Genomic DNA, 115343 nt, shown 5'->3' with positions numbered 1-115343 from the left:
GGCACCAAAAAAATTATTGTACCAAACACTTAGCAAAGCTAAAACAACCGGAATATTTTGATCAAATTCTGCCGATTTAAAATGTTCGTCCATTTCGTTGGCACCTTTCAATAAATCATTATAATTATCAAAACCAACAGCCAAAGCAATACTTAAACCAACAGCACTCCATAAAGAGAATCTTCCTCCAACCCAATCCCACATTGGAAAAACATTGTCCGGATTAATTCCAAATTCTGTTACTTTTTGAATATTGGTAGAAACTGCCACAAAATGCTTGGCAATATCTTCCTGGGAAGCCGATTTTAAAAACCATTCTTTTATAGTTTCTGAGTTCGATAAAGTTTCCTGAGTGGTAAACGTTTTAGAAACAATCAAAAAAAGTGTTGTTTCAGGATTTATTTTTTTGATTACTTCGTTAACGTGATCACCGTCTACATTCGAAACAAAATGTACATTCAAATGATTTTTGTAAAACTGCAATGCTTCAACAGCCATTACCGGACCAAGATCAGAACCTCCAATACCAATATTAACAATATCTGTAAAAGCTTTTCCGGTATACCCTTTTCTTTCTCCCGAAATTACTTCATTTGTAAAATTTTTAATTTTATTTTTTACTTCGTAAACTTCCGGAATTACGTTCTCTCCATCTACTTTTATCACTGCCGATTCCGGTGCACGTAAAGCGGTATGCAAAACTGCCCTGTTTTCTGTCTGATTGATTATTGCTCCTCCAAAATAATCTTCAATTGCATTTTTTAATCCGATAGAATTAGCCAGTTCAAGTAAAAGAGAAATGGTTTCCTGATTGATATTGTTTTTAGAATAATCAACCAAAAAGTCATTCCATTGCAAATTGAATTTTTCAACACGCGCATTATCCTGTTGAAACAATTCCTTTATAGTTGTAGCCTGAATTGCATTATAGTGGTTTTGCAGTTTTTTCCACGCTTCAGTCCCAGTTGGGTTTGTTGTGTTTAAAGCCATTTTATTATAAGTTGTTTTTTTAGAAACACAAAAATACTGAAATTAGTATTTAATACTTGTTTGCATGGCAATTAGTTACGAAATCGTTTTATTTCAATACTAAAGCTCATTGAGGATTTTTATAATTAGTGCTAACGGAAAAACAATCAATCCAATAATAAATATTGTTTTACCATGTTTTCTGTCTGCGTTGTTATAAGAATAAATTCTTTCTCCGTTTGGAAGTGTTTTTTTAGAGGTCCATAATGAATAGCCAATGACAATTCCAATCCCTCCACCTAAAAATGAAAACAAATAACCGGCAATTATCCATGGCTTTTGATTTTCCTCTGGCTTGGTTAAAATTTTTAAACGTTCTTTTTTCAAAGAAGTAAGCATTTCCGGATCAATTGTTTTCCCTCTGTTTGTTAAGATTTTTTGCGCCAGTTTATAATCAAAAATATTCCATTCATCAGATTTTAAAAGAACTTCATATAGTTCTTCATTCGAAAAACTTAATAAATAGTAATCCGGGGCAATTTTGTCGAGAATGTCTTCTGCGTCCTTTTCAAGAACAGCCTCAGCTTTTTCAAAATCTGATGAATCTATCTTTATTTCATATTGATTTAGCAAAGTGCTTCCGGAAAAAGTAACATCCACAGGAGCAATATTATCTCCTAAAAAAGTTTTAATATTGTTTTTATTTAATAATACCTCAAGTTCCTGAGCTTGAAGTAATGTTGGGAAATTTCGAAAAACAGTCCAATTTTCAGTCATTTTTAGGGATAGGTTTTAGAACAAGAAATTATAATTTGGAGATTTTTATAAGATAATGGAGATTTTCGTTTCAACATTACCATATTTTCCACCAAGGTTTTTTGTTAACTTTAATAGTTTTCTTCTCTATGTTAATTTCAATTCTTTTCAAAGATTCTAATTTTATTTTTGAGTCATCAAAAAACATTTCGCCATTATCATTCATTCCAATTGGTGATTCTGTTCTTTTTTTCCATTCCTGAGTTTGTAATTCCGGAATTAACGGTGAATTGATTTTATCAATAAATTTTTTCCTGGCCTTATCTGTAATTTCTTCTTCTAGGTTTGAAGTTGAATTTTTAAAGAGCGAAAGTGAATTGTCAGGAATATTTAAAAGAAAAACTTGTGTTTTATTGTCAATTCTATGAATATCCAATACCTTAAAATAAGCGATAGTATCTAAAAGAAAATGACCAATTTTTGCCGAGTCAGGATTAAATTTCGATAAATCTTTTGCGCTAGCACTTGCAATCAGATATCTGAAATTTACCGAAAGTCCGCCGCCGATAGAAGTCATATCGGTGAATCCTTTTTCCTGAATTATCTGTCCGGTCTTATAATTTGAAATTAAGTTATCAGGAAGATTTGTATCTCTGTAAAATAGTTTTAAATCTGAAAAAGTTTCATTGTAAATTGCTTTAAGCCGAGCATTTTTCATGTTTCTTCTATTTTTTTAATTGAAATTTGACTGAATACAAATTGTACAATATTTACAAATTTCCAATGCTATCCAGTTCTCTTTTCAGAGGTTCAATTTGTTTAAAGAAACGTCCTTTGTCGTTTCCAGTCAAAGACTCGCCAGTTGGCAAATTAAGACGAAGAGCATCTACCTGAACGCCGTTTTTCCAGAATCTATAACAAACATGAGGCCCCGAAGCCAATCCGGTACTACCTACAAGTCCAATAGTTTGACCTTGTGTAACACGTTGACCGCGACGAACCAAAATTCTGGACATGTGCAGGTATTGAGTCGAATAGGTGCCGTTGTGTTTTACTTTTACAAAGTTTCCGTTTCCTGCGGTATAGCCTGTTTGTTCTACAACGCCTGAAGCCGTTGTAGAAATGGGAGTCCCGGTTGGCGCTGCATAATCTGTTCCCTTATGGGCTTTCCACCTGTGTTGTACAGGATGAAACCTGTTCATTGTAAATCTTGAGGTGATCCGGCTAAACTTGATTGGTGTTTTTAAGAAAAAGTTTTTTAGTGTTCTTCCCTGATCGTCATAATACTCTACTTTTCCCGAGGAGGTATCTTTTTGAAAGGGAAAAGCATATATTATTTTACCTTTATATTCAAAAAAAGCAGCCTGAAGTTCCTCAACTCCGTCATAAGTTTTGCCATTTATAAAACGTTCTGTAAAAACTAATCCGTAACGATCACCCTTCTTAAGTTTAAAAAAGTCAATTGACCATGAAAATACTTTTGTAATTCGGTTAGCCAGGGCAGCTTCAACACTATTGTTTCCTAAAGTTTCTGATAAAGAACTCTTTAAAACTCCACCAATTATTTTTCTCTTTAAGGTTACCGGTTTTACTTTTTTGTAAGCTGTTGCCAGACTGTCCCTAAAATCGACCACATAATAAGTAAGTGCATCCGGCTGATAGATAAAAACCTGCAGTTTATTGGTTTTATTTTTTGAACGAAGAAAGGTATAAGGTTTATTGTATCGAATGGTCCTTACATTAAAAGAATCTTTTACCTGTTCAACAATATCATAAACTTTTTTATCTCCAATATTTTGACCTTGAATGATAGACCCAAAAGAATCTCCTTTTTGAATAGTATCGTGAACAACATTAAAATCACCGTAATTAAATCCAAATTCTACTTTTTTAGCTTTTGGTTGGCTAATAATTTTAGATTCAATTTTTTCATCTGCTTTTTTACATGAAAATACTGAAAACAAGAGGATTAAAATTACGTATGCTTTTTTCAAACTTTTATTTTTTTCAGAAAACTAAGCTGCTGGCTCATTTCCCCAATTAGACAATTCTTCTTCGCTCCACAATTTAGGAAAAAAGATGCGTCTTTGAAATTTTGGATGCATATATTTTTGCCAGTCACTTCCTCCGGTGGCTTCACCATTGCCTTTTCCGCTTTCTAAAATATATTTTATGGCTGTGTTTAAATGCTGCATCACCCAGGTAATATTTACTGTATGGTCATAATGACGCATAGCAAAGATTAAGTCCGGATTTTGTTGATCTTTCTCAGGTAATTGCTTGAATTTTTGCCAGATATTCTTAGTTTTAAAATCCGACATCTGACGTAAGAACTGATTTTTGTATTTCTTTTCGAATTCCTGAAGCAAATAGGATTTTTGACCTGTTTGATAATCTTTTCCGGCTGCCTGCCAGTATAAGTGTTCAAAACTGGTTTCTAAATCAGTATTTTCATCAAAATTGGCTTTATATCTTCTGTCTGTTAAATTGATAACATCTGTGGAGGCAAATTCTATTAATCGATATTGAGCGCTCTGAAAACCGCTTGCAGGAGTCAGAGTATTTCTAAACTTCATATACTGCTCCACTTCCATACCGTTTTCCATAATGCTGAAAGAGTTGGTCAGCATATCAAAATAACGGGTAATTCTTAAAAGTCTTTCGCTAAAAAAAACGGTCTGAATATTTTCTGCATCGGCTATCTGATCGATTTCCCACAAAATCATCTTAAAAATTAATTCGTTTACCTGATGATACATAATAAATACCATTTCATCCGGAAGTGTCGTACGCTGTATTTGAAGATTTAAAAGAGCATCAGTCTGAATGTAATCCCAATACGTTATAGGTTTTGACCAAAGCAAGCCTTCAAGCTGAACATCCGTTTTTTGATTTATGGCTTTGAATTTTAGATCAATTTCTTTCAGGATTGATTCAGAATTATCTGTGGTATTCATTATTTCTTTACTTTAAACGGACCTTTCAATCCTTTATATTCATCAATATCAGCTTTAAGTGAGCCAACTGCCAATTCCGCTTTTATACGAACCGGAATTTTATTGTTATCTGCAGATATCCAGATAGTTAAGCTCTCTTTTTCTTTAAAAACCCTGCCTGTCTGCACTAATGGTTTAAAAACCATAGTTGAAACGATGCCAAATTTAGTTGTAATATCCTGTTGACCTATATATTTTAACTTAAATTTTGTTATTTCATCGTCAAAAAACATGTCTATAGAAATAGATTCGCCTGATTTTAATTTATCAATATTAGGATGATTTCGCAAATAATAAAATGAAGATAAAATATCCTGAACATTATCTGTCAGAACAATTGTTTTTTCAGTTTTCCGTTTATAGTCTTTTACCAAAATCCTGTTTTCCTTCTGATTAAAAAAACCCTCCTGGTTTTTGGTGTACCCTCCTTCATTTATTTTTCTAACATAACGATAAGGTTCTCCGGTGTCTTTATCGAAATAGCTTTCGTATAAATCTTCAACTTTAAAGAAAAACTTAGACATGCCGGTTGTATAACCCTTGCCCACTGCATGAAATACTTTTTTGTTATTTACTGTAGCATCTTTAACTTCTAAAGTGGCGTATCCCGCATTTACAATCCCGTAATGTATTCTAAATTTAATATATTCTCCTGTATCGAAAGCATCTTCTTTAAGGGAATCAAAACTTAATGTGGTGAGAATTAATATGAATAGAGCTAATTTTTTCATAAATTAAGATATTTGACTGTTTATATAGCTACAAACGCAAATTTTATTCCAAATATACCAAAACAAAAAAACTCAGTCAAAGAATGACTGAGTTTTTATGCTATTAACTAACCAAAAAACTATAAATTATGAAATTTATATCAATTTAGAAAGGAAACCACCCCTTTCTGTTTTGCGGTGCAAAGATATGCAGTAAGTTCAAAAAACAAATAGAAAAAAGTCAGTTTAACATAACATTTGCACAAAAACCATCGTTTTACAGAGAATTGTTCTATATAATATAAAAATAAAGCTGTTTTACAATGTTCCTCTCAATTCCTGTTCTCTTTCAATTGACTCGAACAGCGCTTTAAAGTTACCTGCACCAAACCCTTTTGCCCCCATTCGTTGAATTATTTCAAAGAAAAGCGTTGGTCTGTCCTGAACTGGCTTAGTGAAAATTTGCAATAAGTAACCATCTTCATCGGCGTCGACCATGATCGCTAATTTTTCTATTTCGTTTAAATCTTCTTTCATCATATCCATATGAACTCCTAATCTTTCAGGAATTGCCTGATAATAGGTATGGGGCGGCGCAGATAAAAATTCAACTCCTCTTGCCCTTAAATCTGATACCGTTTTGATTATATCATCAGTAGCAATGGCAATATGCTGAATGCCAGGCCCACCGTAAAAATCTAAGTATTCTTCGATTTGCGATTTTTTCTTTCCTTCGGCAGGTTCATTGATTGGGAATTTAATTCTTCCGTTTCCGTTAGACATTACTTTACTCATCAAAGCCGAATATTCTGTATTGATTTGTTTGTCGTCAAAAGAAAGGAAATTCACAAATCCCATAACATCTTCGTAGAATTTTACCCAGGTATTCATTTCGTTCCAACCTACATTTCCAACCATGTGATCAATATATTTAAGACCTGTTGGTTCTGGATTATAGTCTGATTTCCATTCTTTATAACCTGGCAGGAAAACACCTTTGTAGTTCTTTCTTTCTACAAAAATATGGACGGTTTCTCCGTAAGTATAAATTCCGGAACGAACTACTTCTCCAAATTCATCTTTTTCAACCGTTGGTTCCATAAAAGAACGGGCACCGCGTTTCATGGTTTCTTCATAAGCACTTCTGGCATCTTCAACCCAAAGAGCTGCAACTTTTACGCCATCACCATGTTTTTGAAGATGGGCATGAATAGGTGAATCCTGTGTTAATGGCGTAGTTAAAACAATTCTGATTTTGTCTTGTTTCAAAACATAAGAGGCTTTGTCTTTTACTCCGGTTTCTAATCCGGCGTATGCCAATGACTGATATCCAAAAGCAGTTTTATAATAATGTGCCGATTGTTTGGCGTTTCCTACGTAGAATTCTACATAGTCTGTTCCTAATAAGGGAAGGAAATCCTGTGCTCCTTCGAAGATTTTCTCTAATCCGTATTCTACTGATTTTACTTGTTTCATGATAGCCCCCTAACCCCCGAAGGGGAATTCCTATTAGGGGTAAATAGGATTTTAGTTATTATATCTTTAATCTAATTTTAAGGTGTAAAAAATCTGTAATTCCCCCTTCGGGGGCTAGGGGGCTTCAGTCCACGACTTGTAATACTGACCATCGTCCAATCCCATAGCTTCTTCCGTAACCATTAAAGGTCTGAAAGTATCCACCATAACAGCTAATTCCTGGGTTTCTTTGTGACCAATACTGCGTTCCATTGCGCCTGGTGCGGGACCATGAGGAATTCCTTTTGGGTGTAAAGTGATATGTCCCTGCTCGATATTGTTACGGCTCATAAAATCGCCATCAACATAATATAAAACTTCATCAGAATCTATATTGCTGTGATTGTATGGTGCCGGAATCGCTTTCGGATGATAATCATAAAGTCTTGGACAAAATGAACAAACGACAAAAGTTGCCGTTTCAAAAGTTTGGTGTACCGGAGGCGGTTGGTGAACACGACCGGTTATTGGTTCAAAGTTGTGAATCGAGAATCCGTACGGGAAATTGTAACCATCCCAACCCACAACGTCAAAAGGATGCGTGGCATAAACAATTTCGTGAATCATGCCTTCTTTTTTGATTTTAATTAAAAAATCTCCTTTTTCGTCATGCGTTTCCAGTTCGGTTGGCAAAATAAAATCACGCTCGCAAAATGGGGAGTGTTCTAAATGCTGGCCTGATTGGTTTTTATAACGTTTTGGAGTATAAAAAGGAGCATAAGATTCGACATAAAACAATCGGTTTTCTTCCGTTTCAAATTCAATTTGATAAATAATACCACGCGGAATAATCAGATAATCTCCATATTCAAAAGGGATATTACCCAACATGGTACGTAATTTCCCTTTTCCTTTATGGATGAAAAGCATTTCATCGGCATCGGCATTTTTGTAGAAATAATTTCGAAGTGATTCTTTAGGCGCGGCCAAACCAATAATACAGTCTTTGTTGACCAACATTGCTTTTCGGCTGTCTAAAAAGTCATTCTCAGGCTTTAGTTCAAAACCTTTAAATAATAATGATTTTATGTTTTTTCCGATTGCAATTTTTGGTTCAACGGAATATGAATTTAAAATTTCTTTAACCTGAGTAGGTCTGTGTACGTGATATGACAATGAAGAATGTCCGTGAAAACCTTCGGTACCAAACAATTGTTCGTAGTAAAAACCTCCATCAGGTTTTTCGAATTGGGTGTGTCTTTTTTGAGGAAAGTTTCCGAGTTTGTGATATAATGGCATGGCTTTTCAATTAGATAATTTGTAAATTAGATAATTCGAAAATGTGAATTGTGTGAACAGATAATCGGTTCAATTTTCATTGACTAATTACCTCAATTCGGTAGTTTCACTCAGGATTTCTCTTGATAAGGAATTGAAGATACTCTAATAAACCTGTCCATTTTGTTTTCATTACAACAAATATCGTAATTATTATTGATTTAAATTATATATTAAAACAAAAATCCGATTCTAAACCATGTATATCCTTTTGGGAGTTCAGGTGACCAGGAGTACTTTACCTCAATTGGTCCAATAATAGTTTCCAAACCGTAACCAACTGCATAACCTGAATATTTAGGCATTCCTATCCAATCTACAGTACTAAAAAGATCATCGCCAAGATTAGCATAATTAGCTGAAAAATTGAGATGATTTTTTTTCAAAATTTCGTAATCAAAAGTTATGGCGGATTTTATATAACTATCGCCGGCAATACTAAGAAAGTCGTAACCGTAAAAGTAATTGAAATTATTTATTTTGTTGTATCCGTATCCTCCCAGGATATAATCAAAAAACGGCACGCTTTCGTTTCCAAATGCAAATCCTGCATCAGTCTGAAATTTTATTGTTGCTTTATTAAAAACCGTTCTTACAAGCCCAATTTCTGCTTTTGCTGTAGAAAAAGGATTAAACTGATTGGTGTAATCAGACGAAGCGAGATAAGTCTGAACATCTCCTGAAAGATACCAGCCTTTTCGGGGAAAACTCTTATTATCAAATGAATCGTATTTTATATACCCGAAAGCACTAAGGTAATTACTTCTGTCAATCGTTGGATCCATATTACCGATTGTAGGTGATTTTATCTTTAAAAATTTATGTTCCAAGCCACCGCCCATCAGGAATTTTTGCACAAAAATAGTTTGAAAATAAGCCTGATTGGTTATATCCAGAAAGTCAACATTAATCAGATTTATAGCTGGGTTTTCAGGAGCCTGATTATTAATAGTTTCAGTTACATTTCTATTAAACTGATTCAGCCTTGAGTTAAAACCAAAACTGATATTAAAACCATTTTCTACATAATAGTTAAAATCGTATCGAAAGTTATCTCCCAAAATTATATCCAATGAAGTATTATCATTTTTTAAAAAAGTTTTCTTTCGGGTTAGATTTAATAACACAGCACTCTTATAAAGTCCGTCATAATGCAATCCGAGTTTCAAATAGGTTTGGGTTGGGTTTTCTTTAAGATCAAGATTCAAATCATCTTTACCATCATTAGGCTCAAGTGAATAGGATATCGCACTGAAATTTTGTGTTGCATCTATATTGTTAATCCCCTGACGAAGATCATCGTAACAGATTTTACTTCCTGATTTAAAACGAAGTTTACTTGTTAAGTACTCTTTAGTATAATTTTCCAGTTTGGTATTATTTATTTTATTTATTTGAAGTGTATCTGAGGCTATTTTTAATTTAGGTTTTTTATAAAAATTTTGTTCATCTGCCAAAGCTTTAATTTTTTCGTACACCCCAAATGCTGCATCTTCACCCCTTTTTACTATTTCACCTCCCCTGTCAAAGGAGATAACCCCAAAATCACGAATATCCGGTTTTATGTAAATATTAGTGTCATCTATTTTTTTCTTCATTTTTTCGATAGACTGCAGATTGGTAATCTGAACCAAAATCCTGGTAGCATTTTTCAGGTTTTTTCGGGTTTGCAAATCATCCTGTACATCAACTCCAATAATGATATCAGCTCCCAGATTACGAACTTCCTTAATAGGATAGTTATTTACCACACCACCATCTACTAATAATTTACCATCTATCTCGACTGGCGAAAACAACGATGGAAATGCAGCACTGGCGATCATAGCCTGTGCCAGATTGCCTTTGTTAAGCAAAACCTCCTCGCCGGTTTCAATATCGGTTCCGATACATAAAAATGGAGTAGGTAATTTATTAAAGTCGCGAACATGACGTACATTACGTGTAAGACTGCTTAATAAATTATAATTATACGTCCCTTTTGAAAGCGCTTCCGGAATTCCGATTCTGAAATTACTGAAAGGCAGGACAATTGCATATAATTCGTCGTTTCGTTTTCCGTAAAAATTTTTGGATCCCCTGGGAATATAATCATTGATTAATTCATCAAAATTAGTTTTCCTGAAAATAGAATCTATCTGGGTAGCATTATAACCTGTAGCATAGAGCCCGCCGATTATTGCTCCCATACTGGTTCCGCCAATATAATCGATTTTTATCCCTGCCTGCTCCAGTACTTTTAAAACCCCAATATGTGCAAATCCTTTAGCTCCTCCTCCACTTAAAACCAAGCCAATTTTTGGTCTTTTTATACTATCCGTCTTTTTTTCCTGTGAAAATGAATTTTGTGGAGTAAGTCCAAAAAGCATCAAAAATACTACAGCCCTGCCCCAGATGGAAATGGAAAACTGCGAGAGACAAAAGACTATTTTTTCCTGTAAAAAAAGAGCGACCATAGAAGCTCCATTTTTTTCATTGGAAAAAAAGCTTTTTGACCGGGTTTTTGAAATGTACAGTTGGATTAGGCTCATAAAAACTTACTGATTGATTTTGTAAAAGTCGACAATTTTTTTGGCTTTCGATATACCTACAACGTCAGATATCTCTTTTTCAGTAGCCAGTTTTAATCTTTTAACACTTTTGAAATGTTGTATTAACGTAAGCATGGTTTTTTCGCCAATACCCGGAATACTCTCTACTGACGAATTAAGGGCCGCTTTGCTACGTTTGTCACGATGAAAAGTGATTCCGAATCGGTGCGCTTCGTTTCGCAATTGCTGAATCACTTTTAATGTTTCTGATTTTTTATCGAGGTACAACGGAATAGAATCACCCGGATAAAACAGTTCTTCGAGGCGTTTTGCAATTCCGATAATAGCAATTTTACCTCGTAGTCCCAATTCGTCTATACTTTTAAGGGCCGCTGACAACTGGCCTTTTCCACCATCAATAATAATCAGTTGCGGAAGCGGTTCGTTCTCGTCTAACAACCTTTTGTACCTGCGATAAACAATCTCGGTCATCGAAGCAAAATCGTCAGGACCAATAACGGTTTTTACATTAAAATGGCGGTAATCTTTCTTACTTGGCTTTCCGTCTTTAAAAACGACACAGGCCGCAACAGGGTTAGTTCCCTGAATATTGGAGTTATCAAAACACTCTATATGTCTCGGTTCGGTTGACAAACGCAAGTCTTTTTGCATTTGTGCCATAATGCGGTTTACGTGTCTGTCCGGATCTACAATTTGCAATTGCTTGAGTTGCTCTATTCTGTAAAATTTAGCGTTCCGAATGGACAGATCTAAAATTTGCTTCTTGTCACCTAATTGCGGAACGGTCACTTTAATGTTTTCTCCTAAGTCAACATCAAACGGAACAATAACTTCTTTTGATAATAACTGAAACCGTTCACGAAGTTCGATTATTGCCAATTCAAGTAACTCCTCATCTGTTTCATCCAGCTTTTTCTTGATTTCCATAGTATGTGAACGAATAATCGACCCATGCGAAATTTGTAAAAAATTGACATAAGCAGCACTTTCGTCCGATACTATCGAAAACACATCAATATTGGTGATTTTCGGATTTATAATGGTTGATCTGGATTGATAATTTTCGAGAATTTCTATTTTTTCCTTGATTTTCTGCGCTTCCTCAAAATGCAAATCCTCTGCATATTGATTCATTAAACGCTTAAAATCTTTCATACTTTCCTTGAAATTTCCTTTCAGGATTTCACGGATTGCATCAACTTGCCTTTGATAATCTTCCAATGATTCCAATCCTTCACATGGCCCTTTGCAATTACCAATATGGTATTCCAGACATACTTTAAATTTACCTGAATTGATGTTTGCCTGACTCAAATCATAATTACAAGTCCTTAACGGATACAATTCCTTGATTAAGTCAAGAATAGTGTAGACCATTTTGAAATTGGTGTATGGGCCAAAATATTCAGATCCGTCCTTAATCATTCTGCGGGTTAAAAATATTCTCGAAAAAGGTTCTTTTTTAATGCAGATCCAGGGGTAACTTTTATCATCACGAAGCAGCACATTATAACGTGGCTGCAGGGTTTTGATTAGATTGTTTTCTAATAAAAGTGCATCGGTTTCAGTTGGAACAACAATATGTTTGATGGTTACGATTTTCCTGACCAGTACATTCGTTTTTCTTGTATCGTGAATTTTATTGAAGTAAGAAGAAACTCTTTTTTTTAAGTTTTTTGCTTTTCCAACATACAATATCTTTCCCTCTTTATCATAATACTGATAGACTCCCGGATTGTCCGGAAGGGTTTGGATTTGAAGTTCTAAAGATGGTAGTTGCATGCTGTTTATTTCTGAAGATAGGATAAGGTCTTGTCAAAAATCATTCCGATTTGCATTGGAAAGCTTAACAATGAATTCTTTCCAAATTTACGAAATCAAAAGAATAATTTCTATATTTAGCTTTTATAATTCGACATGAAAAACAATGCCCCAATGGTTCTTTTTGGCGAATCGATTTTGCCCGGAGAAAACAAAACGATAAACGTAGAAATTGCGAGATTGCATACTACTACCAAACTTAATATTCCGATTATTGTTAGGCGTTCTAAATTTGATGGTCCCGTGGTTTTATTCTCTGCCGGAATTCATGGCGATGAAATAAATGGTGTTGAAATTGTCCGCCAGATCATCAGCAAAAAAATTAACCGTCCAACAAGAGGAACCATTATTTGTATCCCGATCATCAATATTTACGGCTTTGTCAATAAATCAAGGGAATTTCCTGATGGTCGTGATTTGAACAGGGTTTTTCCGGGGAGCAAAAAAGGATCGCTGGCTAGTCGTTTTGCTTTTCACATCACAAATGAAGTATTGCCCCTTATTGATTATGCTGTGGATTTTCATGCAGGAGGTGCGAGCCGTTTTAATGCTCCTCAAATTCGAATAACAGAAAAAAATCCAGAATTAAAACTTTTGGCTGATGTTTTTGATGCTCCGTTTACGTTATATTCTAAAAATATTTTGGGCTCTTTCAGAACTACTTCAGAAAGAGCTAATATAAAAATGCTGCTTTTTGAAGGTGGTAAATCATTGGATATTAATGACCCAATTGCCAATGAAGGTGTAAAAGGAGTCAAGCGTTTACTACATTATCTCAATATGCTCGACCCGAAACATGTTGTTGAAAAAGCCGAGTTTCCTTCTATCTATATTAAAAATTCGGTTTGGTTAAGGGCAAAACAATCCGGATTATTACACGATTATAATATGATTACCAAATTTGTAACCAAGGGAACTATTTTAGCCATTATTACGGATCCATTTGGTAAATTCGAGCAAAAAGTAAAAGCACCACATGATGGCTATGTTATCAATGCCAATCATTCACCTATAGTTTATGAAGGTGATGCTATTTACCATATCTCTAAAAATATTGATGAAAATGCCAACTAATAAAAAAGAGCTGCGATTACATTATAAAAATCTTCGAAAAAACCTTTCTGAGAAAGATATTGAAGAAAAAAGCCTCGAAATAAGCAATCAATTAATCCAATTACCTATTTGGGATAGAACCTATTACCATGTTTTTCTGCCTATTGAAGAACAAAAAGAAGTCAATACCGAGTTTATTTTGCATCTGCTTTCCGGAAAAGACAAAGAAATTGTGGTTTCTAAAAGCGATTTTGAAACCCGGATTATGTCTCATTTTTTATTGACCGACAATACCAAAATCAAAAAAAATGAATACAACATTCCGGAACCAGTAAATGGTTTAGCAGTTCCTTCTCAAACTATTGACGTAGTATTTGTTCCGCTTTTGGCTTTTGATGTTTTTGGGAACCGTATTGGCTACGGCAAAGGTTTTTATGATAAGTTTTTAGCTGAATGCCAACCGGAAACTATCAAAATAGGCCTTTCGTTTTTTGAAGCCGTGAACCAGATTGATGATGTTTTTGAATCAGATGTTAAACTGGATTATTGTGTGACACCTGAGAAAGTTTATAGTTTTTAACCTGTTATTTTTTTATTTCATAATAAGTAATTATTCTATGGAATTATAAAGACTAAAGTATCAGACTAACATCAGAGGAAAAATCTATTTGAATAAAATTTATTGTACATTTGTATAACTAAATTATAGAATCATGAAAACAAGAACAGAATTATTAGGTGGGGGAACTTGGACTTAATCTAAAGTCCAAGTAACTCTATACTTATCGTTTTTATCAAAATTCATTATTTGCAACTCAATTTTATATCTGTTATTTAACTTGATAACGATAGGTTGTATATTATCAACTAATTTTTCTTCATTATTAGTAACTCTCAAAAATTTTACATTATCTACTCCCTTATTTTCAGGTAAGAATATTTGTAAATTATAATCCTGGCAAAGATTATGAACATCAATATCCCAACTTTCTTTTTTATCAATAAAAGTATTTTCCAAGTGCGCATAAAAAATTAAGAACCTATCATTTTCTTTAAAAAAATTAGGCACTTTATTTAATTTTTTCATATTATTAACATATGATAAATTTAAACTCTTTTGATCTGAATCTAAAGAATAAAAGCAGTTTAATGTTTGAATTGACTTTGCGTTTATAGTGCCACTAACTGACAGATTAGACAAGTATTGTTCTTTATTATTATTACTGAATTTATGGAAAAATATCTTCTGATAAAAAGTCGCATTTTTACCATCTGAATCAGATATATCAATTATGAGTTGATGTTTTTCAAGTATAAAGCCACTCAACTTACCTCTAAAAATTATATATTTTATTTTTATTATATCGTATAAATAAAGTACAAATGGTAACGAAACTAAAAATATCGCAACAATTTTTCCAAATGGAAATAAATATTTAGGTATATCTTCAGTTTTAATGCTGTTAGCAGAATAAGCAAAATACAAGGCAAAGGAAAATAAAAGAATTGCAATGTAAGAACTGATAGCTCTTACAATATCAAATATATCTTTAACTTTTTGAGAAAACTTCATAATAGTAAATTTCCTCCAAAAATAAACTAAATTAGTAATGTAGAAAAATAAAATTTAGTATTATAGAACTTATTATTCAGTATATTAACAAGTAAAAACACTCTTTTAAAACCTCTATTTTACCATAACTCCTTCAACAAAAAGAATTGGCACTTCTTCCGTGTTGTTTTCATTGATCAAATTCGATTTGAAGATAAATCTCTTGTCATACAACGTATTCCCGATGAAGAAAGTCACCATAAATTCATTGTTTAAAACCAAAAGGCTTTTCTCGATCATTTCGATTTTTACTACTGAAACAGCCGGAACCTCAACAAAAGCATGACGCAAAACAGATGTTTTTTTCATTTCGCCATCAATGGTTCCAAATGCCTTTGAAACAACCATAACACTGTCTAAATGAAAATCACTGTCGTTTACCAGATAAGCATACCAGACTTTTTCCATAAAATCGTCGCTCCATTCCTGAACGGCGGCAAGGAATACGTTTTCAACTTCGGGGATTGTTATATCTTTTTTCATTGTTTAGTGAATAGTAAAAAGTAAATAGTGATTAGAAAGAAGAAAACTACTAACTAATCACTATTCACTAATATCTTTATTTTAAATATTTGCTTTAAATTGCTCTAAGAAACGAACGTCATTTTCGTAAAACATACGAATATCACCAATTTGGTACAATAACATCGCGATACGCTCTACTCCCATTCCGAAAGCAAAACCATTAAATTCATCCGGATTGATATCGCAATTTTTCAGCACATTCGGGTCAACCATTCCGCAACCACCAATTTCCAGCCAACCGGTTCCTTTGGTGATACGATAATCGGTTTCGGTTTTTAGGCCCCAATAAATATCAATTTCGGCACTTGGTTCTGTAAATGGAAAGTATGACGGACGCAGACGGATTTTAGACTTTCCGAACATTTCTTTCGTAAAATAAAGCAATGTTTGCTTCAAATCGGCAAATGAAACATCCTTGTCAATGTACAACCCTTCTACCTGATGGAAAATACAGTGTGAACGAGAAGAAATAGCTTCGTTACGAAAAACACGTCCCGGAGAAATGGTACGAATTGGCGGTTTGTTATTTTCCATATAACGCACCTGAACTGACGATGTGTGTGTACGCAACAAAACATCGGGATTGGTCTGAATAAAAAAAGTATCCTGCATATCACGTGCCGGATGATATTCCGGTAAGTTTAAGGCAGTAAAATTATGCCAGTCATCTTCGATTTCCGGGCCTTCGGAAACGTTGAAGCCAATATTGGCAAAAATATCTATAATCTGGTTTTTAACAATCGAAATAGGATGACGGGAGCCAATAATAACAGGTTCCGGCGAACGGGTTAAATCTCCAAAATAACCTTTTACCTCTTCTTTGCTTTCTAAAGCTTCAACAATTGCTTTTACTTTATCTTCAGCAGCTGTTTTTAAAGCATTTATAACTTGTCCGAATTCTTTTTTCTGATCGTTAGGCACGTTTTTAAATTCTGCAAAAAAGTCATTCAAAATGCCCTTTTTTCCCAAGAATTTAATACGGAATGCTTCTAGCTCTGCAGCATTTTCAGTTGAAAAAGCTTGTGCTTCGCCAATATAGTCTTTTATCTTATCTATCATTTTCATTCTATAATTGAGGGAGCAAATTTAGTGAATTTGTTTCAAGTTTAATATTTAAAGTTTAAAGTTTCCTTTACAATTGTGAGATTCTTAGTATAACAATTCCCAAATTAAGAAAACGCAACTTTCAGCAACAAATTGTTTCAAGAACCGGTTGAAGCTTACATTTTGGATATAATTTCTTCAATAAATCTATTTTATCAGAGTAATTTTACTTTCGATTTCCTTTACTTTTTCAAGCCAGAAATTCACACCATCTTGATTTTTAATGATATCTTTTTTATAGTTTAATGAAGTCTTACTTAATTCAGACCAATTACGCTGAATATCCTGGTCTTTTTCCTTTGCCGTGGCTGGCTCAATTCTACTACGCCAAAAATCAATATTTTTAAGATAGTTCTCTTTTAATTCTTCAAAATATTCAATTAATTTTTCCTTTGAATTAGGAATATATCCTGGTCCGTTACAACCACAGGAATGAAAAGTAATCCCGACAGAATAAAGGCTTTTCAAATGTTCCCATTTTTTTACATCCTCTTTTTTCGGAGATTCAAAATCCAGTCCCATATTTGCCATTAATTCCCCGCATTCCGGACATTTGGCTTCATATATTGATTCTTTACCATCTTTTACATCCTTTTTAAGCCTTCTTTTAAATGTTTTATAACAATTAAAACAAGCGTAATGAGGCTTATATGATGTCATTGCATATCTACACATCCCGATTTGTTTTTATTCTGCTAAAAAATGAAGTATCCCGTTTCAGTTTTCATTCAGCAAGAAACTGCAACTGAAAAACTATTTAATAAGTTCTCTTTCTAAAAAATAATTTACAATTGCTTCTTTCATTAAAACCGATTGCTCTCCTGCTTTTAATGGCGGCAATTCTTCTTTTACTTTATAATGCGGCCAGCCATCTTCATCAAAATATTCGAATTCATAAAAGCCATAAGGTTCTAATAATCTGCAAATGGCGATGTGCATTAGGTTCAGCTTTTCGTCTTTTTTGAATTCGCGGTGCACTTTTCCGAGTTCCTGAACGCCAATTAAATAAATTATGGCATCCAAATCTAAATCTTCGCCTTGCGAAAACTGGTTGGAAAGTATGTTAACAAGCTGTTCCCAGCGTTCTTTTAGTTGTGTATCTCTGGACATTTCTATAATTGTGAAGTATGAATTGTGAATTATAAATTCAAAAATCATAAAATTTAGCCTGCAAAGATACGGAGTTGAAATTTGAGAATGAATCCCTTATAATTCTTTTATATTTGCCTCTCATTAAATAAAGAAATAATATGAGTTTTTTAGACATGATTTTAGGGGCACTTTTGGCTTTCAGCCTGTACAAAGGCATTAAAAATGGTCTTTTTATAGAAGTAGCTTCTTTTATTTCTTTAGTACTGGGAATTTATATAGCGATTAAATTTTCCTCCTTTATGAAAGAACTCATCATGAAGCATGTTTCCTGGAATCCTAATACAATTCAGGCAGCGGCATTTATTTTGGTATTTATTCTTGTGGTTATTGGTGTTTATTTATTAGCAAAAATCTTAACCGGAATTGCTGATCTGGCCTTTTTGGGGTGGATGAATAAATTAGGCGGAGGCTTGTTTAGGGTTTTGAAAACAATTTTGATTTTGAGTATTGTAATTGCACTTTTTGAGAAAATCAACTTCAACAATACTTTTGCCAAAAAAGAAACTTTAGATCAATCAATGTTTTATAATCCAATTAAAAAAGTCGCTGTTTTTGTGTATCCTTCAATTGAGAAAGGATATGAAAGTCTGAAAAAAGCAAATGCTGAAAAAGAAGCAGAACCAGCAAAAAAAGAATAGCTTATCGGATTCAGCCGATCCTACTATTCAGTTTGATTGATTTGTTGTGGAAATAAATTTTTCAAAATAATCAGCATCATGCCAATTACATTTACGGATGAAGTTGTCAATAAGGTAATCAGTACGTTTTCTGAAAGATTTAAATGCAGTAAATAGTCATTGAAATACAGAATAGAGATAACGGCGGCCAGCCAAAGGAAAATAATAAATGAGAAAATGTACGTGAGATATCTTCGCAGTTTCGTGTCTTCTAAAAACCTTCCCACTTTTGCATTTCCCAGTCTGTCTTCCAGAATCTGGTTTTGAATACGGGCATTATCAATATCTACAGGTCTGACTGCTGCACTGTTTTCAATAGAAATACGGCTTAAATTGAGTAACGACATCTTAGGTAGCAATTGGTTTTAAATTATTATAATGCTCAAAAATATCTTCATCAGAAATGACGGCATTAGAATCCTTACGATATACTTTTTGCCATGGCGTGCCTTCAATATGTGTTAACGCACTTAAATATATTCCGTCAAATCTTCCGTACACTTCCCAGATTTTATCTAAAAACTGTTCGTCTTCATTTGTAATTTTTTCGTCTCTAGCTGCATTTGGAATTTTTTCGGTAATCTTTTCTTTTTTGTATTGCTTTATGCTGTAATACAACGAAGGGAAAACCGGACCGAAATCCCAGGCAATCGGGTTTTCATCAATTAACCTCTTCTTTTTGTCTGTCAGGGCCAAATACCAGCCATACGCAATATAAGTTAGCTTGATTATTTTCATAGGAGTAAGGTTTCCGGTTTTGGAATATTTATCTATGAAATAATTAGCAACAGTTGTGGGATTGTAAGCCATAATTATACACTATTATTTTTCAAAGTTAATTAAAATTAGATTGCTTTACAATTTTGACCTTTATTGTTTTGCTAATGAGCTACTTTCAAAAATTTTATTCTATTTTAAAATAATTATCCTTATCTTTTAAATTTGAGAAAAAACATTATTTTAGGATTCTGTCAAATGACAAAATCGTGCATTTTATACTTCAATATTTTTTTCACAATTCTTTTAGGCTGTTATTATTTAACACTTATAACCAAAGGATTCCTTATTTCCTGAGAAAAATTTTCAAGATATTCAAGCCATTTTTTAGCATCAGTAATTTTTCCTGCCTTATCCCAGGCAGCACCGGTATAGTAAATAATAGGCTCGTTACTTTTAACTTCTGTTTGTGCTAAGAGTTGTATTTTATCTGCCCACATGTTTTTAACTGGTGTGGTTAATACGGAACCTACAGCCGTGGTACCATTTTTTTCAGAAGTCGGTTCCCAATACGCCATAATTCCCTGCTGTTCATTTAATGAAATATTTCCGGCTTCAGTTCTTCTGCTGATTCCTACAACAACCGGCATTGGTTTACTGCCATCAAAAGTGTAACTGTTTTCGATACGGCTGAGCTGTGAACCGGCATCTAAGGATATCGTTTTTATTGCATTCACTTTTATTCCACCCGCGTCCCACGCATCATAGATTAATTGAAATGTAGAACGCAAAGGACCATTGTCAAGCACTTTCCATCTGTGATAGTTGGCTGAATATCGAACGGTATCTTTTACATAAGGTGCCATATTTCCTGCACCTAATGAATGCCCTACCTGATAATAGTCCAACCCATCCCCATGATCTGTATGATAATCGGCTAATTTATAGCGTTCGTTAATTACCATTTTATTCGTGCGTTTTACCCAGACATCAAAGCCGTAAGCATCTTCGTTTGAGCCCTCGATTGCTTTGCCGTAAGTGCGAAAGGCAATTTGATCGTTTTCCCATGCAAAATCATCTTTGCGCTCCGGAACATATCTGGCATAGGTTTTTACGGCAAATGTTTCCGGTTTTCCGCTTTGCACAAAAAGAGTCAGTTTCGATTTTGCCTTAATATCAACCTGAACCAGTAAATTTTGAATTGCAGCATTAGCCTGATGTTCTAATTGAAAAACAACTTGTTTTTTGGTTTTTGGATTAATCACAACGAAATTTGCAGTATCTATTTTAGGAAAACTGTTTAAAATCGTTTTCCAGTTTATTGCGACAACGGCTTCTTTTCGATCCAAAGCCGAATTGTTTTCAATAGTTATAGTTGCTTTTGTTTGTGCCAAAAAAGTCACAGGTATTACAAAGACAAAGCAAAAAAAGAATTTAATAAATTTCATGAATTTTCTTTTAATTAATTGTACTCACCCTAAGTTAGCATTTAATCTTTTTTGTTTTGCATAAAATCGGGAAAACCACTTTTTGTCCACTCTACAACGCGCGCACGGGTTGCGCGATTTATATCGGATAATTCATGTCCTTGTATTTCCTTGTAATCCCGGGCATGATAAATCATTATGGTTGTTTTTCCATCTTCAGCAGTGGTAAATGAATTATGACCAGGCCCGTATCTTTTTAAATCCTCATTTGTATAAAAAACAGGTCCCGGAGATTTATTCCAATTGGCAGCATTTAGTAAATCGGCTTTTTCATTGATCCATAACAACCCCATGCAATAATTGTAGTTTGTGGCACTGGCAGAATAGGTTACAAATATTTTTCCGTTCTTTTTGATTACAGCTGGCCCTTCATTGACATTGTATTTTTGTCTTTCCCAGCTAAATTCAGGTTCTGTTAAAATTACTTCTGGGCCTGTAAGTGTGGTTGGGTTTTTCATTTCAGATAAAACCAAAGCTGTTCCATGGTCTCCTCCTCTTGCATTCTGCGCCCATATCAGATATCGTTTACCATTGTGCACAAAGGTTGTGGCATCGAGGGAAAATGAATCTATTTTGGTTTTTATCTGTCCTTCTTCTGTCCATTTCCCCTGCATCGGGTCTGCTGATGGATTAGACAATACCCACATTCTTATATTCCATTTATTTTCAGACTCACCGGCAGCAAAATAAATGTACCACTTTCCGTCTATCCTGTGCAGTTCAGGGGCCCAAATGTGGTTTGCCATAACGCCTTTTTCATGTTTATGCCAGATTTCTTTTTCTTTGGCCTCTTTTAAGCCGTTGATACTATTGGCTTTTCGTAGTACAATACGATCATATTCAGGGACAGTAGCTATCAGGTAATATTCACCGGCATCTGTTTTATGCACCCATGGATCTGCTCGCTGTTCTGCAATTGGGTTATTGAATTCAATTGATTGTGAATGACTTTTGTGTGGATATAGGACAGCTACAATAGCCAAAGTAAAAATCCTGATTAATTTCATGTTTATCTGTTTATTCTAATTTTTATTAAAGTCAATTACCTTTTTAATTCCATTATCAAATTCCAGGTTAACAGTTCCATTTTCCTGCTCATGAATTTTCACAGGAATCAATTCATTTTTCTTCCATTTTTCTCCTGATTTCTTCCAAAGCATCAAAGTAGCATAAAGAGTTGATTTTTTTGAATCGCTGGTGATATTAATCACAGCACTTTTATCACTCTCCGGGTGTAATCCTTTTGCATTTACAACTTCTGTCTTGTCCCATCCCAAAATCGGAACCATCGCTAATTGATATTTTCCATTATCAATAATAGTTACCTCATATCCTTCTACATTTTTTTTAGTGGTAACTATTTCCTTGTCTAATTTAGGCAGCGCATAATGTCCCAAACGCATTGAAATTGGTTTATCATTATTGTTTCTATCTACTCTTAAAATTCCATTGGTCAACGGAATATCCGCTAAATTGAATTGAATGTTTTCATCGGTTTCTAAAACAACATTTCTGTAATAAACACCGTTTTCAAATTTTTTAAATGTGTATAATCTAAAGGCTTCCCACATATTATTTTTGTTTTTTATAACATAATTCATAGCTACTTCTCCATTTTCGCCATCGGCCTGCCACGGAAAAGCACTATTATAGGACAGTCTGTTATAGTTCTCTGTTGATCTGAACTTTTGCCAGTCGTCTTTTACCTTTTCATTACACCAGGCCCTTATTTCAGAAGCGCCAATATTAGGATAATCCGTTATTAAAATCTGCGAATCTCCCTGATATTTATTGTAAACCTCATCTTTTTTAAACTTCGTATCCCAATCACCATTGTTTTCTTTGGTGTTCCAAAAAGGATTATTATCCGGAACGAGTAAACCTAAAAATACTTTCCCCATCCAATAGGCACTTCCCCTGCAGCTGTAAATTTGAACCGCCGGCTCAAAGGCACCATAAAAACCGAGTGTGGGTACATTGTCTTTCATAAAATCAGGATGTGTTAAAAATTGTTTGATCACACCTGATGAAATTCTCCGCATCCATCCATAATTGGTATTTGGATCGTTTTGAAATCCCATTAAGGGAAAAGGTACAACAGCACCGGTTCTGTAACTGATGCTTCTTCCCCACATAATCATTTCGCCATCTTTGCTAAATAAGTACGGGTAATTGTCTTTTAAATCATTAAAATTACCGGCAAATTTAGCTGCAATTTCAGGATAATTTTTTTTACCAAAATACTCTGACCAAATCGCGCCGTACATCTGAAACGCCCACATGCTGTAATAATCAAAAGCAGGACTGTCATTATACCAGCCATTACCGCGATAATGTTTCAGTGATTTTTCTAAATACTCAACCAATAATTTTTCATTAACGCTATAGCCTTGTTCTTTAAAAAAACTCAGCACAAAAATGTTGAAAAATTTCCAGTTAGAATCAACTGTTGGTCCATCGCCATAACTGAGCATTATTTTAGCCAAATCATCTTTCTGATTTTGAGGTAAAGGTTGCCATAAAACTTCAGGATTTGTAAGCAATGAAAGTGCCAGGGCTCCAAATTCAACTAATTTTTGGTTAGGTCCGCCATTTTTAGCACGAGGTTCAATATAGGACGGACTGGCTGGATCTGTTAATTTCCCTATTTGATATCGGTAGTAATCTGCGACCTTAATATTATTGATCACTAATGACGGATTCTCTTTTAATAACGGTGAGGCGATAAATAAAGTCCTGCAGAGTCCTTCGAGTTTTTCTGTTGGAATCTGGCCTTCATTTACAGGATAGCTTTTTCCCTCTTGTTTAGGAAATTGCATCGGATCATCTAATGTATGAATGTAACTAAATGCCCCTTCTAATAAATAAAGTGCCGCATCTTTCCAATGCTGTTTTGTCATTCCTGTGTAAGGACTGATCTTATAATCAGGATTTTTTACCTGAAATACATTAGCGGTATTTTCTTTTTGTTGTGAAAATAAAGACACACTAAAAATACTCGCTAAAAGCAACAATGTTTTTAATTGATTCATTTTGAATTGATTTTGTAATTTCTCTATTTACAATTTATTTTTCCCAGCAGATTGTATCTTAATTACACTTTTCTTTAATCCCGGAGAAGTGGCTTCCAGATTAATAACTCCCGATTCATTATTACTTTTAATAATTACCAAAGCACGACCATGCCATGCTTTTCGGGTATTCGCTACATATAAATCAGTATCTTTTAGATCAGCATTATCAACTCCTGCAATTGTTCCGGCACCTGAAACCTTAAAAGTAAGTTCATTCTCTGCATTTGGATTCAAAATACCGTTATCATCAGTGATTTCAATGCTTACATATACTAAATCCTGACCATCTGCATTTATAGTTTTACGATCAGCGGTTAATTTAATTTTAGAAGCCTGATTGGCAGTTCTTAATAAAACCGATTCAGCTTCTTTTCCATTATCCAAACCAACAGCTTTTAGTTCACCGCTTACATACGGAATTGAAAAAGTTGCTTTAAATTCCTGTGCCTTAGAAGTTTCTTTTTCTCCAATACTTTTTCCATTTAAATACAATCTTACTTTTGGATATTTCGAATATACTTCCACTTCAATATTTTTGCCTTCATAGCCAGGCCATGTCCAGCTTTCCCATGTTGGCCAAACAGCCCATATTGTCAATTTAATGGGGCCGCTTTCCGGATTTGGTTCCCGGACAGCCATATATATTTTCTCGTTGTCATTATACAGCATACTCCTGTAGTGAGAAATTGGCTTTCGCCAGCCCATTAAATCAACATCACCACAATAGGCTCCATGCCAAGGGTAGAAATTTCCTGTCCAGTGTTCTCCCTCCGTCTCTCCAGGATAAACATAACGGCCAATACCTGATTCACCTAAATAATCCATTGCAGTCCAAACAAAATCTCCTAAAATATAATGGTGTTTCTGAACCAAATTCCAGTTGGCAAAAGCATCTTTTGGGTATGATTCGGTTTGCAGAATGATTCGGGAAGGCACTCTTTCGTGATCTGATTCTGCACGATGCAACTGGTAATTATATCCGGCAACATCATGAGCAGCCATCAAAGGGTCAAAAATATCCCAACCCTGCTGGTCCCAGGTTGTCATTGCAGATGTTACGGGACGTGCAGCATCTATATTTCTAATGGCATTTGCCAGCATTTTTGCTGTTTCAACTGCCTCAGGTTTGGTTCGTTCAATAATTTCATTACCAATACTCCACATAATTACAGAAGGATGATTTCGGTCTCTTAGTACCATAGACTCTACATCATGTTTCCACCATTTATCAAAAATTATAGCATAGTCATAATCGTTTTTCTTTTCTTTCCAACCATCAAAAGCTTCATCTATTACGAGCATTCCTAATCGATCGCAAGCATTCAGAAAAGCTTCAGAGGGAGGATTATGCGAAGTTCTGACCGCATTAAATCCTGCAGCTTTAAGTAATTCTACTTTTCGTTCTTCAGCGCGATCATAAGCTGCGGCTCCAAGTGAGCCATTATCGTGATGGACACAACCACCATTCAACAGTATTTTTTTACCATTTAATAGAAATCCTTTTTCGGTACTAAAATTTATTGTTCGGATTCCAAAATCTGTTGTTACCACATCCAATACTTTTGAAGTTGTTTTAATTACTGACTTCACTTGGTAAAGATTCGCCAACTCAACCGACCATAATTTTGGATTTTCTACAGTAAGAGTCTGAATTACTTCTTTTTCTTCGTTTGGCTGTAATTCTATTTTACTGGCTGAATCAGCAATATCTCTTCTTTTTCCATCATTAATAACCGTTGACAATAAAACATTTTGCAAAACGGCAGTTTCATTCTTAACCAAAGTTTTAACCTGAATCTGGGCTTTATTATTTTTAACTTCCAAAGTAGTAACGGCAATCCCCCAATTTTTAATATGAACAGGATTCTTTACGGTTAACCATACGTTACGATAAATACCTGAACCGCTGTACCATCTGCTGTTTTTTTGTTGGGAATTATCTACTTTAACAGCTACTATGTTTTTTTGTCCAAATTTTAAATAGGGTGTAAGATCATATTCAAAGGAAGTGTAACCATAAGGCTGTAAACCCACAGATTTTCCATTTATAAATACCTCTGCATTCATATAAACGCCTTCAAAATAAATGGCAATCTTTTGGTCTTTCCATTCAGACGGAATTGAAAATGTTTTTCTGTACCACGCAGTTCCCATTGGGTAAAAACCACCATCTCCAGCACTTATATTGTTTTTTTCTGACTTTCCTTCAATACTCCAATCGTGGGGTACATTTAATTTTCTCCAATTAGTATCATCTAAATTAGGTGAGCTATTTTCTGCAGCATCTCCTAAAGAAAATTTCCAATCTAAATTAAAAAGTTGTTTTCGCTCAATACTGGAGTTTTGAGCTGCTATTTTTGAAGCACAAACAATTAATAATAAATTAATTAAGAGTAGTGTCTTTATGAATTTCTTCTTTTTAGTCATTGGTGCCTGATTATTTGGTTACTTATAAAATTGATTCTAACACTTCATTTTCTAAAAATTACAGAAAATGACACGCAAGTGTAAAAACAACACTTTTTCAAATATATGACTATTACATATAATTTTCTACATTTAAAAATATATAATGTAATTAATGGCGTGTTTTATTTTGAAAAAGTCTACTGATTCCATTTATCAAACCATTTCAGAGTTGGTTTTTCATCTGTGATTGTTATGGGTAACCAAACATAACTGCCCTCGATAGGATTGTCAGGTTTCCATCGGTCAGCCATAAAAATAAACTGGTCTTTTTTTCCTGCGATAGGCAAAATATAAGTGCTTTGTGAATGAAATGTAAGTTCTGCATCTTCACCCACACATGGATTTCCTAAAGATTCCCATGGTCCCCAAATCGATTTAGATTTAAACGAACGCGCCTCATTAGGATCCCAACCTGTACAACCGGAAGTTATCATATAGTAAATTCCGTCTTTCTTAAAAACTGCAGGTGCTTCATTATGACCAGCCGGAGCAACTCTTGTCCATTTTTGGGTAAAATCCAGATAATCATCTGTGAGTTCTGAAATATGAAGCGTCAAATTATCTTCTGAAGAGTGAATAAGATACGCTTTTGAATCATCATCAACAAATACCGTCATGTCTCTTGACATCTGTCCTTTATCAAAATCCCTGCGCACCAGCATTCCGTTTTTTACAGCTGTCAGCCACTCTGGAGTCCAGGATTTCAAAACCTGCTCATCGGTTGAAGCCGATTTAAATTCCTCCTTGAAATCGATTGGCCAAATTCCTTTATTGGGGCGGTAGGATTTTTTGAATTTGAAAGGTCCATTTGGATTATCACTTACAGCAACACCAGCTCTGGCAGCATCATACCCCTGTCCTTTCAGTTCCAAATGAAACCACATGACATATTTGCCTGTTTTTTTATTAAAAACAACTTTTGGACGCTCTATAATACATCCTTTTGTTATTTCGGAATTAGGATTTTGCTCCACTTTTAAAACAATACCTTCATTTTTCCAGTTATACAAATCTTTTGACGAATAACAGCTGACTCCTTGCAAAGATGTATTTCCCCTACGGCCGGAAGTTTTAAATTCGCCGTACCAATAATAAGTTCCATCCACAAAAAGAATTCCGCCTCCATGTGCATTAATATGTACGCCATCAGTATCTTTCCATTGTTTTCCCGGAGTAAAATAATGGTTCTGACAAAAAACAAAAGAACATACAAAACTTATAATTATCGAATAGTTTAATTTCATTTTTTATTTGTTTTTTTGATAAACCCTGATATAATCTACTATGAATTTTGATGGAAGATCCGCTGTAGTGAATTCGCCACCATTTGTTCCTCCGACAGCCAGATTCACTAATAAATAATGTGGCTGCTGAAACGGAATTATCTTTTGATTTTTATCTTGTATCGTTTCTTTTACATTAATTTCATTTAATAACTGATCGTCAACATATAATTTAATCCAGTGTTCATCCCAATCCATTCTCCAGACATGAAATTTATCTGCCCAGTCCTCTTTAAAATCACTCAGCATAACTGTATAACTGTCCCAGGCTGTATCGGGTTTATTCGATTTCCATGCAGCATTGGCTAATATTTTTCCCGTATAATATTCCATGATATCAATTTCGCCATTTGCAGGCCAGTTTCCTTCTACGCCCAAAGTCCAAAAGGCCGGCCACATTCCTTTTGTAACCGGAATTTTAGCCCGCATCTCGAATCGGCCGTATTGCCAGGAATGTTTTCCCTGTGTAATTAAACAGGAAGAGGTAACTTTTATGGAATCTCTGCTTTTTGTCCAGTCCCGGTGGGTTTTAGAAACAAAATCCGGATTGGCTTTGTTTTCTTTTCTGGCTTCTATAATCAAAAAACCATTTTCACAATACGCATTTTCTTTTTGATACCATTGATCTTCCTGATTTCTCACAAAACCTGTTTCGTAATTCCAGTTCTTTTCATCAGGAATGCCGTCAATCGAAAATTCATCATTCCAAACTATCTTATATCCCTTATATTTGGTGATTTTTTCTTTATTTGGAACACAACCATAACCCAACGCTAACACACTTCCTATAATTCCAAAAAAGCAGATACTAAATTTCATTTTTACACATTTTTAAAAGTATATCAATTACCTCCTTTAGCTGGAGGTTTGCTGAGCTAAAAGATAAATTGGCTTAGCCGAAAAAATCAGCATTTTTATTTGGCTAAAGGCTTTTATTGTCTTTAAATTATAATTCTCCGGCTAAAGCTGGAGCCTCAATAAACTAAACTACTATGGACTGAAAGTCCATAGATTATGTTGGCAGACTGAAAGTCTGCAAGGCGGCAGCACTTATTTGTTAACCACAAATTACACAAATTAGCACTAATTTAATTTGTGTAATTTGTGGCTAAAATATTTTTAGAAGCTAAAGCAAAATGCACTAAAGTGTATAGTCTTACTATTTTTGAGACCAATAAAAATCAAAGTTTCATCTCTTGTTCGTAGATAGTAAATGGGGGATCACTCAATCCCCCATCAACACTACAAGAACTCAACATTATAAAAACCAAATTAACTGTCTTATTTTTCTATAAATCTTTATTTTTTAATGATTCGGATTGTTTTCTCCGGATGAGACTGAAACTTCACAAAGTAAAACCCTGCGCTATTATTCTCCAGATTCAGGTGAATTTTACCATTTTCGACCGCATAATCCGATTCAGAAATTAATTTTCCATCTACAGTGTAAATTGCAATTTTTTGTGAATCTTCGTTGGCTGGGAAATTGATATCCAACTGACCATAGGTAGGATTTGGATAAGCTGTTATATTTCCTGCAAACTTTGGCTGCGGTTTGTTTGTGGATAAAGTAGTATCAACACTGCCATAAAATTCAAGTTCAGCTATATTTCCGTAACCCGTTGGTGTGTACCAATATATGTATCTGTACTTTTTAGTTGCCAAGCCGCTGTCAGTTGTGAAAATATCGTTGACAGGCGTTTGTGTAATCACGTGTAGAACCTCATAGGAATTAATATAATCCTCACTGTTAGAACCACGGATTTCACTTCCCGGTATGCGATTGCCAAAACCATTGCGGGGAACATATCTGATATCTGTTAAACTGGCTTTTTTATCAGGGCCAAAATCATAACCTAAATAACCTATCGCCGTTGGTCCATCCACGAAAGTACTCACGTCTTCGTCAAAAGCTTTTTCAATTGTCAAGCCACTATTTTGATAAGATCCTGAATGACCAATTATACTGCCCGTAATTTTTTGTCCCGGTGCAGGTGTCGCGCTTAAGATACCCGAATCAGGACCTTCTCCTAAAGCGTTGAAGGCAGATATTTTATAGAAGTAAGGATTACCGTTTACAACGGCTACGTCCTGATATTCATTAGCGGTAACGGTTGCTATGACGGTAAAAGGGCCTGATGGGGAGTTGGATCTTTTTACATAAAAATCAGCATCATACATAAAATCCCATTCAAGGTTTACTTTTGCATCACCGTATGCCAAACTTGCATTTGTAACTGCAGGCGGAATTTCAAATGATAATGTTTTAACCTGTAAAGGCGAAGAATATGGACTTTCACCACCTGTATTTACTGATGCCAGTTTATAAAAATAGTCTTTATTCTCCTGTAAATTGATGTCATCGAAAGTGGTTTCTTTTAGATATACAGCCACATCTTCATACATGCCATCTATGCTTTCCGATCTTTTAATGGTATAAGATTCTGCACCTGCAACCGCTGACCATTTTAAATTGATTATGGATCTTGATAGTGCCTTTCCTTCAATATCTGACGGAGCAGCAGCAATCGGAGCCTGCTCAAATACCAGTATAGCCGAATATACTGACTCTACATTGTCTTTACCAACAACTTTGATTCGGTATTCTGCCCTTGAATGAACCTGATCTGTCTGTTTAATAACCTTATAATCTGTTGATTCATAAAAAATAGAGAAGTCATTTTCGCCGTTTAATTTTCTTTCAACTATATATTTATTTACTAAATCATTATTGGTACCTGTCCAGTTTATGGTAATGCTTTGATAGTCTGATGACAATTCATAACTCAGTGTTTCGGCTTTTGTTTTCCAGGTTGGAATGAATTCCCTATTTGAACTATACGCTTTCGCTGAAGCATTGTTCGCATAATATTCTCCTGCCGGGGTTAAAACCACATAACTAGTAGCTGTGCTCGAAATTACCGGTGCCGTTTGAAGCCACACGTAATTTTGCCAGTTTGGATTTCTGGTTTTAAAAGCATCATCTATAGTAACATACATCGCCCTTGCATCCTGTACCCAATTGTATATGGAATAGCGTTCTACATAATCTGTAGTTTCCAACACGGTTAATATTGCCGCCAGATCATTTTTGTGCTTAATAGCATTTGCATCGGTAAGTACTGTTGGGCCATCAGGAAAATTATTCCCTGTCCAGTTTGCTCCTATGTTCCATTCTGTAATCCAAAGCGGTCTTTTATATCGGTCATATACATTTTGCAAATCGCTTTTCCATTGGGCAGCAGTCTTGTACCAATAACAGTGAATCGCCACGTAGTCAATTCGGTAATTATTAGCTTCAGCCTGGGTCATAAAATTGCCCATCCACGGATTAAAAGGATCTGACGTTGCCGGAGAACCTAATCGCAAGCCTGACTTCATCAGTGCCGGCCAGGAACTTATTGCAGCTTCAACAGTCATGTTTGCCTGATCAGGACGATCGGGCTCATTGAATCCTAAAAGGTGCGTATAGCCCTCTTTTGTGTAGGCAGGCGTAAACGAAGGCCAGAAATTGGTCTGTCTTATCGGTACATATTCAATATTTGGTGTAGAACTCATTCCCGTGTTCCAGTTGTAATACCATGTAATATTGGTTGCGTTCATAGCCTCGATACTTCCGCCTGCCAGTCCTTTTTTGTTAACTTCGTGCCATTTCATAGTTCTGATGAATGAGATGGTTCCATTTAAATTCACTGGCAAAATTGGAACTTCCAAATCCTGATTTTCTGCTATAAAAACCCTGCTGTATCCGGATCCGTCTGCATTGGTAGCAAAAGTTGCCATGTATCCTTTTTTTAATTTAAACGACTTGATAGCATTATCAAAGGTGTCTAAATTATCATGTGGTGTAACAGGTGCATATTGTTGGGAAGTACCTCCAAAATTTTCTGATGTAAAAACTTCCAGAGGCATTTCGTTTACCGAATAAGGAGCCACTACTGCACCACTTCCATAATTGGTCACCTGTACATTCGAACCGTTACCTGCCGGAACCCCATTGAACGAAATGTACTGTAAATAAGAACTGATAACCTCACTCGGTTTCTTATTTTCAAAATACAATCGCGCGTTTGCCGAATTTAAGTTTACGGTTGTATTGATTAAAGGATTGTAGGCATTTTTTAGATATAAAGACGCCGCCGAATTTAAAACCACTTTTGATTTTGCATACCCTCCAACATTCAGATTACTTGTAAGTTCTACAGTTTCTGTTGAAGGACTGATAATTTTTTCAGGAGCATAAGCTATATCTTCAAAAGTAACGGAACTTACGACCATATCTACTGCTCCAACTGCATAATTTTTACCAATCACAATATTTGCCATTTGCTGCTCTGTAACCTTCAGATTCCCTATTCCGAAAAGCGCTTTATCACCGGTTATATTGATGTAATAAGTACCACTTGCCTGAGACTGAAAAGAGAGATCTCCCTTTCTTAGTTTATTAACATCCCCTGTTGTAAAACTTTTTGTGGCAAGAACTGTACCTCCGCCATTGACTGCTGTTGAAACAGATACATTCATTTGAGAGCCTGGAGCTAAATTGGAAATGTATTCATACAGCCAGGAAAACTGATACTCTTTTGCCGCTTCGAGTTGTACCGGAAATGAATAAACGGAATTTTCCTGAGCACCATCCCATCTTACATACAGTAACCTTCCTGAATAATTCGCACCATCCGATTCAAGGGAATGTCCTGACGTTACATCCATATACCGCACGCCACTTGCCGAGTTTGCCGTATTAAAAATTGCCGAAGATACTGAGTTGGTCCAGCCATAAACTGCAGGTGTTCCAGAATTATCATTAACAAAACCATCCCAGACATTTATCAAATTTACAGATTTAAGATTCAAATCCCCAATTGCCATAAGTCCGGATCCTGCTGTGATGGTGATGTAAAAAATCCCGTCTGCAGTTGCGATAAAAGAAAAATCCCCTTTTCTTAATTTATTGGCATTTCCGGTTACAAATGTTTTTGAAGCTATCACTCCTGTTCCGTTCGCAGCAGCTGAAATGGCTACATTAATAGGAGTTCCGGGAGCCGAATTGGACACATATTCATAAATCCATGAAAATTCGTATTTAAGGTCTTCTTCTAATGTTACAGGATAACTGTAAGTTGAAGTCGAGTAAGCACTGTTATCCCAGCGGATGTACATGATTCTTCCATTATAAGTTGTGTTATCTGATTCAAATGTGTGGCCAGAAGTTACATCCAGATATCTCACGCCACTGGTAGAATTGGCTGTATTCCAGGGAAGACTTGCAGATGTATTAGCCCATCCGTAATCATTTGGTTTACCCGAATTATTGCCAGTCACTCCCGCCCATTTGCCCAACAGGTTATCGGGTCCATATACCACGTCCTGTGTTCCTGAAGTATTATTTACAAAATCCAGCGTTTTAGAGGCTAAAAAATGCCCGTCCTGATAAATATTTACAAAACCATTTTTTACAGCATACCTATACGTTTGTTCCTGAGCATTATCAACAGAAGTACTTAAATTTTCTACTGCTGATAAAACTGTGGAATGGTTGAAAGTAGTTTTATCTAAAGAGGTCCTGAATCCAAGTCCGGCTGTATTTTTAACTTCAACATCCAAACCTCTGCCCTGTGCCGAATTTACTTTGGCTTTTACTTCCAATGTAAACTCTGCCTGATTGGATAACGGAAATGATATCACATCCGAAGTTGTACTATTGCTGAATGTCTTAGAACCGCTTAATGATGTCGCTAAATTTACTTTAACTGGCAAATTAGGAGTCTGCGCCTGCATCCGGAACAAAAAGACGGATAGTCCGAAAAATAAAAGGGTGTATAATTTTTTCATATGAAGTCTTATTTAAAATTGTTTTAAAATTTTTGGCTTACTTTTTAGTTAATGACAAATTAATCTGATGCAGAAACCAAATGATTCCTGCGGTTAGTAACCTGTAAAAATGTATTGATTCATGTGAATTGTAACTGGATTGGGATAAAAAAGAAATCCTGTTTCATAAAGGCCACAGGCATTATACTTTTGCGAATAACGCCTTCGTGGCCAATACTTCTTAAAACTATTAATTGAGGGGCAAAAATTTAAATCTTTTCAAAATGAAGTACCATTGTTTAAACACTTAAAACGGTTAGGTAACTTTCAGCAATTAAAGTAATTATTTGTATATATTCAAATTGGTTTTGCAATACTAAAGTATATCTTCATCTACAACAGCATCCTGCCATTTATCCCAAACCTTCACGTTAGGATCATAACCATCATAACCATAGTTCTGACTTAATTTCCCTTTAATATTAGCCGTTATGGCGCTGTTTGGAATTGGCCAGTAGTTATTACGCTTGTCCATAGTATAAAACTTGGTACCATTTGGCACAACAATTCCGCTTGGGTATTTGTTGTAAAGGGTATAATGTGCAATACGCTGGTACCAATAACTGCCTCCGGCTGCGTCTGTTCCGGATTGTTTATCCCAATTGCTTAAACTGTATGTCTGGCCCCACTCATCCGGTTTTCCGCTAAGGGCGAGACAATGCGAAATGCGTTTTAACTCTACATTTCTCCACTCTTCCAGATAAAGTTCCCTTCCTCTTTCTGCACAAATATCACCTATAGTTACCTGTCCATACATTTGAGAAGCACCTGCTCTGGCTCTGATCGTATTTACATCCTGAGTTGCCCCGCCAATATTGCCCTGATAAAAACGTGCTTCGGCTCTTAATAAATACGTTTCGGCTAAACGATATAAGTACCAATGTGCCTTACTTCCGGTACTGGCTCCCTGAAAATCATTTGCATTTGGATTGGTTTCGTTTACAACATCATGCAGGTAGATCTTATACAACGGAAAATCAAACCATTCTCGAAGGGTATCTTTTGATAGTATAACATTTCCTTCTTTCAATCTGAAATTTTGCTGATAGTATGCAGAAGTCTTATCACTGTATTTAAGATCTTCCATATTTACCCAGTTGCCAACAGTGCTATTATGCCTAAGATCCTGCTTGTCTTCAATACCGTTTACAACCCACATAGGGTGCTGCGAATAATAAGAAGCACTAATTGTAGCAATACCACGTCCGAATGCTCGTGCGTAATCATAATTAGCCTGATAATTTACATTGTTTGAGGGAAAACGATTTGCTGCTTGTTTGCCATCAGGAGTAGTAACTGTACCCGAATTCCAGTTTGGACCAAAAATCCTCATAGAAGCAAAACCTAAAAAGGATTGTACACCACCATTGGGCATTACCATTATGGCTTCTCTATTAGCAGCAATAATCTTATTTTCAGGCCTGTGTAAATCCCAAACGACATTTCTTGTAATTGTCCATGTTTGTGGATTTCCTCCCGGGTCAAAAGTTCCAAAACTGCTCTGCATTAAGGAATAACCTGACTGATCAATAAGAATATTGGCCTGTGCTTCTGCTTCCTGAAATCTGCCGGAAGCCAGATAACACTTGATCAATAACTGACGGCATGCCCCTTTATTAACCAAACCCAGATAAGGCAATTTTGATTGCTCCGGAACCCATTCTACAGCCTTCTCCATGTCTGCAGTAATCATTTCGATGATCGCTTCCTTTTTTGTAGAATAATAACTTTGCTTAGGGACCTCCAAAATTTTGGTAATTAGCGGTATATCCCCAAATTGATATACTAAATTTAAATAACGGTATGCTCTATGAAAATAAGCCTGACCGATATACCTATTCTTAACTTCCTGAGATAGACTCGTCACATTATCAATATAGGTCAGTACAGTATTGGCGTATTTAATACCGTTATAGCCTTCATCCCAGTAAAATCCCAGGTAAAAATCATCATTTGTCGCTGTTTTAAAGCTTCCGGTTGGAACTATGGTGTTAGCAAAATCAGCAATAGTGCTGGTATTGTCTGTCTTTCCATATTTTGCCATATCAGAGAAAACATATTCTGTACCGATAGGCACACTATTACCCGCATAATTGTAATGAATATAATTATTACGCAGTGCTTTATCGGCTATTGCTAAAGTCGCCTGTAAACCGGATTCAGTAGTAAATGTAGTTTCAGGTTCGTAAAACGAAAGTGGATCGGGCTCCAGAAAATCCTTTGAGCAGGAAACCAGAAAAGCAGTAACCACTACTAAAGGTGCTAGTGTTGAGATGCTATTTTTTATATATCTTTTCATTGTTGAATTATTAAAGTGAAACGTTAAAGCCTAAATTAAACATTCGTGTCGCCAGTCCCCCTGTTTCCGGGTCTCCGTAATATTTCCATTCGCCGGAAGCAGACCATGTTGCAGCGTTTTGAACCGAAGCATAAATTTTGAAATTCCTAACATGAAGGCGATCTAAAAGATCTTTAGGAAGTGTATAGGCCAGTGAAATATTGTCTAAACGAATAAAACTGCGGTCATATAATTTTGCCGTCCCGGCTCCTGCAGGTCCCCTGGCATCAAGACGTGCCCAGTCATTGGTTGGATTATCAATGGTCCAATACGGATTTACAAAAGGATTGTAGTTGTTCGTATACAAACTCCCATCGTTGTAAGTATTCATATAACGTCCGTCAAGCGATTTATGTCCCATGTAGGAGTACATATTAATGGCCAGATTCCAATTTTTATAAAATACAAATTCATTCCGTAGTGACCAGTTAATTGGTGGTGCTGTTTCTCCTAAAAATTGCTTGTCTTTTTCATTATAAGTTGGTTTCCCATTAATATCGTCGGCAGTATAGCTGTTTTCCACCTTTGGGTCACCGGGACGCTGTCCGTATTTTGCAGCTTCCTCCCATTCCTCTTTTTGCCAGATCCCGGTTACTTTATAATCCCAGATTTGAGAAATTGGTTTACCAATAAACCATCCATTGGTCCTGTCATCAGACTCTCTGGCTCCAATAACATTACCATCAGCATCCTTAATATCTTCCATATTGCCATATAATGCATTAATGGTATTTTTGTTGTATGAAAAAGCAATGGCAGTAGTCCATTCGAAGTTTGGATTTTTTATGTTTAAAGAACTTAAGCTTATTTCGATCCCTTTATTTTCTACTTCGCCAAGATTGGTAGCAATTGATCCAAATCCGGAGAAACCAGGCAGACGCTGACTCATAATCATGTCATTGGTGACCATTCTGTAAATATCTATAGTACTTGTAATTCGGTCATTTAAGAAACCAAGGTCAAGGCCGATGTTTGTTGCAGTTGTTTTTTCCCATTGCAGATTTGGATTTGCCATACGATCAATCGCCAGGTACTTAGTATCCACAATGTTTCCTGAAGCATCGATATATCCCATTGTTGCTCCGGTACCTGAACCTAAGTTGGCTAAAGCTATGTAAGGATCAGCAAGCGATCTGTTCCCGTTTTTCCCCCATGAGAGGCGTAATTTTCCTGTACTCATTGTATCCCAACTGAACCAGCTTTCTTTGTTAAAGTTCCATCCTAACGCTACAGAAGGAAAAGTTGCATATGGAAACGAAGCCCCAAATGCTGAATATCCATCACGGCGTACTGTTCCGGTAATCATATAACGATTATCAAACGAATAAAAAAGTCTGGCCATTAATGCATCGGCTGTCTGATGGGTATCTGTAGTAGAAAAGGAACTGTTTAAAAGAGTGGCATTGGAAGTATTGTGAAACCCTAAGACATCAGAAGGCTGAATATTACGTGCTCTGATAATATCAGACCATGTTTGAAGTTCTTCTGCTTCCTGAACAAAAGTAGCTATGATATGGTGTTTTTCGGCAAATGTATAATCCCAGGCCAAGGTATTATTCAGGTTCCACGTAAAATTTTTGCCACTTTCCCTGTCTACTCCTATGTTAGCAGGATTCCATCCTTTATGACCTGATGACTGAAAATAACGGTTGTGAAAAAACTGATAGCGTGGCGCAACATTAAATGAATACGTAATACCCACAGGCAAATTTATCCTGGTATTAAAAATGGTATTCAACACAGTAAATCCTTTTTCGAGTTCCATAAATTGGCGGTCATAGTAATAATTATACCCTCCAATAGTTTGTCCCATCGGTTGTCTCTCATATTCACCGTTTGCATCTCTAAAGTTAGAAAATGGGCTGTTTCTCAACATATTGGCATCCCAATAATTAGTTCCGGTACCAACAGCTATATCACCATCTGTACGATCCTGAAAATTAATATTCGCTCCAAATTCAAGCCAACTCGTAATTTTGGCATCCACTTTCATATTTGCCCGGACTGCTGCATAATCATTGCCCTGAATAGCTCCTTCTGAAGTTAAATAACCTAATGACATATAATAATTTACTTTATCACTTGCTCCGGAAACACTTAAATTATTGTCATAATTAATTCCTGTCCTAAAAGTACTGTTATACCAATCGTGTGTTTTTCCTTCTGTAAAATTTTTCAAAAGCATGGCGTCAATAATACCCAGACGGAGTCCCCATACTTCTTTCAGGCTTTTTCCTTGTGTTTGTCCCACGGGTTGATAAGCTAACCATTGGGCCTGGGTTATACCATACTGATCCAGCTGGTCCGGGTTTGTATAATACCCAGCTTTACCAGCAGCTGTCCCTGTCATCCACGCCTCGTAATTTCCGGTTGCTGTATTTTGGCCATACGTTTTGGCAGTTTCCCAATCTTCCCGATATTTTATATACCCTTCCGGAGAATACACATCCCGATAAGCACTTCTGTTAACTATCGTTGTGTTTGTAGTAACGTTAATGACAGGCTTACCCGCTTTTCCTTTTTTGGTTGAAATAACAATAACACCAGCTGCTGCCCTTGAACCATATACAGCTGTTGCTGAAGCATCTTTTAAGATATCTATTTGTCCAACATCATCAGGGTTAATTTCTGAAAGCTCACCGTAGAATTGCATTCCGTCTAAAATAATAAGCGGTGAATTATGATTTCCTGCAGAATAAACAGACGTTTGTCCACGAACCTGCAAAGAACCTCCTCCTTTTGCATCAGCTGAATATCCAACTTTCAGACCAGGTACACCTCGCAATAAATCCTGAACGGTCTGTGGATTTTGATTGGCTAAAGCTTCCGGCTTAACCTGAACAATTGATCCGGTTAAATCCTTTTTCTTCATTTTACCGTATCCCACTACTACCACCTCCTCTAATGAAGCAGCATTCTCTTTTAACTGTACAATAATGTTGGATTTGTTTTGTACGGGAATTTCCTGGGTTACATACCCAACAAAGGAAACTACCAATACTGAATTTTCATCTCCTGCTAAACTAAATTTACCGTCAAAATCTGTTATTGTACCTATTTTAGTTCCTTTTATCGAAACAGAGGCTCCCGGGAGTGGCAAACCATTTTGATCCTTAACTTCTCCGGTAATACTTTTTTGCTGCTCTGTTTTTTCCATTACTGATATGCTGCTAAAGCCAGCAGCGTATACCTGCATTTGAGATAAAGAAACCAATACACAAAACAGGGTAAGTTTCTTTTTAAAATCAAATCCGGATATGTAATCAGGAGCTTTGATTTTCCTAATAAAATTTGTCATCTTTGGTTGTAATTTTTGGTTATTAATTAGTTAAGTTTTTTGCAAAATATAGATATCACAACAATTAGTGTGTTTTTTACAATTTAAATTTTAAACACACGTTATCAAGTAATTAACATATAGATTGCAATACAAATCTAACGCAACACTTAAAAGTAAAGGGGGGTAATTACAACATTATAAAAGGGGTAAATCAGTATTTTACTATCTAAAACACTTTTTTTACCTCTATGATAAAAAACAAGATTTTAAAATACATTATGTATAATTTATAGAGAGTTTATAAATTAACTACAGGTTATTGTTTTTAACGCAGAGTTTTTTCACAGAGTTTCACAAAGTATAAATAATTCTTTGCGAATCTCTGTGTGACCTTTGTAATCTCTGTGGTAAAATTTATATAGAAATTAAAACTGCCAAAAACTCAAAAAGGCTGTCTAAAATGACAGCCTCTGTAATTATTAAAAAGTTTATTCAAATCACTTTACAAAGCGATACATTTCTGATGCTGCCAGCAAAAAAGCACCAACACCAAAATCAGCCGTAGAATTTTTGTCGACAACTTGTCCGGGAATCGCTTTTTCGCCAATAGGCTGCACATATCCCACTGTTCCATCTGCCTGAAGGGCAAATGCTGTCAGGTAATTCCATGACTTTTCTATTACAGGTGAATAAGTATTTTTATCCAGAATACCATTGTTTATTCCCCATAAAAAGCCATAGGTAAAAAAGGCGGTACCACTTGTTTCTGGCCCCGGAGCATGTTCAGGATCCAGAATACTTCTTGTCCAGTATCCTTCTTTTTGCTGTGCATCTGCCAAAGCTTTGGCCATATCTTTAAAACGGTTTATGTATTCCTCTCTATGTTTCGCTGTTTTTGGCAAATCCTGAATAATTTTGGCATATCCGGCAAAAATCCATCCGCCTCCCCTGGCCCAAAAATCTTTTTTCCCGTTTGCACTTTTGTGTTTTGGATAAATGTATTTAGCATCCCTAAAATATAGTTTTGCCTCATTATCATACATTATACTATCGGCATACATTAAATAAGCATGTAATTTTTCTAAATACATTTCATTACCGGTTTCATTATATAGCTTTGTCATCACCGGCATTACCATATACAATCCGTCTACCCACCACCAATAATCATTGGCGTCAGTACTCATTTGGTACTCCATAACTTCGCGTGCACGTGCAATTTTACGAGGATCATTTTTACCTGTAAAATTGTATAAATCAATATAAGTCTGAAAACAAATCTGCCAGTCGCCAAACAAGACATGCTTGTCGTTTTCTCCATAATTGTATTTCCATTCTGACTTATCATTCGATTTAGCTCCCATCCATTGATTTTTTTCTGCCCAGGCCAATGAGTAATCTAAATACTTTTTGTTTTGGGTTACTTTATATGCTTCCATATTTCCGGTATGATAGGCCGAAACATGCCAAAAAGCATTGCCAGGTTCCGGGTGCGTCTCCTGCCAGTGATTATTTACTTTATCAATAATCGAAATAACTTCTGCCTTTGATTGCTTTATTGCAGATTCCTGCTTTACTGCGGTACTTTTACAACCCAATACTGCCAGAGAAATTGAAGTTGTTAATATTAATAAAAGTGATTTTTTTACATTCATTGGTTATAAGATTAGATTAGTATTTTTAGAAAGGACTTCTCCTGACCTATTTTGAATTAGTACAAGGTTTTTATTGGTCTCAGAAGTAGTTTAAAACTATGCACTTTAGTGCATTTAGCTTTAGCTTCTAAAAATATTTTAACCACAAATTACACAAATTAGCGCTAATTAATTTGTGAAAATTTGTGTAATTTGTGGCTAATAAATAAGTACTGCAACCTTGCAGACTTTCAGTCTGCCAACCAAACCTCTGCACTTTCAGTGCAGAGGTTTGGTTATTTTGAAGCATGGTCAATTGAAATTTCCTGTCCGGACCATATTTTCTTTTGTGTCCATGGCTGGTAAGCATTACTCCAAAACGGGTCTGTTGCCGGTAAACCCAAAACCAAAAATGCTTCTGAACACAAATATAAACTTCCTGTTGAAATATACCCTTCGCCAATATTATTCTGATGTCCGTAAAACCCAATTTGAAGCCAGCCGTTTTTATCGAAAGTTCCCTTTGCCTTAATTTGGTTATGAATCATGACATACAAGGCCGAGCGTACCTGTGCAGGAGTTACTTCTTTTGGCAGTTCTTTCCAAAGTGCAATTTGAGATAATAACTGGAAAGCACCAAAACGATAGGCCAACGATCTTCCAATTGGCGGATAAGTTCCATCAGGAGATATGAGTCTTTCCTGAACTGCAGCGTAGCGTCTGGCTCTTTTTAACTCTGTGTCATAATCAGTTTTGTAGTCGTTATTTTTTTCTTTGAGCACATTTAAAATGTCTAATAGCATCGGATGAATCACAAAACTATTGTAATAATCCCAATGAAAATCAGGGCCGTCACCATAAGTACCATCACCTAAATACCATTTTTTATGTTCTTCCAAAGCATAATCCAGTCGTTTATTATCCGGATCTTTATCAAATTTAATTATGGCTGCTTCTACCATTCCTGCAAAAAGCAGCCAATTGCTACGATAAGGCTCAATTTTTCTGGATGATTTTAATGCTTTAATCACGTTTTCTTTTGTAGCTGAGTCCAATGGTTCCCAAAGTTGTTTTGGCGCGCGAAGCAAAGCCTGAGCAAAAAAAGCGGCATCTACCAAAGGTTGTCTGTCATTTACAAAATTCATAAAATCCGGGCTGTTCGGATCAGTTGCATTATGAATACACTTTTGGGCTAAATCAATATATTTCGCCCTTAATTTTCCTTCCGGAGTTTCGTTTGAACCTAATTCCAGCCAGGGCGCCATTCCGGAAAGCAATCTTCCAAAAGCCTCTAAATACGTCACATGTTTTCTGTCGTCCCAGGCTCCTGGTGATTTTTCTACCGGCATCAGCTGTTTCAATTGATTTTTGCTTAACGCATCTAATACAGGATCTCCAATTTTAACTAAAGAAGCCACAAAAAATTCACGCACTTTTTTAGGCGGATCTTTTTCAGGTTTTTTCAATTGTGATTGTACACTACTAATAGCTGCAAAATAAATTATCCCTGCTAAAACAACCTTTCTCAAATAATTATTCATAGTTTTTTATTTATTGGTCTCAGATATAGTTTAAAACTATGTACTTTAGTACATTTTGCTTTAGCTTCTAAAAATATTTTAGCCACAAATTGCACAAATTTACACAAATTAAATTAGCGCTAATTTGTGTAATTTGTGGTTAACAAATAAGTGCTACTACCTTGCAGACTTTCAGTCTGCCAACATAATCCTATGGACTTTCAGTCCATAGTGGTTTAGTTTTTAGTCTCAGCCTATAATCAGGTTGATTTCCAAAAACTCTCATTCAATATATATTTATTGTCCTTTACGTTTTGGTACTTCTTCCTGAACTCTGAAGGATTTAAATTATAAAATTGCTGAAAATGTTTCCTGAAATATTTAATATCGCCAAAACCGGCAATTGAAGCGGCTTCACTTATTTGTAAATCGGTAGTGATTAACAAGGTGGCTACTTTTCGTAATCGTACATTTCGCGTAAACTCAGAAACCGATTTACCCGTAATTTTTTTAATTTTTTTATAAACTAATGAATAGCTCATTCCTAAGTGAAATGCTAAATCATGTACATTAAAATTTTCCACATCTAAATTGGCATCAATCACATCGACTATTTTATCAATCAGTTTTTTATCCTCATCTGATAATTTTAGACTTGCCGTATTTTTTGTAACTGAATTAAGCATGTAATTTTGTTCACTCTCCCGTCGGGCAAATATTCCGCTAATTCGGGCTAATAGATACTCATTATCAAATGGTTTTGTAATGTAATCATCCGCCCCTACTTCGGCACCTTTCAGCTTTACCTCTTCCGAAGTTCCTCCTGTAAGCAATATTACAGGTATATGCTTTAACTCTTCATCTGTTTTTATATGCTTGCAAAAGGCTACCCCGTTCATTTCTCCCATTACCACATCCGAAATAACTAAATCGGGCTGTACTTTTTTTATTATGCCTAAAGCTGCTTCGGCACTTTCAGCCACAGTAATATGATATTTTGGAGTTAATATTCGCTTTAAATAATTCCTTATCTGAGCATTATCATCTACTACTAAAATACTTTTTGCATCCTTTATTAAATCATTGCCATTTTCAGGCGTTTCAATTGTTTCTAATATATTTTCCTGTATTACTGTATCCTCTAAAGCTTCTTCTAAAAATAAGGTCCTGTCGCTTAAATCTTCCCGAATTTCTATGTCTCCAAAATGCTCTTTTCCAAGAGGCAATCTAATTTCAAAAATGGCTCCACCGTTTTCATTATCGCGGCAGCTTACTTCTCCATGATGCTGGGTAACAAACTGTTTGACCAGATAAAGACCGATACCAAATCCTTTTCGGTTGTTTTTGATATTATTATTGGACTGATAAAACAAATTAAATATTTTGTCTTTATCAGCATCCAAAACCCCTTCTCCGTTATCCATAACATTTATAATAACTTCATTATCTGAGCATCGCAAACTGACCACAACCTTTCCATTTTCTTTTTCGGTAAATTTTAAAGCATTCGAAATCAAGTTAAACAGAGCCATTTCTATTTTTTCCCGATCTACATAAACGAATAGCTTTTCTTCGGAAATGCTAAAACTGTAATCTATTTTTTTTGTTTTGGCATGATGCACAAAACAGCTGAATACCTCTTTACCAAGTTCTACAATATCGATTTGTCCAACTTTAAGTTTTCCGGTTTCTGTTTCTGTTTTCCTAAAAAGAAGCAGCTGGTCAACCAAGCTCAGTAATCTTCTTGAATTGCTGTACACCATTTCTATCGCACCGGGATCTATTTGCTGGTCAGTACCGTAGATTATATCTTTTAGAGGATTAATAATCATGGTTAAAGGCGACCTGAACTCATGAGAAATATTAGTAAAAAAGGTTAATTTTTTCTCATTCAGTTCTTTCTCCTGTTTTGCCAGGTCCTGAGAAAGTTTTACTTCATATTTAAGGTGTGCCTGCTGACGCTGGTATTTATCCACTAAATAAATAATAAAAGCGATAAACAGTGCATATGATAAATAAGCCCAACCACTTCTGTACCATGGCGGCAATATCGTAATAGGCAAGGAAATCGTTTTGGTGTTCCAAACCCCTTCAGCATTAGTAGATTTAATTTTCAACACATAATCTCCTTCTGTTAATCTGGAGTAATTGGCACTTCTGATATTATCAACATAATGCCATTGCGAATCCCATCCGTCCAAAAAATAGGCATACGATATTTTTTCAGGCAAACTGTACTCTAAAGCTGCAAAGTCGATATTCAGCATCGATTCATCATAGGGTAATTTTAGTTTATCAATTCCAAAAGAAGCTAAACCCGAATGATCAAAAACTTTATTATTTACTTTTATAGACGTTATTATCAATTTTGGAAAGTCGTGAATCTGACTATTCATTTCGGTATCAATGATATTAAACCCTTTAATTCCTCCAAAAATTATTTCTCCTGTAGAAAGTTTCAATGCGGCATTATAATTAAACTGATTGCTCTGAAGCCCGTCAGTATCATAATAACTTGTGATTTTACCACTATCTGCATTATATACAAATATCCCGTTATAGGTACTGCACCAGTAAGCTCCCTGATTGTCCTGAACAACATTTAAAACTGAATTATTTGGAAGCCCGTTGTTCTGGGTCAGGAATCTTGCCTTTAAAGTTTGTGGATTAAAAAACATTAAACCTCCTCCTTCGGTGCCTACAATCATTTTTGTTGCAGAATGAGAAACAATAGATCTTACAGGATATTTTACATAAATCTCTTTCCGTTTCATTGTTTTTGGATTGAGTTGAAACAATTTTGTAAAATTCCCTATCCAGAGATTTCCATTTTTATCTTCTGCAATTGTAATGATTCCCCTGATTTTTGCATCAACAAAATCAAATTTATCATTTGTTTCATTATAACGATACAATCCTTCTTCATCCGGAGAAGCTGCCCATAATACATTATTTTTGGCACGAAATAAAACCCAGGCATTCTTTTGAATTAGATTTAATTTGGGATTAAAAAGATTGTATTTTTTAAAATTATGAGTCTCGGAATTAAGAAAATTAACCCCTCCGCCATAGGTTGCAAACCAGGTTCCTTTTTTGTCTTTTACAATTGCCGAAACAAAATTATTAGATAGAGTATTAGGGTTATTTGAATTGTAAGAATAATTTGCAAATGTATTATTCTTTCTGTTCCACAAGCTTGCACCTCCGCCATCTGTTCCTATCCAAAGATGATTACTGTCATGCTCTGAAAATGAGAGAATGAAATCACTGGGTAAGGTATTCTTTATTTTTTCATTTTTCGAAACTGTGGTAAAAGGACTTTTTCTTTCTTCAATCTTATTAACACCTCCTCTTAAAGTTCCAATCCAAACCCGATTAACATTATCTAAACATAAGGATGAAATTGCATTACTATTGAGTTTTTCTTCATTCAAACTTTCACCTAATAAGGAAAAAGTATCCGAAGCATACTTGTATTTCACTATCCCATTACCATTTGTAGCAATCCAAAGTTCTTTTTTATCGGGTTTACACATCAAATCAGAAACAGGATATCGAATTTTCTGATTAGCATAAACATGATGCGTTTTGTTTATGGTATTGTATTTTAATAAGCCTTCTTCAATTCCTACCCAAACATTTGAAAATTTATCACATAAAACACAGCCTCCACCCATAACATCAGAAAACACTACAGAAAGTTTTTTTGACGATGCTTCCATAGTTACAAGACCAACCCCCGAAACAAAACACCACAATTTACCGGATCGATCAAAATCCATTCCCTCAACATGGTAATCCCATCGCAATTTTCCTTTTACATAAAGCGGAATCTGAATGATTTTTTCTTGTTTTCCTGCACAATAAAGCAAACCACTGCCAGCAGTAGCTATGTACATATTTGATTTATAATCCCTGATTTCGTTAATAACAAAATCTATTGGCTCACTCTTAGAAGTTTTGGCATTTATATAATACTTTGTATTAAAGCGGTTGCTCAAATAATCATAAATGCTAATTCCTCCTTTTGTACCAATCCAAATTTCATTTTGAGTACCACAAACACTTACAATCCTATTATTAATCAGCGAATTAGCATCATTAGGATCATTTCTGAAATTTAAAAAATTATATCCATCATATCTGCTTATTCCGTCATAAGTTCCAAACCACATTAAACCCCGCTTGTCTTTGTAAACAGAGGTAACAGCATTATTAGCCAGTCCGTTTTTAATGCCAATGTAGCCAATGTCATATTTTTCCTTCTCATAATTTGGAATAGAAGTCCCTGCTGCTTGTGGTTTAGCAGTAAAATAAACTAAAAGCATTAAAAATAACAGAATTCTATTTTTCAAAATATATAGTGCTTGGAGTCAATTATAACCCATTGAGTGTAATTCAAAATAAGTGTCAGGCTGAGCGGTGTCGAAGCCCTTTGTATATAAAAAGCCTTCGACACCGCTCACTATGACATTGATTTCTAAAAGTATAAAGATAATTTACTCAAATTTATACTTTTTGATGTATGTTTTTATCAAATAATAACAATTGAACCACATATTATTTTAATAAAAAAATATCTGTTCTTTAATCTCTTAAATTAGAAAAAACCTATGAAAAATATCATAGGTTTCCTCAAACACAAAACCACTAACTTACTTAACCAATGAAATTATATAAGAATAAGAATATTTCTTATCCAGTAATCGATAAGGATCATGAGGAGGCCTTCCCCAGCTATCGTCACCACCAACACCTCTTTGCTTATAATCTAAATGAAGATAAACTGCTTCTTTTGAATCTAAGTCCAAATCTGACGGATGACGCTGTGACTTGTTTTTCCCGGGATCCAAATCTTCAGTAGAAATATTTAATGCACTAAAACCAATCGGCTGTTGTCCTTCAATTTTTAAACCTTGTCCGTTAGCATTTTTTAAAGTCAGCCAGCGAACATCTGTTTTATAACCTGATTCCTGTGGACGGATATAAGTTCTCGTATACTGATTTAGTACCTTGTCTGAATATTGCCCGAGAAAAGAAGCTGTATTTCTATCTGAATAATTCTCCCAGGGCCCTCTTCCGTAATAACCCAAATTATCATAAGTCCCATTTAGTTTTAAACGCATTCCAAAACGTGGCAGTTCAGGGAGATCTTTCCCAGTTAAATCAATAGCTGCAGTGATTTTTATCGATCCATTGTTTTGAATCAGATAATCAACAGTGTAAGGAACATCTGCCTGTGCTAACTTATAAGCCACTTTTATAAGCAAACCTTCCGAAATATTTTTATCCAGATTAACACTTACAACAGTTGGATTATTTGATGCTTCTTTCCAAACCACTAATTTATTTTGCATCCCGTTACCAAAATCATTATCTGTTGGAGCGCGCCAGAAATAAGGTTCCGGAAAATTGGTAAAAATAGTATTTGCTCCATTTTTCAGCATGTATTTCAGAATTTCACCTTTTTGCAAATCAAATTCTCCTGTACTATTTTCTGTTTCAAAAGAAAGCAGATTATTTTTCGCTGAATACTTTAATTTTGAACTCGTTTTTGCAATGTTGCTGTTTTTAAAATAAGAACCTTTTCCTATTGCAAATTGCTCTCTGGCAAATTCATGCCCTTTTTCAACCAAAGGAGCATCGTATTTTGAAACCGCAAAAACATTTAAAAAATATTCTGAATTCTCATCAATCGAACCTAAGTCTAAATTCACCTTTTTACTTTCTTCGGGATTTGCGTCTAAACTAAATTCTCCCGACTTTACTTTTTCTCCATTTTTAATCAATTCCCATTTAAAAGTGTAATTAGAAAGATTGGTAAAATTAAAGTGATTGGTTACCACTAAATCAGTTTTATTATTAAACTGAAATTCAATATTTTGATATACCTTTTTAACCTCAGAAAGACCCGGATGCGGAATTCGATTAGCACTCACTAAACCATTAGCACAGAAGTTTTCATCATTTTGCAATTTTTCTCCTCCTAAATCTCCTCCGTAAGCCCAAAATGTAACTCCTTTTTCATTCTCAGTTTTTATTCCCTGGTCAACCCAGTCCCAGATAAACCCGCCCTGCATGCGTTTACTGCTATTGATGATATCCCAGTATTCCTGAAAATTACCATTACTGTTTCCCATGGCATGTGAATATTCACACATAATATATGGGCGGTTTTTATCAGAACTTGCGTAATCTTTCATGCTTTTAATACCCGGATACATAGGTGCTACAATATCTGTATTTCTGTTCTCTCCTGCCTGTTCAAACTGAACCGGACGTGTTGAATCTGTTTGTTTTAGCCAATCGTAGGCATCATAAAAAACCGGACCATTTCCACATTCATTTCCTAAAGACCAGATTATAATCGAAGGATGATTTTTATCTATTGCAAACATTCTTTTGATGCGGTCCAAATGCGCTGGTGCCCATTCAGGCAAATATGCCGGGTGTATTGTTTTATCAAATCGGCCTTGCAGTTCTGCTCCCATTCCGTGTGTTTCGATATTGGCTTCATCAACAACATAAAAACCATATTCATCACATAAATCATAAATATGGGCATCATGAGGGTAATGGCTCATCCTAATCGCATTAATATTATGCTCCTTCATTAACTGAAGATCTTTCATGGTTGTCGCTTCAACAGGAACATGGCCTTTGACGTCATCATGTTCATGAATATTAACACCTTTTACCAAAACGGCTTTGCCGTTAACAAATAATTGAGCGTCTTTTATTTCTACTTTTCTAAAGCCTGTTTTTTTAGAAATAATTTCCAGAACTTTTCCTTTATCATTCAGTAATGTAATGGTATATCGGTACGAATTTGGTGTTTCGGCATTCCATTGTTTTACATTGTCAATTGTTTTTGCAAAACTGATTTTTTCCTCCTTTGCATTTACTTTTTTACTTTCAGAGAAAACAACTTTCCCTTCTTTGTCAAACAATTCAACCTTGACAACCGGGTTTTTAATTTTATTATTTTCAAAATATTTTAAAGTCACATCCAGATTAAAGATTCCATTTTTGTATTGATTGTCTAATTCGCTTTTTACAAAATAATCCCAAATAGTAGTTTTGGGCATTGCCTGCAAATAAACATCGCGCTCGATACCGCTTAATCTCCAAAAATCCTGGTCTTCTAAATAACTCCCGTCATGCCAGCGAAATACCTGCACTGCAATCAAATTCTCTCCTTTTTTTAAAAAAGAAGTAATATTAAACTCGGCAGGCGTTTTAGATGCCTTTGTCATACCTACTTCTTTTCCATTCAGGAATACTCTGGCATAACCTGAAATAGAACCAAAATGCAGTATGATTTCTTTGTCTTTCCAGGAATCGGCTACAGTAAAAATACGTCTGTAACTCCCAACCGGATTATAATCGCCACCTATGAATGGAGGGTTTTTAGGGAATGGATATGTAATATTTGTATAAATAGGAATATCATAACCTTGTATCTCCCAATTAGAAGGCACCTGAATGTTTTTCCAATCGCTATCATTCCATTCTGTTTTGTAAAAATCTATTGATCTTTGTGATGGATTTTTAACAATATTGAATTTCCAGTTACCATTTAGACTTTGATATAATTCTGATTTTTGAGGATTGTTGCCTTTCAGTTCCGCTTCGTTACCAAATAAGAGAAAGGAGCTCCTGCCCGCTTCTTTTCCTCTGTCTAAAATTTGAGGGTTTTCCCATTCATTACTTTGGGCGAAATTATTTTGCAGACTCAAAAACAAAGCAAGTGCTAATACAATTTTTTTCATTTAAATATTTTTACAAAATCAGATTTTAAAATTTACTGTTCACAAATTTAGGTAACGTTCTATAAGACAAGAGGGGTATTACAGTAAAATAAAAGGGGTATATTAGTAATAACAACACAATACACCTTAATAAAAAGTTAAAATGTACATTATTGCACCCTTCAAATTGAAATAAGGCATATTATAAACGAGTCCTGATTTTTTATGCAAGCCAACTTCGATATTGTACTCGTTTCATGATTTGTAAAATATTTCTCTATATTAGCTAGATAATAATCAATGGCCTATATGGCACAAAGCCAACTAATAAAGGGGTGGATTTGTTTGATTTTTATCATACATATGAATAAGTTATAGCCAATAGCTAGACAACGACCCTACTAAAAATCAACAGTCCGAATAATGACATTAAAAGACACTTTTTCAACATACACTTTAACATCTGGACAAAATGGGCTTCTTGACGAGTTGGAAAAATTCCTTTCTGACAACTCTACTTCTTTTCTATTGAAAGGTTATGCAGGAACAGGTAAAACTTTTATGATGAAAGGGCTTACCGACTTTCTGACTGAAACCAAAAGAAGCTTTAGAATAGCGGCACCAACAGGACGAGCTGCAAAAGTGATTTCGCAAAAAACCAAGCGTAAAGCTTATACTATCCATAAAACGATTTATTCAAGTAAAGACCTAAAAGAGTTCAAAGTAAAAGACGAAGACGGAACTGAAACTTTTAAATTTTACTATGAACTCAAACACAATGAAGATCTGAATAATACAATCTACATTGTTGATGAGGCTTCAATGCTATCAAATGTTTATTCGGAGGGCGAATTTTTTAGATTTGGTTCAGGTTACCTACTCAAAGACTTGATTAATTATATCAACTTTGATAATAATGACCACAATAAGAAAATAATATTTATTGGAGATAATGCACAGTTACCACCTGTAAATATGAACTTTTCGCCAGCACTTGATGGAAAATATTTGCAGGAACACTGCAATCTTGTTTCAAGTGAATTTGAACTTACAGAAGTTGTAAGGCAAAAAGCCGAAAGCGGAATATTGCACAATGCAACCAAAATACGACAAGCATTAAAAACAAACATCTTCAATCAACTTGATATTGAAATCAATTTTAAGGACATAAGCAAAACGAAACACGAAGACTTATTATCAAAGTATCTTGAAGCCTGTAACAACACAATTGACGAGGAAACAATAATTGTTGCATATTCAAACTCGTCAGTAAAAGAATATAACGATTTTGTCAGAAATCATTTTTTTCCAAGCCAAATTACAATAACAGTAAGCGATAAAATAATTTTAGTTAGCAATAATTACAATTATCCGCAAATGGAACTTTTAAATGGCGATTTTGGAATTGTCAACGAAGTAGCGCCAACAAATGAAAGCCGAACAATAAAATTAAAACGTAAAAACAGAAGAAACGAAACGATTGAAGTCAGCGTTCCGCTGACTTTCCGTAACGTTACAATTACATTTACAGATGAAGATTTTAAGAAACACCAGATTGAATGTAAAATCATAGAAAACTTGCTTTACTCACATCAAAAAGATTTGAGTTCAGATGAATTAAAGGCACTTTACATTGATTTCAAAATCCGAAATGACAAACTAAAATCGGGAACAAAAGAATTTAGAGACGCAATAAGAAGTGATGTTTATTTCAATGCTCTACGCATAAAATTTGGCTATGCCGTTACTTGCCACAAAGCACAAGGCGGAGAATGGGCAAATACTTTTTTGAATTGCAAAACTTCAATGGGCTATTTCAATTCAAGTTATTTCCGTTGGCTTTACACAGGAATTACAAGGGCAAAAGAAAATCTTTATACACTTGATGAACCACATTTTACAATTGGGAGTAATCTACAACCGCCTAAAATCGTAAACTTTCAACCACGAGAAGATATTCTTATTCTAAATACAGAGATTTCAGAAATTGAATTGCCATTTGATTTTTCAAATCAAAACGCTTTTGTAAAACGTATTTATCTAACAGTAAGTGAATGCCTAAAAGATGAAAACGTAAACATCAGCGACATTCGACATACAAGTTATTTAGAACATTACACGGTTTCTCAAGGAAATGAAACGGCTATTTTCAAAATCTCTTATAACGGACAAAATAAAATTACAGCCATACAAAAGCCTGCAAACTCAACGGAATTTATAGAGAGTGTTTACACGGAACTTGTTAAACTACAAAACAAAATAATAATATTGGCGGAAGTTGAAATAGAAGAAACAGAATTTGAATTTGAGCAAGAATTTTTAAGGCAACATTACGAGTTGAGAAAGAGACAAATGTTTGAGAAGAACATTAGCATTATAAAAATTGAGCATCACAACTATCAAGAAGTATATACATTCCAGAAAAATGGTTTGAAAGCAGTTTATCGCTTTTACTATAATGGGCAATATAGATTTACAAGATTTGATATAGACAGAAATCAAACAACTGGTTTAGTTGACGAAATCAATGAACTTCTTTAAAACAAAGTAAGCTTATGACTTTATTTGAATTTAGCCAACAAATTGCTACTTTAAAAAAGGAAAAGAAATTTCCAGAAGCACTTTCGTATTTCAGAGAAAATAAAAACAGTTTCACAAAAGAGCAAATAGCAAACAATCTATATATCATTTCTGATATGATTTCTTGTTTGAGACACGCAAATCATTTAGATGCAGGTTTTCAATTTTTGAGCATTTATGGTATTGAAATAAATTCTGACCAAAAAGAAAGAATTTTAAGTGCTTACGGTTGGTTGCTTTGGGCAAAGTATAAAGCTGAAAATGGAATTAATGGACATTTAGCAACCGAAGAAGATTTTTTTGACGAGGACGATGAAGAAATTGGCAATCAGAATTTCAATTTAGATAAAAGTGAATTGCTTGTAAATGTTGAAACTTTAATTCCTATTCTAAATTCGCTAAACAACGATTTCACAAAGACACTATCATCTAATCTTTTTTCAATTGTTTTAAAATCAGAAAAGAAAAAACCAGCACCAAATTGGAAATTAGTAAATGAGTTTTGCAACAAAATAGGCAACGAAAACCTTTCAAAAGAATGTTCAACTATTCAAGTCGAAAGAAAAGGTCAATTAAAAGATATGGAATTGGCTTCTGATTTTGAGAATTGGTATGCTTACAAAACAAAAGCATTAACAAAAATAGGCGAATGGCAAGAATGTTTAGATTTATCCAAAGAAGCTCTTGAAAAAATTGAAAATTTCCATTACTCAAATGATGCCTGGTTTTCAAGACGTGTTGCAATAGCTAAAAAAAATCTTGGTAATACAGAAGATACAATTCAAGAACTTGAAACAATACTAAAAAAGAAACGTGAATGGTTTATTCAAAAAGAATTAGCTGAATTATATCTTGAAAAAGGAAACAGTGATTTAGCGTTTAAAATGGCTATAAATGCAATAAATAATTTTGGTCCTTTAGAGTTTAAAGTTGATTTGTTGTACTTGATTGGAAAAATCCTTAAACAGCAAGACAAATTAGATTTATCATTCAAGCATTTTACACTTTCAAAATTAGTTAGACAATCAGAAGAATGGAAATTACCTAAAAAGCTATTTGAAGAATTAAGAGGTTTTACGTTTACAGAAGTTCCACTTACAGAATTAAAAGAATTAAAAAAAGAACTTCAAAAGTATTGGGATACTTTCAAACCACAGCAGACAAAAACGTCTGACAAAATAACGACAGACAAAAACTTTGAAGGCGAAATTGTTAGAATATTGCACGACAACGAACGTGGAAAAGTTGGCTTCATAAAAAGTAATGGAAAAGAATATTATTTTTCGGTAAATCCAAACTATCATTCAATTTCCGAAATTTCAGTCGGAACAAAAGTGCAATTTGAAATTTTACCACCAAAAGACGACAAAAAGGAACAGACAAGAATAAAAAAAATATTAACGTAAAAGCTACTGGCTATAACAGCAGTTTGGCAAAATGGCGGGTTCAGTACTAAATTGAACATTCGGTTTTCTAATAAACATTAGTGCTTAATTGAAAGTAAATACCTCTAAATTCGCCACTTAGTCAAGCTGCAAAACGTTAGTGACAAGTGAACCAAAATTGGATAAATAAAAAAATACTATGAATGATATTTGGCATTTTTTGCGAGAATTTGAAAGCAAAGATTTAGTAAAAAGACACATTAAAAAAAAGTTTGGATACGAGCTAAATTCATCTAAAGCTTTTGAAATAACATCTGCATTTAGACAAGGTAGAAGTTATTTTGAGTCTGCAAAAAAATCGGATATTTCAGTAAAACCATTATTGCAATATTATGGAATAGTTGCATTAAGTAGAGGTTTAATTTTAATTCTAAATAGCAAATCAAGAGAAAACAATATTATACCATCACATGGTTTAAAAATTAAAAATTGGAGTGATATTTCTGCTTCTGGAAAGTTAGAAGACATTATTCTAAAAACATCTTCAGGCACTTTTAGGGAATTAATTTCTTCGACAAAAAACATATCTTATTTCCGAGCTGGAAGCAGTGCAATTAACTGGCATTCAGAATATTTTATTCCTACAGAAGAATTTGAATTTAATTTTAAAGAATTATCTTATTCATTTCCAGACTTAAAAAAATCTGTTGAATCGTGGTTAGGGAACGATATTCCAACAAAACAACTGAAAGCATTAAAGCACATAGAAAATAAAACTTTAATCGAAATTGAAGGATTAGAAAATGTAGATGAAATTTTTCCAGAAATTCTTTTTAAAAATCAAACAATAACTAAAACTTCAAATTCCACCAAAATAACATTTGAATGTCCTGCACCACCACACTTAACTCAAAAATGGGTTAGTTCATTTGGCGTAATTGGTGATCCATATGTAATCCCTCCTTTTGAAAATTTGATTTTTTTAAACGATATTTCTAAAATGTTTGCCGTATCCTTTATTTTTGGAACAATTTCAAGATATTACCCAACAACTTGGAACAATATTACTAATGGTATTAAAGACGATAGAGTACTACCATTTGCAATAAACTTAATGGACTTCCTTGGAGAAAAATATCCTCAAATAATTATGGACTTTATAAGCTCACCATATAAGTTCGAAGAAAAATAAGTACCACCCACTAACAGCTACTAAAACGAATTTAGGGCAATTAGCTTAATGGGAAGTTGGTTTTGTATTTGAGATTACTTGGCTAATCCCAAAAAATAGGATTAATTTAATCCCAAACCCGCTGTAGTACCGGAACTAGGGCATAACTAAAAAAACCATAGAAATGAACAAACCATTAATTGCACTTCTCTTTACTTTCTTTTTTTCTAATATATATTCGCAAGAAAATTATAATACTCTACCAGCTACGAAAAATAATTGTCCAATAATACTTATTGAAAAAAACATTATTGCAAATGAAACTATTATAGCAAAAAATAAAACAATGATAATTGAAATGAGTGTTTTAAAAGATAAACCAAATCGAAAAGAACACAAATTTTATAACTTAAGTCAAAATGGAATTCTCTTTGTAACCTTAAATAAAAAAATTGCTTTTAAAACACAGTCTGAACTAAATAAGTTTTTTGGAATTAGCAAAAAGAATAATGTCTATGTAAATGGCTACTTACTTGAAAGTTCCGATTATAAAATTGCAACACAAAGTATTTTAGAAATAGAATTAGTTCAGCCTAATTCCGAAAATAAATTAGAAGGTACAGCAATTAATATTTGGACTTTGAATAAAGAAGAAAGAACAAAAGATTGCAATAAAAGACAACTTTAGCTTAAGAATTATTTTTTTGCAAATAGAGTAATTTTTAGCAAAACTATTCGTAAAATAGAAAACCCTAATATCAATCATTTCCTAAAAGAAAATAAGGCGTGGGAAACAATTGGGAACGGAAAATGTTTGCACATATTGTACCCCCTACACCACACGTCTCTGGCTATTTGCAATTTTAGTAGAATTATTGTTCGTAAATAGGTGTTAGGATTTGAGCAATACTTTATTGCACTAAGCGGTCTACAACAGTAGGGATGCTAAGTGACCTTGTTTTACCTCCCCTTTAGGTATCTCAACTCTTCGAACGGCTTGCTATATTTATCATAATGTTTCCGTACAGTTTGGGACTTTAGTTTGAATTTGCAACTTTATCCAACATTTCTGTCCTTATGTATAGTTTCCTGTTTGTCAGGTCAAGAGTTTGCCTACTGCTTCCTCCAGATTCCACCTCGCGATGGACACCCTTGCACTCAGCTAACACTTCCCACTGTAAAGGCATGTTCGGGACTTGCACCCTAGAGTTATCGCCCATGCTGGGCGCACGAAGAAAACCCGACAAACTTAAAAAATTTGTCGGGTTTGAAATACATTCGTTTTATCAATTCTTACCAGTTTATTTCTAATTTCTGTCCTTTTTTTAACGTGATATTTTGTTTTTTATCTCCGCTGATTAACGTTGTTTTGCCTCCAATTTTAGAGAACACCGTTACTTTTTTTATCGCTTTGTTATTCCATTCCATAGCAATTTCGAAACCGCCTCTGGCACAAAGGCCTTTTACAGAACCGCTTTCCCAAGCATCAGGCAAAGCCGGCAATAACCTGATTTCGTTTTCATCAGACTGAACCAGCATTTCGGCAACAGCTGCCGCTCCTCCAAAATTTCCATCAATTTGAAATGGAGGATGGGCGTCGAATAAATTAGGATATGTTCCTCCGCCTCTTCTTGGTTTCTCCGTTTTCTTTCCGTCAGGATCTACATAGCGAAGTAATTCTCTGTACATTTTATAGGCACGATTTCCATCCCAAAGTCTTGCCCACAGATTGATACGCCATCCTTTTGACCAGCCGGTTGTTTCATCGCCTTTTATTTCGAGTGTTTTTCTGGATGCTTCTGCTAAATCCGGCGTTTTCTCAGGCGTAATATGATCGCCCGGAAACAATCCGAATAATTGTGACTGATGACGGTGCCTTGGATCTTTATCATCCCAATCGAAATACCATTCCTGCAAATTTCCTTTTTTTCCAATTTGATACGGATGAAATTTTGAAAGTGCCGTTTCTAATTTTACTCTGAAATCGGCATCAATATTTAGCACTTTTGATGCTTTAATCGTTTTATCGAAACATTCGCGAATCATGGCCAAATCAGCTGTTGCTCCGTAAAACGTTGCACCAACAAAACCATCAGGAGTTAAATATTGGTTTTCAGGAGAGGTAGAGGGCGATGTAATTAAATTCCCGTTTTTATCCGTTACGATCCAGGCCAGACAAAATTCGGCTGCCCCTTTCATCAGCGGGTAACCTTCATTTTTCAGGTAATTTTTGTCCTGAGTAAAAACATAATGTTCCCAAATATGTGTACTTAACCAGGCGCCTGCCATATTCCAGCAAGCCCACATCGGGTCTTCTTTTCCAAATTGCCCAACAGGGTTGCTCATGGCCCATATGTCTGAATTATGAGAAGCAGACCAGCCTTCATTAATTCCATAAAATGTCTTTGCGCTAATTTTTCCCGTTACCGAAAGATTTTTAATAAAGCTCAAAAGCGGCAAATGCATTTCGGAAAGATTGGTATTTTCTGCCAGCCAGTAATTTTCTTCCAGATTGATATTCATGGTATAATTACTCCTCCATGGCGGATTCAGATGCGGATTCCAAAGACCTTGTAAATTCGCCGGAACGCCTAAGGTTCTTGAACTGCTGATCAGCAGATAACGTCCGTAATTAAAATATAGGATTTCTAAGTTTTTATCTTCTTCTCCTTCTGAATATCGTAATAAACGTTCATCTGTTGCTAAATCCGGAGCGGTTGTTTTTCCTAAATCCAAACTGACACGATTATAGAACTTTTGATAATCTTTTGTATGGGATTCTTTTAATTTATCGAATGATTTTGAAAAGGCTTTATTCAGATTTTCTGAAACAATTTTTTCATCATTTAAACCTTGGGTCGCCGGATTTTTATCGAAACCATTAAAACTTGTCGCAATCGAAACATAAATTACGGCTTCGGTTCCGTTTTTTAATCCTATGGTTTTATCTGTACTTATAATTGTTCCATCCGTATTTTTGATTTTCATCAGGGTTGAAAATCGTGTTCCTCTTTCTTTTTCAAGAAGAAATTCCGGTACAACTGCATAATCAGGATTTTCATTAATCGGGGCAGTTCCGTTCATGAACAAAACATTGTTTTTTACTACAACATTTGATTTTAATAAACTGCTGGAATTAATCTCAAAACTTAAAGCGCCTTTTTGACTGCTGGTCAGTTTGATCACTATAATCTGGTCTGGTGCCGAAACAAAATATTCGCGGGTATATTTTACGCCGTCAATTTCGTAACTAACTTTTGAAATCGCTTTTGAAATATCAAGTTCTCTGTAATAATTGGAAACTTCTCCTTTATTGGAATTCGTAATTTCCATTGTTCCAAGAGGCAAAAACTTCTCGGAATTCTTTCCCTGAACTTTTTTATTCAGTTCTTCTGCCAATTTGTAGTTTTCGTTTTTGAGCGCATCGCGAATGGCCGGAATGTTTTTGTACGCTTCCGGATTCATATTTACATTTACTGGCTCTCCCGACCAAAGTGTGATATCGTTCAGATGAATTTTATCTGAATTTACGCCTCCAAAAACGGTTGCGCCTAATTTTCCGTTTCCTAAAACCAGGCTTTCTTCAAAGAATTCGGCTGGCTGATTATACCACAGAACATGTGTGGATTGTGCTGTTGCATTTGTATAAAAAGATGCAAATACGAACACCAGAAGTAGTTTTTTTAGAAAAGTTGAGTTCATCTTAGCGTTTTAAATATTAAAAAATTCTTGTTTACCGTTCACCCGCGTGAGGGATTAGGAGCTAACTACCGAAGTAGTGCGGATAGCCCGACCATATTTATAAAAAGGCGCACAATAAGCGGTTTGTTAATAGCGCCTTTTTGTAAATATGGTCACGCCCTGATAATAGCAGCACATAAATTTCGGTCCTAAATATAATTATTTCAGGAATTAGTTAGCTGCTTTGTAAATGAAATTTTTGAACGTAACCTGACCTTCGCCAACGGCAGAAAGACCTAAACGGAGACTCATAAACCCACTTAATACATTATGATTGAATGATGATACTTCTGCAGAATTTTCAATTTTCAACCATTCTTTCCCGTCTATGCTATAAAACATATTAACGAGTTGTTCCTTTTTTTCCAAACGAAGAAATAAATGCTTTTTATTTACTCCTTTTTGAGTTGGAAACTGCCACGTTCTTAGTATGGCAGAAATATTTTCTTTATCAGCCGCAATACCTGTATAAATTTTGGTGTCATAAAATAGAATAAGCCCTGCAGACGCATTACCCTCAATTTCTATTTCAACTTCAGCCGAATAAGAATGATCAGAAGGAGTACATAATAATGGGGAACTTTCACCAATATTACTTCCTTTTCCTTTTATTTTTAATCCATTTTTAGAAAATTGAATCCTGTCTGCCTCATATTGGTCATAAAACTGCCATTGAGGCTGAAGTTTCGTAGCTGTAAAAGTATCAGAAAGGGTGAAATTACTTTTCACAGATTGGCCTGCGGGTTTCTTTAGTACATCTTCTGTTTTAGTACCTGCTTTCATTTTAAACCAGCCATCAGCAGCCCATTCTACAGGTTGCAAAAGGGTCTGACGCCCCATATTGTAATAACCGTTTTCATAACCATGAAAAACCATCCACCAATTACCTTTAACATCATCAATCACCGTCGCGTGACCTTTTGACCACCATTTTTCGGAACTGTCATTTGTTCTGATAATTGGATTATATGGAGAATTTTCCCATGGTCCCAAAGGCGACTTTGATCTTGCAGATATTACCATGTGGCTTGTTGCCGGTCCCGCGGTACCTCCTTCGGCTACTGTTAGATAATAATAATCTTTATACTTTAAAACTTTTGGCCCTTCCATACAAAAACATTCAATCGACCATTCTCTTGGTATTTTCCAACCATCATAACTATGCTTTATATCACCAACCGCAGCTAAACCATCTTTAGACAATGGTACATAACCTCCATTACTGAAATAAAGGAATCGATTGCCTTTATCATCAACAAAATGTCCGGGGTCTATATTACCAACCTTTAAATCTATAGGATCACTCCATGGGCCATTTACAGCATCTGCCCAAACGACATAATTAGTTTCGTTTGCCGGAAAATAGATGTAAAATTTATTGTTGTATTTGACCAAATCAGGAGCCCAAACTGATCCTACACTTTTTTTAAGTGCATGTGTAACGGGTTTCCAGTTTACTAAATCTTTTGAAGTCCAGATTAATAAACCGGGATAATAATTGAATGAAGAATGTACAATATAGTAATCTTCTCCATCTCTGATTATCGATGGATCCGGATAATCACCTGCAAATATTGGATTTTGATAAGATTCACTATTTGCTTTAGTATTTTGTTGCTGTGCATTAATTGCAAGCGACATGGAAAATATGAATAACAAAATTATTTTTTTCATAAGTAAAATTATTTGCTGACTTTATATTTTTCGCCTGCTGTAATCATCTCCCAATTGTCCGTTCTGAAAGGCGATGCGGGAAATTTTTCTTTATTGAAAAGATTAATTTCTGTATCATCGTCTGCCCAGCCATAGTGAACGGCTACTGGATTTTGAACCTGATCGCTTGAAACGATTACTTTATTGCCTTTAATTATCGCTTTCGCAGAATGAAAAACTTTGTCGGCACCGGCAATTTCAAAACCTTTTACGTTTTCTGAATTATCTGAAACCGTTAAACCGGAACCAATATTATCGAAAGTCAGAATGATTTGGTTTCCTTTTATTTCCTGAGATTTATAGGTTGGTCCGCTAAAGATTCTTTTTTTATCATACACATTGTTCAATGCAATTGCTGCCAGACGCAGTCCAACATCTTGTTTGTTGGTTGGATGAATATCTTTTGCGTTTCCGATATCAGTTGTTACCGCCATTCCGGTATTTTTCAATTTTAAAGTTTCGGATTGTGCTTCGCGAAGTTCAGCCCATCGGCTTCCGACTTTACTGTTTCCTTTGAACTCATCGAAAGTTGAGAGTTGAACGAAATAAAAAGGAAAATCGCCCTGCTTAAATTTTGTTCGCCAATCTGTAATCATGAGCGGAAACGCTTTTTTGTATTGATTGGCTCTCCAAACATTGGCTTCGCCCTGATACCATAAAACGCCCTGAATGGCATAGGGAACCAGCGGATTTACCATTGCATTATACAATAATGAAGGATAACTATTTGGTGAAACTGCGATTTTTACCTGAATAACATTGAATTTCCAAAGTCCCTCAAGCGGTATATTATTGTCTTTGAACTGAATTTTTAAGTCTGCAGCTTCTCCGTAAATTCCACCACCGCCGCTATAATCTGTAATTCTGACTGCGATTACGTTTGTTCCTTCTTTTAAAACATTTGCCGGAATTTTATAAATTCTTTGCGCTTCCCATATCGTATTAGTTCCTACCTGAATTCCGTTTACAAAAGTTTGGTCTTCATCATCTATTTTAGATAAATGCAAAACAGCTTCTTTTTTGGCTTGTTCGGCTGTTAATACAATTGTTTTTCGCATCCAGACAATACCATCAATGTTTCCTATTTGCTGGTTTTCCCAAAGTGAAGGTATTTTGATTTCCGGCCAGTTTTTATCATCAAAACTGAGTTCTTTAAATTGGTTTTCGTTCTCCATGGAAACATCAAAACCCTGAACTTTTTTGAGATTTCCTAAAACTGATTTTTTATAACTTTCGAAAATCCCCTCCATGTCTACTGTAGGAACGTCAGCAATCATAGCTTTAAATTCATCACTATTTTGAAATGCTTCATGGCTTGTCCAGGTTTCTACATTGGTCCCGCCCCAGGATGTGTTGATGATTCCAATTGGTATTTTTAATTCGGTGTATAATTTTTTAGCAAAATAATAGCCAACAGCCGTAAAATTACCAACGGTTTCTTTACCTGAAACTTCCCATTTCCCTTTTTTCAAATCGTCTTTTGGAGTTCCGCTTAAATCCTGCGCAATGCCAAAATGACGAATCATCGGATAATTTGAATCAGCAATTTCATCTTTAGCATTCATTGTTTTTGATACCTGAAATTCCATATTAGATTGACCGCTGCAAATCCAGACTTCACCAACCAAAACATTTTTAATGGTGATTTTGTTTTTTCCTGTAACGATTAATTCAAAAGGTCCGCCCGCTTTTTCCGCATCTAATTTTACCATCCATTTTCCGTTTTTATCGGCTTGAATGGTTTTGGTTTGTTTATTAAAATGAATGGTGATTTTTTCATTGGCATCAGCCCAACCCCAAACTGGAATCGATTTGTTGCGTTGTAAAACCATGCCATCAGAAAACAACAAAGGCATTTTGACATTAGCATGCAATAACACGCTCATTATCAATAAAAAAAAGATTATATATTTTTTCATTTTATTCTAATTAATTAGTTAAAACCATATAAGTGATATAAGTAGAATTTAGTTCGCAACTAAGCTAAAACTTAAAATTTCTTATATCACTTATAGGATTTAAAGCCATTTTTTTACTGCAATCCTTCAAGCAATGCATTTAATACCTGAGTATCAAAAACAGTATTATCGCTTCTTTTGAAGATTCCGAAACCATTATTTCCGGTACTTCCTTCATCCCAATAAAAAGGTAATAAACCATTAGCTTTGGCTTGTTTTACCACTGTTTTTAAATAATAGGCTCTTGAAGCGAGATGTAAAGTTAAGGCTTCTCCAGTTAAAGTTGTTCTTCTAATGGCGCCAAATTCTCCTAAAAGAACCGGAATTCCTTTATCGACAAATTGCATTTTCATTGATTTGAAGTTTTTTTCTAAATCAGCTTCTTCTCCCCAACTTGCATTTCTTTTGGTATCTGTTGCCGAATGGTAATTTGCTCCCCAGTAATAGAACATTTTACCCCAGGTTTCATCTTTGGTTAAACCTCCAAAATTCCACGGCGCATAGTAATGCACTTCAACCATCAGACGGCTTGCAGTTTTATCTGTTGGTAAAGTGGTCATTAATTTATTCGTTTTTTCGATATCTGTTGTTGGTCCCTGAACTACTAAAACACGATAAGCATTTTTTCCTCCGGTAGAACGAACAGCATCAATAAAAGTTTGGTAATAGGAAGTTAACACTACCATTTGTGCTGCATCTTCAACTGCTGGTTCATTTGCTCCTGCAAAAAGTAAATGTTCGTCAAAACCACGTAAATGAGTTGCGATTTGTTCCCAAAAAGCTTTTTGTTTGGCGTTGTTTTCTACTTTTTTGGCTTCGGTAATGTTGTTTTCAAGCCAGCCATCGTCCCAATGAACGTTTACAACCACATACATATCGTTGTCAACACAATACTGCACGACTTCTTTGACTCTGTTTAGCCAGTCTGTTTTAATTTTAGCTGTAGCCGAATTTTCTAAGTATTGATTCCATGAACATGGAATTCGAATGGCATTAAAACCGTTTGCTTTTACGGCGTCAATCAATGTTTTTGTAATTTTTGGATTTCCCCAGGCCGTTTCTCCGTCTGTTGCTTCAAGTGTATTGCCTATATTCCAGCCTAATCTTATTTTTGCTGCTAATTGTGTGGCAGTACTCCCCATTCCTGATACATCTGCAGGAATTGGATTTGTATTGTAGCTTGGATATAAATCTTCCACTGCAATCTTTTCTTCTTTTTTTTCTTCCTTATCAGAACTAGCCCAAAGACTTAAAGAAAAGCAGAAAAGGATACTTAACAAGTAACTTTTTATTTGATTTTTCATTCTTCTATTTTTACAATTAATTATAGTCCTCATTACTTAAAAACACTAAATGCATTTTGATATAATTTCATCGAGTTTTCTGTTATAATTTAAATTATAGGACCCACAATTAATTCAAAACCTATTTTTACTTGATTGTTACAACAATTTCTTTCTTAATATCCCTTGACGAGTTTCCTAATTTCAAAGTATATTTTCCTGGTTCCACTATCCATTTTTTAGCTGCGACATCGTAGTATGCTAATTCTTTTACAGGAACTTTAATTGTCACGGTATTTGAATCTCCTGATTTTACCAATACTTTTTTGAACCCTTTTAATTCTTTTTCAGCACGGGTAACTTTTGAATCTGATTTTGAAACGTACAGCTGAACCACTTCTTTACCATCTGTTTTTCCGGTGTTTTTCACGTCAACAGAAACTGAGATTGTTTCATCTGCAGCATACTCTGTTTTATCAGCTTTAGCATTATCAATAGTAAAAGTGGTATAGGATAATCCATATCCGAAAGCGTATAAAGGAGTTATTTTCTTAGTATCAAACCAACGGTATCCAACCAAAATTCCTTCTTCATATTTTACAGCTTTATCTCCAGGAAAACTATTAGTAGCATGCGCTGGAGAATCCATTAACTTCTTAGGCATTGTCCAAGGTAATTTTCCTGATGGATTTACTTTTCCTAACAGTACGTCTGCCAATGCATTTCCTCCTTCAGAACCATTAAACCATGTCCATACCAAAGCCGATGTTTTTTTGCTAACTGCATCAATATCAAAAGGAGCTCCCGCTACCATAACCACAATAGTTCTTGGATTAACGGCCAGTACTTTTTGAATTAATTCTTCTTGCCCGAATGGTAAATGCAAATCCCTTCTGTCAGAAGCTTCAGTTTCATAATCACGGTTAGAACCTGCAAAAATAATGGCTACATCAGAGTTTTTAGCCACATCAATCGCTTCTTGCAATTTAGCCGGATCTAATTGATCAATTGTTACCGGACCATTAGATGTAATATTTCCTAAATTACCTTTATTTTTTTCATCATAACGCTCTAAATATCCTTCAGCATAATTGATCTGGATTGACTTTGGCAATCTGTTTTTTAAACCGTCTAAAGGCGTAACTTCTCTTTTTGTTTTTACTCCGGCACCAAATCCGCCTAAAGCATTTTTCTTAGTGGCATTGTTTCCAATTACAGCAACAGATTTAACTCCATCCAATTTCAATGGTAACGCATTGTTTTCGTTTTTCAATAAAACTACTGCTTCTGCTGCAATTTTATAGGCATCCTGATAATGTGCCTCAGTTGCAAGACTTCCTTTTACACGGTCTTTGCCTCCCATCGCTTTTACCTGGAATAAAGTGCGTAAAATTCTTTTTACATGAATATCAATTTCTGCTTCTGAGATTTCTTTATTTTTAGCGGCAGCAATTAATTTATCGGCAAGGAAAAATTCATTGAAAGGTTTCGGAGTCCCCATTTCGATATCCAATCCGCTTTTTAAAGATTTTACTGTTGAATGCACTGCAGCCCAGTCTGAAACTACAACCCCTTTGAATCCCCATTCATCACGAAGGATTTTATTCAGCATATAATCATTCTCACATAAATATTCTCCTCTGAATTTGTTGTACGCGCCCATTACACTATATACATGAGCCTCTTTTATAGATGCTTCAAATGCAGGTAAATAAATTTCACGAAGGGTACGCTCGTCAATCTGAACATCTACAAAATCACGATTGGTTTCCTGATTATTGGCCGCAAAGTGTTTTACACAGGCCATAACATCATTGTCCTGTAAACCCACAACCATAGGAACCGCCATTTTTTTATTCAAAAACGGGTCTTCGGTCATGTATTCATATGTTCTTCCCCCGAGCGGTGTTCTCACAATATTGATGGCTGGAGAAAGCAACATGTCTTTATCCCTGGCACGCAATTCCTGCCCCACACTATTTCCAAACATATAAGCCATTTCCTGATTAAAAGTAGCAGCCAAAGCTCCGGCAGCCGGATAATACGTAGCAAAATCATTCGTTAAACCTGCCGGAGCCCAGTTGTCACGGGAAATTTCCTCACGAACTCCTAAAGGGCCATCGGCCATTTTTAATTCCGGGATTCCTAAACGTTTTACGCCACCAGAAGTAAACATACTGTTGCCATGCAACATGCCTATTTTTTCTTCAAGTGTCATTTGAGCAACCAGTTTATCAATTTCAGCATCAAATTCTGAACCTATTTCTTTGCCTACATATTCGTCTTTTTGAGCCGAATCAGAATCAGAAGTTTGTTCGTTATTTTTACAAGAAGCAAACGCCACAAAAGCAAATGCAACTGACAAGTGTAAAATTTTGTTTTTCATAGATAGTTCGTTTTTAGATTTAAAATTTTCATCCTCACTAAAATCTTAGATCGTAGTTTAAATTTATTTTTGGTTTTTGTTTTATGTTTATATTCGATTATTGTTTTATCAGATTCAACAGGACAACATCATTCTCATTTATCTTGAAATCTTTACTGTAAATTCCTGTTGCATTAATAGTTACTTTTTCTGTTGCCATTACAGCTCCATTATTTTTTTCCTTAAGCGTACTGACTTCTTGCTTTGTTAGCTGATTTGGTTTTCCCATTGCCAGATAATCGGTAAAAGCATCATTGCTTTTGTATCCTGTTTTATATATTTCTAAAATATATTTTCCTTTTTGAAGTCCTGATATTTCAATTTTTACGCTTCCTTTTGGTTTAGATGGTAAATCCTTTATGTAATAGGATTGATTGTTAACAGAATCCCCGGGATGTGTATTAGTAAAATCCCAAAACAACAACTGAATATCTCCTTTTGAATTTTTTGTTGCCCACGACGAAGTGTCTTTGTTCTGAAGTTCTGTTTCTCCTAATTTGTTCAGGAAAGAATAAGAGAAATATGCCGGTTTTTTAATCCCCTGCGTATTTAATAATCCGAATCCTCCATGGAAAGGCGTAAACCTAGGTCCCGGTTCTTCAAAAATATCGGTAAAAACCCAATACGACATGGAGTTCGCTGCATCGCCCACTTGTTTTAATTTTTGGAGAATGTACGCAGCCGAATGATAACTGTCATGAATAGGATCTGCCGGAGTGTAGGAGCTACTCCATTCGGTGTAATGTAATTCTAAATTTGGCTTAGCCGAATTTGAAATTTGTTTACGTGATTTTATTACATCGCCACTTATACTTGATTCTTCTTTGTTTAAAACTGTTCCTGTGGTTCCAAATTCATCCAGAAATCCTTGTTTAACTCCATAAGTATGTGTCGAAATAAAATCTAGGGGTACATTATTTTTTGTTGCAAATTCAATAGTTTCCGGAACCCATCCCGCACCGGCTGTTGCAGGCCCACCTACTTTATAGGCAGGATTTACACTTTTAATTCCGCGTGCTGCGTATTCATATAATTTAAAATATTCCTCTTGCGTCCCTGTCCAGAAACCCGGTGTTAAATTAGGTTCGTTCCAAACCTCGAAATACCATGTTTTTACTTCTTCGTCTCCATAACGTTCCTTGAAATGCTGTGTTAAGTTTCGAATTAAATCTTCCCATTTTTTATAATCTTTTGGAGGGGTTACATTTCCTTTCCACCAGAAAATAGTTTCTGGCCCACTCGCCAATGCAGATGGCATAAAACCCAGTTCTACAAAAGGCTTCATTTTGATGCTCAGAATATAGTCATACAAGACATCAATATACTGGTAATTGTATTCCGGATTTCCTTTTGCATCTTCTCTGTAAACGGCCATATCATCAGACAGTAAACCGTGCATTCTGATGTATTTAAAATCACATTCTTGTTTTGTCATTGCCAATTGCTGTTGCCAATCAGCGCGTAATCCTTCGTTTGCTCTTCCGGCACCAATGCATTCTTTGAACATGGTGTTTAATTTTCCGGCGGTTTTGTTGTAATCGGCTTTTATAATTCTATCAGTTGATGCACTTTCAGAAATAGCACTTTGTCCAAACAATGCACCATTGGTTAGATTTAATAAAACGACTAATAGTATTATATTTCTTTTCATTATAATGTTATTTTACGGCTATTTTTTTAGTTAAAAGAATGGTGTCTGAAGCACTGCCAACCTGAATTTCGATTGTATTATTTTCTAACTCAAATTGCTGTTTTGATGTATTCCAAAATTGTAAATCTTTGGCTTTTACAATCAAAGTGACATACTTGGTTTCTCCTGCTTTAAAAAATACTCTTTGAAAAGATTTTAATTCTTTTTCAGGACGTTCTATCTTAGATTGCAATTGTTTTACATATAATTGTACCACTTCATCTCCGTCTTTATCTCCTGTATTGGTAATTGAAACCACTACTTTTATTTCTCCATTTTTAGAGATTGCTTCTGAATTTGTTTCAATCGAATTGTATTTAAAAGTGCTATAACTTAATCCGTGACCAAAAGCATATAAAGGTTTTCCTTTGAAATATTGATATGTTCTTCCATTTCGGATATTGTAATCTAAAAAGTCCGGCAAATCGGTAATATCTTTTACCCAGGTTTGTGTTAAACGCCCCGCCGGATTATAATCTCCAAACAAAACATCAGCCAAAGCAGTTCCCGTTTCCTGACTGTTTTGCGTCATGTGTACGATTGCCGGGACATGTTCTTGTGTCCAATTTATCGCATACGGAAAACTGCTAATCAAAGCTACTATGGTTTTTGGATTTGCCTGATAAACCACTTTTATCAGATCTTCTTGTTCTAATGTCAATGATTGACGATCAACGGCTTCTTTGCCTTCGCTTGGAACAGGGCAATTCGCCCAACCAGCATTACATACCGGATGATTACCAACAATTACAATCACAGCATCCGCTTTTTTAGCAATTTCAGCCGCTTTACCGTCAGTGTTGTTTTTAGCGTACAGAATCTCTACTTTATTACCCAGTTTGTTTTTTATTCCCTGCAAAGGAGTAATAACATAAGGTGGTGTTCCACTATACCAATCCAAAAGAACCTCATCTGCCCGTGAACCGATTACAGCAATTGTTTTTAGTTTATCTTTTTGTAAAGGCAATAGTTTTTTCGAATCATTTTTAAGTAAAACAATAGATTTTTGAGTGGCCTCTAAAGCTATTTTTTTATGCTCTTCGGTTTTCCAGGGATCAAGGGTATCTTTTTCTGTTCCAATTTTAGCATACGGATTTTCATCTGAGACATCTAACATTCCAAGCTGAATCATCACTCTGTAATTCCCCCGAATCACAGCGTCAATATCCTTTTCTTTTAAATAACCAAGAGCTATTGCCCCGTAAACTGCCTCAGTATATTCGTCCAAAAACTGATTTATTCCGGCTTTTACCGTAGCTGCGGCTCCAAGATATTTATCCGCATAATATTTATGATCAGAAAGCAATAATTTGAATGCGCCTCCATCCGTACAGATAATTCCGTTTTGTCCCCACTCTTTTTGGGTAATGTTTTTCAGCATCGGATGTACCATTGCCGGAATTCCGTTTACTTTATTATAAGCGGCCATATAAGCACGGGATCCTCCTTCGACAACGCCCATTTGAAAAGGCAGGGCATAATATTCTCTCCACAATCTTTCATCAAAATCAGATGATGTGTAGGTCCTTCCGTCTTCATTGCTATTCGCTAAAAAGTGTTTCATCAGCGAAGCTATTTGCCAATAATTTGGATGATTCCCTTGCAACCCTTTTACAAAAGCAACCGTCATTGTTCCGTTAAAAAAAGCATCTTCGCCATAACTTTCTTCCGTACGTCCCCAACGTGGATCCCTTGCAATATCAGCATTTGGGGCACGAACTACTAAGCCTCCCCTATTATATTTCTGAAAAGCATAACGTGTTTCATAACCTTCAACCTGAGCTACTTTCTGAATCAAATCTGTGTCCCAGGTTTCTCCTAAACCATAAGACTGAGGAAAAGTTGTTGTAGGTAATGGTGGTTTGTTTTTTCCGCCCCATTCTCCTGGCCCGCCCAAAGCTAATCCATGTAATCCTTCAACATGACCTGTACCTTTAACCCCTAATCTTGTAACCGATGGATTGGTGCTTAACGCTGAAATTTTTTCATCAAGTGTCATCAACGATAACAAATTGTCAATACGCTTTTCAGTATCTAGTTTAGAATCCTGAAAAGGATATTGTTTTTGCTGCGACAACACCAAATTGACCGACAAAAGAAAAATGATATGTAACTTGAGGTTTTTCATTTAAAAAATTGTGGTTATTAAACCCAGGGTTGAAATTTTTATAAAGTTATTTTTTGAAATCTAATTGGTATGTAAGTAAACGCGAGTAAACCCGACAGGTTTTAAAAACCTGTCGGGTTTGAAATGTCTATAATTATAGTTTTCTAAAACGGATTGCTGTTCCGCCTGCTCCGCCTAAATGTAATTTTAATGAATCTGAAGCTTTAACGGTTTTCTTAGAAATCGCTACTGCTGTTGGATTGTGTGTTTCATCCGTACCTTCGGCGTCAGCATAAATCTGAGCTTCGTAAGTAGCATTTGCGTCTAAAAATGATAGTGAAACTTCTACATCACGAGCCTTTTCATTAGTCATTGATCCTAAATACCAGTCAGCACTATTTTGATCTTTACGAACTGTAGTCAAATATTCTCCAATTTCAGCATTCAGCACTTTGGTATCTTCCCAATCGGTAGGGACATCTTTTAGGAATTGAAAAGCAGGAACTCCTTTATAATTTTCAGGAAGATCGGCTAACATTTGAATTGGTGAATAAAACGTTACATACATAGCTAATTGCTGTGCTGTTGTTCCGTGAATTCTTTTTCCGGGATAACCTTGTTTGATTTCAACATCTAAAACTCCCGGCGTATATTCCATAGGACCGGACAACATTCTTGTAAATGGTAAAATAACGGCATGATTTGGTGGATTTCCTTCGCTCCAAGCATTGTATTCCTGACCGCGGGCTGCTTCTCTAGCCAACATATTCGGATAGGTTCTGCGTTCTCCCGTATCTTTTATTGGTTCATGATAGAAAACAGCCAAGTCATATTCGGCAGCTTTTTCCAGCACGTATCTGAAGTAATTGACACCAAACTGACCGTGATGCCATTCTTTCATATTTAGCTTAGAACCTACGTGACCAATTTTCACGGTATGAATGCCTAATTTTTTGTATAAAGCAAAACCTTCATCAATTTGTTTTAAATAATTAATTAAATTGGAACCTGTTTCGTGGTATCCAATAAGTTCTACGCCTTTTTTATTACCATATTCAACCACTTTTTCCAAATCGAAATTATCAGCACTTTTAGTAAAGCTGAACATGTGCATGTGATTTTCATACCAGGCTGGAGTCCAGCCTTTATTCCAGCCTTCAATCAATAAGTGATGAAAACCTTCTTTGGCAGTAAAATCAATATATTCTTCAGCATTTTTAGTCGTAGCTCCTTGTTTGTCGCTTTCCCAAAAAGTATATTTCCCAATGTGCATTCCCCACCAAATTCCGAAATATTTATACGGTTTTACATACGATGGATTTCCTAATTTATTCGGTTCATTCAAATTTAAAACTAAATACGAATCAATTAAATCACCTGCAGTTTCTCCAATCTGAATGGTTCTCCAGGAAGACGTAAATGTATCTTTTACGCGAACCTTCACTCCATCTGCCCATGGCACTAAATCGGGTTTAAGTTGCGTTCCTGTTGTATTAACCAAAGTCATACTTGCAAAATCAATCAGATTGGCTTCGTGAAAACTCAGTTTCAGTCCGCTTTTGCTTTCAATTGTCAAAGGGGTGTGAACGGTATCTAAAGTGCTTACCGGAGAATTCTCATATAAATACTCGTATCGATTTTCACGGTAAGCCGGAATCCACCAGGCTTTTCCATCTTCTTTCAAGTTAAAAGTCGTTTTTTCATCCATAATGAAAATACTGTCTTTTACATTTTGTTTTGGATATACATATCTAAAAGCTACTCCATCATCAAAAGCACGAAACTGAATCTCCAGTTTACGTTTGTTTTTCCCTTTTTGCTGCAACTCAACTACCAATTGATTGTAGTTGTTTCTGATGTTTTTCTTTTCACCCCAAACCTGTTCCCAAGTTTCATCGAAAGAGGTAGTTTTTACATTTTTGATTTCGAAATTGGTGCTTAAATCCTCATTCCCTTTTAGTAAAAAACCCATATCTGATGGCGTAATCACTTCGGTTTTTCCGTGTGAAACAGCATATTTAGGTGCATTTTTTACTAATTCGAATTTGACTTTATTCTTCCCGTTTGGAGAAGCCAATTCGTAAGCATTTTTATTTTTCTGACTATAGCCAAATGTTATTGAAAACAATACAGCTGGGAGAATTAGATAGTTTTTCATGTTTTTGGAATTATATTTTTTGCCACAGATTAAAAGAATTAAAAAGGATTTTTTATTTCTTCTCTCGCAGATTTGGCAGATTGAACAGATTTTATTTTTTTTAATTCTTTTTTTCAGTGTATTTATAACTGATTGTAAAAGGTTAAAAATCTGCATGATCTGCTAAATCTGCGAGAGGAATAATTCTTTTAATTTGTGCCTCATTTTTTTTATTTTGTCCATTCCGTTTTAAAAGTGGTTTTTGTACTTAAAGCATTTGGGGCAACTTCTATGTTATTCCCATTTTTAGTAACTGTAATTTCCTGAACAGCATCACCGTTTGGTAAAAACACTTTGGCTTTCGCCGAAGTAGTTTTTCCGCTTGCGAATACTTTTAGGGTCAATTTGCTCCAGTCCATATCTTTTGTAGATTGTGCCAATGCAATATGTGGAATCGCTGAACCATCCCTAACCAGAACTACAATTGGAATATCACCTGCTTTGATTTTATGCCATCCACCTTCGTATACTTTTTTAGTTTGATAATCAATCCATGTTCCTGCCGGAAGGTAAACATCTCTCTCCGTTACTTCTTCAAACAAAGGAGCAACCAACATACTTGATCCAAATAAATATTCATTATCAACCAACCAGGATCCTGCATCTTTTGGATGTTCTACAAACAAAGCACGCAACATTGGTAATCCTTTTTCAGAACTTTCCTTGGCCTGAGCATAAATATATGGCATTAATTCATAACGCATGTTGTCTGCTTTTCTAAACGAATCCAAAAATTCTTTGCTGTACAACCAAGGTTCTGTTGGCGGTTCTCCATGACTTCTCACGTGAGAGGTTAACATTCCAAATGGTGTCCATCTACGATATAAATCTTCTGGCGATTTGGTTACAAATCCACCTACATCATGACTCCAGAAACTGAATCCGCTTAATCCTAATGATAATCCACCACGTAATTCTGCAGACATTGCCCCATTTGTAGTTTCGGCATCACCACCCCAATGCAAAGGGTAACGCTGCGATCCTGCCCAGGTACTTCTGGCCCAGATTAGAGTATATCCTTTTTCTTTTTGAGTTATTTCCGCTACTGCTTTATTGTATCTTAACGGATATAAATTGTGTTCATAAAAACCGGTACGTCCTGAATGGTAAATTCCGTCTGCTGGAGCTGCTTCTCCAAAATCAACTTTAAAAACAGCAACACCCTGATCTAATAAATGTTTCAACTTACCCTGGTACCATGTTACGGTTTCCGGATTTGAGAAATCCAGAACTGCATCTTCGTACGGAAGATTTCCTTTTCTGTCTCTTACCGCTAAGTTTTTATCCATGATTTCATTGAACAATGTATTTTTAGGTGAAAAATAAGGCAATTGCCATAAACAAACCTGAAAACCATCGTCTTTCATATCAGCCATCATTTTAACAGGATCGCCAAAACGAGCTTTTGCAAATTCGTAATTGTTTCTCCAATCAACATCAAACCAACCCGTATCAAAATGAATTACATCAGTCGGGATTTTATACTTACGTAAATTCTTAGCTACTTCACGGCCTTCTTTTTCAGAGAAATACGTAATTCGGCTCATCCAGAAACCAAAAGACCAAAGTGGCGGCATTGCAGCTTTTCCGGTTAAATCTGTATATTGATCCAGAACGTCTTTTGGTTCTCCTATAAAGAAAAACAAATCAGCTTCATCATCTCCAATATACATTTCGTTGGCACTTGCGTAATATTTCCCAAAATCAACTGTAATGGGTGTAGAATGGTGCATAAAAACGCCATAACCACGGCTGCTCATGTAAAACGGAATAGGCTTGTACATGGTTTCATTCTGAATACCATTAGCATCATCTGTCCATAAAACAACTTTTTGCCCGCGCTTATTGAATTGTGTAAATGATTCTCCACAACCAAATATTTTTTCGTCCGGTTCTAAACTGAAAGCTGCACCCATACTTCTGGAATAATCACTGTTTCTACGAACATACGAAAACGGAAGTGTTGGTGTATAGGTGTTTTTGAAATCGGAATCGTGAAGTGTACTGGTTAGCAATTTTCCTTTTTCATCATAAATTTTGACGTGCCACGGTTTAGATAAAATCTCTACAACTCCGTGTTTACTGGTATATTTATGACCGCCTTCAATTTTAGAATATTTCCATAATTCAGGATGATTTGGTGCCACTCCATCAACCAACATTAAGGATTCCTTTTGCGGACGAAATTGTGGTCCGGAAGTCGTTTTGATTCGGATTGTCCTGTCTGAAATAAACTGAATTTCAAAAGGCAATAATGGTGAAACTTCATATTCTGTAGTAGGAAATTCATTTGCTGCAATGGTGTCTGGCTTCATCATCATATTGTTGAAAGCCTGACGTGTTTTATAATTGTACCTCAGATATTTTATTGTTCCTTTTCCTGTAGCAGGGTCAAATTTTGTTAATTCGTCTGCGAAATAAAACGTGTTTAGGTAATTTTGAAAGTCCTTGCTTATGTCTATAGGAGCATTCAAAACATCAGCATTTTGAATTTGTGCGGACGCTTTTGGCATCACAAGAAATCCAAACATGAAGATTGAAAACAAAGTGGTTAGTTGTGTGTTTTTCATTGGTTTAATTTATTCAAAATGTTATTTAAATCCTGCAAGCTTTTGAAAACTTGCAGGAACGGTAACTTATTATTCTGTAGTAATCACAATTGTGGCCTGTTTTAATCCGTTTGCCTTTGCAGTTAATTCCAGTCTTCCGGTTTTATTCCCCGATTGAACAACTACCAGACATTTTCCGTTAAGGGCTGTATGTTTTGATCCTTTATATGACTCGTGACTTACCGGATCTCCGCTGCAAACGCCTACAATTTTGCCATTTCCTTTTAATGAAAAATTGATTTCATTATTGGCATTTGGAGCTAAAACTCCATTTGAATCTAAAATATCAACCGTTACAAATGACAAGTCATTTCCATCAGCTTCAATAGTGCTTCTGTCCGCTGTCAATTTTAAATTTGATGGACTTCCAGCTGTTTTAATTTCAGTTTCCAGAACTGTTTTTCCGTTTTTACGGGAAACGGCTTTTAGTGTTCCGGCCTGAAAAGGAATTCTCCACATTACGTGTAAATCATCTCCTTTTTTACTGCGAATTCCTACTGATTTTCCGTTTAGGAAAAGTTCAACCTCATCTGCTTTATTATAGTATGCCCAAACATCTACGGTTTGACCCGCTTTCCAGTTCCAATGCGGAAAAACATGTAAAACTGTTTTATCTGTCCATTCACTTTGATACATATAATACACATCTTTCGGGAAACCGGCTAAATCTACAATTCCGAAATACGAACTAATCGACGGCCACTCATAAGGAGTTGGTTCTCCGATGTAATCAAAACCTGTCCAGATGTACATTCCGGAAAGGAAATCATGTTTTTTAATCACTTTCCATGTTGCTTCGTGTGTTGAACCCCATGGTGTCTGCACCTGATCGTAAGCTGAAACAGTATTGCCTGGATTTCCTTCTGTAAATTTAAGATCCCATCTTACCGGCCATTTTTTTATGGTATCTGAAACCGCATCGTAATATCCTCTTGTCTGCAAACCAGAAGTCGTTTCAGTTGCAATAAATGGTGTGTTTGGGAAGTTTTTTTGATGATGTTCGTAAGTCTGATGCGCATAATTATATCCGATAAGATCTAAAACACCCGATTTTGCAATCGCATTAAAATGAACATTCTTTTTTTCGAATTGTAAAGTTACTTCGTCAATATTCATATTCACCGGTGGATTCATCGCTGCGGTAAGCGGACGTGTTTTATCGTACTGACGTGTGATCGCTGCTAATTCTTTAGCAATTTCAACACCTGTTTCATTCCATTGTTCCGGGATTTCATTTCCAATACTCCACACAAAAATACTTGGATGATTTCGGTCACGTAATAATTGATCAATTAAATCTTTCTTGTGCCATTTGTCCCAATCGTTTCCGTAATCGTATTTGGTTTTGGTTTGTTTCCACATATCGAAAGCTTCATCCATGACAATGAAACCCATTTTATCGCAAAGATCGAGAAGTTCCGGAGCGGGCGGATTATGAGAAGTCCTGATTCCGTTTACGCCCATTTCTTTGAGGATTTCTAACTGACGTTCGATTGCACGTGTATTGATTGCTGCACCTAACGGACCTAAATCGTGATGCAAACAAACCCCTTTTATTTTTACTTGTTTCCCGTTTAAAATGAAACCTTTATCAAGATCAAATTTAAAATCCCTGATTCCGAAATTGGTTTTGTATTGATCTACAATTTGATCATCAACAGTAATTTCGGTAACGGCTGTATATAATTCCGGTTTTTCAACCGACCATAAAATTGGAGTGTCAACTTCTGTATTTTGCTTGATTGTTTGATTAGCATTTGCACCAATCGTTATATTTTGAGTAACTGATGTTACTTTAGTCTCTTCTTTAAAAATAGTAGTAGTTACAGTAGCTTTTTTTGAAGCTGAATTTTGATTCTGAATTGTAGTTTCAAATTGTACCGAAGCTTTTTCGGCAGTAACTTTTGGCGTTGTCACATAAGTTCCCCATTGTGCAACGTGTAATTTATCTGTGGTTTCTAACCAGACATTTCTAAAAATTCCTGATCCTGAATACCAACGTGAATTGGGTTGTTTTGAATTGTCAACCTTTACAATTATTTCGTTGTTTTTGTCTCCGTAATTTAAGTAGGGTGACATATTATATTGAAAACCAATATAGCCGTTTGGGCGTTTTCCTAAATAATGGCCATTTATCCAGACTTCGCTGTCTTTGTAAACGCCATCAAAAGTAATTGAAGTGATTTTTGTGCTGTCTTCTGCAGCGACTTTAAATGTTTTTTTGTACCAGCCTAAACCTCCGTTAAGTGCTCCGCCTCCATATCCGGCAGGACTTTTTTCGTCAAACTTTCCTTCGATGCTCCAATCATGAGGAACGTTTAAAGTTCTCCATTGGGTAGAAGTTCCAATGGTGTCTTTGTCTGCAATGCTATCGTTTAAATGAAAACTCCAATCTGAATTAAAGGCAACTTTTCTAGAAGAAAAAGTTTCAGTATTTTCTTTATTGCAACCAAAAATTGCAATAAATCCAAAAATAGTAAGTGTTTTTAAAAAGTTCAAATATTTCATTTTTTCTTTTTCTATTAAAGGGATCTCAAAAAACTCTCTTTAAATTAATTATTGATAAGACAGTGTTTTCAGAACTAAGTACTTGCCTCTTCGTAGCCTGATTAAATGTGATGCCCCAATCGGAATAATCTGCAACAGAATTCAAAGGATTTATGAATTCCACTGCAGATCTGTCCAATTGAAAGGACTGCCTTTCTCTTATCCCATATTTTCGTAGCAGTAACCCGAGATCAAATCACTCAAAGTTACTCCATCTAAATCAATTTTTTGGAACCCAGTTGTCACTATATTCTTTTGATATAAAATTAAAAATCATAAATTCTTCTTTACTCTTGTGACGAACAGCAATTTGCATTGCGTCCTCTGTTAAGTTAATAATTTTATAATTAGACCAATCAGCAACATCACTGGCAGCACTGGCGCTTTGTAAAATTGCTGCATTTGTCATGGTTAACGCATGGTTTGTTGCATCAAGAAAATAAGTTCCGTTTTCTATACCTCTTGTAGTTGTTAATGCATGATTTACTGTTACAAATGGCCCTCCGTCTAAACTAAATGTCATTGAACCATAATCTCCGGCAGCTGTTATCCATTGATTACCTTGCCAGTCTGGCTCCCATATCCAACACAAAGCACTATCACCGGTACATTCTTTTTTCCATCCCAGTTTATTTCCAGAAAATGCTACTGGACCTGCAAAATATTTTGAAACTCCGTCTGCATTTAAATCCAAGTACCATGTTTTTGATTTCCCTACCCCACCAGATAAAGCAGTCCAAAGAGGGTCATTTACATAGTTTAAGTTATCATCTGAAACCGTAATAGTTACTGGATCCAACTCAACAATACCTCCGCCAGTAACTGCAGATATTTTTATCGTATAGGTCCCTTTAAAAGCATACTTTACTGTTTCGGTAGCTTTGTTTGATTTTCCTGTACCATAATCCCAAGTAAGTACAACTCCTTTGGTTTTATTTTTCATTATGACAGTATTTCCACCCGGATCAGCTGCTAAATCCTGAGTAATTTCAAAATCTATATCCGATTTATTAGTCGGCCCTTCCAAAGAATAAGTTTCAGGCGAACAGGATGACAGTAGCGATAATGTTACTGACATCAAAAATGTTGCAATTAATAATTTAATATTTTTCATTTTGTTTCATTTTTAGTTTAAAATTACCAACCGGCATTTTGTTTTAAAACATTTCCTGACAACGTAATCTGAGTATTAGGAATTTGTTGCAACCCTTTTGTCTCCTGAATTTTAGCAGCTGAAATTGTTTTTGCAGTAGCGACTCCGCCGCTTAACAATGTTGTAGTTTCGGCAATAGTTGAAGAAGCTTTACCAATTCCCTGACGCAATAAATCCCAATATCTTACTCCTTCAAGGGCAAACTCCAAATGTCTTTCGTTCAAAATATTATCCTGATTTACTGCCAAAGGTGTAAAATTCTCTTTATACGCTCTTTGTCTCACTTGGTCAAAATAAGATTGAGCACTTCCACTTCCTAATTCAGCAGCCATCAACAAAACATCTGCGTATCTTAGTACTACATAATCCTGAAACTGGCTTATATCCCAAAACTGGCTACCTAAAACAAGAGGAAGATCTTTTCCGTCTTTATCCACCATTGGCGAGTATTTTTTGTTATAATAACCTGTATATTCCCTTTGATTATCTATTTTGGTGAATGCTATATTTTCTTCATCAATTCCAATCATAGTAGCTACACGTCTTGTATCGTTGGCATTATAAGCATTCCACAATTTTGAGTTAACTGTAACTCCCCATCCGCGTCCATAAGGATAAGATGAAAACTCTCTCATTCCAAACATTACCAGCCAATGGTTTCCGTCAGTATTTCCTTGATAATCACTAGTATAAGTATACTTTATCGAAAATACTATTTCCCTATTACTTTCCCCTGCATACTCATCAACTGAAGCTGCCGGCCATAAAGTAGAAAAATCATCAACTAAACCATGACCACTACCTGAAATAACATCTTCTAAATGACCTAAAGCCTGTGCTTTTGTTACTACACCAGCCAAATCAGTTTTTCCATAATATCCGGTGTAATACAAATAAACACGACCTAATAAAGATTTTGCAGCCCATTTGGTGATTCTTCCACCTGGTACAGAATTGTATGCTCCTGTCGTCAAATTGTCTGCTGCAAATACTAAATCTTCAGCTATTACTTTATAAACATCTTCCGGGGCTGCCTGTGGAACATTTTCAGTAGTAGGAACTGTTATTAATGGAATATTACCCCACAAACGCACCATTTCAAAATACAAATAAGCTCTGATAAATTTAGTTTCAGATTCGTAAGTGTTTCTTAAGGCAGTATCTCCTTTCCAGTCAATCTGATCCATCTTTAACAAGAAAACATTACAACGATAAAGTGCTTTATAATACGCTTTCCAATTATTATTAAGTAAATCTACATCTGAGGGAGAGCGGCTAATATCAAATTCATCAATAGCTGCAAAACCGTAACCATCTGAAGCACCAGTGCCTCCAAAACAGTCATCAGACATTACTTCGCTTATCACAGGAATTCCCATACCACCAGCACCGGTAGCAACTTGTAAACCATCATAACAACCTACTAATGCTGTATAAGCATCATCTGTAGTTTTGTAAAAATTTGTGTCTGTTTGTTGTGTTAGTGGCTCTGTTTCTAAACTACAAGAACCCAGAGACAATAAAGCCAAACAGAAAATATATAAATAGGTATTTTTCATTGTTTTATTTATTAAAGTTTAACATTTAATCCCAACATATATGTTCTTGGTCTTGGATAGTATCCTACATCAACACCAGATGAAAATTTTTGGTCATCATTTGAAGAACCAAATCCAATTTCAGGATCCATACCGTCGTATTTTGTAAAAGTGTAAAGATTTAATACTGAAAAGTAAAGTCTGAACTGGCTTGCAAAGAATGTATTAGATTTATTTATTTTCGCCAGGTCAAATCCTAATGTAACCGTATTAATTCTTAAGAAATCACCATCCTGAACATATAGATCAGAAAATTGTGTAAAGTTTCTATTGTCTTCAGTTACTCTGGGCATAGTGTTAGAAGAACCTTCACCATGCCAACGGCTTAATATAGCTGAGGTATAGTTTCCGTAAGCTCCCGATTGGTTTCTGTATGATTGTACGATTTGGTTTCCAGCCACACCATTTGCCATCAATGAAAAATCAAAAGCTTTATAATTAGCTGATAAAGAAAAACCAAAAGTAAAGTCCGGATTAGGATTTCCGATGCTTGTTTTATCATAAGCATCTATTTTGTCATCTCCGTTTACATTTTGGTAAATTAAATCTCCCGGAGCTGCACCTGGCTGTAATATTACACCGTTAGCCGATTTATAGTTATTAATTTGTTCCTGAGTCTGAAAAACACCACCTGTTTTATATCCCCAGAAATATCCCAAAGGAAATCCATTTTGAGCTCTGTAAAACTCACCGGCATTATCATATAATTCATTGCTCAATCCGTGAATAATACCTCCCTCACTAGGTATTTGACCGACAGTATTCTTATTATAAGCACCGTTTGCACTCACACTATAATTAAAATCTCCAATTTTGTTTTGATAATTAAGGCTTAACTCTACCCCTTTATTAACAACATCTCCACCATTTATATATGGAGGTTCAGCACCTGCAGTCGCTAAAACAGGCGCTAGAATTAACCAGTCTTTATTTGTTTTCTGATACACATCAAAAGTAACACCTAATGCATTATTTAAAAATCTGGCATCCAAACCAAGATTTATTTGCTCTGAAGTTTCCCATTTCAAATCAGGATTTGAGTACCTTTCCGGATAAGCTCCCGGAGTAAGAACGCCTTCGGTATTACCAAAAATATAATTTGTGTTATTTGATTTCATTACCGCTAAATATTGAAACGAACCAACTCTTTGATTACCTACCTGACCCCAGCTGGCTCTTAATTTAAGAAAATTTATCGCCTGTGAATCTTTCAAAAATGTTTCATTTGAAGCAACCCAACCTGCAGATAATGATGGAAAATAACTCCATTGATTTCCTGGAGAAAATTTTGATGAACCATCTCCTCTAAGTGTTGCGTTAAACAAATAGGTTTCTTTAAAATTGTAGTTTAATCTTCCAAAATAAGACATCAATATATTCTCCTCTTTTTGTCCCTTGATTGTTATTTTGGCTCCGTCTTTATTAGTCGTATTATCTATCCAGGCATGTTCTAAATCATTAAAAATAGAATCCGCATTGTTTGCTTCTACAGAAGTTCCAGCGTAATTAATATAGGATGTTCCCGCCATGGCCTCAAAATGATGATTCTCAGCTACATTAAATTTATACCCCAGTAAATTATCCCAGGTAATGCTTCTGTTTTTGCTCATGTTTTGATTCACCTGATCAAAATCATTATTTGCATAGGTTGACAAATGATATACAGGTTTATAAGAATGACCTTCAGAAACATAATAATCAAGTCCTAAAGTCGTCTTAAATGTTAAGTTTTTTATAGGCTCAACTTGTAAATAAACATTTCCTAATAACTTTTGATTATTACTTTCATTTTGATTGTTATAATCCATCATTGCATAAGGATTTGCCTGACCTGCCAGCCAAGGTTCACTATTTTGGGTACTATCATAATAATTACCATTTGCATCGTACATCGGCAATAATGGTGATACCTGAAAAGCACTTCTTAAAGAATTGTTGTATTGATTTCCTACTCCAATTCCATTTTTATTGATGTAAGCAAAACTTAAGTTCTGACCGAAAGTAAGAACATCTTTGTATAATTTATGTTCTGAATTGAATCTGAAATTATAACGCTCGTAGTTGGATAAACCTGCACCTCCAACAACTCCTTCCTGCCCTAAATAAGCCAATGAGGTAGAATAAACAGAGGTATCTGAACCTCCGGATGCACCAAACGAGAAGTTTTTTGTAGCTGCATTATCCGTCAGCATTTTATCCATCCAATTAGTTCCTTTTCCTAATGAAGCAATCTGAGCATTAGTAAAATAAGGGTTTTTACCAGAGTTTACTGCTGCTTCATTTAAAATAATACCATATTCTGTAGCATCTAATAGATCCACTTTTCTGGCCACTGATTGCACTCCATAATACTGATCAAAAGTAATTCGTCCCGGAGAACCTCGTTTCCCTTTCTTTGTTGTCACTAAAATAACCCCATTCGCAGCTTGTGAACCATAAATAGCTGATGAAGCAGCATCTTTTAAAACAGAAATTGATTCAATATCAGAATTGTTCAAGTAAGTAATATCTCCGGTTAGTATGCCGTCAACTACATAAAGAGGACTGCTGCCCCCTGTAGTTCCCAAACCTCTTATTACAACATTTAAACCCTCTCCCGGCTGCCCTGAAGTAGATGTGATTTGAAGCCCGGCTGCCTGTCCTTGCAGTCCCTGAAGCGCATTTATAGTATTTGTTTTGGCAAGATTTTCACCGGTAACCTGTGTAATAGCACTTGTTACAGTTGTTCTTTTTTGCGTACCATAACCAATAACCACGACTTCTTTAAGCTCAGCTGATTCGGTTTGCAACGTAACATTAATCGTCTTTTGAGTTCCAACAGTTATACGTTCGGTTTTAAAACCCATAAAACTGATTACAATTACGCTACCTGTTTTTGCTTCTAATTTAAAATTTCCATCAAAATCTGTTGATGTTCCTGTTCTAGTTCCTTCAATTGCAACAGTGGCACCAGGAACTCCCATTCCGTCTTCTGCCGATTTCACATTTCCACTTACAAATTGGGATTGCTCTTGGGCAAAACCAGATTGCATCGTAAATATGCTAAGCAACAGCACCATACAAAACTGGAGCTTTGTTGTTTTAGTACAATATTTTCTTTTCATAATAATTAATAATTTGGTTTAAATTTATTGTTAGTAATCTTTAATCTAAATTGATTTATATTCAAAATAATTCTTGTCAGCCACTATTAAGATGGAAGTTTTGTTTTTACTGGTGATTTTTTGCTAAGGCCTTTTTTAAAAATATCTTTTTTAATTTCAGGTTCATTACACTAAACAATCCCACCCTATTGACAGGACTTCTAAAAAAACACTAATACATTAAGATGCTGTTAGCCTAAATCTCCTTATTCTTAAAAGAAAAAAACATTTCTATTTTTTTCATTATTTTAAAAAATAGTATTATTTCCAACTTATAGTCAAACAGAACTTATCTTATGGTTAATTTGACTACAAGTATACTATATTTTTTCCGTATTAACAAAATTTTAAATATATTTATTTGCTATTGAAATTATTAACGGTGTATTTTTATCGATTTTGTAACAGAAAGAGATTTTATTAAATAAAAGATATTAAAAAAATAGTGATTTAAGAATTTATTAGTAAACAATTAAAATTTATACTTAAAAATCATTAATTTCTTAAGAAAAAGAATGAATAATATTATCTTTCAAACATTTAACTAAAAAATATACAGGTAAATTAACCGTAACTAAACATATTATTTATTTAATTTGTCTAAACTTTAAGGTTATGGTTAAAAATGTCGACGAGGATAGCATTGTAAAAAATGAACATTCAGCTATGAATGCCATAACTATTGATTGTGTCATATTTGGTTTTGACAAGGGGAGTTTAGAAGTGCTTTTAGTGCAGCATGGGGAAGGGATCAGCAAAGGAAAATGGGGGCTTCCCGGAGGATGGATCAATAAGAAAGAAAGCACAGACGATGCTGCACACCGAATATTAAATGAACTAACGGCTTTAGATCATATCTATTTAGAGCAGCTTAAAGCGTTTGGAGATCCGGATCGTTTTCCACTTAGACGTGTTATTACTATTGGTTATTATGCTCTGATAAAAAGAGAAGATTATAATATTAAAGCGGGTTTTACAGCCTCCGATGCAAAATGGTACAAAATAAACAGTATTCCGGGCTTAATTTACGATCATAACGAAATTCTTACTTATAGTTTAAAACATCTTCGAAGCAGAGTTCGTCAGGCTCCTATTGGATTTAACCTCTTACCAGAAAAATTCACATTATTACAATTGATGCATTTATATGAAGAAATTTTAGGAATTGAAATGGACAAGTCTAATTTCAGACGAAAAATTCTTCATATGAAATTACTGGTAGCACTTGACGAAAAACAACAGGATGTTTCACACAGAGCTGCTAAATTATACAAATTCGATCCGGAAATTTACACTAAGCTTACCGAAAAGGGATTCAATTTTGAATTTTAAATTCATGAATAAAAATAAAAAATGACATTTTTATCTTCCAAAAATACCTCAGAAACAAATAACAAAACCTCCCCGGCTGTTCAAAAAACAGCTATAGACGGAATCACAATCGACTGTGTTATATTTGGATTTAACAAAGAAAGCCTTGAAATCCTTTTAGTACAACATGCTGAGGGGGAAAGTGTAGGAAAATGGGGGCTTCTTGGAGGCTGGCTGCAAAAAGAAGAAAGCGCCGATGATGCTGCCCAGCGCATATTGTATGAACTTACCAGTCTGGATAATATTTATCTGGAGCAGTTGAAAGCCTTTACCGATCCTAAACGTGTGACTGATAAAAGGGTTGTAACTATTGGCTATTACACATTGGTAAACCGGGAGGATTATAATATAAAAGCCGGCTTTACTCTGAGGGAAGCAAAATGGTATAAAATCAATCAAATACCGGATTTAATTTTCGACCATAATGAAATATTAAACTTTAGTCTGATGCAATTACGCAATCGGGTTCGTCAGGCTCCAATTGGATTTAATCTGTTGCCTGAAAAATTCACACTTTTGCAATTGATGCACTTATATGAAGAAATTTTAGGAATCGAATTGGACAAATCAAATTTTCGTCGAAAAATTCTGCACATGAAATTGCTGGTTGCGCTCGATGAAAAGCAACAGGACGTTTCACACAGAGCCGCTAAATTATACAAATTTGATCCTGAAATCTACAAGAAACTGACCGAAAAAGGATTTAATTTTGAATTTTGAAAAATGATTTTAAATTGCCAATTTAACAATCAAACATCTTCATTCCAGAATCCAAAACTTTGCGCTATCTTTGCGCCTTAATAACATGCTCTACAGCAATTGCTCTAGCGCAGATTCATACCCAAAAATTACTTAAACTCGTACAGAGAATTGATATCATAAAATGAAGAAGATACGTAACTTTTGCATTATTGCACACATTGACCACGGTAAAAGTACACTTGCTGACCGATTATTGGGCGCTACACAAACCGTTACAGCCCGCGAAGAAAAAGCACAATTGCTTGACAACATGGATCTGGAACGCGAGCGTGGAATCACCATTAAAAGTCACGCCATTCAAATGGAATATACTTATAAAGGAGAAGAATATATTTTAAATTTAATTGACACTCCCGGTCACGTTGATTTCTCATACGAGGTTTCCCGATCAATTGCCGCTTGTGAAGGTGCACTTTTGATTGTTGATGCTGCACAAAGTATTCAGGCACAAACAATTTCTAATTTATACCTGGCTTTAGAAAATGACCTGGAAATTATTCCGGTTTTGAATAAAGTAGATTTACCAAGTGCTAATCCTGAAGAGGTTAGTGATGATATTATCGATTTACTTGGATGTAAATTAGAAGATATTATTCATGCTTCCGGAAAAACTGGTTTTGGTGTTGAAAATATTTTGGCTGCCATTATCGAAAAAATACCTCCCCCAACAGGAAATGTTGATGAGCCATTACAAGCTCTGATTTTCGATTCACATTACAATCCGTTTCGTGGAATTGAGGTTATTTTCCGTGTAAAAAACGGGCAGATAAAAAAAGGGCAAAAAATTAAATTCATGGCTACAGGAAATGAATATTTTGCGGATGAAATTGGTACATTAAAATTAAACCAGGTTCCTAAAAATGTTATTTCGGCAGGTGATGTTGGGTATTTAATTTCAGGAATTAAAGAAGCGAAAGAAGTAAAAGTTGGTGATACTCTGACTGATGCCAAAACGCCGACTACCAATATGATTACCGGTTTTGAAGACGTAAAACCAATGGTTTTTGCCGGAATTTATCCTGTAGATACTGAAGATTATGAAGAGTTGCGTAACTCTATGGAAAAACTACAACTGAACGATGCTTCATTGGTGTTTTTACCAGAAAGTTCAGCTGCTTTAGGATTTGGTTTCCGTTGCGGCTTCTTAGGAATGTTGCATATGGAGATTATACAGGAAAGACTGGAACGTGAATTTAATATGACTGTAATTACTACTGTTCCCAACGTTTCATACCTGGCGTATACCAAAAAAGATCCTACGACAGGATTTGTGGTGAACAACCCTTCAGATTTGCCGGAACCATCAAAATTAGATCACGTAGAAGAACCTTATATCAAGGCTACTATCATTACTAAATCTGATTTTGTGGGCAATGTTATGTCATTGTGTATTGAAAAACGCGGATTGATTACCAACCAAACCTATTTAACTACTGAAAGAGTAGAATTGACTTTTGATATGCCTCTGGCTGAAATTGTATTCGATTTTTACGATCGTTTAAAAACAGTTTCAAAAGGATATGCTTCGTTTGATTATGCACCAATTGGAATGCGAACTTCGAACTTAGTAAAAGTAGATATTTTATTAAATGCTACAATTGTAGATGCTTTATCTTCTTTGATCCACGTAGACAATGCCTATCATATTGGTAAAAAAATGTGTGAGAAATTGAAAGAATTAATTCCACGTCAGCAGTTTGATATTCCAATTCAGGCCGCAATTGGAGTAAAAGTAATCTCTCGTGAAACCATCAAAGCCCATCGTAAAGACGTTACCGCAAAATGTTATGGTGGAGATATTTCACGTAAACGTAAATTGCTGGAAAAACAGAAAAAAGGTAAAAAGCGTATGAGACAGGTTGGAAATGTTGAGATTCCGCAAGAAGCGTTTATGGCTGTTTTAAAACTTAACGACTAGTGTTTTAGAAGATAGAATAAAGAGTCAGGAATATAGACTAACCCAATGACGAAAATTGTTGGGTTTTTTGTTTAATAAATTTCTTCCCTAAGCCATCAAACTCCCACAAATCCCTAATCCTACAAGTAAATAAACTGCTGACAGAATAAACAAAACTTTTGCTGTTTTTGGATGATTTTTTCTTACTGAGAATCCTATTATCGAGAATAAAAATGGCGGACCAACCATTATTAAAACCAAGATCGTTACCAGTCCATCTAAATTCCCTACTTCTAATGCTGTCATATACTTTCCATTTTACTTCTTAATTCTTCTAATCTTTCTATTTTATCATCTCTGTAAAACAAGTTCATTGTTTCGAACGGAATGATTTTATTGTCTTTATTGACAATATGAACACATGATTTCTTGATTGCCCTTACATCAAAATTATAGGCATCTATAAATTGCATGATAATGATTCTGAACAAATTATCATAGCCTAAATCCGGAGCGTCAATATTGGGAAGGCAGCACAAAATCGATTTTAAATTCTCCTGCGCCACTTCTACGGAATTTCCGGTGCTGAACAGTTCAATCATTTTGCCGTGAAGCACTTCGTCCTGTTCGTAAATAATCGTGTTTTTACTGTTGTCCAATAAATCATTGGGATTGATATAGCGCGTTAACGGAAAAACCTCATCGCCTAATTTCAAGGCATACCCCATTACCAAAGCATCAGGATTGCAGGGAACAGGAAGCAAATCATCTGAATTGAAAATTGAAGTTTGTTCTAAAATTTTTCTTCTCACTTCCGTTAAGGTCATTCTGTCCGTTTCCGGATTAAAATTCTCCAGCCTTCCTGCAATTTGCGTGGGCTGAAATGTAACGCCCCTGACACATTTTTGTTTCAGTGCAAAATCAATTATTTTTCCTATTTCGTTATCATTCAGCCCTTTTTGAAGTGTAATCACCAGGGTTGTAGATAAATTCAATTCGTTTAAATTTTCCAGAGCCTGCATTCTTATTTCGCTCAAATCGGCACCACGTAATTCCTGCAGCACACTATTTTCAAAAGAATCAAACTGCAGATAGATTTCAAAATCAGGAGAATAGGCTTTCAGCTGTCTGGCAAATTCCTTGTCTTTAGCAATCTTGATTCCATTGGTATTCAGCATCAGATGTCGTATCGGAAGTGTTTTTGCATAATCCAAAATCTCAAAAAATTGCGGATGAATTGTTGGTTCCCCTCCACTAATCTGCACAACGTCCGGTTCTTTTTCATTTAAAACTATGGTATCCAGCATGGTTTTCACTTCCTCCAAAGTTCGGTGTCTTCCATAAGAAGGCGATGAACCGGCGTAACAGGTTGGACAAGTCAGATTGCATCTGTCGGTAACTTCCACTACAGTCAAACAGGAATGTTGTTCGTGATCCGGACATAAGCCGCAGTCATACGGACAGCCATAATGCGTTTTGGTATTGAAGGTATAAGGTGTTTCGGAAGGTTTATTGTAATTTCGAATATTTTTATAATACGGAATATCATCTGCAATGAGCACTTTTGAATTCCCGTGTTCCGGACATCTTTTGAGCATGTAGACATTATCATTTTCAAAAACAATTTTGGCATCAATCCGCTTCAGGCATTCCGGACAAAGGCTTAAAGTAAAATCATAATAGGTGTATTTTCTAACCGGCATTTTTTACTAAATTTAAAATTGTTTTGTGATAATAAAGCATACAAATTAAGCATAAAATCTGAATAGAACTTAATCCGGCTAAAAAGAAATTATTGGGTTTTATAAATTCTATACAAAAACGAAAAGCAAAGTAGGCAATCATAAAATACTGGAAAATCAATCCGCTCTGTAAATTTTTGTTTTTTAATTTCCATAAAACAAAGAATAATACAACGAGGAAAATTAATTCGTACAAAGCAACAGGATGACGTTTGAGATTATCTCCAAGGTTCATTCCCAGAAAAAAAGAAGTTTCTTTTCCGTAAGTAAATTCGTTTATTCCTGACAAAAAACAACCAATCCTGCCAATAAAAATTCCTAAAATAATGGGAAATGTAAACAAATCGCCTGAGGATTGCTTTTCGCCTATCCATTTTTTAGCCAATTCAACACCCAGAAGTCCGCCAAATAATCCGCCCATAATGGTTTTGGTATTGAAAAGATGTAATAGTGCAGGTAAATCCGATGGCAAAACAGGATTTTCTAAAAAACCCACTAATCGGGATCCCAGTAAAGCTCCGATAGCCGCTCCCAAAATAATGGATAACCGATTCATGGATACAATGTTATCGGAAGTTCTTTTTCGTAAAAAAGCATAATAACGATATCCTAAAAAGAAAGCCGAATATTCTAAAATCAAATGAATATTGATTTCATAACCAAAAAGAACAGGTTCAAATGGAATCGTCATTTTACTGATTTAATTATTGATTTGTTTGTAACGTAAACTGCAGTTGTAAAGATGCAAAAAAATATTGTTTTTCGGCTTTTATGATAAAGTACTATCTTTGAAAAAAAGCCTTCAAAATGGACGAAACCCCAAAACGATTTGACCGAATTGTCGCCATCCTGATTCAATTACAATCTAAAAAAATTGTAAAAGCCCAGGAATTGGCTGATCGTTTTGAAGTTAGTTTAAGAACTATTTATCGGGATATCCGAACTTTGGAAGCATCCGGAGTTCCAATTTACAGTGAGGCCGGAGTTGGTTATGCGCTGATGGAAGGCTACAGACTTCCGCCGGTTATGTTTACACGCGAAGAAGTAAGCAGTTTTATTGCGGCCGAAAAACTGATGCAAAAATTTACCGATCCTTCTTTAGGAAGTTATTACGCTTCAGCAATGTATAAATTGAAATCGGTTTTGAGAAGTACTGATAAAGACTGGCTTTCAAATATTGAATCGAGAGTTGTCATGCAAACTGCAGAACCTATGTTTAATGATAATTCACCCAATACTTTGGCTGTTCTCTTTGAGGGTATAGCCGAGAAAAAGCAAATTTTGCTATCGTACAAAACTTTTGACAAAGACGAAACAACACAAAGAAATATTGAGCCTGTTGGGGTTTTTCATGATCATAATAATTGGTATTTTTTGGGATATTGCCATTTGCGTAAAGATTATCGCCAATTTAGAACGGATAGAATTCAGGAAATTAAAAAAACAGAAAATGATTTTACGATTGAACACGATTCTTTAGAAACCTATTTAAAAAAACCTGAAGCTATTACTACTACAAAAGTTCGAATTTTGATCGAAAAGAAAATTGCCGGATATTTATCCCATGAAAGAAAATATCACGGTTTTGTTTCTGAAAAAGAAGTGGGCGACAAAATAGAAATGACTTTTATGTCACGCGATATCGAAAGCGGTTTTCCGCGTTGGTTTTTAATGTTTGGGGATTATGCGACCATTCTGGAGCCGGAAGAGCTCAAAAAAAGGACTTTGGAATTACTGGAAATAAATAGGGCAAGGTTATTAAAAAACTCCTAAAATGAAATTCATCTCAGGAGTTTTGACTTCGTTTTTTGAAAAATAATTATTACTGTCCTTTTACAACATTATAGAAATTATAATCCGTATTTGATGCATCGGTAATACCAATATTTCGACCAATGGTAACAATTTGCCCTCTGTGGTAAGTTCCGTGATTTATAACCTGCAGTAAATAGTCGCTAAGAGGAAGTTCACACTGAAACCATGGGTTCTCTATTTTAATTTCTTTAGATAATTGTTCCTCAGACAATGAATTTATATAAGAAGCTAATTTTGCAGAGCTTTGCAATAATCTTTCAAATATTTCATTTTTATTTAAATCAACATTTTCTTTCTTTTCAAATAGTGGTGTTTCTGAAATTACCGAATACCAATATTCTTCTGTTTCCCAAATATGGTTCAGCGTTTTAGCAATACCAGAATAACTTGACGGAACTTCCTCAAACAGTAATTCGTCTGATTTTTCAGAAAGCCAATTGACAAATTGCTGGTTAACCCATAAATTATAATTGGCATAATTAGTCATTATTTTTTTTAAGCTCATATTGTTTAATTTTTGAATTATTTAAAAAAGATTGCTGCAGATTTTTTTGCTATTCTCTTTCCCAGAAAAAAGGAGGTTCAATTCCTAAGGCTCTTAAATACACATATCCCTGACCACGATGATGTACTTCGTTTTCGATAAAATAAAGGATATTCTGAATAACCGGAAATTCGTATTGACCAAAAAGATTAAACGTTTCATTGAAATCTTCAATAGATAGTTTTTGCCAATACTGATTAATTTCTGCAGTTGCTTCATCCCATTTTTCCAGATACTGCGCTTTAAAAATTAATTGTTCTGTTTCTTCTTCGGTAAAAGGCTTAACTTCTTTATTTACAATTCCTTTAAGGCCCGGAACTGCTATTGCCAAAAGTTCATCAGTCAGTTTCGCAAAAGAACGCATTCCTGCTATCGAGAATTCAAAAAAATCTTTTTCAGGAAAAGCTTCAATTACACGACGGGTTAAAGCGCGGTGACCTTGCCAGTGTTTCAATAAATCTTCCGGAGTAATTACTTGTGCTGCTAATGTTTTCATAATTTTAAAGTTTTAATTATTTAATACTTCAAAATTATTAAGGGTCGGTGACAACAGTTTGTCAGCAGGAAAAAAATTTTTATTTCCTTTATAAATTAAACCCGACAGGTTTTAAAACCTGTCAGGTTAAGTACTGAATAAAATAGATATTTATTTGTTTTTCAACCATTCAAACAGCCTGTTAGCATCTTCAAATTTAAACAATTGTGTTCCTTCATTCATTGTTGCTGCTGATCCGCAGGCAACGCCCCAACGAATCACTTCTTTCAGGCTTTTATTTTGAGACAATGCCCAAACCATTCCGCCAACCATACTGTCTCCTGCCCCAACAGTACTCTTTTTAGCAACATTGGGAGCGGGAACATATTCATACGCATCTTTTGTGACCAAAACTGCTCCTTGCGGCCCTAGTGAAACTACAACAATTTCTGCTCCGCCATTTGAAATGATTTTTTTGGCAGCCTCATTTACTTCTTCCATTTCCAGACGTTCAACCCCAATAAGTTTTGCGAGTTCGCCCACATTTGGTTTTATCAGATAAACTCCGGTCTCCAGAACCTTTTTTAAGGCCTCTCCGGAAGTATCTACAATTAATTTTGAATTTGATGCCTTCGTTATTACTGCTATTTTCTGATAAAAATCAGACGCTAAACCTTCATTTAAGCTTCCGCTTGCTACCAAATATTTTGGTTTTAAATTCGAAATCGTTTCTAAAAGCTTTTCAATTTCCAAATCAGATAAAACATCTCCGGAAAATCCAAAACGATATTGCGAATTAGTATTATCGTCCACAGCAATAAAATTTTCTCTTGTTGCGGTTTCAGTTTCAATTGCTTCAAAATCTACCGATTCTTTCTTAACTAAATCTTTCAGCATTTCACCAACAGGTCCGCCGGATGTAAAAACTGCCAGTGAACTTCCGCGTAAGCGGGAGATTGCTTTAGAAACATTTATTCCACCTCCGCCTGCGTCAAATTGTGGTGCTGCGCATCTTATTTTTTGTTCAGCAATTAAACCTGAAAAATGCGTGCTTTTATCTACAGAAGGATTTACAGTTAGTGTAACTATATCAAATGATTTCATATTTTATGTTTTATTAATCTTAAAGATCGGAAAAAAATATTGATTTTAATAAACCGGCAATTTCAAAACAGAACTGATTGTGATTTAAATTAGACAAAACCTTTGCAACTTTGTACCTTTGCAGCATACAAACATTGGAACTTAGAAAAAATGATCGAAGATAAAAATCCGCAACGGACCAGTATAGCGCAGTTAGGTGAATTTGGCTTAATTGAACATTTAACCAAAAAATTTGATGTAACTCAGGAATCTACATTAAAAAGCATAGGCGATGATGCGGCGGTTCTTGATTTTAAAGATAAAAAAGTAATTGTTTCTACCGATTTATTAATCGAAGGCGTGCATTTTGATTTGGCTTATATGCCATTAAAACATTTAGGGTACAAAGCAGTTGTAGTAAACGTGTCTGATATTTGTGCCATGAATGCCAGACCAACGCAAATAACAGTTTCTGTGGCAGTTTCTAATCGTTTTCCGCTGGAGGCTTTAGAAGAATTATTTGAAGGAATTACACTTGCTGCAAATGAATATAAAGTAGATGTTATTGGCGGCGATACAACCTCATCACAAAAAGGATTAATTATAAGCATAACAGCGATTGGTGAAGCCGATGAAGATGAAATCGTATACAGAAACGGTGCTAAACAAACAGATTTACTTGTTGTAACGGGGGATATTGGTGCCGCTTATATGGGATTACAGGTTTTAGAACGCGAAAAACAGGTTTTTCAGGTAAATCCAAATAGTCAGCCAGATTTAGACCTTTACACGTATTTGATTGAGCGTCAGTTAAAACCTGAAGCACGAAAAGATGTTCGTACTTTATTACACGCTCTTGAAATAAAGCCAACATCGATGATTGATATTTCTGACGGATTATCATCAGAAATTATTCATTTGTGCAAACAATCAAAAGTGGGTTGTAATTTATATGAAGACAAACTTCCTTTAGACCCACAGTTTATTTCGACTTGCGAAGAATTCAATATTGACAGTACAACTGTTGCAATTAATGGCGGTGAAGATTATGAATTGTTATTTACTATTGACATTAATGATTTTGATAAGATAAAAGGAAATCCAAATTTTACGATTATTGGTCATATGGCCGAAGAAAATGAAGGAATTCATTTGGTAACCCGTGCAAATACAAAGATCCCTTTAAAAGCCCGGGGTTGGGATGCTTTAACTGAATAAAGATTTATCACATAACAAAAAAGTGACAAATTGATGTCACTTTTTTGTTTGATTTATATTTAGAACAATCCTCTAATTTTGGCTTCTTTAAACAATTCCTCATCAGATCCGGAGGTTATTTTAAGCAATTCCTTCATGTTTGTTTTTCGTCTTTCAATCGCAATTAAGGAGATCGGAATGTAATGTGGAATATCTTCTGTTTTTGTTCCTTTGGATAAATGGAAAAGGATTTGTTTATCAAATTCATCTATTTCAATTGAATTAAAAGCAGATTCAGTGATCATTTTTTCAACAGACTGGCTGTAATATTTTTTATTTTTAATTACCTTATCAAAAGCCAAAAGCAATTCATCAAAAGTCAGATCGTTTTTAATAATTAATCCGTTTGGATTTATCGTACGAATGATTGTTTTTATCTTCAGTAATTCTGTATACATTGTAAGCAGTATTATTTTACAATTTGGTATATGTTCCATAATTAATTTTGCCAGATCCTCGCCGGAAAAAATTTCTTTTTCCTCATATGCCGGCATACTTATATCCAAAAAAGCAATATCAAAAGCGGGAGACTCCGGATTCATAATAATTTTATACGCAGACTGACAATCTTTGGCCTGAGCTATAGAAAACTCATACTGGTCAGATTTATAGCGCGTAATAGCATTTTTATAACCCTCAATAATAAATGGATGATCATCAACTATTAATATATATTTTTTAATTGTTTCTGAATTTTTATCAATTGTCATTATTTTTCAGCTTTATTTTTTGATCAATCGGGACTCTGATTTCTATTATTGTTCCATCTCCTTTATGGGATCTCATATCAATAACCCCATTGCATTCTTTTGTTCTGTAAAAAATATTTTGTAACCCTATTCCTTTTTTAATCCTGTTTATATTAAAACCAACTCCATCATCGCTTATTATTAAAAACAAATAATCGACTTCGTTTTTAAATTCTACTTTTACAGTTTTAGCATTCGCGTATTTATTACAATTTTGCAATGCTTCCTGAACTATTCTGTACAAATTAATCTTAATTGAGTTGGCAATTAATTCCCATTTAATACTTGAATCAATATTTGAAATTAACTCCGAATCAAATTTTTCCCGCTGATTATCTAATAATTCATCCATTATGGCTACAAAATTATTAATCACATCTGATTTTTCCTTATTCAAATCATGGGAAATCTCACGAATATCCTGTTCAATTTCCTTTAATTCAGATAAATATTTTTTCCGTTTAACTACTGCCGTAGCATCATCCAGTTTGTCCAGACTGTCCAGACTTATTCTGACCCCAAACATTCTTCCTAAAATTCCATCATGCAAATCCTGGGAAACACGCTTTTTATCTTTGATTCTAATGGCTTCAATTGCATCTTGCTGAGAAATCATTAAATTATAAATGTCTTGGTTTGCAATTTGCTGTTGTTGCTTAAAAAGAAGCTCTCTGTGTTTTGCTTTTTGCGTTTTGTAAACATAGATCAGGATGCCTAACAACCCTAAAATACTAAATACATAAATCAAAGTCCTGTTCTGTGTATTTAAACTTGTGTTTTTATCTTTTATTTCATTAGTTTCATATTCTATTCGGGAAAATTTTTCCCCCATCATTCTTTCTTCTTTTTGAACTTTTTCATTCACCTCAATATACTCTTTAGAATAAACGGAGGCATTTGCAGGATCAACCAAAGCGATTTGTTTGAGCACTTCTAATGTATTTCTTAATTTATTAGACCTGCGAGACAGGATCAGTGCTTGTTTCGAATATTGTATTGCTCTGAAAGTATCTTTATGATAGGCAAAATATTCTGATAAATGTATTTTATTTAAAACAATCCCGGAGTCTAAGTTTAAACTGTCCCTTATTTTTAAAGCTTCAAAAAATTGCTCAGGAAGCCCTTCAGATTCTCCTGATTTAAATTTAGAATAGGCCAGATTATCAAGCAGCATAGCATATAATATTGTATTTTCTTTAAAAAGATTTTTTTGATCCAGAGCTTTTTGAAAATGTATTTTAGCCTGATAATAATTATTCATGCTCAAATAAACAAAACCAATATTATTGAGTGAAGACGCTGTGAATTGTAACTGTGATGGAATTGATTCATCTTTCAGAATACTTAATGCCTTATTATGAAATTCCAGTGCTTTACTATATTCTTCCCTGGAATTATACAAAATTCCTAAAAGATTATAAGAACTATAAAACAAATCACTAACATTTTTCTTTTTTTTTAATAACTGTAGTGCTTTAAAAACCGTTATTTCACTTTCAAAAAAATTACCCTCATCAAACTGCAGGAAAGCCTTACTTAAAAGTGTTTTAGCCAGGTTATACTCATCATTAATTTGAAGATATAATTTTTCTGCTGCAAAGTAATTCATGAAAGCACTATCTGAAACCGCGTTAGACCTGTAATAGTCCCCTAAATAAACATATGCCTGAGCCATATTAACAGTGTCAAGGGTACTTTTGGATCTTTGTAAAATTAAATTTGATGTCTCCTCATAAGATTTCCAGTCACTCATGTTATAATATCGATTCGCTACCCTAAATAGGTTTATTTTATTGAGTGAATCATTTTTTTGCCTGATAATTATTGCAAATGCCTTCTTATTATATTTTTGTTTATATTCATATGGTATATTATCATCATTAGCCAATGACAAATAAGCAGCAAGACTATCAGTTGACAGGTTGACACTTCCATCATTTTCATTTTTTTTGGTACAACCAAAAAGCATTATAAGAAAAAGGAATAATATTGTATAATTATTTTTCAATCCTTGAGTGTGTTTTATCAAAAATACTAAATCTACAGACACAAAAAAAGGCTGTCAAAAAATTGACAGCCTGATAAGAATTCTGACTATTTTTTTTAGTCCATTTTTTTAACATTCCCTAATGATTGTGTATCACTACTAAAACTACTTATTTGCGCTGAATTTGCATTCGATGTAGTCTCTGATTTGTAAACATCTAATTTCTTATTACCACAACCAGCACATACACCACCAATAGGAGGGTCCTGAGCAACTGATTTCATGCTTGATAAGCTATTTGAATTTTCTACTGTAGTAAAAGAAGTTGTTACTAATGCTAAAGTAAATAATGCGATTGTTGCGATTGATTTTTTCATGTTTGTGGGATTTATGTTATGTTATCTTTTACATTTTTGATTCCATTTCTGCTGGAATTCTTTTGTAAAACTAAACAGTAATCCTCTGCAATCATTTAAAAAAAAGGTGTTTATGGTCAATGCTATCCGTTCATGAGTGAATGGGTATCAAATCTGGGCGAACGGTTTTATTTTTAAGTTTCTATATAATTTTCATTCGCAAATTCACTAATAATAAAATCAATATTTGCCTTATAAGACTTTGAAAATGGGAGCTTTATAGTAGTTTTTTTTATATAACACAATGAATTTCCCGTATGAATCCTAGAAATATAATTTCGATTTACGATATAGCTATTATGAATCCTGATAAAAGGATTTGATAAAACGGTTTCGAAATGTTTTAAGGTTTTGAATGCCGTTATCATCTCTCCGTTTTTTAAATGGATATCTGTAGAATTATTATCTGCCTGAAAATAACATATTTCATTTGAATCAATATAACGGTGATCTCCATATGATTTTACACATAATATAAACGATCTTCTATTTTTACTAATCAGACCTGATTCATTCTCCTGCTTTTCTTTCGGCTTTACATTTTGCACAAGCAGAACCTCATCTTCTACATTCGATTTATTTAGTTTGTGGATTAATTTTACGAAATCTATGGCAGATAATGGTTTCAACAGATAATCGGTTACCTTATATTGTATACAGTCAAACGCCAGATCTTTACTTTTTGTTGTAATAACAATTTTGGGCATTTCTTTTAAATACATCAACAATCCATTAAGTAAATTTAAAGACAATTCACTCTTCTTATCATTAGGATCTATTTCTAAAAAAATTAAATCCGGGGTATGTTTTAAAATTAAATTTAATCCATCAGTACAATTATTTGCTGAAGCTATAAAATTGAGCTCAGAAAATTCACGGGCAATTTTCTTAATTTTAACAACACTTTCAGGATCATCATCTAAAATTATGTAGGTATAATTCATTGGATCGGGTTTGGAATTAATATTCAATTAAGGCGTTTTCTTTAAAATAAAGCATCTAAAGTTAAAAAAAATATTGAAATTCACACCTAATCAGCTAAAAACTTAAAGATTAACAAAAAAAATCCCAAACTCCGAATTTGGAATTTGGGATTTATATATTGAAATTAAAAACTTACATCTTCATCAACCAGTTTTTCATTGAAACTTCATTTTCAATAATTGACTTCAAATCGGCAATAGCTACACGGTCTTGTTTCATGGTATCTCTATGGCGAATTGTTACAGTCTGATCCTCGATAGTCTGGTGGTCTGCCGTAATGCAAAAAGGAGTTCCAAGAGCATCCTGTCTTCTGTAACGACGACCTACAGCATCTTTTTCATCGTATGCTACATTGAAATCCCATTTTAAATCTTCGATGATTTTTTTAGCGATTTCTGGCAAGCCATCTCTTTTTATCAACGGTAAAACAGCCGCTTTTGTTGGCGCTAAAACGGATGGTAATTTTAAAACTGTTCTTGTTGATCCGTCTTCTAAAGTTTCTTCTTTTAATGAAGTAGCAAAAACAGCAAGGAACATTCTATCTAGCCCAACTGAAGTTTCTACTACATACGGCACGTAGTTTTCATTCAATTCAGGATCAAAATATTGTAATTTTCTTCCTGAAAATTTTTCGTGTGCTTTTAAATCGAAATCGGTACGAGAGTGGATTCCTTCTAATTCTTTGAATCCGAAAGGAAAATTAAACTCTATGTCTGCAGCTGCATTTGCGTAGTGTGCTAATTTTTCGTGATCATGAAAACGGTAATTCTCTTTTCCTAATCCTAAAGACAAATGCCATTTTAAACGTGTTTCTTTCCAGTACTCATAAGATTGCATTTCTTCACCCGGACGCACAAAAAATTGCATTTCCATTTGTTCGAATTCACGCATACGGAAAATAAATTGTCTTGCCACAATTTCATTTCTAAACGCCTTACCCGTTTGAGCAATTCCAAACGGAACTTTCATACGACCTGATTTCTGCACATTAAGGAAATTCACAAAAATACCCTGAGCGGTTTCCGGACGTAAATATAAGTCCATTGCAGAGTCTGCAGAAGCACCTAATTTAGTTCCGAACATTAAGTTGAATTGCTTGACGTCTGTCCAGTTTCTGGAACCAGTTTCTGGATCAGCAATTTCTAATTCTTCGATTAAAGCTTTTACATCAGCCAAATCTTCGTTTCCTAATGAACGCGCTAATCTTTCCAGAATTTCTCTTTCTTTAGCAAGATATTCAACAACACGCGCATTTGTCGTGATAAATTCCTGTTCGTTAAAAGCATCGCCAAAACGCTCTTTTGCTTTTTCGATTTCTTTTTTTGCTTTCACATTAAGCTTTTCAGCATAATCTTCAACCAAAACATCGGCTCTGTATCTCTTTTTCGAATCTTTATTATCAATTAACGGATCATTGAAGGCATCAACATGGCCTGAAGCTTTCCAGGTCGTTGGATGCATTAATATTGCGGCATCTAAGCCCACAATATTCTCATTCATCTGAACCATTGACTTCCACCAATATTCACGGATATTCTTTTTTAGTTCGACTCCATTTTGTGCATAATCATACACTGCACTCAATCCATCGTATACTTCGCTTGACGGAAAAATAAATCCGTACTCTTTTGCGTGCGAAACCACATTCTTAAATATATCTTCTTGTTTTGCCATAGTGATGCAAAAATATAAAAAGTCCATTTAAAAAAAAGAAAAATAATAAAAGATTAAAGTACCAATTTGCGTATTTTTGTAGTTAAATTCCTCTTTTCCATGCTTAATCATCTCGTTAATCTTTTTTTTCCTAAAGTTTGTGCAGGCTGCCATGCTATTTTAATGACAGAAGAATCAACAATCTGTACTATGTGCAGACATGAAATTCCGATAACAAAATACCATTTAGATCCCAAAAATGAAGCCGTCAAGAAATTTTATGGAAAAATTGAGATTGAGCATGCTTCGGCATTTTTATATTTTAATAAAAAGGGAATTGTTCAGGAACTCATACACAATTTAAAATACAAGGACCAGGAAGAAATTGGTACTGTTTTAGGAAACTGGTATGTTGAAGATTTGAAAGGGTTAGACTTAAAAATCCCTTTTGATAGTATCGTTCCGGTTCCTCTGCATAAAAAAAAGTTTAAGGAGCGAGGTTATAATCAGGTAACTACTTTTGGAAAATCTTTAGCTAAGGGCCTAAATATTCAGTACAATGATTCGGTTTTATACCGAAAAAAACATTCTAAAACCCAATCTAAAAAAAATCTTTCAGGCAGATCTGAAAATATCGAAAATATGTTTGATGTGATTTCTATGGAAGAAAACCAAAACAAGCATTTTTTAATAGTCGATGATGTACTAACCACAGGTGCCACGCTTGAAGCCTGTTCAAGGGCGCTGTTAAAAATTCCCGGAGCCAGAATAAGTATCGTTTGTATGGCAATGGCTCATTCTTAAATTTAATTCACCACTATTTTTTTGACGAATTTTCGATTCCCATCAATTACAGTAACCAAATACAGTCCGGATGATGGATTGGACAATTGAATATTTTGATTAAAATTATATGTTTTTTCAAAAATGTTATTGTATATTTTTTGTCCAAGAATATCATAAACCATCACTTCAATACCATTAATGGAATCACTTTCAAACTGAACGGTAAAACTTCCTTCATTTGGATTCGGATAAAGAACAAAATCAGAAACGTCCGTGTCAGAATCAGAAACACCAAGAGTAAATGTCTGATTACAAATAGTAACTGATGCAGAGTTAATTGTACCAAAACTACCGGAAACCGCATCCCGGACTCTTAACTCCCAACTCCCCTGACTATTCTCACCGTTAAAAGCGCTTAATAAATCCGAAGGCAAAACAATCTGACTGGTTGTTTGTGAACAATCCAAAGCAACACCTGCATCATCATATTGAAGCAACAATGTCGAATTCGAAAATCCGCAATCTTTATCAAATAATTTCACAACAGTCCCATTAGGACTTTTTATTTGAATTTCGACATCTGATAAACGGGAATGGGTTACACTTACAGAAACATTTACATCAGAAACCGTTCCTGTTGAAGCCGGCACATTTACTGTTTTAGTTGTAAAAGCGTTTCCGGCAGGAATCGAAAATGCGCTTCCAAAGCTATACGTATCACAGGTTGTTTTAGGAGTATAGCCAATTGCAAACGTATTTTTATTTAAAGCATAATAAATATTATTTACTGGCTGTATTAAAATCCTGCAATTCGTAGCGGTTATATCTGCAGGAACCGTAATGGTATGTGAACCATCATTTGGTGTATTTGAAGCCAATATAACTGGAAAAGTCAACCCGCCATCTGTCGACAATTTAATATCAACATTTGAAGATCCTGCCAGTGTATTGGTATTATTAACACTCCATGTTATAGTTTGCCCGGATCCATTTTTCCAGCCAATATCAGTAGTGTTTTGAGAGGTCATTGTAAACGGGCCAATACCAGGATTTACTGTCACGATCATGGCATCGATATTGGTTTGAGGAGTGTCTGAAATTGAATTATCACGACCCGTCAAAGTAAAATGCAGGGTTCTTGCTACAGACGAAACTGATTCCCATTTCGTTGTTAACCTGTTTTGTAATACAGTACTCAAACTTGGCATATAACGAATTGGTGAATCTGACGGAATAAGTGAACGAAATAATGGTCCATCAGGTTTAGCAGGATAAGCAAAACTATTACTTAATGAGGTTGATGTTGCACTATCGTTTTGCTCCCAACAATAGGTAATGGCATCTCCGTCAGGATCAGAACCTGCACCTGTAAGAATAAACGGGGTACTGAAAGGAATCGTATAATCTGGACCTGCATTGATTGTTGGAGGATTATTTGTTATCACCGTACTGACCGGACATGATTTTGTGACAAGATTATTCTGTATTTCTAAAATACTGACATACGCAAAATAATCATCCGAATTATTTTGAATATCATAATCATTCGTTACTCCTGCATATCCCATAATGGTTGATCCGCTGCCTGGCTCTACATTTACCCCTGTTCCTTCTATAGAATGTGAAAAAGTATGGCTTCCTCCTAACTGATGACCCATTTCATGTGCAACATAATCAATATCAAAAGTATCTCCTTCGGGAACATTATTTGATGGAGAAGTAAAAGCACTTCCTTTTGCATTTTCATCAGTTGATGATGTTGGATTTACACATACACATCCAATACAGCCTGCATCCCCTCCACCTCCTGAACCGCCAAATAAATGCCCAATGTCGTAAGCATTATTACCCAGAACTGTGGTTAAAGTAGTCTGAACCTCAAGATGCCATGCCCCATCTGCTCCTGCACCGGAGTTAGAATAGGGATCTGTGTTTGCATCTGTATAAATTACAGCATCATTGTTGGCAATCAAAACCAGCCTTACAGCCAGATCTTTATTAAAAACGCCATTAACTCTTGTCATAGTAGCATTCATTCCTGCCAGTGCGCCAGCCTTTGTTCCTCCAAAATAAGCGGTATATTCTCCTGTACAGGATAAAGCCAGACGAAGTGTTTTTAAAACCTGATTATTAGAAGTTGATTTTGCTGTTTTATTGCTGTTTTTCCCATCAATCAAAGCGGCTGGAGTTTTACAGTTCAATGGAGCATTTAAACGACTACTGCTATTTGAAGTAAACAATACATATTCTAATTTGTTTTTCACATTTTTTTCAATAAACTCTGATGGCCTATTCGGACGAAGTACCATTGTCTGCATGCCAATTGGTGAAAAACTAAAATGAATCTTTGCAGTTTTGTCATCTATGCCATAGCCTTCATATGCTCTGATTTCCGGATATTTTGCTTGTAATTCCGGCTCAAAGTTTGAAGATTCCCAAACTACAAATTTTTCCAGGACACCGTCAGAATTGGGAATCGTAATTTCTAAAGTAGTATCTGTTGAAGATTTGCTGGTCGTTTTGGATAGTTTTTGCTTTAAAAAAACTTCATTTAGTTTATAATATGTTATGTCCTGACTGGCAGGATCATTAATTATTTTACCGCTAATCGAAACGGAGTTGACTTTATCCCATAATTCATCACTTTGAGCCTGAATTCCAACACAAGAAAAAATAATGAATAAAAAAAGTAGTTGTTTTTGCATAATGGGTAAATTTATTTTGAATCAATTAAGTCAAAATTAAATCAATTAAGTCAAATTCTTAATATATTATCGACATATATTTCTTTTAAGCAGACAAGTTGGCTCTTTTTCACAAAATCCGGGAGATTCAATTCAAAAATCAATTAAGGTTAGTGTCAGATTTAAAATAGATAGTATAAATTTGCACCATCTTAAACTATTTGCTTTGAAGCTCTTTCATTCTATAAACGATTTTCAATCCACCAAGAAAACAATTTTGACTCTTGGCACCTTTGATGGCGTGCATATTGGTCATAAAAAAATTTTAGAACGAATTACTCAAAATACTGAAAACGGAAAATACGAAAGTTTAGTACTCACTTTTTTTCCACATCCAAGAATGGTTTTGCAGGAAAAATCAGAAATCAAGCTTTTGAATACTATTTCTGAAAAATCAAAACTTTTAGAAGCAACAGGGATTGAGAATCTTGTTATTCATCCTTTTAATGAAAGCTTTTCCAGACTCACTGCAGAAGAATTTGTACATTCAATTTTAGTAGATCAATTTCATATCCATAAAATAATTATTGGTCACGATCATCGTTTTGGAAGAAACAGAACTGCTAATATTGACAATTTAATTGCTTTTGGAGCGGAATACGGTTTTGAAGTGGAACAAATTTCGGCTCAGGAAATCCAGGATGTTTCGGTAAGTTCTACCAAAATCAGAAAAGCATTGCAGGACGGAAATATGAGTTTAGCTAATGATTACCTTGGATATACTTATTTTATGACAGGTGAAGTTGTAAAAGGAAAACAATTAGGAAGAACAATTGGTTTTCCGACAGCCAACATTCAAATCGAAGAAGACTACAAACTGATTCCGAAAAATGGTGTTTATATTGTTAAAACCTATATCAATAAAAAAGAAGTTTTTGGCATGATGAATATTGGTTTTAACCCAACAGTTAATGGCCAGAAACAAACCATAGAAGTCAATCTTTTTGATTTTGATTCCAACATTTATAATCAAAGACTTGAAATTTCTTTATTGAAATACCTCCGTGAAGAGCAAAAATTTAGTTCTGTTGATTTGCTTACAAATCAATTAAATCAAGACAGGAAAACAGCTTTATCATTTATAAACCAGGTTTAAAAAGCAATAGGCTACTTTTTGTTATTTTTAAAATCATCTTAGTTGTTTTTTTAGTAAATTTGATAGCGTGCTGTTTATCAATTATTTACTATCAACTTTAAAATAACCATTATGAAAATACCTAAAGAAATAATTAACGGGTTTTTTATATTCGTGGGAATTGGCATTTTTTTCATCTTAATGGAACTTTTAAATCTATCCCACTTATTTTATCTGCGTTTATTGAATGTCTTTTTTATCTTTTATGGTGTGAACAGAACATTAAAAATGAACATAGCCGAAGGTAAAAACGGTTTTGTTCTTAACGCAATATCGGCAATGGTGACTTCATTTACCGGAGTTGTACTTAGTATTGTAACACTCATAATCTATAGTTATGCAAAGGGCGGCGATACTTATGTAAAATCATTATCTCAGGCTTTTATGTTTGGAGGGGAACCGTCTGTAATGACCTATTCTCTCTGTCTTCTTTTTGAAGGGACTGCATCCTGCATAATTGTAACATTACTCCTGATGTTATTGTGGAACAATAAATATGCTGCGGATTAATTTTTGAAAATAAAATCAGCTATTAAACACTCTAAAATCATTAAAAAGTGCAATTATATGATTTTAGAGTGTTTCTTTTTTGAAAATAACTGTCAAATATTCATTTGCAGCAATCAACATTGGTTGATTAGAACAATTTAACTACTTTTGAAGCATCAAAAAATTGCATCGATGAGCATTACAAAACACAACTGGACAAAAGACGAAATAATCGCCATATATAATAAACCCATGATGGACCTGCTGTATGAAGCAGCCACTATCCATAGAGAGAAACATGACCCAAACGTTGTTCAGGTCTCTACTTTACTTTCTATAAAAACTGGAGGATGTCCGGAAGATTGTGGTTATTGCCCACAAGCCGCCCGTTATAACACTGGAGTTGAAGGGAATGACTTAATGAGCGTAAGTCAGGTAAAAGCGCAGGCATTACGTGCTAAATCGAGCGGATCATCTCGTGTTTGTATGGGAGCAGCCTGGAGAAACGTAAAAGACGGTGAAGAATTTGATCAGGTTCTGGAGATGGTTCGTACCATCAATAAACTAGACATGGAGGTTTGCTGTACTTTAGGTATGATTACCGAAAACCAGGCACAACGTTTGGCAGAAGCAGGATTATATGCTTACAATCATAATTTAGATACGTCTGAAGAATATTATAAAGACGTCATTTCGACTCGTGGTTTCGAAGACCGTTTACAAACTATCGAAAATGTTCGTAAAACAAATGTTACGGTTTGTAGCGGAGGAATTATTGGAATGGGAGAAAGTATCGAAGACAGAGCCGGAATGCTCGTAGCACTTTCTACTTTAAATCCACAACCGGAATCAGTACCAATTAATGCTTTGGTGGCTGTTGAAGGAACTCCGATGGAAGAAGAAAAACCAGTGGAAATCTGGGAAATGATTCGTATGGTAGCCACTACCAGAATCGTAATGCCCGATACGCAAGTACGTTTATCTGCAGGAAGGACCAATATGAGTCGCGAAGGTCAGGCCATGTGTTTCTTTGCCGGGGCCAATTCTATTTTTGCAGGAGACAAATTGCTTACTACCCCAAATCCGGATGTACACGAAGACATGAAAATGTTTGAAATGTTAGGGTTGATTCCGCAAAAACCATTTATTAAAGTTTCGCAGCCACAAACGGTTGAAGCAGCAGATTCACAGTTTACCCCTTTAGGTGAAAAACCAAAATGGTCAAGACCGGGACATACAATTGAAAGAAACCTTGAAGCGTCTGGTAAATTAAAAGTATAAAAATAAAATTTCTCAATCTAAAAAAATGCTTTTGGCTCAATTGTCAAAAGCATTTTTTATTTTAATTATTCAAAATCGTTTCTCCCAACTCCTGCCGGGTTCTTCAAATTTATTAATGGTATTTACGGAACTTAATTCCTTATCAACATTCATTTTTTAATAATTTTTAGCTGTTTCTTAGTTGTATATCGGGGATAAACTGTTGCAACTGCTATGCTGATACAACATAGGGAATCAAAAATTGAACAAAAAAGCAGAGAACAAACAGAAGATCATAAAATACTATAAATCAATAAATTAAAACATTTTATTAAATTCCTAAGCTTCGATTAAGTTAAAAATTTAAGTTAATGAGTTCATTCATCTCAGGAAATATTTTTAAATTGCTGTCTGGTTTAGTGTCAGAAGCAATTTTTTTATTTAAGAGATGAAGTTAAAACAAATCGAAAGGGTAAAAAAAATCACAAAATCTGATTTTATTTCCCTATATGTAAAGAATCAAATTCCTGTTGTTGTTGAAGAACTAACCGAAGACTGGCCGGCTTATCATAAGTGGAAACTATCTTATATTAAAAAAATCGCCGGAGACAAAACCATCCCTTTATACGATGACAGACCTGTAAATCATGAAGATGGTTTTAATGAGGCACACGCTTCAATGAAAATGAGTGATTATATTGATTTATTAGAAGAGAAACCGACAAATTACAGGATTTTTCTATATAACTTAATGAAAGATGTTCCGGCTCTTAAAAAAGACTTTTTATGGCCTGATATTGGTTTAAAACTGGTGAAACAACTGCCAATGTTGTTTTTTGGCGGACAGAATTCAAAAGTTTTTATGCATTATGATATTGATTATTCCAATATTCTGCATTTTCATTTTCATGGAGAAAAACAATGCATGATTTTTCCTCCTGATCAGTCAAAACACATGTATAAAGTTCCACACGCCCTAATTTCAAGGGAAGATATCGATTTTGACACACCTGACTTTGAAAAGTTTCCGGCTCTAAAAAATGCTGAAGGCTATATCACGAATTTAAAACATGGTGAAATGTTATATATGCCTGAAGGGTATTGGCATTACATGAAGTATTTGACTCCGGGGTTTTCGATGAGTCTGCGTGCATTTCCAAAAAATATTTCCAATTTATCTAAAGCAGCTTATAATGTTTTTGTCATGCGCTACTTTGATTCCATGATGCGAAAATTTAAAGGACAGAAATGGATCGATCATAAAAATGAAATGGCAATACGAAATACGCACAGGTATTTGTATAAATAATTAAGATTTATGAATCAGAACAAAACTTTTTCAGTAATTATTTTACCTTCCACTGTGTATATTTTAAGAATAATAAATTGATTTTCAGGTTTTAATCGATTTAATATAATCTCATCCTGGTTAAAATTTTCTTCCAGGGTTAAACGTCCTAATATATCAAAAACCTGGACTTTTTGAATTTGTTGTGTTGCCGTTTTTACTCTTAATTGGTTTTGAAATTGATAAACTAAAATACTATTATTTTTAAATTCCTGATTTTGTGCATCTAATTTTTCATCTGTAAACTTCAACATAAAACGGTCATTATAAGTTCCTTTCTCTGTTGAAAAATCATACGATTGCTTTTTCAAATCATGCAGTACATTTTTTTCTTTGTCTTCAAGAAAAACCGATTGATTTGTAAAAATGCCATCCAAGTGATCTATTGAAATAGAGAAATCACCCTTGATTTCTGTCTGGTATCCTAACGGAATTAAATCAGCATCCGGAAAAGGCAAACCCCTGGCCTGGATTACCCAATTTTTATTTTCATTGATACTGTAAAAATTTACATATTGATGACCATTAAAAGTTTCCCCATCAAAAGAAACGTCATATTTATCAGTTGCTCCTTCTGCATATCCCACCAAAAGTTGTTTAAAAAGAGCTTCTTTATTGGTTAAATTCAACCAAATCCTATTTTTTTCCGTTTTGCCTTTTTTATTGTTTTTGTTTTTACCGGGTTTAAAAAAAGTGGCATTTTGCTCAATTATACGCATACTATTATCAAATTTTACTTCTCCAGCTACTATACTCTGAACAAAAAAAGACTGACCTGATGCAATTGTTCCGCCCGGTTCTGTTTCATTTATTCCAGAAGCCAAAGCCGGTCTTGTACCTACACCACCAAGCAAATTATAAACGGCATAATCGTTATGATTGTATTTATTTGTAAGAGCCGTATTGTGTGTCCAGAAATAAAGTGTCCCTTTTATAGCCTCAGAATTTTTATTTAAAAAGACATCTGCATCTATAGCTGAAGAATAGGGATTACCTATAAGATTGTAACTATCTAAAACGCCAATAGCAGCCGTAATTTTTCCATTGGTTGGAATTCCCTTAAAAACAGCTTCATGGATGGCTGGAATAGTTGTTGAAAAATCCTGTGGTCCTCTGATAATATATCCTTTTCCTGCAATCATTGCTGTTGATGGAATTTCCTGCTTCCAATTTTTCACATCATAATCATACGAAAAAAACTTATCGGACAATGTATTTGGAGAAACGTCAATCAATTTTTGATTCTCAACAGGCGAAGACCAATATGTATAATCAAATTTTAAAATTGGTGTCGATTTTCTTTTAATATGAATCATTCCGGTATTAATCATTTCATCATCAAACTGATATAAAGATGCTGTATCCTCTAAAACTAAAATTCCGGCTCCCTTGTAATCAAAACCCAGTCCTAAAGTTCTACCACCTGACACAGTTACAATTTTTCCTGAATCAATGCTGCAACTACAGGCATTAGCCGAAGCAGAAAATATATAATCATCCTCAAATGTCAATTCTTTCTCATCAGAAGGAATGCCGTTTGACCAATTTAAACCATCCCACTTTGAGCTGTTATTGCATAATTTTAAAAGTGCAATCCTGTGTTTTGCAATTCCGGAGACCGAATTAAAGTTTCCTCCAATCATCAGTTTATAATCTGCTGTGAAACCCATGGTGTACAGCGTACTGTTAAGACTTACAATAAAGGATGCATCATAAGTTCCTTTTGCCTGCAAACGCAATAAACGTAATGAAACGTGTCCGTTATAATTCCCTGAAAATGTTCCTCCCACTACAATACGATTGTCGGGCTGTACCAAAATGCTTCTTACGTCTCCATTGCTAAAACCTGTTCCGGATTCAAAAGTAACATCCAAAATTCCGTTGGGATTTAATCTTAAAATGCGTTTTTGTGAGGCTCCATTATAACTCAGGAAAGAACCTCCAACAATAATTTTTCCATCCGATTGCAAATCCATTGCGTATACATTTTTATCGAATCCGGTACCAATAGAAAAATCAGTATCAATATTTCCATCAGAATTTAGTCTTACTATACGTGGATGGGGCAGTCCGTTGAAACTATTAAATCTTCCAGCCAGCACAATTTTACCATTCGGCTGAACCAGCATTGCTTCTATAGTTGCATCTGCCCCTAACCCTGTATTAAAACCAGCATCAATTGTACCGTCCTGCATCAATCGCACAATACGATTTGAATTGATTCCGTTATATTTTGTAAAATTCCCTGCCACAATAATTTTTTGGTCTGACTGAATGGCTATTGCGAATACCTGACCATTACATCCGTCTCCCGATATAAAACCGGCATCAATTTCGCCATCAGCAAAAATCCTGACAAGTCGATTATAAATTGTGCCGTTGTAAACTGTAAAACTTCCGCCTAAAATCATTTTACCATCTAATTGCTGTGCTATCGCTTTTATCGTATTATTAGCCCCTGTCTGAATAGAATTAAAAGTAGCGTCCAATTCCCCATTTGAAAAAATTCGAGCCACTCTGGAAGATGAAATTCCGTTGAACTTTGAAAAATTACCCACTACCATTGTTTTTGTATCTGATAAAGGCAAAACTTTCAGAACCGAATTATCAAAACCTACACCAGCAGTCAGGTAGCCAATGTCATGTACACCATCTCCCTCAATTTTTGCCAGCCTGCCTTGATTTTTAGAATCAAAAACCGAAAAAGAACCTCCAATAAACCAAGATCCGTCCACGACATCATTTAAAGCAAAAACAGATGCCGAAGCAGGTCCGGATCCGATATCAAAATCAGGTTTTATAGTTCCGTTTGAATTTAGCAAAACCAATCTGTTCACTTCTGAACCATCATATAAATGTGAAAAAGACCCCCCTAACATGATATTCCCTGAAATGTCTGTCTTAATTGTATAAACAATCCCGTTACTCAATCCTGTTCCTGATAAAAAACCGGAATCAATACTTCCATCAGGGTTTAATCGAGTGATACGATTTGCAGTCTGTCCATTATATTGGGTAAATTTGCCACCCACCAAAATTTTACCATCTGTTTGCAACATCATTGCTGTACAGTCATCGTTAAAACCTGTTCCGGTATTCAATGTAGGATCTATGCTGCCGTCAGAATTCAAACGGATAATCTTATTTGCATCAACATTATTGAAAGCAGTGAAATTCCCTGCCAGAATAATTTTTCCGTCAGGCTGAACTTGTATAGTAGTAATATTAGATGAGGTTCCGGAACCAGTTATAAAGGCTGGGTCCAAACTTCCATCAGGTAAAATTCTGGCAATCCTGTTTACTGTAGTTCCGTTATAAGTAGTAAAGCTTCCTGCAATAATGATTTTTCCATCAGACTGCTGAGCAATTTGGTATATTATACCGTTACCTGCCCCCATTGCAGTATTAAAAGTTACATCGTGTGACCCATTGGTATTTAGCCGAATAAGTCTTCCTACAGCAACACCGTTACAGCCAGTAAAATTACCACCTAAAATTATTTTATCATCAGACTGAATGTAAGAGGTATATATTTTACCATTAAAACCAGTCCCTAAATTAAAAGTGGCGTCAACAATTCCGTCTGCTTTCAATCGACAAAGAGATGGAAGCGGTTTTCCGTTTAAGTTTAAATAATCACCACCTACAATCAAACATCCGTCTGATTGCAAAGACAAAGTTCGTACGGTATTATCGAAACCATCTCCCGTGAATCCATCATCAAAAGTGTTAAAATCAGAATCTAATTTTCCTTGTTGGGCAGAGTTAGTAATACTAAACAACAAAATAACGATATAAAGATATAATCTTGACGACATATGATAAGAATTTACTCGCAATATAGCTCTGCCTGCCAAATTTCACAATACCCTAATTTGGTGATATTTTCTTACTTTATTTAAAGGCGTCATTTTCAGTCAAAACAAAAAATCCGACAGCTTTTGCTCTCGGATTCTTTGTTTTAATGCCCTGGTTATTTTACTTAAAGATTACTTTTTTAGTAGTGGAATTGTCATTTTCCAAAACTACTTTTACCAATAACACCTGTTGGGGAACTGATAAATTATGAACTATTAGCGCACCATTCGAAACCTTGTCTTTCCGGTACAATTGTTTTCCGGAAATATCATAAATGAACACCTTATCAATATTCTCCTTTTCTGAACTTATTGTAATGTTTTTGTTTTTGACAATTACCTCAACACCATCATCTGCAGTTTCAAAATCTCCTGTTCCCAAGGTTACATTGACATATTTGACAACAAACCTATCATTGAATGTCCCTTTTGCTGTTGTAAAAGTATAATCGTTTTGAGTCAATTCGTGTATCGTATTGGTCTGCTTGTCTTCAAGAAAAACTCTTTGATCTGCCAGTACACCATCGGCTTTATCTATGGATATCGTAAAATCTCCTGCTAGCGTTGATCGGAACCCTAAAGGAACTTTATCACTTTCCTTAAAAGGAAGGGCACGTCCCTGGATCACAAATTTATTGGCATTGTTTACGCTATAGAAATCTATAAAGCTGTTTCCGTCAAAACTCCTGCCGTCAAAATCGCCTTCATAGTCATTTGTCGCACCTGTAACATAACCAATAAGGGTTTGTTTGAAAGCACCTCCTGAATTGGTCATATTAAGCCATAAACGGTGCTTTTCCAGTTTGGCACTCTTTGAGGTTTTAGCCGGTTTGAAAAATTGGCTATTGTTTCCGCCAACTCTCATGTTGTTTTTAAACGCTATGGTTCCCGAAGACAGGGCACTGCCAAAAAATGATTGGCCGGCAGCAACATAACCTAATGGCTCCTGGCCTCCGGAAGTAGCTGCTACACCTCCCAATTGGTTATAAGCCGCATAATCATCCGATACATAAATATATTTCGGACCATTTTGCTGGATCGCTGTGTTGTGTGTCCAGAAATAAATAGTCCCGTTTAAAATGGTATTATCAGATAAAAATTCGTTGGCATCAAGTGCCGATGGATACGGATTGCCTATCAGATAAAAATTTCCAGGTACAACTGACTGTCCTGATATATCACCATTATTGGGTATTCCTGTAAACTGAACTGGTTGTGCATAAGGAAATACGACATTCTCGCCATTGCCCCAAATCCCTGCCTTGGGTGTTCTTATAATGTAGCCTGTTCCGGGGGTCATAATCTTTGTAGATGCTACTTCCTGTTTCCAGCCTGTACCAGAATATGACATGTACTTATCAGACAAAGTATTGGGTGATAAATTCAATAAAGTCTGACCTGACACCGGAGAGGACCAATAGCTAAAATCGAAATTCTTCATGGGGGAAGAAATACGTCTATAAATAATATTTCCTGTATTCATATTTACAGCAGCAGCAGGGTCCTGAACCAAACCTGAATTATTTTCAAAAATTAATTGGCCATTCGTTGTTACTGCATTTATAATCGTCAAAGTTACCCCTGAAGGCACTGTAGCGATTACAGAGGGATTAATTGTTAAGGCACAAGCCGTTAAATCTGCCGTAAACGGAGAGTTAGGTGTTACTGAAGCTATAATAGCACTCTTAGTTGTGCTAGGTATACCATTAGACCATGCACTACCATTCCAGGTTGTAGAAGATTGCTCTGTTACCACAACATTTGCACTTGAAGGAGATGTACATCCAAAATCGGTATCCGTTACCTTAAATGTATAGGTATTTGCGGCTAAACCATTTATAGTTGTTGTTGTTCCGGAACCAGTTGTTGTTGTTCCTCCAGGAGTTCTTTGTAATGACCAGTTTCCAGATGGAAGATTGTTTAAAACGACACTTCCTGATGCGCTACAAGTAACATTAGTTATAGTTCCGACAGAAGGCGGAGCTAATAAGTTAGTAACAGTTGGTATATCATCCGTGTTAGAATTACCGGATATATCCTCAACAATATTCAAAGAAGGATCTATTCCTGCTACTTTTGCAGAATTAACTACCCTGCCTGCCGCCACATCTCCTGCTGTAATTGTATAGGTTCCGGTAAGTGTTGTTGTTGCCCCAACGGCTAAAGATGAAACGGGATTTCCTGTTATTACCATACCAGGCAATAAATCTGTTACGTAAATGTCTGTAATTGGCACTTCACCGGTATTGGTTACCTCAAATGTATAATTGATGATATCCCCTAGTTTACCACATCCTGTTAAAGAAGCTTTTTTTACCAAACTTAACTGGGCTATTTTTAAGGAGTTAGTATTAAAAGCAATAAAAGCACAATCAGAATTCCCAGAAAAACTAACTACAAATCGGTCTACCTGAGCCGCTGTAGCTGCTGTAATACCAAATGCGCTTAAATCCAAGGCAAGAAGTCTAATGTCGCGGGTTGCATTAGCGGCAAAAGAAGAAGCTGGTGTACCATTATTAGCATTAAATAAATCCAATCTATAAGTGCCTACCACCTGAATAGAATTAAAAGCAACATTTACGACATTACCAACAATATTATTACTGCTGTCCAAAAACCTAAACGTATCAACTGTTGAATTGGGTTCAGCTACCTGACTCACTAACAAATCGGGAATACCATCGCCTATTCCGTCCAGTCGTAAATTATCCGTTCCTATTTTAAATACCGAAGAGCCCGTTTTTATATTTGCAATTCCTGTACCTAAAGCAAGGCCATTAATTCCATCTGTTAGTCTGGATGCCAGTTCTGCAGGAACAGATAATGAACCAGAAAGTGGAGGGGTTAAAATCCTGTCAGTCAACGAACCGTCAATAAAAGAACCCTGCAAAAAATACGTGTTTGTTGTATATTCCAACGATTGAATTTTTAAGGCCCTAAATCGCGAATCTTCAAATGCTACAGAATGCGCACTTAAAACTTCATTATTAGCACCAGTGGCATATGTTTTTCCACCCCAATTAAAAGCCAATAAATTGTTTTCAGTATTAGGCTGGTTATTGGTCCCTGTAGCTGAATTGGACGTCCAATATCCATTCCAGTCGGTATAGATGCGGGTAACTGAAGTCTGACTCCATACCTTTGGGGCTACCAGAAAAAAGAGTATTCCTAATGTCTTTAGAAATAAAGAACGTACGAACAAAAAAGATTTTTGAAACATGGTTGGATTGGTGGTATTTTATATTTTTAAAAACCCGTTGGGTGTAATTATTATTATATAAATCATTTTTTTAATTGACTGAATCTTTCAAAATCCAATTGGGATAATTAATGTTATAAAAAAATCCGACAGCGTCATTTGTCGGATTTTTTTATAACATTAATTATCAGAATATAATTTTTCTGGTAGCAGTATGCCCGTTTTCCAAAACTACTTTTACCAACAAAACCTGCTCAGCAAAATTTAAATTCGAGATAGTCAGTATACCATTCGAAACCTTGTCTTTCCGGTACAATTGTTTTCCGGAAATATCATAAATGAA

At 35.0% G+C, this 115343-nt stretch carries 75 protein-coding genes (1 of these 75 running past the window's edge); 17 read left to right on the top strand and 58 right to left on the bottom strand.

Going from position 1 to position 115343, the window contains the following annotated elements:
- The 10 genes from pgi to uvrC all read right to left on the bottom strand — a co-directional run.
- On the bottom strand, positions 1-990 hold the 5' portion of the coding sequence (gene pgi, locus J2W48_RS07530) for a glucose-6-phosphate isomerase (protein ID WP_310279975.1). It extends 654 nt beyond the left edge of the window; only the first 990 of its 1644 coding nucleotides appear in the window; its start codon is at positions 988-990; the stop codon falls past the left edge of the window.
- Positions 991-1089: 99 nt separating this feature from the next.
- Complete coding sequence (locus J2W48_RS07525) at positions 1090-1746, bottom strand: hypothetical protein (protein ID WP_310279972.1); 657 nt, start codon at positions 1744-1746, stop codon at positions 1090-1092.
- A gap of 76 nt (positions 1747-1822) precedes the next feature.
- Entirely contained in the window at positions 1823-2443 is a 621-nt protein-coding gene (locus J2W48_RS07520; RefSeq protein WP_310279970.1) for a hypothetical protein, read from the bottom strand.
- A 52-nt stretch (positions 2444-2495) separates the two neighbouring features.
- Positions 2496-3719 (bottom strand): peptidoglycan DD-metalloendopeptidase family protein, encoded by a 1224-nt coding sequence (locus J2W48_RS07515; protein ID WP_310279967.1) that lies wholly within the window; start codon positions 3717-3719, stop codon positions 2496-2498.
- Between the two features lie 21 nt (positions 3720-3740).
- Positions 3741-4682: a tryptophan 2,3-dioxygenase family protein gene (locus J2W48_RS07510; RefSeq protein ID WP_310279965.1), complete on the bottom strand. Its 942-nt coding sequence runs from the start codon at positions 4680-4682 to the stop codon at positions 3741-3743.
- A complete protein-coding gene (locus tag J2W48_RS07505; protein WP_310279963.1) occupies positions 4682-5452 on the bottom strand; it encodes a DUF3108 domain-containing protein in 771 nt (256 codons plus the stop codon). The genes J2W48_RS07510 and J2W48_RS07505 overlap by 1 nt, the downstream gene beginning before the upstream one ends.
- Before the next feature lie 297 nt (positions 5453-5749).
- Positions 5750-6910, bottom strand: coding sequence for a 4-hydroxyphenylpyruvate dioxygenase (gene hppD / locus J2W48_RS07500; RefSeq protein ID WP_310280376.1), 1161 nt, complete (start codon positions 6908-6910; stop codon positions 5750-5752).
- 111 nt (positions 6911-7021) lie between these two features.
- Positions 7022-8185 (bottom strand): homogentisate 1,2-dioxygenase, encoded by a 1164-nt coding sequence (locus J2W48_RS07495; RefSeq protein WP_310279960.1) that lies wholly within the window; start codon positions 8183-8185, stop codon positions 7022-7024.
- A gap of 212 nt (positions 8186-8397) precedes the next feature.
- Entirely contained in the window at positions 8398-10593 is a 2196-nt protein-coding gene (locus J2W48_RS07490; RefSeq protein ID WP_310280375.1) for a patatin-like phospholipase family protein, read from the bottom strand.
- 168 nt (positions 10594-10761) lie between these two features.
- Positions 10762-12558 carry an excinuclease ABC subunit UvrC gene (gene uvrC / locus J2W48_RS07485; RefSeq protein ID WP_310279958.1) on the bottom strand — a complete coding sequence of 599 codons (1797 nt, stop codon included), beginning with the start codon at positions 12556-12558 and terminating at the stop codon, positions 10762-10764.
- Between the two features lie 135 nt (positions 12559-12693).
- On the opposite strand from uvrC, the gene J2W48_RS07480 reads away from it, so the two are divergent.
- Positions 12694-13671 carry a succinylglutamate desuccinylase/aspartoacylase family protein gene (locus J2W48_RS07480; RefSeq protein ID WP_310279956.1) on the top strand — a complete coding sequence of 326 codons (978 nt, stop codon included), beginning with the start codon at positions 12694-12696 and terminating at the stop codon, positions 13669-13671.
- A complete protein-coding gene (locus J2W48_RS07475; RefSeq protein ID WP_310279954.1) occupies positions 13661-14230 on the top strand; it encodes a 5-formyltetrahydrofolate cyclo-ligase in 570 nt (189 codons plus the stop codon). The genes J2W48_RS07480 and J2W48_RS07475 overlap by 11 nt, the downstream gene beginning before the upstream one ends.
- 174 nt (positions 14231-14404) lie before the next feature.
- On the opposite strand, the gene J2W48_RS07470 is transcribed toward J2W48_RS07475, so the two are convergent.
- The 5 genes from J2W48_RS07470 to J2W48_RS07450 form a co-directional block, all read right to left on the bottom strand.
- Complete coding sequence (locus J2W48_RS07470; protein WP_310279953.1) at positions 14405-15223, bottom strand: hypothetical protein; 819 nt, start codon at positions 15221-15223, stop codon at positions 14405-14407.
- Positions 15224-15337: 114 nt separating this feature from the next.
- Complete coding sequence (locus tag J2W48_RS07465; protein WP_310279952.1) at positions 15338-15745, bottom strand: hypothetical protein; 408 nt, start codon at positions 15743-15745, stop codon at positions 15338-15340.
- Positions 15746-15826: 81 nt separating this feature from the next.
- The gene (gene pheS / locus J2W48_RS07460) at positions 15827-16846 is read right to left on the bottom strand and encodes a phenylalanine--tRNA ligase subunit alpha (RefSeq protein ID WP_310279951.1); all 1020 of its coding nucleotides are present in this window, start codon (positions 16844-16846) and stop codon (positions 15827-15829) included.
- A gap of 192 nt (positions 16847-17038) precedes the next feature.
- The gene (locus J2W48_RS07455; protein ID WP_310279949.1) at positions 17039-17566 is read right to left on the bottom strand and encodes a hypothetical protein; all 528 of its coding nucleotides are present in this window, start codon (positions 17564-17566) and stop codon (positions 17039-17041) included.
- A gap of 78 nt (positions 17567-17644) precedes the next feature.
- Entirely contained in the window at positions 17645-18001 is a 357-nt protein-coding gene (locus J2W48_RS07450) for a hypothetical protein (RefSeq protein ID WP_310279947.1), read from the bottom strand.
- A gap of 140 nt (positions 18002-18141) precedes the next feature.
- Between J2W48_RS07450 and J2W48_RS07445 the strand changes: the two genes are divergently transcribed.
- A complete protein-coding gene (locus tag J2W48_RS07445; protein WP_310279945.1) occupies positions 18142-18681 on the top strand; it encodes a CvpA family protein in 540 nt (179 codons plus the stop codon).
- A 23-nt stretch (positions 18682-18704) separates the two neighbouring features.
- On the opposite strand, the gene J2W48_RS07440 is transcribed toward J2W48_RS07445, so the two are convergent.
- The 15 genes from J2W48_RS07440 to lacZ form a co-directional block, all read right to left on the bottom strand.
- On the bottom strand, positions 18705-19067 hold the full coding sequence (locus tag J2W48_RS07440) for a hypothetical protein (protein WP_310279944.1): 363 nt from the start codon (positions 19065-19067) through the stop codon (positions 18705-18707).
- 1 nt (position 19068) lies between these two features.
- Positions 19069-19530 (bottom strand): Panacea domain-containing protein, encoded by a 462-nt coding sequence (locus J2W48_RS07435; protein ID WP_310279942.1) that lies wholly within the window; start codon positions 19528-19530, stop codon positions 19069-19071.
- A gap of 224 nt (positions 19531-19754) precedes the next feature.
- Positions 19755-20885: a DUF4861 family protein gene (locus J2W48_RS07430; RefSeq protein WP_310279941.1), complete on the bottom strand. Its 1131-nt coding sequence runs from the start codon at positions 20883-20885 to the stop codon at positions 19755-19757.
- Positions 20886-20926: 41 nt separating this feature from the next.
- Entirely contained in the window at positions 20927-21931 is a 1005-nt protein-coding gene (locus J2W48_RS07425; protein ID WP_310279939.1) for a glycoside hydrolase family 43 protein, read from the bottom strand.
- A gap of 15 nt (positions 21932-21946) precedes the next feature.
- Positions 21947-23956 carry a DUF2264 domain-containing protein gene (locus J2W48_RS07420; RefSeq protein ID WP_310279936.1) on the bottom strand — a complete coding sequence of 670 codons (2010 nt, stop codon included), beginning with the start codon at positions 23954-23956 and terminating at the stop codon, positions 21947-21949.
- Positions 23957-23983: 27 nt separating this feature from the next.
- Complete coding sequence (locus J2W48_RS07415; protein WP_310279934.1) at positions 23984-26425, bottom strand: glycoside hydrolase family 2 TIM barrel-domain containing protein; 2442 nt, start codon at positions 26423-26425, stop codon at positions 23984-23986.
- A 179-nt stretch (positions 26426-26604) separates the two neighbouring features.
- Positions 26605-27711 (bottom strand): glycoside hydrolase family 43 protein, encoded by a 1107-nt coding sequence (locus J2W48_RS07410; protein ID WP_310279933.1) that lies wholly within the window; start codon positions 27709-27711, stop codon positions 26605-26607.
- A gap of 3 nt (positions 27712-27714) precedes the next feature.
- Positions 27715-28569, bottom strand: a complete 855-nt coding sequence (locus J2W48_RS07405) for a glycoside hydrolase family 16 protein (protein WP_310279931.1) — start codon at positions 28567-28569, stop codon at positions 27715-27717.
- A gap of 480 nt (positions 28570-29049) precedes the next feature.
- Positions 29050-33585, bottom strand: a complete 4536-nt coding sequence (locus tag J2W48_RS07400) for a glycosyl hydrolase (protein ID WP_310279929.1) — start codon at positions 33583-33585, stop codon at positions 29050-29052.
- Between the two features lie 355 nt (positions 33586-33940).
- The gene (locus J2W48_RS07395; protein ID WP_310279927.1) at positions 33941-35923 is read right to left on the bottom strand and encodes a RagB/SusD family nutrient uptake outer membrane protein; all 1983 of its coding nucleotides are present in this window, start codon (positions 35921-35923) and stop codon (positions 33941-33943) included.
- 10 nt (positions 35924-35933) lie between these two features.
- Entirely contained in the window at positions 35934-39260 is a 3327-nt protein-coding gene (locus J2W48_RS07390) for a SusC/RagA family TonB-linked outer membrane protein (RefSeq protein ID WP_310279925.1), read from the bottom strand.
- Positions 39261-39739: 479 nt separating this feature from the next.
- The gene (locus J2W48_RS07385) at positions 39740-40897 is read right to left on the bottom strand and encodes a glycoside hydrolase family 88/105 protein (protein WP_310279923.1); all 1158 of its coding nucleotides are present in this window, start codon (positions 40895-40897) and stop codon (positions 39740-39742) included.
- 275 nt (positions 40898-41172) lie between these two features.
- Positions 41173-42417: a DUF2264 domain-containing protein gene (locus J2W48_RS07380; RefSeq protein ID WP_310279921.1), complete on the bottom strand. Its 1245-nt coding sequence runs from the start codon at positions 42415-42417 to the stop codon at positions 41173-41175.
- Between the two features lie 239 nt (positions 42418-42656).
- Positions 42657-46751 carry a hybrid sensor histidine kinase/response regulator transcription factor gene (locus tag J2W48_RS07375; protein ID WP_310279919.1) on the bottom strand — a complete coding sequence of 1365 codons (4095 nt, stop codon included), beginning with the start codon at positions 46749-46751 and terminating at the stop codon, positions 42657-42659.
- 300 nt (positions 46752-47051) lie between these two features.
- Positions 47052-50168: a beta-galactosidase, LacZ type gene (gene lacZ / locus J2W48_RS07370; protein WP_310279917.1), complete on the bottom strand. Its 3117-nt coding sequence runs from the start codon at positions 50166-50168 to the stop codon at positions 47052-47054.
- 402 nt (positions 50169-50570) lie between these two features.
- On the opposite strand from lacZ, the gene J2W48_RS07365 reads away from it, so the two are divergent.
- The 4 genes from J2W48_RS07365 (at position 50571) to J2W48_RS07350 (ending at position 55971) form a co-directional block, all read left to right on the top strand.
- A complete protein-coding gene (locus J2W48_RS07365; RefSeq protein WP_310279915.1) occupies positions 50571-52688 on the top strand; it encodes an ATP-dependent DNA helicase in 2118 nt (705 codons plus the stop codon).
- A gap of 14 nt (positions 52689-52702) precedes the next feature.
- Complete coding sequence (locus J2W48_RS07360; RefSeq protein WP_310279913.1) at positions 52703-54133, top strand: hypothetical protein; 1431 nt, start codon at positions 52703-52705, stop codon at positions 54131-54133.
- A 178-nt stretch (positions 54134-54311) separates the two neighbouring features.
- Entirely contained in the window at positions 54312-55304 is a 993-nt protein-coding gene (locus J2W48_RS07355; RefSeq protein WP_310279911.1) for a YaaC family protein, read from the top strand.
- Between the two features lie 163 nt (positions 55305-55467).
- A complete protein-coding gene (locus J2W48_RS07350; RefSeq protein WP_310279909.1) occupies positions 55468-55971 on the top strand; it encodes a hypothetical protein in 504 nt (167 codons plus the stop codon).
- A 605-nt stretch (positions 55972-56576) separates the two neighbouring features.
- Here J2W48_RS07350 and J2W48_RS07345 read toward each other — a convergent pair.
- The 13 genes from J2W48_RS07345 to J2W48_RS07285 all read right to left on the bottom strand — a co-directional run bounded on the left by J2W48_RS07345 (position 56577) and on the right by J2W48_RS07285 (position 83408).
- On the bottom strand, positions 56577-58985 hold the full coding sequence (locus J2W48_RS07345) for a glycoside hydrolase family 95 protein (protein WP_310279907.1): 2409 nt from the start codon (positions 58983-58985) through the stop codon (positions 56577-56579).
- A gap of 210 nt (positions 58986-59195) precedes the next feature.
- Positions 59196-60698, bottom strand: coding sequence for a family 43 glycosylhydrolase (locus tag J2W48_RS07340; RefSeq protein WP_310279904.1), 1503 nt, complete (start codon positions 60696-60698; stop codon positions 59196-59198).
- A gap of 8 nt (positions 60699-60706) precedes the next feature.
- Positions 60707-62656 (bottom strand): sialate O-acetylesterase, encoded by a 1950-nt coding sequence (locus J2W48_RS07335; RefSeq protein WP_310279902.1) that lies wholly within the window; start codon positions 62654-62656, stop codon positions 60707-60709.
- 113 nt (positions 62657-62769) lie between these two features.
- Positions 62770-63999, bottom strand: coding sequence for a glycoside hydrolase family 5 protein (locus tag J2W48_RS07330; protein ID WP_310279900.1), 1230 nt, complete (start codon positions 63997-63999; stop codon positions 62770-62772).
- 127 nt (positions 64000-64126) lie between these two features.
- Complete coding sequence (locus tag J2W48_RS07325; protein WP_310279898.1) at positions 64127-66364, bottom strand: glycoside hydrolase family 3 C-terminal domain-containing protein; 2238 nt, start codon at positions 66362-66364, stop codon at positions 64127-64129.
- Between the two features lie 97 nt (positions 66365-66461).
- Positions 66462-68054, bottom strand: coding sequence for a GH39 family glycosyl hydrolase (locus J2W48_RS07320; protein WP_310279896.1), 1593 nt, complete (start codon positions 68052-68054; stop codon positions 66462-66464).
- A gap of 7 nt (positions 68055-68061) precedes the next feature.
- Positions 68062-70221, bottom strand: a complete 2160-nt coding sequence (locus J2W48_RS07315; RefSeq protein WP_310279894.1) for a glycoside hydrolase family 3 C-terminal domain-containing protein — start codon at positions 70219-70221, stop codon at positions 68062-68064.
- Between the two features lie 133 nt (positions 70222-70354).
- Positions 70355-72358, bottom strand: coding sequence for a glycoside hydrolase family 97 protein (locus J2W48_RS07310; RefSeq protein WP_310279893.1), 2004 nt, complete (start codon positions 72356-72358; stop codon positions 70355-70357).
- A 209-nt stretch (positions 72359-72567) separates the two neighbouring features.
- A complete protein-coding gene (locus J2W48_RS07305) occupies positions 72568-74967 on the bottom strand; it encodes a glycoside hydrolase family 31 protein (RefSeq protein WP_310279891.1) in 2400 nt (799 codons plus the stop codon).
- Positions 74968-75036: 69 nt separating this feature from the next.
- On the bottom strand, positions 75037-77514 hold the full coding sequence (locus J2W48_RS07300; RefSeq protein WP_310279890.1) for a glycoside hydrolase family 2 TIM barrel-domain containing protein: 2478 nt from the start codon (positions 77512-77514) through the stop codon (positions 75037-75039).
- Positions 77515-77773: 259 nt separating this feature from the next.
- Positions 77774-78667, bottom strand: coding sequence for a hypothetical protein (locus J2W48_RS07295; RefSeq protein WP_310279888.1), 894 nt, complete (start codon positions 78665-78667; stop codon positions 77774-77776).
- 23 nt (positions 78668-78690) lie between these two features.
- Positions 78691-80265 carry a RagB/SusD family nutrient uptake outer membrane protein gene (locus tag J2W48_RS07290; protein ID WP_310279885.1) on the bottom strand — a complete coding sequence of 525 codons (1575 nt, stop codon included), beginning with the start codon at positions 80263-80265 and terminating at the stop codon, positions 78691-78693.
- 11 nt (positions 80266-80276) lie between these two features.
- Positions 80277-83408, bottom strand: a complete 3132-nt coding sequence (locus tag J2W48_RS07285) for a SusC/RagA family TonB-linked outer membrane protein (protein WP_310279883.1) — start codon at positions 83406-83408, stop codon at positions 80277-80279.
- Positions 83409-84062: 654 nt separating this feature from the next.
- Here J2W48_RS07285 and J2W48_RS07280 point away from each other — a divergent pair.
- The 3 genes from J2W48_RS07280 (at position 84063) to lepA (ending at position 87498) form a co-directional block, all read left to right on the top strand.
- Complete coding sequence (locus J2W48_RS07280) at positions 84063-84779, top strand: NUDIX hydrolase (RefSeq protein WP_310279881.1); 717 nt, start codon at positions 84063-84065, stop codon at positions 84777-84779.
- Positions 84780-84800: 21 nt separating this feature from the next.
- Positions 84801-85538, top strand: coding sequence for an NUDIX hydrolase (locus tag J2W48_RS07275; RefSeq protein WP_310279879.1), 738 nt, complete (start codon positions 84801-84803; stop codon positions 85536-85538).
- A gap of 163 nt (positions 85539-85701) precedes the next feature.
- On the top strand, positions 85702-87498 hold the full coding sequence (lepA, locus tag J2W48_RS07270; RefSeq protein ID WP_310279877.1) for a translation elongation factor 4: 1797 nt from the start codon (positions 85702-85704) through the stop codon (positions 87496-87498).
- 87 nt (positions 87499-87585) lie between these two features.
- Here the strand turns inward: lepA and J2W48_RS07265 are convergent, their stop codons facing one another.
- From J2W48_RS07265 to J2W48_RS07255, 3 genes are read right to left on the bottom strand one after another with little or no spacing between them, the layout of a single operon-like run.
- Positions 87586-87783 (bottom strand): hypothetical protein, encoded by a 198-nt coding sequence (locus tag J2W48_RS07265; RefSeq protein ID WP_310279875.1) that lies wholly within the window; start codon positions 87781-87783, stop codon positions 87586-87588.
- Positions 87780-89180, bottom strand: coding sequence for a radical SAM protein (locus J2W48_RS07260; RefSeq protein WP_310279873.1), 1401 nt, complete (start codon positions 89178-89180; stop codon positions 87780-87782). The genes J2W48_RS07265 and J2W48_RS07260 overlap by 4 nt, the downstream gene beginning before the upstream one ends.
- Positions 89170-89910: a prolipoprotein diacylglyceryl transferase gene (locus J2W48_RS07255; protein ID WP_310279871.1), complete on the bottom strand. Its 741-nt coding sequence runs from the start codon at positions 89908-89910 to the stop codon at positions 89170-89172. The genes J2W48_RS07260 and J2W48_RS07255 overlap by 11 nt, the downstream gene beginning before the upstream one ends.
- A 116-nt stretch (positions 89911-90026) precedes the next feature.
- Between J2W48_RS07255 and J2W48_RS07250 the strand changes: the two genes are divergently transcribed.
- Positions 90027-90992: a helix-turn-helix transcriptional regulator gene (locus J2W48_RS07250; protein ID WP_310279869.1), complete on the top strand. Its 966-nt coding sequence runs from the start codon at positions 90027-90029 to the stop codon at positions 90990-90992.
- Positions 90993-91041: 49 nt separating this feature from the next.
- Here the strand turns inward: J2W48_RS07250 and J2W48_RS07245 are convergent, their stop codons facing one another.
- From J2W48_RS07245 to J2W48_RS07235, 3 genes are all read right to left on the bottom strand, one after another.
- Positions 91042-91539, bottom strand: coding sequence for a DinB family protein (locus J2W48_RS07245; RefSeq protein WP_310279867.1), 498 nt, complete (start codon positions 91537-91539; stop codon positions 91042-91044).
- 49 nt (positions 91540-91588) lie between these two features.
- Positions 91589-92074 carry a DinB family protein gene (locus tag J2W48_RS07240; protein WP_310279865.1) on the bottom strand — a complete coding sequence of 162 codons (486 nt, stop codon included), beginning with the start codon at positions 92072-92074 and terminating at the stop codon, positions 91589-91591.
- A gap of 150 nt (positions 92075-92224) precedes the next feature.
- The gene (locus J2W48_RS07235; protein ID WP_310279862.1) at positions 92225-93157 is read right to left on the bottom strand and encodes a 1-phosphofructokinase family hexose kinase; all 933 of its coding nucleotides are present in this window, start codon (positions 93155-93157) and stop codon (positions 92225-92227) included.
- 150 nt (positions 93158-93307) lie between these two features.
- On the opposite strand from J2W48_RS07235, the gene thiL reads away from it, so the two are divergent.
- Entirely contained in the window at positions 93308-94354 is a 1047-nt protein-coding gene (thiL, locus tag J2W48_RS07230; RefSeq protein WP_310279860.1) for a thiamine-phosphate kinase, read from the top strand.
- A gap of 59 nt (positions 94355-94413) precedes the next feature.
- On the opposite strand, the gene J2W48_RS07225 is transcribed toward thiL, so the two are convergent.
- The 5 genes from J2W48_RS07225 to J2W48_RS07205 form a co-directional block, all read right to left on the bottom strand.
- On the bottom strand, positions 94414-95103 hold the full coding sequence (locus J2W48_RS07225; protein ID WP_310279858.1) for a response regulator: 690 nt from the start codon (positions 95101-95103) through the stop codon (positions 94414-94416).
- Positions 95093-97150 carry a tetratricopeptide repeat-containing sensor histidine kinase gene (locus J2W48_RS07220; protein WP_310279856.1) on the bottom strand — a complete coding sequence of 686 codons (2058 nt, stop codon included), beginning with the start codon at positions 97148-97150 and terminating at the stop codon, positions 95093-95095. Before J2W48_RS07220 ends, J2W48_RS07225 begins: the two co-directional genes overlap by 11 nt.
- A gap of 95 nt (positions 97151-97245) precedes the next feature.
- Positions 97246-97506, bottom strand: coding sequence for a hypothetical protein (locus J2W48_RS07215; RefSeq protein ID WP_310279855.1), 261 nt, complete (start codon positions 97504-97506; stop codon positions 97246-97248).
- Positions 97507-97679: 173 nt separating this feature from the next.
- Entirely contained in the window at positions 97680-98489 is an 810-nt protein-coding gene (locus J2W48_RS07210) for a LytR/AlgR family response regulator transcription factor (protein ID WP_310279853.1), read from the bottom strand.
- Between the two features lie 172 nt (positions 98490-98661).
- On the bottom strand, positions 98662-100203 hold the full coding sequence (locus J2W48_RS07205; protein ID WP_310279851.1) for a glycine--tRNA ligase: 1542 nt from the start codon (positions 100201-100203) through the stop codon (positions 98662-98664).
- A gap of 99 nt (positions 100204-100302) precedes the next feature.
- On the opposite strand from J2W48_RS07205, the gene J2W48_RS07200 reads away from it, so the two are divergent.
- Positions 100303-100986 (top strand): ComF family protein, encoded by a 684-nt coding sequence (locus J2W48_RS07200; RefSeq protein WP_310279849.1) that lies wholly within the window; start codon positions 100303-100305, stop codon positions 100984-100986.
- A gap of 2 nt (positions 100987-100988) precedes the next feature.
- Here the strand turns inward: J2W48_RS07200 and J2W48_RS07195 are convergent, their stop codons facing one another.
- Complete coding sequence (locus J2W48_RS07195; protein WP_310279848.1) at positions 100989-103673, bottom strand: zinc-dependent metalloprotease; 2685 nt, start codon at positions 103671-103673, stop codon at positions 100989-100991.
- 205 nt (positions 103674-103878) lie between these two features.
- On the opposite strand from J2W48_RS07195, the gene J2W48_RS07190 reads away from it, so the two are divergent.
- The 4 genes from J2W48_RS07190 (at position 103879) to J2W48_RS07175 (ending at position 107905) form a co-directional block, all read left to right on the top strand.
- Positions 103879-104808, top strand: a complete 930-nt coding sequence (locus J2W48_RS07190; RefSeq protein ID WP_310279847.1) for a bifunctional riboflavin kinase/FAD synthetase — start codon at positions 103879-103881, stop codon at positions 104806-104808.
- A gap of 111 nt (positions 104809-104919) precedes the next feature.
- Positions 104920-105357 carry a hypothetical protein gene (locus tag J2W48_RS07185; RefSeq protein WP_310279845.1) on the top strand — a complete coding sequence of 146 codons (438 nt, stop codon included), beginning with the start codon at positions 104920-104922 and terminating at the stop codon, positions 105355-105357.
- A 171-nt stretch (positions 105358-105528) separates the two neighbouring features.
- Entirely contained in the window at positions 105529-106617 is a 1089-nt protein-coding gene (bioB, locus tag J2W48_RS07180) for a biotin synthase BioB (RefSeq protein WP_310279843.1), read from the top strand.
- A 427-nt stretch (positions 106618-107044) separates the two neighbouring features.
- On the top strand, positions 107045-107905 hold the full coding sequence (locus tag J2W48_RS07175; RefSeq protein WP_310279841.1) for a cupin-like domain-containing protein: 861 nt from the start codon (positions 107045-107047) through the stop codon (positions 107903-107905).
- A gap of 14 nt (positions 107906-107919) precedes the next feature.
- On the opposite strand, the gene J2W48_RS07170 is transcribed toward J2W48_RS07175, so the two are convergent.
- The 3 genes from J2W48_RS07170 to J2W48_RS23070 form a co-directional block, all read right to left on the bottom strand.
- Positions 107920-111762: a calcium-binding protein gene (locus J2W48_RS07170; protein ID WP_310279840.1), complete on the bottom strand. Its 3843-nt coding sequence runs from the start codon at positions 111760-111762 to the stop codon at positions 107920-107922.
- 160 nt (positions 111763-111922) lie between these two features.
- Positions 111923-115021, bottom strand: coding sequence for a DUF7507 domain-containing protein (locus J2W48_RS07165; protein WP_310279838.1), 3099 nt, complete (start codon positions 115019-115021; stop codon positions 111923-111925).
- A 166-nt stretch (positions 115022-115187) separates the two neighbouring features.
- A complete protein-coding gene (locus J2W48_RS23070; protein WP_409025169.1) occupies positions 115188-115331 on the bottom strand; it encodes a T9SS sorting signal type C domain-containing protein in 144 nt (47 codons plus the stop codon).
- Positions 115332-115343 lie beyond the last annotated feature (12 nt).

This window comes from Flavobacterium piscis (genome assembly GCF_031457575.1).
Lineage (GTDB): Bacteria > Bacteroidota > Bacteroidia > Flavobacteriales > Flavobacteriaceae > Flavobacterium > Flavobacterium piscis_A.
Note: the sequence above shows the minus strand (reverse complement) of the source record. Positions and strands in the feature narration are given on the sequence as shown.

Excerpts from the sequence above, each read along its gene's own strand:
- J2W48_RS07185 (WP_310279845.1), top strand. The coding sequence starts at position 104,920 with ATGAAAATACCTAAAGAAATAATTAACGGGTTTTTTATATTCGTGGGA.
- bioB (WP_310279843.1), top strand. The coding sequence starts at position 105,529 with ATGAGCATTACAAAACACAACTGGACAAAAGACGAAATAATCGCCATA.
- J2W48_RS07320 (WP_310279896.1), bottom strand. The coding sequence starts at position 68,054 with ATGAAAAGAAATATAATACTATTAGTCGTTTTATTAAATCTAACCAAT.
- J2W48_RS07425 (WP_310279939.1), bottom strand. The coding sequence starts at position 21,931 with ATGAAATTAATCAGGATTTTTACTTTGGCTATTGTAGCTGTCCTATAT.
- J2W48_RS07295 (WP_310279888.1), bottom strand. The coding sequence starts at position 78,667 with ATGAAAAATATTAAATTATTAATTGCAACATTTTTGATGTCAGTAACA.
- J2W48_RS07450 (WP_310279947.1), bottom strand. The coding sequence starts at position 18,001 with ATGTCCAGAGATACACAACTAAAAGAACGCTGGGAACAGCTTGTTAAC.
- lepA (WP_310279877.1), top strand. The coding sequence starts at position 85,702 with ATGAAGAAGATACGTAACTTTTGCATTATTGCACACATTGACCACGGT.
- J2W48_RS07265 (WP_310279875.1), bottom strand. The coding sequence starts at position 87,783 with ATGACAGCATTAGAAGTAGGGAATTTAGATGGACTGGTAACGATCTTG.
- J2W48_RS07340 (WP_310279904.1), bottom strand. The coding sequence starts at position 60,698 with ATGAAAAAAATAATTTTGTTATTCATATTTTCCATGTCGCTTGCAATT.
- J2W48_RS07475 (WP_310279954.1), top strand. The coding sequence starts at position 13,661 with ATGCCAACTAATAAAAAAGAGCTGCGATTACATTATAAAAATCTTCGA.
- thiL (WP_310279860.1), top strand. The coding sequence starts at position 93,308 with ATGATCGAAGATAAAAATCCGCAACGGACCAGTATAGCGCAGTTAGGT.
- J2W48_RS07170 (WP_310279840.1), bottom strand. The coding sequence starts at position 111,762 with ATGTCGTCAAGATTATATCTTTATATCGTTATTTTGTTGTTTAGTATT.
- J2W48_RS07410 (WP_310279933.1), bottom strand. The coding sequence starts at position 27,711 with ATGAAATTAAACTATTCGATAATTATAAGTTTTGTATGTTCTTTTGTT.
- J2W48_RS07235 (WP_310279862.1), bottom strand. The coding sequence starts at position 93,157 with ATGAAATCATTTGATATAGTTACACTAACTGTAAATCCTTCTGTAGAT.
- J2W48_RS07480 (WP_310279956.1), top strand. The coding sequence starts at position 12,694 with ATGAAAAACAATGCCCCAATGGTTCTTTTTGGCGAATCGATTTTGCCC.
- J2W48_RS07200 (WP_310279849.1), top strand. The coding sequence starts at position 100,303 with ATGCTTAATCATCTCGTTAATCTTTTTTTTCCTAAAGTTTGTGCAGGC.
- J2W48_RS07385 (WP_310279923.1), bottom strand. The coding sequence starts at position 40,897 with ATGAATGTAAAAAAATCACTTTTATTAATATTAACAACTTCAATTTCT.
- J2W48_RS07250 (WP_310279869.1), top strand. The coding sequence starts at position 90,027 with ATGGACGAAACCCCAAAACGATTTGACCGAATTGTCGCCATCCTGATT.
- J2W48_RS07280 (WP_310279881.1), top strand. The coding sequence starts at position 84,063 with ATGGTTAAAAATGTCGACGAGGATAGCATTGTAAAAAATGAACATTCA.
- J2W48_RS07240 (WP_310279865.1), bottom strand. The coding sequence starts at position 92,074 with ATGAAAACATTAGCAGCACAAGTAATTACTCCGGAAGATTTATTGAAA.
- J2W48_RS07380 (WP_310279921.1), bottom strand. The coding sequence starts at position 42,417 with ATGAATAATTATTTGAGAAAGGTTGTTTTAGCAGGGATAATTTATTTT.
- J2W48_RS07315 (WP_310279894.1), bottom strand. The coding sequence starts at position 70,221 with ATGAAAAACCTCAAGTTACATATCATTTTTCTTTTGTCGGTCAATTTG.
- J2W48_RS07215 (WP_310279855.1), bottom strand. The coding sequence starts at position 97,506 with ATGAAAAAATCAATCGCAACAATCGCATTATTTACTTTAGCATTAGTA.
- J2W48_RS07495 (WP_310279960.1), bottom strand. The coding sequence starts at position 8,185 with ATGCCATTATATCACAAACTCGGAAACTTTCCTCAAAAAAGACACACC.
- J2W48_RS07290 (WP_310279885.1), bottom strand. The coding sequence starts at position 80,265 with ATGAAAAATACCTATTTATATATTTTCTGTTTGGCTTTATTGTCTCTG.
- J2W48_RS07225 (WP_310279858.1), bottom strand. The coding sequence starts at position 95,103 with ATGACAATTGATAAAAATTCAGAAACAATTAAAAAATATATATTAATA.
- J2W48_RS07345 (WP_310279907.1), bottom strand. The coding sequence starts at position 58,985 with ATGAACTCAACTTTTCTAAAAAAACTACTTCTGGTGTTCGTATTTGCA.
- J2W48_RS07415 (WP_310279934.1), bottom strand. The coding sequence starts at position 26,425 with ATGACTAAAAAGAAGAAATTCATAAAGACACTACTCTTAATTAATTTA.
- J2W48_RS07260 (WP_310279873.1), bottom strand. The coding sequence starts at position 89,180 with ATGCCGGTTAGAAAATACACCTATTATGATTTTACTTTAAGCCTTTGT.
- J2W48_RS07390 (WP_310279925.1), bottom strand. The coding sequence starts at position 39,260 with ATGACAAATTTTATTAGGAAAATCAAAGCTCCTGATTACATATCCGGA.
- J2W48_RS07445 (WP_310279945.1), top strand. The coding sequence starts at position 18,142 with ATGAGTTTTTTAGACATGATTTTAGGGGCACTTTTGGCTTTCAGCCTG.
- J2W48_RS07465 (WP_310279952.1), bottom strand. The coding sequence starts at position 15,745 with ATGAAAAAAGATATAACAATCCCCGAAGTTGAAAACGTATTCCTTGCC.
- J2W48_RS07275 (WP_310279879.1), top strand. The coding sequence starts at position 84,801 with ATGACATTTTTATCTTCCAAAAATACCTCAGAAACAAATAACAAAACC.
- pheS (WP_310279951.1), bottom strand. The coding sequence starts at position 16,846 with ATGATAGATAAGATAAAAGACTATATTGGCGAAGCACAAGCTTTTTCA.
- J2W48_RS07360 (WP_310279913.1), top strand. The coding sequence starts at position 52,703 with ATGACTTTATTTGAATTTAGCCAACAAATTGCTACTTTAAAAAAGGAA.
- J2W48_RS07420 (WP_310279936.1), bottom strand. The coding sequence starts at position 23,956 with ATGAATCAATTAAAAACATTGTTGCTTTTAGCGAGTATTTTTAGTGTG.
- J2W48_RS07175 (WP_310279841.1), top strand. The coding sequence starts at position 107,045 with ATGAAGTTAAAACAAATCGAAAGGGTAAAAAAAATCACAAAATCTGAT.
- J2W48_RS07310 (WP_310279893.1), bottom strand. The coding sequence starts at position 72,358 with ATGAAAAACTATCTAATTCTCCCAGCTGTATTGTTTTCAATAACATTT.
- J2W48_RS07205 (WP_310279851.1), bottom strand. The coding sequence starts at position 100,203 with ATGGCAAAACAAGAAGATATATTTAAGAATGTGGTTTCGCACGCAAAA.
- J2W48_RS07470 (WP_310279953.1), bottom strand. The coding sequence starts at position 15,223 with ATGAAGTTTTCTCAAAAAGTTAAAGATATATTTGATATTGTAAGAGCT.
- J2W48_RS07510 (WP_310279965.1), bottom strand. The coding sequence starts at position 4,682 with ATGAATACCACAGATAATTCTGAATCAATCCTGAAAGAAATTGATCTA.
- uvrC (WP_310279958.1), bottom strand. The coding sequence starts at position 12,558 with ATGCAACTACCATCTTTAGAACTTCAAATCCAAACCCTTCCGGACAAT.
- J2W48_RS07245 (WP_310279867.1), bottom strand. The coding sequence starts at position 91,539 with ATGAGCTTAAAAAAAATAATGACTAATTATGCCAATTATAATTTATGG.
- J2W48_RS07195 (WP_310279848.1), bottom strand. The coding sequence starts at position 103,673 with ATGCAAAAACAACTACTTTTTTTATTCATTATTTTTTCTTGTGTTGGA.
- J2W48_RS07505 (WP_310279963.1), bottom strand. The coding sequence starts at position 5,452 with ATGAAAAAATTAGCTCTATTCATATTAATTCTCACCACATTAAGTTTT.
- J2W48_RS07335 (WP_310279902.1), bottom strand. The coding sequence starts at position 62,656 with ATGAAAAAATATATAATCTTTTTTTTATTGATAATGAGCGTGTTATTG.
- J2W48_RS07165 (WP_310279838.1), bottom strand. The coding sequence starts at position 115,021 with ATGTTTCAAAAATCTTTTTTGTTCGTACGTTCTTTATTTCTAAAGACA.
- J2W48_RS07440 (WP_310279944.1), bottom strand. The coding sequence starts at position 19,067 with ATGTCGTTACTCAATTTAAGCCGTATTTCTATTGAAAACAGTGCAGCA.
- J2W48_RS07305 (WP_310279891.1), bottom strand. The coding sequence starts at position 74,967 with ATGAAAAACACACAACTAACCACTTTGTTTTCAATCTTCATGTTTGGA.
- J2W48_RS07405 (WP_310279931.1), bottom strand. The coding sequence starts at position 28,569 with ATGAAATTTAGTATCTGCTTTTTTGGAATTATAGGAAGTGTGTTAGCG.
- J2W48_RS07325 (WP_310279898.1), bottom strand. The coding sequence starts at position 66,364 with ATGAAAAACAAAATTTTACACTTGTCAGTTGCATTTGCTTTTGTGGCG.
- J2W48_RS07395 (WP_310279927.1), bottom strand. The coding sequence starts at position 35,923 with ATGAAAAGATATATAAAAAATAGCATCTCAACACTAGCACCTTTAGTA.
- J2W48_RS07455 (WP_310279949.1), bottom strand. The coding sequence starts at position 17,566 with ATGTGTAGATATGCAATGACATCATATAAGCCTCATTACGCTTGTTTT.
- J2W48_RS07435 (WP_310279942.1), bottom strand. The coding sequence starts at position 19,530 with ATGGCTTACAATCCCACAACTGTTGCTAATTATTTCATAGATAAATAT.
- J2W48_RS07355 (WP_310279911.1), top strand. The coding sequence starts at position 54,312 with ATGAATGATATTTGGCATTTTTTGCGAGAATTTGAAAGCAAAGATTTA.
- J2W48_RS07400 (WP_310279929.1), bottom strand. The coding sequence starts at position 33,585 with ATGAAAAAATTATACACCCTTTTATTTTTCGGACTATCCGTCTTTTTG.
- J2W48_RS07365 (WP_310279915.1), top strand. The coding sequence starts at position 50,571 with ATGACATTAAAAGACACTTTTTCAACATACACTTTAACATCTGGACAA.
- J2W48_RS07255 (WP_310279871.1), bottom strand. The coding sequence starts at position 89,910 with ATGACGATTCCATTTGAACCTGTTCTTTTTGGTTATGAAATCAATATT.
- J2W48_RS07430 (WP_310279941.1), bottom strand. The coding sequence starts at position 20,885 with ATGAAATTTATTAAATTCTTTTTTTGCTTTGTCTTTGTAATACCTGTG.
- J2W48_RS07300 (WP_310279890.1), bottom strand. The coding sequence starts at position 77,514 with ATGAAATATTTGAACTTTTTAAAAACACTTACTATTTTTGGATTTATT.
- J2W48_RS07525 (WP_310279972.1), bottom strand. The coding sequence starts at position 1,746 with ATGACTGAAAATTGGACTGTTTTTCGAAATTTCCCAACATTACTTCAA.
- J2W48_RS07350 (WP_310279909.1), top strand. The coding sequence starts at position 55,468 with ATGAACAAACCATTAATTGCACTTCTCTTTACTTTCTTTTTTTCTAAT.
- J2W48_RS07490 (WP_310280375.1), bottom strand. The coding sequence starts at position 10,593 with ATGCTTTTTGGACTTACTCCACAAAATTCATTTTCACAGGAAAAAAAG.
- lacZ (WP_310279917.1), bottom strand. The coding sequence starts at position 50,168 with ATGAAAAAAATTGTATTAGCACTTGCTTTGTTTTTGAGTCTGCAAAAT.
- J2W48_RS07330 (WP_310279900.1), bottom strand. The coding sequence starts at position 63,999 with ATGAAAAATCAAATAAAAAGTTACTTGTTAAGTATCCTTTTCTGCTTT.
- J2W48_RS07520 (WP_310279970.1), bottom strand. The coding sequence starts at position 2,443 with ATGAAAAATGCTCGGCTTAAAGCAATTTACAATGAAACTTTTTCAGAT.
- J2W48_RS07210 (WP_310279853.1), bottom strand. The coding sequence starts at position 98,489 with ATGAATTATACCTACATAATTTTAGATGATGATCCTGAAAGTGTTGTT.
- J2W48_RS07285 (WP_310279883.1), bottom strand. The coding sequence starts at position 83,408 with ATGAAAAGAAAATATTGTACTAAAACAACAAAGCTCCAGTTTTGTATG.